This window comes from Limisphaera sp. VF-2 (genome assembly GCF_049537125.1).
Classification (GTDB): domain Bacteria; phylum Verrucomicrobiota; class Verrucomicrobiia; order Limisphaerales; family Limisphaeraceae; genus Limisphaera.
Genome location: NZ_JBMVQY010000002.1, coordinates 230686 through 346028, shown reverse-complemented (window position 1 = coordinate 346028; position 115343 = coordinate 230686). Strand labels below are relative to the sequence as shown.

Here is a 115343-nt window from a genome sequence, read left to right as displayed (position 1 = left end):
AGCCACCACTGCTCTGCCAGCAGCCGTTCGATGGTGGCGGGTCGGAACCGGTATTTGACCACGCGTGCCGGATTGCCTGTGACGACCGCATACGGGGGCACGTCGTCGTGCACAACGGAACCGGCACCAATCACCGCCCCGTGTCCGATGCTGCGCACGGATGGCAACACGATCGCGTTGTGGCCCATGTAAACATCGTGGCCAATGACCAATCCGGTGCCGGGCGTACGAAGTCTCGCCGCATGGCGCGCAAACGGATTCCAAGCGGGGCCAATCCCCATTTCAGGGTCGGGGCCGTCTTCCGCCAAAACGCGGACTGTGTAGTAAACGGAGCAGTACCGGCCAATGACCGTCCCGGGTGCGAACCTTTCGGGCCCAGACTCACAGGGGCCGATGGAATAGAGGCCCACCGACACCCCGTGGTATCGCGCCAGGAGTTCGCGCACGGTGCAAGAGTAGACGGGTCCACGTTCCCAACGCATGACCAGGGAACGTAGAAGCCGGCGCACGCCCGGCGGCGCCCCGCCATACATGTTCCGGGCGATCCACCGGGCGACCGGCGAGGTCGCTCCCTCTCCCGGTTTGCCCGCCCCCTGGGAATCAAATTCCATCGGGCTCATGCGTGACTGCGACCCGCCCTCATCTCCGCCGAGGACAAAACCAGCTCACCCCCACAGCCTGACCCTTTGCCGCCGGGGGCAGCTGCGCCACTCACTGCTCTCGCCCCTCGGCTTGTTTCCGCGCGACGAAGGCCACCAGGCGCTCCAGGGAGCCGAAGTTCTCTTCGCCCACGTCGCCGTCGCCGACCCGGATCTGGAACTGTTCCTCGACAAACTGGATGAGGCGCAGAAGCCCCAGCGAATCGAGCAAACCGCCCATGCCCACCAAAGGTTCCCCGGGCTCCAGCCGGTCCCGGCCGTCGGCCAGTACGTCCTCGACGATGAATCGTTCAATCTGGGTTTTCAGCTCCATACGTTTTCTTCTTCACCCGACCTTGCGGGCGGCGGCTGCGCCCCTTGCCATCCTGTCTCACCCCTCCGCCGAACCGCGCGCGCGCCGGGTTTCTTTTTCCTCCACTGCCCGCACCAGAGCCGGCCGGTCCGTTTTTCCAGTAGAGGTTTTCGGGAGTTCCTCCAGCAGATGGAACCGCTCCGGCACCATGTACGGGGGCAGGTGTTGCTGACAAAAAGCCGCAAGCAGCCCGAGCGTCACACGCGCATTTTCTGTCAAAACCACGAACGCATGCAACCGGTTTCCCACCAGCTCATCCGGCACCGCCACGGCCGCGGCTTCCTTCACCTCCGCATGCCGATATAGAACGCTCTCGATCTCGCCCAGTTCGATCCGGTAGCCACGGCTCTTGACCATGTGATCGCGGCGGCCCAGAAAGAGCCACGTAACCCCGTCGTCCGCCAGTTTGACCACATCTCCGGTACGGTACACAGGATCCGGATAACGGTTGTGCAACGGGTTTTGCTGAAAGCTGCGTGCGGTTTTGCCCGGATCCCCCCAATAACCCTGGGCGACCGTGGGGCCGCGGACCCACAGCTCCCCCTCGATCCCCGGTTGTGTTATCGGCCGGTTCTCCTCATCAAGTGCGAACACCTCCGTATTCTCGCAAGCACGCCCGATCGGCAGCGAGGCCGGAGCGTCGTCCGCCACATCCTCCGGGCGGACCCGGTGATAGGTGCACACATTGGTCTCGGTCGGCCCGTAGAGGTTGTAATACGTCGCCTGCGGGATGGCACGGACAAGTTTCCGCAGATACTTCACGGGAAACACTTCCCCGGCGAACAAGATCAGTCGAAGACCGGAAAAATCGTGAGCCTCGAGGCGGCCGTATTGGACCAACAGGCTCAGAATGGAGGGAACCATGTACGTTACGCTGATGCGTTCTTCCTGCCACAGGTCCGCCAGTTTGACGGGTAACGCCGCGAGCTTCTCGGGCACCAGGACAACCATTGCCCCGGCTTTGGCGGTGGCGTAAAGATCGAAGGTGGAGAGGTCGAAGTGAAGCGGGGCCATGCTGGTGACCCGGTCCTCCGCACCCAACTCGAACTTGTGGAATGCCCAGTGGACGAAGGTCAGGCACGTTCGATGGGCGATCATCACCCCCTTGGGCGTGCCGGTGGAGCCCGAAGTGTAGAGAATGTAAGCGAGGTCGCTTTCAACTGCCGAGCAATCCACCGGCGCGCATGACTGATGCCGCACCTCTTCCGCGGCGAGGAGGCGGCCCCTCCACACCCCTTCCGCCGGGGCTTCCTCCAGGCATATGGCGGTCCGCAAGGGCGCTCCGGCTTCACAAAGTTGGGCCAGTTGTGCCATATGCACCGCGTCGGTCACGAGGACCTCGATGCCGCAGTCCTGCGCAATGTACGCAGCCCGGCGAACCGGTGCCATCGGATCCAACGGGACATAAACTCCTCCGCATTTCATGACGCCGTACACGGCCTGTACGGACTCGCATGACTTGTGCAGCCACAATCCCACGCGGTCTCCTCGGCGAACGCCGGCTTCGCGCAGGGCGCGGGCCAACTGGTTGCTCCGCGCCTCCAACTCCGCGTAGCTCCATTGGCGCCCGAGGAATCGCACGGCGGGCCGATCCGGACACCGCTCAGCGGACCGCTGCAACAGATGCGGCAACAAGTATTCCATAGGGAATTCCAGGCTATCGTCCCGTGGCGACCGCCGGACCTCGTTGTGCCGGTCCTCTCTCAGAGGCCCAGCAAAGACGCCACAAGGTTGGATTGGATCTCATTCGTACCCGAATAGAGCCGGCTGCCGATCGCGTCCCGGAGCTCGCGGTCAAGGCCCGTTTCCACCCGGTAGCCCAGTCCGCCGTGGATTTGGATCGCGTCCTCGCACGTTTGCACCCAAGCCTCGCTGATGTGGCGCTTGGTCAAGGCAGCTTCCAGATAGGCCGGTCTTCCCTGCGCCAGCAACCACGCGGTCCGATACAGCAGCAGGCGCGAGGTCTCGAGGCGCTCCTTCATGGCCACGAGGCGGGCTGCAACCTGTTGATACTTGCCGATATTCTGGCCGTATTGCCGCCGGGCCCGCGCAAATCGCAGGGACATTTCGAACAGCGGTCGCATGGTGCCCACCGCGCTGGCCAGAATACATCCCCGCTCCCAGGTCATGGATCGCATGAACACAAATGTTCCGGCCCCCTCGTCACCGAGCCGGTTGGCCACAGGCACGCGACAATCCCGGAATCGAACCTCGCCGGTGGGCGAGGTGCGCAGTCCCATTTTGTTCACCGGCTCGATCTCCAGCCCTTCCCGCTCGGTCTCCACGAGCAACACAGTGATACCGGCCGGCCCCTTGGCCGGGTTTACCGTCGCGTACACGGTGAGGACATGAGCGACCGGGGCATTGCTCACGAAGCTCTTGTGTCCGTTGAGCACGTAGACATCGCCTTCCCGCCGCGCCGTCGTCTGGAGGGCAAAGGCATCCGACCCGGCTTCCGGCTCGGTCATGGCATTGCCGCCGATCCATTGCCCCTTGGCCAGTTTGGGCAGAAAGCGCTGTTTTTGCTCCTCTGTCCCCAGCGCCAGCAACGGGGTGACCACCGTCCACAAATGGGCGTGCAGGGAGAACAGCAAGCCGTTGTCACAGCATGCGTATCCGAGCCGCTCGAGGGCTCCCACCATGGTCAGCGCGTCGCATTCCAGCCCCCCCAAGCGGCGCGGCACGGGCAACCCGGGCAGTCCGACGCGCCCGCATGCGTCCCAACCGGCTCGGTGGAACCGGCCTTCCCGATCGGCCATCACAAGATCGGTTGCCACTTCCGCCTTCGCAAGGGCCTCGATCGAGTCGAAAAACCGACGCTGCGCCTCACTCCATGAGAAATCCATTCGCAAGCCTTTCGCTCGAGTGCCCTAAACCAGCGCACCGTGTTGGGCGCTGTCTTTTCGTCAGGCTTTGTCGCCAACGTATTGCCTTCGATCCATCAACTGGCCTGAAGGCGCGCCGGTCGCCGCTCCAGACTGTCGGCTCATCGTCCACCACGACTGCAGAGCAGCTCGCAACCCTACGGATTGGAAACGCCCCAGCAGGGCATTAACTTCAGCCCGAAGCTCCCTTCTAAGTGCGACCGTGGCGATGCCACTACCGAAAGCAGCCAGGGCCGCCAGACCCAGAGCCGCCCATGACGGCCAAGTCGCCACCTGGTGTCCCAACCAGCCGCAAGCGGCGGCCAGCCCCGCGGTGCCGACGACTGCTCCCAAACTCAGGCCTGGGGCCAGACCGTAGAGCGATCGCAACCGCCACACGCAGATCCCCGTGGCCACCAATTCTCCCAACAGGCCACAAGCTGCCACCGTCCAGAGCGGCTGCCCTTGGGACGCCAACCAAAAGGCCGGCAGGAGGGAACTTGCCCGGCCGAGGTTGGAAAGCAACTGACTCTGCGAATCGCCCTTGGCCAGGTTGGCGACCGCCACTGCCATTCGCAGCGCACGAAAGGCCGCCACCGCCGCCAACCAGGCCATCAAAAGACCGGCCCCGATGTATTTCGGGCCGTACACACAACGCATCAGGGCCTCGGCCCCGGTCATCAACGCCGCCGTAGAAACCGTGGCATAAAGGGTCATGACACCCAATACCTGTCGGTAACGGAGCGCGAACATCGTCGGATTGTCCTGTACCCGTGCCACCAGGGGAAAGGCGACGGAATTGAACACCCGCCCCCACACGAACTGCGGCGCCATGACCAGCGTCACAGCCGCGGCGTAGGGTGCCAGGTCGGACATGCTGTAGAAGGTGGCCACCAGGAACTGGTCGCCCTGCATGATCCCGAACATCAGAAAGCCCGTCAACAAGAGCGGCCATCCAAACTGCAACATCCGGTGGCCGTACTCGGGTTTCCAGGTCAAACGGTATTCCTGCTCCGCCAACCAATGAGAGAGCACGAAGCTGAGCAGCGCCTTGGCCACGAGAAGGATCAGCACGGCGCGGTAATCTCTCAGCCAGACGGCCAGCGGCCATGCCGCCAAGGTGATGATCAGCTGTGGGACCGCTTCCACCGCAGCCGAAGGACCAAATCGGAGGTGCCGTTCGAATCTTTGAACGTCCAGGTGCTGCAGTCCACGCAACAGAACAATCCCGGCGAGGATCATGAGTGCCCAGGCATGTTCGGCGATACCGAACCAGCGGGCCAGCAGAGGCGCGAACGCAAGTATGCAAGCGGCACTGATCGCCGCCGCCACCGCTTGCACCGTGTGCCCTGTGGCCACGAACGTCGGATCGTCTCCTTCCTTGTCCCGAATCAGGAATCGCCCAACCCCCAGTTTGGCGGTGAACTCCAGCAGGCTCATGACCATGCCGAAGACCGCCGCCATGCCGAAGTCGGCCTTGCTCAGGAGCCGCGCCAGGATCATGTTCCGGAGGAACGAAGCGGCGTAGCCGATTCCCTCTCCCAGCGCCACCGAGGCGGTTCCTTTCAGGACCTGTTTCCGAAGCGACATGTCAGAACGATTTCGGATCAGCCGGTCCCCCTATGTCCGAGCAAAACGCCCGACCGGGGCTCTGCCACCTGATGGCGCAGACAGGCAACTTTTTCTGCACGGGAAACCGCGAGGTCCGAATGCGCCTGGTGGGAAGGGGCCGCGGGCGATGGGCATGCGCCCCGGCCCGGCCCCTGGAGTTGCGGGGCTCGCGGCCCTGTGCTCCATAGCGGCTTCATGCTGCGTGCGGTGCCGCTGGCGGCGGCTCTTGGCGCTTTGGAGGAAAAGCCCTCCGGAATCGTTCGAGCCGCTCGCCGGTCAGGGGCCCGGTGAACAGATCGAGATGCTTCACGATCCTCTCCAACGGTTCCAACCACCACTCAGAAGCCGCCACCACTTCCTCGACCTCCGGCGGGAAACGTTTTCGAATGGGCCGGGCCGGGTTTCCCCCCACGATGGTGAACGGGGGCACGTCTTTCGTCACCACGGCACCGGCGGCGACGATTGCGCCATTCCCGATGCTTCGGCACTTGGGCAGGATCGTCACCCTCGCTCCGATCCAAACGTCATGCCCGATCACCAGCGGATTGGCCTCAACCGGCGGCAGCACCTCCCGATCCGCCAGACCAAAACGGCCTCTGTAGAACAATGGATGTTGCGAGGGGAATTCCAGTGGATCGTTGCGCCTCAGGACGACCAACCCCTCGGCTATGCTGCAGAAGCGGCCCACGATGGTTCCACGCGGTAACTTGCCGGGGCTGAAGTCCGGAACGTAAGAGTATTCACCCCACTCGACAGAGTAATACTTTCGGGCAATCACGCGCCACGCTGGTGAGAACATCGCGCCATTCTCGACCCGCCTCAGCACTTCTCGCAAGAGCGGACGCAAAAGGCGCCACTGATACAGGAGAATGCAGATCCGCCCCGTCGCAGTCGGTTGTTGCCTGCGAGCCAACCTCGGAACCTGCCAGCCCGGGGCGGTAAACTCTCCTGTGGCCATTATTCGCAGCTGCCTGACGAAAGCCCAAAAAGCTCGGCGAATCGGGTGAACTCCTTCTGACTTTATACGGCACCGGCGTCCGCGCTTCAACCACTTTGTACCCAAAGCACCTTGGGGGCCTGGCTCTTTTGCCGGCCATGCTGTGGTGCGCAACCAACGCGCTCTCGCATGGGACTGATGCGCTGGCACGCCACCGGGAACGCCTTGCCCTCAGAGAGCGGGCATGTCAGATTCCCACCAGTGGCTGTGCTTGAACAGGTCGCAACACCTCACTGACCGGGACGCACAGCCGCCGTGGTACCTCCTTGTTTCGAGTCTTGGCGAACGTTTTCCGATCGCGTATCCGCTCGAACAGTGCGGCAGTTATGCTGCCCCCTGCTTCGCTTGTGGGGGCCCCCGGACGGGAGCTCTGCGGCATCGTGGACTCCCAGACGCGCGATTGCTCCGATCTCTTTGGGCGGTCTTGCGAACTCCCCACGTACGCCGGGGGCATACAGGCCGTGCCCTACGCGCAGAACCTCCCTTGCGGGCTTCTGCATGCTTGCAGGCACTGTGACAGCTCGGTTGGTTCCTGCGCCGCTTCTCCCTTTGGGTTCCACTTGATCTTTGCGTTGTTCGCGCAGAGGCGTCGTCCCTCTCAACATGTGGTTCCTACCGCCTTTCTGGGCTCACTCCAGTTGCGGTTTTTCCGCATGGGCTCAGCCTGTGGGATCATGACCCAGAGGTTCATCTTGTCCGGACGAAGTTTCGACGCGCCGCCTGCTCGGACCGGATTCATCGACGCAGACGGAACCACTTTGCTGGACTTTCCATGGGAAGTTCCACTGCCCAAGCACCGCTCGTCTCTCCGGGCGGGACCGGTACCGGCTCCCATGGCCCGCCGGGATCGGATGCCCATTCCAGGGTCCAGGGCCAAATCGACTTCGGCCATCGCACCCGCACTCTGTTCCCGCCCATCTGCTCTGCGCCCAGAGCCACACGTTCCACGTAAGGCAGCTCGTACGCACCGATCGTCACACCACCGACGCCCGCCCCCACGAGGCGCGAATCCGCTCTGGGCCGCAGACCGTCGTCCGCTGTGAACGGTACTCCGTCCGGTCCCAGCGGATCATCGATATTGACGAAGCCCGGATCACCTCCGTTCAGCTCGGGAGCCTCTGACCAGTTCGTTTTCGCCCCAAAAGAGGGCGGCGCCCCGGCCACGAAGTTGCCCTCCGCCACGATCGTGGATCGATCCCCCAGGATTTCGTACCACCCCGTTCCTTCCACCCCCACGGGCCAAACCGGCTCGCCACAATCGACGAACACGTTATTTCGGATCACGGCATTGGTCGCATAATTCGACACGTGCACAATCACGGGATGGCGTTCTCGCTGGACCGCGACATTGGACCGTCGGGCAACCCGCAAGAATGTATTCTGCTCGATCCACGTAAACGGCATCACGACACTGAGCCAACCGACATCCACGAACACGTTGTGCCGAATATACAAAGGACCGCTGGCGGTTGCATTCCGCTTCTGTGCGTTGATCACTCCTATGAAGCTGTGAATGAAGTTGTTGCTGAACGTGACATTCCCATACCGAACCGGCCAGTTGTCGAAGATGTCAGGCGAGGGGTCATAGACCCCCCAGCCAGAGTCCCGGAACCAATTTCCCGCGATCACGTGATTTGTTCCGGCCCAAAACAAAATATCCCATCCATTGTTGCGCTCGAAGATATTCAATTCCAACCGGTGCCCCACTCCCTGCAGGAAGCAGTAGTCAAAGCTGAGGTTCGAGAATCGGTTGCTGCGGAACACGCAACCCTCCGTGCCGCCCGCCGTCAGCAGGCCAAAAGCGGCGCTCGCCGTGATGTATGCGGGTTTTGGCCCCTCGGCTTGCAACGACTGGTTGGTAAGCGTTAAAACGGTGTCGGTAACCTCCCTTAGCACAAACGTGCCGGCGTTGTTGACCGTGACATTGGTGCCCCTTGCAACCAGAATCGTGTGTCCATGCCGAAAGCCTGCCTGGAGAAAGCCACCCACAGCGCTGTGAATCTGGTTCGGGGGAACGAACACAACGTCATCCCGCTTGATTCCAATACCGTCGCGGATGGTGCAACCAATCACTTCAAGGAAACTCCCTCCGTTGTTGACACGCACATACGCATCCGTCATGGAAGTCGTCGCGTGCCCGGTGATGTCGAATCCCTCCACCGTGATAAAGGGGTGATTAACGACCCACCCACGCATTTCCACAACACCTTGCGCCCGAAAGACGATACGATTCGTATGGCTGGTGCCCCCGCGAACCGTCGTGATGCGCTCCGGGTACGTTCCGGCGTGGACCACCACCACATCGCCCGGCTGGGCCATCGAAGCGCCCTTTTGGATGGTGCGCCACGGTGCGAGTTCCGTCCCGGGATTACCATCATCTCCGGTCGGGGCCACGTGCCAAACGGCACCGTACAGCCAAGGCGGTACGCCTGATGCTGCAGCTACGAGGAGAAATGTTCCCAGGCGCCAAAAGGCCGGGAAGGCCCGCTTGATGTACGAAACCGTCGCCGCTGCTCCGTCTGCGGCCGGTGCTGACTTTGTCTTCTTCATCGGACCATGAGTGTGACTGGCTGTTCACGTGTGCGCACCCGTCCCCCGAGGGAAGCCGCTATTCCGAGCCCCGAGGCTCGCAGCAGTCTCGGGTGCCGGAGATGTCTGTCCCTTTTCACACGACTGCCACGAGCACGTCAGGTTGCGGCGGAACTCGGCTGCCCCCGGTCTCTCCTCCGTTTGCCGGCCACCCGCCTGGCGAGTTGGTGCAGAACCATCGGAGCCGGATCGCGCACCAAATCCACGAGGGCATGACGCAGTCCCGCGGCCCAGCCCCTCCAACCTCGAGGGCCTGCCCGCCGCAGGCACTGCAGGATCGCTCCCGGTCTCGCGTAACGGAATCCCGCCGGCGGAGTTACGGCAGCCGGCAGGGTCCCATGCTCTGCGTACGCACACATCAACCAAGGGAAGTTTACCCCTGCGGCCGTGCAGGCCGGAAGCGTTCCCCAAAAGCGCCCGTTGATCTCCAACAGCCACACCCGCTGATCTTCCTCCTGCACCAAAAAGTCCATGTCGCACACCCCGCTCCACCGTAGAGCTTTCATTGCCTTCCGGCCCTCCTCCAGTACCTGCGGCTGCTCTACGAACTCAATGACCCCCGGCATTCCAAATCGCTCCCCTCCGGGCGCCACGGCCCTCCATAATGTGTAGGCCAATATTTCCCCATCAACGCAGAACACGGACAAGGAGTGATCCACCCCTCTGATCAGAGGTTGCACGATGAAGTCCTCTGCGCGCTCCCCGCAGGTACGTGCCATCTCCAGGAGCTGGTGTCTCGTTTCCGCCACCTGAAAGCCCTCTCCACCGCCGCGAGCGCGAGTCTTGAGGAGTACGGGGAAGGAGGGAATCTCTTCAAACCCTTCTTCCACGATTTGGCGCAGCTGCACAGTGGGAAGCATTTGTATGCCGGCCGCCCGTGCCGCAGCGTAGAGACGCCATTTGTCGGCAGCGATTTCGAGGGCGTTTACCGGTGGAAGTGGAGGCAGTTGATAATCATCCTCAAGCCGGCCACGCCGCGTTGCGCAAAGGTAGAAGTCTTCGCTGTTGACCGGGAGGAGAATGCATCGTTCGCCACGGTCTGCGCAGGAACCCAGTACGGTGAGGAGATCCTGCTCATCGCTGGCAATGCCCACCGATCGAAACTCCTCCACATATCGGCTCCACCGGACAGCGTGGACACTCTCATCACCAACGACAATGATGGTATAGCGTCGGGTTCGTCCCAATGCCCGAATCACCTTCAACGCCAGCGAGCAATTCCTGCGTGCGAGAATGACTACGTGGCACATTTCTCTTAACGTCCCCTTCGGATTCGCTCCGGATCTCCTTTCTTCCTGCACCCGAGGGACCCCGGCCATCGCCCCAAAGCGAATCCGCAGCGGCCCTTCCGCCGGAGCCGTCGGCCGATTCCCCCGTACAGCGGGCACCATGAAAGTGTGTCCTGGTTCAATTCCCACCCCGGCAACGGTTCCGAACCCTCCAAAGTCACGCTTCAGACACACAGACCACCTGGGTTTCCGCTGGTTCGCCAGCAAACGGGGCTGGATTCTGCGGTGCAATATCATGTCGCATCGCCCCGGGCATGTGACCTGTACGGCCCGGGGCCTTCCTTCACACAATACGTGTTTGCGGCGATGGACCAGGCTGCACTTGGTCGCTTCAACTAGCAGACAGTTTATCTACGCGGGGACGGCCCTGGGCCGCAAGCCAGGGGCCTGCCGATCGGCCAACCCGCTTGCACCAAATGTATGGCCCCATGTCTGCTAACGCCGCAGGCGGAACAACCCAGATGCCCTCTCCAAGGAAACCTCCACCTCCAAGAACTGACCCACTTGCGCTGGGGTCACCGCCACCGGAGCCCAAGGGCCGCCCGGATCGGGTGCCTGTTCCAGGGTCCAGTTCCAGATCGACTTCGGCCATCGCATCCGTATTGCGCCGGTGTCAATCCGTTCGGCCTCGAGCGCGACACGCTCGACGTAAGGCAATTCATAGGCCCCGATGGTTGCACCCCCCACGCCTGCACCCAACAGCCGCGAATCCGCCCTAGGTCGCAGCCCATCGTCCGCCGTGAACGGTACTCCGTCCGGTCCCAGCGGATCATCAATATTGACAAAGCCCGGATCTCCTCCGTTCCGCTCGGGGGCCTCGGTCCAGTTGGTCTTCGTCCCATACCCGGGGGGCGAGCCCGTGACAAAATTACCCTCCGCGAGGATCGTCTCAGCCGGCCCGTCAATGAAATAGAAGCCAACACCCTCCGGTCCAACGATGGGAGATGCCTCGCCGCAGTCCACGAAAACGTTGTTCCGAATCACAACGTTTGTGGCTCCAATCGACGAGCGGACGATGATCGGGTGCTGAACCACCATGGTGACCGGCGTGTTGGTCCTCCCGGCGCGAAGAAAAGTGTTGTTTTCAAGGATCGTGCCCGGATGCGTCAAATCCAACCAGCCGGTGTCCACGAATACGTTCCTGCGAAGTACCCAGCCAGACATGGTTCCAGCTCCCTTTTGTGAGGCTATAACGCCGGGAAAGCCGATCACCAGATCCTCTTCGAAAATGACCTCCGCATACGGCAGCGGTGTGTAGTTCTCCATTGCATCCGGAGATACTTGGAAAACCCGGAGTGGTCTCTGCCGAATGTTGTTGCGTCTGAAGACGTGGCCCCTGCCTCCGAAGTGCATCGCGTCACAACCGCCGCACTCTTCGAGGACATTGGCCTCGAGGAGGTGATTCGTACCACCCACCATCTAGACATCATAAGCGAGGCGGCTGAAGCGATTCCCCTGTACGAGCGCACCAAGGACGTCACTTTCAATGAACAAGGCGAAGCAATAGCTTCCCGTGATGTAGATCGGCGTGGGCCGTCCTCAAGCAAAGATTCTCGAACCCACAGAGTGTCGCCTGTAACGTCCGTCACCAAATAGACACCGTTGTTCCTGAGGGACAGAGGACGGGCAGCCGGAAAAAAGGCGACACAGGTTCCTGGACGAAAGCCCGCATCAACAAATCCACCCTTGGACACCCTAACCGCGTTGCTCGAGGAGTCGAACACGACTGCCTGATCCACGAGTTCGATCCCATCGCGAACATTCGAACCTCTCAACTCGAAGTAGTTCGCACCATTCTCAACCCGGATATATGCGTCCAATGTGGATGCTGCAGAGTGTTGTGTGATGTCGAACCCCTCGATGGAAATGTACGGGTGCCTCACCACCCACCCTCGCATTTCCACCCGGCCCGAAGCCCGAAACACGATTCGATCCGCTGCATGGGTGCCCCCGCGAACGGTGGTGACACGTTCGGGATACGTTCCTTCCTGAACCAAGACCAGGTCTCCGGGCTGAGCGAGAGTCGCAGCTCTCTGGATGGTGCGCCACGGTGCCTGCTCTGTACCGGGATTCGCGTCGTCGCCGGTCGTGGCCACGTGGTAGACGGCACCCCCGAGGGACGATCCCCAGGCGATCACCATCGCCAAAACCGCCGCGCCCAAGTTGCGTCTTTGCAGCTGCCTCACTTTACCCGGGGAGGGATTGTAAGGTTCTGGAATCAACTAAAAATCGTGGCGCAACCAAAGGCTCCACTGCGGGCGTTTCCAACGCTCCGGCAACCGGGGCTGAATCCGGCGGTACCACAGCTTATGGTAACCCCATTGGAGGAGGAGGCGCACGCTCCGGGCCGACCACCGGCGAATCCGCTCCTGTGGTGAACGACAGGAGAACCGATAGATCCAGACCGGCCGCTCCAGGGCGCCCAAGCGCAGCTTGTAAGGGTAATGCCCCAAGCCTCCTTCAATACGTTTCCTGCCCTCCCGAATCGCCTCCTGGATCATGACCACAATGCCCGTGGGGCCCAGGCTGAAACGGTCCCACTCGGGCCCCACTTCTCGGGCCGGCAATTCCCAGAACCAACGGTCCGACCAGGCGAAGGCGTACTGGGCGCACACGGTTTGGCCGTTCGCCCGAATCCGCAAGAGCCGAACCCGCTGGTGACGGGCCTGCGCCCGGACCAGCGCGCGGTTGTACTCAAGACCGCGTGGCCAGGCCCCAAAGTGTCCGGGTAAACCTTCGGTCCGCCATTGCGCTGTGTGCAGCCGCGTGAATTCTTCGAACGCATCGCTCAAAGCTTCACGCCCGCGTCCCAACACCTCCACCACAACCTCGTACTCTTTTCGCAGCATCCGAAGTTCGTACTTTCGGCGATTCTTCTGTTCATTCTTGCCCAGTGATGACAGATATGCCTCCAGGGTTTCCGGCAGCAGGAACCAGGTGTAAACGCCAGCGCTCCGCTTTTCAGCGCGCCAACGCCCAGGGCGCTCTGGATCGCTCTCCAAATCACGGTGAGCCAGGGTGAACTCTTCCGACACGGGCCCCAAACTGAACAGACCGCAACCATCCTGCTCGAGCCGGCTCAACGCCAGGTGCATGCATTGAACGGCCCACGTTCCACCCAGCGGCGGGTCGAACACTTTCGGAGGAATGTTGGCGCCCACAAGCCGCGCGACGGTGAGAGCCAGTGGGGGCAACCCGATCCGCTGCATGTACACGGGCAGCAGCCCGACGATCTCGCCATCCTTGCGGAAGATCATTAGCCTCAGCTCGCACCCTCCACCATAGAACTCCCACCAGGTGCGGAGCCAGTCCCAGGTCATGTAAATGGGCCCGCCCAGGCGTTCGACGGCTCGGTCCCATTCACAGGGCTCCAAGCCCGCACTTTCGAACGAATTGGTGACAGTGAGCTGTACACCTCCAACGGCGCCCGACGGACCACCAGGGTGCAACGCTGCGCCCGGGTCTATGGACCGGACCGGACTGACGTCCGCGGGTGCACAAGGGGGAGTTGTTGGATCCATGAGTTGCGCTGTGCTTGGGCCAAGCCCTGGTTGACGAGACTTGTCCTCACCCGGGGCCGCGCCGCCCTCGAAGGAGACCTGGTTGTGAGGACTCAAGTTCGATGTGTCCGCCGCTGCCCCATGAACGGCCATGCCGCCGCGTCCCACGACGGCCGGTCCACCAGCCTCGCGACTACAAAACCAACCGACGTCGAATGCCGAACGACGACGTGGACATTTTGCGCCCAGGAGCGGCGCGGCGAGTCAGCCGGGAGCCCTGGAGGTCGGTACGGGCAACAACCCTAAGGGTCCGGAACGACCGCACGCAATCGGGGCGGAGGGACCAAGCGCTCCGGAGGGGGAGCCCGAAAGGCATAAGGCCCAATATCCCAGGTAGTGCCTCGGGGGTTCCCGAGGATGTCCGTGGCGAAGACATTGCCCAGGTTGTAGCCCCGGCCGATCAGGGGACTTCCCTCCAGCAACCGGAAATCCAGGCGCTGCCAATCCACAAAGCGCGGGTCCCCGCCGTTGATGCCGTTTGGTTCCCACCACTTGCCCCAGGTGGCCCAACCGCCCGGGTTGCCTATGGGCCGCTTCAACGGGTCCTGTTCCACCGGAGTAAAACCTGCCTTTGCCACATAATTGTAATCAGCGACGACGTTGGTGAGTTCCAAGGAGAATCCGTACCATCCAACGGCAATTCGCGAATCTCCGCAATCCAGGAACACGTTGTTCATGACCCGGGCCCCGTGGGCATAATTTGTCCCGGAACGACCTCCGTACGTGTTGGGGTAGTACCTCGAGCCGAAAGAGAGGGCGTGACCGCCATTCGTTTTGTTACAGCGAAGGAAGATGTTGTTGTAGTATTTCACTTCGGGCATGGTGCAACTCGCCTGCAGGGCAATGTCCACGAAGACATTGTTTCGAAACGTCCAGTCGCGGATTTCGGGCACCAGGTTGCCTTCCAACTGCGTGAGTTGTCCACCCCATACGCCGATGACCCAGTTACCCTCGATGACGTGTCCCATGCTGCCGTCACCGTTGTTGCCGAAGGTCTGGATGAAGTCGGGGTGATTGCCCACGCCCGTGTAGATGAAATTGTTCGAGCAAACGTTGTAGCCCAGGTAATTGTTTCGGCCGAACAGCCGAAAGAAGTCCACTGCTCCCCCGTCATGGACGAAGTTCCCGATCACGCGGTTCGAGTCGCCCATCACGCTGAGCATGGTAATGCCGAGCACGTTGCGCACCTCGTTGCTCACGATCAGGCAGTGGCTGGCCGCCTCTCCCTCGCCGAACGGTTTGGTCCGAGGGGCCTGCCATTCGATCCCGTACACTCGCAGAGCGAATCCGGCATCCAACACGCAGTTGGACAAGACTCCAAAATGCCCGCCATGGGCGAAGTACACCAGGCGCGAATATGCCTGGGTGACCCCGGTAAAAGTGACATTCTGCACGGTGATGTAGGGGTGCCGGAAGGTGAACTGGCGGAGGATGGCCCCTCCCTGGCCGTCCAGCGTGATGCGCTGCTCGGGGGTGCCGGGCCGCACACTGGCCACGGCCTCGTCATAGCGTCCCGGGGAGAGCAGCACCACGTCGCCCGGTTGGGCAGCGTTCATCGCGGCCTGGACGGTCACGTAGTCCTGAGGGACCTGCAAGGTGGCGGCTTCCACCGCCCCCTTAAGCCCGACACAAGCCAGTGTCAGCGGCGTCATTACGCGCGCCACCCTCTGCATGCCGCCTCGCAGCAGGATTCTCAAATCCATCTTGGATTCCAATTTGGCCGTCTGCCTCCGTCATGCGAAGAGCAGGCCTTGTGCCGGACGAATGAAACTGCGCCATCCACAACCAAGGCTCAGACCGGCTTTGGCTGCGCTGGAGAGCCGGGCGGGGAAGGTGAATCCTGCCACGCCAGGGGGGGTGGCTGCGGCACTGGCGCTCGAGGCGTCTCGAGCTCAACGATCGGCTCCTCCAGGGAGGACCAGCCAGGTCCCTCCGCGAGGGACACTCGCAACGTGGCCAACAGGCCGAGTGTCAAATAAAGGAACAGAATGGATTGATCGAAGTACGCAACCGAGACACAACTGGCCGCGTGCGCGAACAAGGCAGCTCCGACTGCCCAGACGAAGAATTCGCGCTCTCTGTCTACTTGCCGCCACGCTTGCATGGCGGCGCCTGCGTAACGAAATCCACACCAAATCAGGGCAATGAACAAGCTCATCAGGAGCAGCCCGCCTTTGACGCCCTGGCCGAGGTAGTGGTTGGTGATGTCCACGTGGTCCTCGCTCCAAGGGACCCCGTATGGGAGCCAGTGGCGGGTATAATCCGTCCCCGCCCACCACCACTCCTTAAGATGCCGGATCGCCGCATCGATCAGTGCCGATCGGTGGTATGAGGAACTGCCGCCGGTCAGATCGATTCGCGCGATCAGGTAGTAAGCCGGCGCCTTCATGACCAGTTCCAACAGAACGTAGCCCACCACGGCGGCAATCCGCATTTGGCGGGTCCAATGACGCCACCGCCAGAGGACGAGCGCAAACAGGCTGAAGATCACGCTCATCAAGGGACCACTGGAAGCCGACGCCAGGACCATGACCCCGCATGCGGCCAGGCCGACCTTGGCCGACACTGGATACCTTCGCCACAGGCCGATCATCAGGGGAATGCAAACCGCCCCAACAGTTCCTGCCAAAATGGCGTGAGCGAAGGGGCCCTGAGAACGAATCCGACCGTTTCGAATGGCCGGTTCCTCCGGGACGGCCCCGAAGACGGAGAACAAATTATGCCAGGTCAGTTGTTCGTAGACCATCTCCGCTGCCACGGGCACCAAAACCCACGCGGTCATCCGGATCAAACCGTAGATCTCCTCTTCATTCTGGCAGAAGCAGCGAATGAGGAAATAGATGCACAGGGCGTTGTACACCATGCCCAGGTGAAACTGCAGCGTGGCGCCGGGGTTCTCGTGGAAGGCGCTGGCCAGAATCGCCCACGCCGCCCAGGCGAGGAACAGTTTGTCCATCCCAATGAAGCCACCTGCAGGTCGTTCGCCACGCACCAGGACCCGGAGCACTCCCGCGAGCAGGAGGAGCCGGATGATGGGAAAGTTCAGGCCGGCCACTTCGATTCCCTGCCCCAAGGTCATGTAGCAGGCGCCGGCCAAGAGCGGCACCGCGGCCAGATGCCTGGGCAGGACCCAGATGGCCAGCGTGGCCAGCAACAGGAACGTGAATGCCAGAGGCGTCATGAGACTCTTGCCGGCTCCGCAGTGGGGGCAGACGAAAGGGAGGTACGGCCCTGAGGTTGGGTGGGAACTTCGGCCTCACGACCACAGCAAGCCCATTGCCACAGCAAGCGGGTGCGTTGCCAGGCAGTTTCCAAGCGGGCCGATGCGCGTCTCGATCCCCGGGCCAGGGCGTACGGAAGCCAGAGCGCCGCCAACCGAAGGCCCGCAGCAAGAGCCACGGCCCATCGGTGCCGGCGCGCAGCTCCCGCTCCCCGATACTTTTCAATCAACTGGTTGATGGACCGCTGCTTCATGAGCACTGAAAACCCGGAGGGCGCTTTACGACTGGTCGCGCCACAGGCGTGAATGATGGCGCAGTCTGCGTCGTAATACAGTTCCCAGCCCAGCGCGCGGACGGTTCGAGACAGATCCACGTCCTCCGCATACATAAAGTAGCGTTCGTCGAACCAACCGGCCGCGTCGAGGACGGCTTTCCGGACCAGCAAGAAGCCTCCATAGAGTTTTTCAACGCGCCCACTGCGTGTTGGGTCGTGTCGGGGAACCCAGCGGGAAAGCAGCCCGCGGCGCAAAAGCCCGGGCACTAAAAGCTCGAGGAAAACCCGCCCGGGTGTGGGAAACCACTGAAGTCCCAATTCCTGGACGGTGCCCTCCGGGTACCGCATCTGGCAGCCCAACATGCCTACCCGGGGCCGGTCCAACAGGGAGCGCACGGCTTTTTCCAGGGTGTCCGGAAACAGTTCCGTGTCCGGGTTGAGGAACAGGACCAGCGGCGTGTCCACCCAGGGCCGAGCGAAGTTGTTGCCGCGGCCGAAGCCCAAATTGGCGCCGGTGTTGAGGACCTGGAACTCAGGGAACTCGGCCGCAGCCCGTTCCCGGCTTCCATCGCGGGAGTCGTTGTCCACGACGATCACCTTGACCGGGAAGGTGGTTCGGCTGTTCCGAATGCTCCGCAAGCAGCGCAACAACTTCTCCCCCCCGTTCCAATTGACGATGACGATGGTCAACGAGGTCGGCTCCATGCGGGACGGTCCCGAGGATTCCACCGATGGCAGCGTCTGGATCATCGCAGGATGTTCTGCCTCCATGAGTGGAGTGCCCTCTGCCAGCGCTCGGCCCAGTGTAACAATCTCCGTCTCGCCTCGGACGCGCCGAGTTCAAACCTCCCCAGTTGATGCACCTCGAGTCCTCCCATGCCGGATTTGAAGTGATAGACTCCCGGGTTGGCTTCGGGGTTGATTCCTCCCAGGTCGTAGAAGCGACAGCCCACACTTTTCAAATACTCGATCATGCGCCACTGCAGAAGATAGGAGGCCTTGCTTTTCAGGCCTTCCTGCCCTGTGGCGCCGAGGAGGTAAATCCCTGTGTCACCGACAGCCGTGGTCACTACGCCAGCATGCAACTGTCCCGATTGCCCGGCGAGGGCCACCCGCATTTTCTCCGGCGGCGCCAGATGCTCCTGAATACGCAGGAACTCCCGGACATCCACGCTGGTTTCGAATCTCTTGCGGGACATCATCTCATCGTACAGTCCCACAAACCTGCCGAATAGCGAGCTCTCGTTGCCCTCCGTGATCTCAAGTCCGTTGCGCGTGGCGGCGTTGAGTTGATTCCGCCATTTCCCGTCCAGTCGCTTGCGGACTTCCTCAAGGGGCGATTCGAGGTCCACTCGAATGGTTCGATAAGGGATGGCGGACGCGTCCTTTTGAAAGCCAAGTTGTTGCAGTACCTGCAGCGCGGTAGAAGCCTGTTCGTCCTCTTGGAAGAGATTGGGAATCACACGCAGCACCCAGCGGCGGCGGTGGACAAACTCGCAAGCCAGGGATCGGAGTGCCTCCCGAAAGGCGCATGCATGCCAGGGCTCCGATCGCCGCTGGACGCAAGGCCCCCACCGGACGTAGGCCACTCCAAACCATCGTCCGAAACGGATTTGCCGGACCTGAGCGATGGCTCGGACGCCATCCGCATCGCAAACGACCAAATGGGTGAGCGAGGCGCGCCCCCAGGAAACGCTGCCGTAAGCATGAGTTTGGTAGAAATTCCCGTCGGCAAACTCCGCCAGAAGGTCGCTCCATTGCATGGGAGCCAACGGCTCGAGACGGGTTTGCCAATGGATGGCCGAGACCTCAGTCATTGTGCGCGCTCCGCACGAGGCTACGAGCTGGTCCCCAAGATCGCCCGGGGCCCCGCCTGCCAGCCGCTGCCCACCGATAACAGCCCCGAAGCTTGAGGACGAATTCGCAGCGCAGGTCATGCGGCTCCACAGCCACGCGGCCAATCACCTCGGGTAGCACCCCGCCGTCGAGGCACACCGGTTCGATGCCGAAAAGCCGCGTGTAACCCACCGCGCGTGCGCACTCGACCACGGCCGGATTCCACACGCCGTGCGGGAAGCTGAGCAAGGTCACCGGGCGACCCAAGATGTCCTCGAGAGCGTACTTGGAATCGCGCAGTTCGCATTCCAAGGCTTCGCGGGTGAGTTGGGTGAGGCGAGGGTGGTTCACCGTGTGCGAACCCAGGGTGGCTCCCGGCAATCGGGCCAGCGCTGCCAGTTGCTCTGCCGACATCACCTGCTCCTGCCAGAATGGGTGTGCGGGCGACTGTACCCAGGACGGGCGTCGCCCCAGGCTCCCCGTGGGTACGAACACGGTGAAGGGCAACTTCCGTGCGACCAGCTCGGGCACTGCGTTCTCCAGCACGGACACATAGGCATCGTCGAAGCTGATCCCTGCCCAGAAGCCCGCGATCGGCGTCGATCCATCCAGCGCCCAGGGTTGGGCATGCTGGCACAGGAGGTCCAGTTGACCTGCGAACGAGCGCCTGTATCGAGCAGGCACAGCATGGTAATACAAAACCACGCCGCGCGGCGAGTCGTGTCGCGAGAGGCGCACCGCATCTTGGGCCCGGTCGGCACAATTCAGGGCCGCGCTGAGGATCAATTTGAGAAACCGACGGAGCATGCACGGTGCCGCCACCAAAGTTTGAGTGTCAGCATGGCCACGAACAGAAAACATTGGTCCACCGGGAAATCGGCCGGGCGGCGGGGCAATTCCCGCCATCCGGTGACCTTGAGGAAGAGGCCCTCCAATTCCGGCGTGGGCACAGACCAATGCCGCTCCAGGGCGGGGCTGTGGCGATAGTAGAAGCGCCAGTTGGGCCAGGATCCGTCTGAGGCAAGACTCGTGCGCCATGCGCGGATCTTTCGGCAGAGCCGCAACCACTGCCAGGAAAGGGCTTCCTGCCACGCGGGCGCGTCCAGCCGTGCGCCGGTGTTGGCGTCCGGCACCGCCAACAGGGGCGAATCGGCAAGCAGTCTTCGCGCCGTGTTGAGGAAAAGTTTGCGGTTCAGCTTCCATCGCCACGGGGTTCGCTGGTAGATCCGCAACACCTCCAAATCCGTGACCGGCGGCGACCAAGCCAAGAGCCGTTGGGGCACAAGTCGCTGCTCATTGTCACCCTCGTAGCAGAGGGGGAAGGTGCGCAGGGTTTCGATGCGGAACAAGGCGGCGTCGTCGAAGCCTTGTCGGAGGGCGGGTGGAATCCGCTGCTCCCAACGTTGCTCGGCCTCGTGGGCGAGCGGGGTGTGGAAGCGCCAGCGGGTGAAGTAGAACTCGTGATCGAACGAAGCCAGCGTTTCACGGCCGTCCCACACACGAATCCGGCGGTTCAACGGCAATCCCTTGAATAAATAGTCGCAGTAGCAGCCCGTGAGCAGAATCCCGGCGTCTTTCTGCTCCAAGGAGTCCAGGACCCCGAGGAAATGATTGTTGGCGAAGGTCCCCATCCCGCCCGAGATGCGGACGCCTACCGGGGCGTGATCGCCGTAATAATCACGGGAGCGTTGCAGCGGGAGGAACTCGACGTCTGCAGCGCGGGCGATGGCCCGGGCCATGCGAAACTCACGGTTGGGCACGTCGTAACAGGTGAACGCAAAGGCGTTGCGGGGATCACTCAGACAGGCCAGCACGAGCCGGGAGTCGAGCCCGCCGCTGAGCGCAACTGCCACGCGGCCCAGGCGGGGCAGCGTGCGCCGCTGGACGGCGCGGCGCCAGGCTTCCGCCAGGGCACTGGCCAGGTCGTCCTCCGTGGCGGCCGGCTCGGGTCGGTATTCCAGCCTGAAATATGTGCGATCCGACAGTGTTCGGGCTCGGGTGTCCCATGTGAACACGGTGCCCGGGGAACAAAGATGGATGCCCTCGTAGTAGGTGTGCGGCGGTGTGACCGTGCTGGCCATGACGAACTCGGCCAGAGAAACCGGGTCGATTCTCTCGACGCGGCCCGTCGCTGAGGCCAAAACGTCCGGATGCGAGGCCCAAACCCAGAATCCATCCTGACAACAGCCGTACAAAGGAAAACAGCCGGCGGGGTCGCTGCGCAGATGCACCCGGCGGCTCGCTGCATCATAGAGGACGATCACCGCATTACCGCTCAGGTCGTCCCAGGCCCGGGTATCGTCGGAGCGGAATCGTTGCCAGACGGCCCGGCCGGCCAGACCCCCCTCCAGACCGGGGAGGACTTCGCGTTCTGCGGTGCTCCATTCTGCCTCGTCGAGAGCAAGGAAGCCGGCAACCGCAGCAATGCCACCGTCAGGCAGCGTGCAAGGAGCCCAAAGCGAATCGGGCGGGGCCCACGTGAGCACCAGGCGAAATTCCGGTGTTTCCCAGGTTTTGGTGCGGATTCGATCCGACCACGAAAGGAGCGCCTCCACGTTCACGTCTGAACGCCGCTCCGGAGGACGTGTGTCCAGGAAGAGGTCTGGCATGGATCATGTCGGCCCCCGGGTAAAAGCAGCCGTGGGCCTAAGAGCGTCGCTCGATCGGAGCGGGTGCGGATGACGGGGAACGATTCTTCACTGCCGCGGATGACGGTCCCGCTTCAGGATCGATCGAGAGGCGGATGGACCACAAGCCGGGCCGGCCGAGCAGGGCGTTTCTCTGATGGCGGCGGACGTAGCGGCGAAACTCGGAATCGTCCACGCGGGGCATCCGGCGGAGATAACCGCTCAGGTATCCCCAGGCAAGGGCCAGCCCTCCCACGAGATAGGGCCAACGGAGCCCCCGTCGAAGACACTTGGCGAGCATGAACAGCGGGTCATAGCAGGCCACATAGTTGGCCAGACCGTTCTTGACCCAGTTACGCCAACGACCATCGGCAGTGCCGGTATCCTTGAGCTGTTCGACCTTTAGTTCCGGGAACGTTCGCGTGCTCCAGCCCAGCATGTTGGCCTTCAGTTCGTCCACCGTGTCCCAACCGGGCAGGCGCAATAATCCCCCGATCTGTTCCCAACAGGCCCGACGGTAGATCTTGGTCGCCCCGCGGACGTGAAAGGCCGGATCATCCGCAGCCTCGACGATCAACTGCTCCGCCACCCTTTTGCAGACCACACCTCCGCCGATCCCAAGGCGCGGATCTTTTTCGAAATGCTCCAAACAACGCGCAAAATAATCCGATGGAAACGCCAGATCCCCATCGAGTTTGACCAGGTACTCCCAAGACAGGTCGGCGACCAGAACGCACCCCTCGTGAAAAGCCTCCATGACGCCCGTTCCCGGGAGACGTCGGCCGCGGTCGGCCCGGTGCAATACCCGAATCCAATCATGCTCCCGGGCCGCCTCCTCGGCCACCCGCCCGGTGCCGTCGGTGGAGCCGTCATCCACGATCACCCACCGGGCCGGCCGGCGCGTCTGCGCCACCATCGAGGCAATAGTGCGCGGGAACCGGTCGGCCTCGTTCCGGACCGGCGTAATGACGACGTAGTCACTCATGCAAGGCCTGACGAGCGGCCGGGACGGGCCGCGCACTGGGAGGCGTCCTGTGTCCACCGAACATACCCGATTTCAGATGCCGCAAGAGACGGGCGAAGGCTTGCGCTTTGCCCATCCAGTCATAGGCACCTGCGAGTTTGGCCTCAAGGAGGCATGGGTCATCGGCGTCGTTGAGCGGCAAACGTGGCAGCATCAGAGCCGGCGTCGTGGGCCGAACGCGGCCGATGCGCGTCGTCACGGCCGATTCGTACCCCGCCCTGCCCAACAGGTCCAGCAAGTGACAGGCGTAATCGCGTCGCTCGGCCGGAAAGGCGTAAGGGTGGGCGAAGCTGCGGACGGGACGACTCAGGCGTTCTTCCAAGGTAGCCTTGCTCTCTTTCACTTCCCACTCGATCTCCGGCCAGGGAAGGCGTGGTAATTCCGGGTGCGTGACCGTATGGGCACCGAACTCGATGCCTGCAGCAGCCAGCTCCGCAATTTCCGACCATGTGAGGCAGGGTCGGCCGACCACGCCCGGCACTGTGGAGGCGCCGCGCGGTTGAAAGTTGCGGCGCTGATCTCCAATGAAGCCGGTCGCAAGATACATGGTGGCGCGGAAGCCCAGTCGCTGCAAAACCGGAAAGGCCGCGGTGTAAAAATCCTGAAAGCCGTCGTCGAAGGTGATGGCCACCGGGCGCTCTGGCGCTGCGGAGGCGCTGCTTCCCAGACCGTCCTGCAGCCAGGTCAGGCCCTCGGAAAGCGTTACGCCACAATACCCGTGATCTTTCAGCCACTGCATCTGCGCAGCGAAGCGGACGGGATGCGTGCAGAGGCGGTAGTAAGGCGGCACGCCCGGTTCCGGATCCGGCGAGATGCTGTGGTACATCAGCACCGGGAGAACGCGCCCGCGCTCGTGCGCCCGCCGATACCAAGGGCGGACGAGGACGACCGAGAGCCAGCGATCCCAACGCATGCGAGGTCACCACCGAGCACGCGGAGTCTTCAGACAGGGCCCACAGAGCATGCAGAACACGCAGGAGAAAAAGCCCACAGAGCAATCAGAAATCAAGGCCCATGGATCACGCAGGTCACAAGCTCGCAGATCACACAGAGCATGCAGATTAAAGAGCCCACGGATCACGCAGAATACGCAGAAAAAAGCCCGCAGAACACGCAGAATACGCAGAAGGCAGAACCCGCGGAGCAAACAGAGCACGCGGATTGGAAGGGGTCCGCGGACTGACGTCGGCGGCTACGGAAAGGCTCGTGGCGCAGGCCTCTGACCTGCCGTAACCCCGGCTTCCAGCCGGCGGACGTCGCAAAACACCGGGCGGTTCCGAAGTCCTCCACGAGATCACGCCGCAGCCCCGGCAACCCCTTGGCAGCGGCACCGATCTGCTGGCTTTCCTGGAACTCCGTAGCCTTCGCAGACCAGAGGTCTGCGATACGGCAGGCTGGAAGCCTGCGCTACTAGGAAAGCCCACATCCGGACGAGACGGTGATCCACCGACTGCCGTCGGTGGCTACGATCCCAGGTCCGCCGACTCCCGTCGGCGGCCACGCGGTAAAGCCCACAGAGCACGCAGAATACGCAGCATCCCGCCATTCAATTCCCACACAACGGATGAATGATGTGGCAATGCGGGTACGAAATGATTTCTCCATGAAAGCCGCGGGAGCCGTCCTCAGGAGCGCAGGTCTCCGACCTGCCGTATCGCCGGCTTCCAGCCGGCGGACGTCGCAAAACACCGGGCGGTTCCGAAGTCCTCCACGAGCTCACACCGCAGCCCGGGCAACCCCTGGCAGCGCCACCGATCTGCTGGATTCCCTGCCACTCCGTGGCGTCCGCAGGCTGGAAGCCTGCGCTACCGAAAAGCCCACAGAACACACAGAACACACCGATGGAAGGTGATCCGCCGACTCATGTCGGCGGCTACGGGCGCGGAAATGACAAGGCCACGCACCTTGCCGGGATACCCGCAGACTCGGAAGTCCGCGATCCAGCAGGCTGGAAGCCTGCGCTACGAGGAAAGTCCACAGAGCACACAGAACACGCAGATTGGAGGTGATCCACCGACTGCCGTCGGCGGCTACGATATTGGGAGCCCACAGAACTCGGCGGGTTGCCTTCATTTCTTTTCGGCGGCTACCGGGACCGCAGGCGCAGTTTGGGTCGAGCCCGTGTCCGGTGGCAGAGCCGCCGCGGGCGCTCCGGAGTCAGGACCGTTCGGTACCCGGCCCCCGCACAGGTGCTCCACCAGGGCGAGGTAGTCGGCCTTGCGCACCTGCCAGCTCTGGGCCCGGGCATACGCCTGCGCACGCTCGACTCTGCGTCGTGTGGCTTCTGCGTCCTCCAGGACCTCGATCACGGCCTCCGCCAGGGCCTCCGGATCGCCCGAGCGGAAGAATCGGACCATAGAGTCGTCGAAGTAATGTCGGTCGATGCGTGTTTCAGAAACGACCACGGGTACGCCGAGGGCCATGAATTCCATGATCTTGGTGCTGTAGGCCTCGTTCCCGAAGGAATCGGCGCGCTTGGGCACAACTCCGACATCGGCAGCAGCCATTTTTTGCGCGACCTCGCGTGCCGGCACCGGCAGGTGGAATTTGACCGCGTCGGCCAGTCCCAGAGTCCGGGCCAGCGCCTCCCAGGGTTCGCGCATCGGGCCGTCCCCGTAGATGTGAAGCTCGACTGAGGGGAACCGTTGTCGGATCCGCGGCATGGCGCGAATCGCGATGTCGATTCCCTGATGCTCCTGCAATCCACCGGGGAAGATGAGCAGCGGCCCCTCGGATCCGTTCCGAGCCGGCCGCAGGTCGGGTCGGAACACGTCCAGATCCACGTGATTGATGAAGACCGAGCAACGTCCCTTCGTTCCCGTGCGGCGCTCGTACAACGGCCGCCACAAATCGTTGCTGATGATGATATGGTCGGCGCAGCGGGCAGAGAGACGCTCTGCCCAAGCCAAAAGCCAAAACCAGAGAGAAGTCTGCGGCCGACCAAAACGACTGCAAAAGAACTCGGGCAGAATGTCGTGGATGTCGAGAATGACCCGGGCGCCGCGGAGGCGCGGGTACAGCGCGGTCAGGACAAGGAAATCGGGGACGTTGTGGACGTGGATCAGGTCGTAGGGGCGCCGGCGATGCTCGCGGACCAGGTGCCAAGTGGCCTTGATGCAGAAAGCAAGCACCGACCTGGCCAGTTGCCACGGGCCCTTCTCTTGTTTGCCGAACCGGTCCTGGAGTCGATGGACGCGGACGCCGTTCACCGTGTCGCGCCGGGGCAGGTCCGGGGAGTGTCGAAGACCGAGGACTTCCACGTCATGACCCGCATCGCGAAGGGCCTCGGAATAGCGAATAATCCGGTGGTCCCGGCTGTACACCGAGTGCGTGACCATGGCCACGCGGCGAGGCCGGCGGTGAGCAGGTGGCCGGGGGAGGTTCCGAACAAACCGCGCCACGTCCCGCGGCAATGCATGCCAGTACCGACCCGCATAATGTTCGGCCACATATTGAAGAAGCTGCCGGTAGTGTTCGACGGGGAAGGTAAAGGGGTCCTGGGGTTCGTCCGAGAAGCGAAGATAGTCGGGATGAACGTTGACCAGGACCATGCCGCCGTGTTGGGCGATCCAGTCGAGCTTGCGCAGCCAGAGTTCCGGGGAGTTTTTCTCGAGCAACAGGAAGAGCGTGGAGTCTTGAACCAGAGTGTACGGGAGTTCCACAAAACCGCCACGCCGAGCGGCGCCTCCGGCATCCCCTGCAGATCCGGGCGCCGGGACCCAGAATGGAAAGATCATTCCGGCGCCGTCCGGCATGGGCTCAAAGGGATCCGTGTCGAAAGTGGATGCGTCGTACTCGATGTCGAGGTCGTGGAGCCAATCCAGTCGTCGCAGCATGAATCCGGCGCGGAATCCCACGGCGCGCCATTCGCGGAGGTAACGGTTGATCTTGGCCGCATGCCGGTGGAAGGCTTCGCGGTTGTCGAAGAGGTGTCCGTCGTGATGCAGATCGTGGACGCCGACCTCGAAGCCGTGCCGATCCAGTTGGTCGCGGAGCATGGGCGAGAGATGGTATTCGCCCTCGGGGATGAAGTTGAAAGAGGAGCGAAACCCGAGTTCCAGCTCCAGCTCCATGAGACGCCGGCACCGGCTCAGGCCGTCGAAACCCTCCACGTCGTGCGTGAGGACGAAGGCAAATTGCCTGCCGTCGGGCCAACCCGACCAGCCCTCCGGGGGTTTTTCGGAGCCCGGCAGAATGGGCCAGATGTCCCCGTAACGCCGCAGTTGGCGACGGGTGTAGGCCCTTCGCAGGCGCAGGCGAAGGCTGCGCGGCAGGAACGGCTTCAGGGTGTACCAGATGCGATTGCGGAACATGGGCCAAAAGGTACTCCGCGAATCCCGCGGAGAGGGTCCGCAAGAGTTGGCGAGATCAAAGAGGGCCCGCGGAACTCCTCATCCGGTGGCCGCCGCGGGAACGCGGCGGATGCGAAGTTGGTCCACCGAGTCCCGTTGGTGGCTACGACTGAAAGCCCACGGAGCACGCTGAAGAAAGCCCACGGAACACGCAGAACACACAGATTGGAGGCGATCCACCGACTGTCGTCGGTGGCTACGAGTGAAAGCCCACAGAACACACAGAATACGCAGATGGAAGAGTGGTCCACCGACTAACGTCGGTGGCTACAAATCATGGCCCACAGATCACGCAGAACACGCAGAATCAAGCTTGGGGTGAGTAATCACCGGACAGAATGGGGTTGCGATGTTGTGCACGTCGACGCCTGGAGTTTCCGCCGACTGATGTCGGCGGCTACAAGTCAGAGCCCACAGAGCATGCAGGAGTCACCGGGTAGCCGTCGCGGAAACGCGGCGCACGCGAAGCTGGTCCACCGACTCCCGTCGGTGGCTACCGGATTAGGATCCGCCGACTGACGTCGGCGGCTACGAATTAGAGCCCACGGATCATGCAGACTACGCAGAATTGAACATATGCCACGGAAATGGGGCGCTGCGAAAGAGAGGCGGCTGGCCGGGACAACAGAAGGGCGGGCTCCGCCCCCGTCAATTCGCAGTGCTGCGATTGACCGGCACCGACAACTCCGTTGTCGTTCATGTTTGTTCCGGGTTCGGCCGGACCTGTGCCCACCGAACCCGAAGCATCGGCTTCCGGCCCCGTGCCGGGCCGGTGCCGACGCAATGGTTCATCGACCGAAGCCGATGACTTCTAAAAGCCGTTTACGCCCGCGTTCTCTCACGCGCCGCAGACAGCCTGCCGCCAGTCCGATTGCGCGTCCCCACCCCACGAGCCTGCGCTGCACCGACTGTCTGGACAGAACGAAACCCGCCCTTTGCGTCGCAGCATGGACCGTCTTTGGAGCCGAGCAACGCCCGGCCCCCCGGCCCGAGACGGCTTCCCACGCGCCCGGTGGCGGATACCGGCCGGGGAAACAGGGTTGCGCTGCGGGCCGGGGACTCCTCGCCGCAGGTCCCTCGGCAATGCAACCACGAGCCCGACCCTCATCCGAATCTGGATCGCGTCCATGCCCATCAGGGCTCAAAGTTCCTGCCGAAGTCGTTCCGGCACGTAATCCCGCTTTTTGTTGAGCACGGCCGTGACATTGGCCTTGGATTCCTGAAGCAGCGAATAGGCGCGTCGGGCCAGTTCCTGGCCGGTGCGCTCGGCTTCCACCACCATCAACACCATGTCCATGTAACCTGCCAGTCGCGCCGTCAGAGTGGTTTGGGAGACGGGCGGCATGTCGAAAATGATGTAGTCGAACTGACTGGCCTTCATTTTCGGCACCAGGTTCGCGAAGCGCCGGGGTAAAACGCGGGGCAGCTTCTGGTCGTTGGTCTCGGCGGCCGAGACCAGGTAAAGGTTCTCTTGGACCATGGCGACGTCGGTCTTGCCCTGCTCGAGGGCTTCCACCAACCCGACCACCGGTTTGCCATGCTGGAACTGTTGCGTGGCACCCTGTTCCAGGTTCATGTCCACCAGCAAGACGTTGCCGTCGCCGGTCTCGGACAAGGAGGCGGCCAGCCCGGCAGCCAGCGTGCTGACGCCCGCCCCGGGATGACAACTCGTGACGGCCACGAGTTTGGGCTTGTGGGTCATGTTGCGAATTTCGAAGTAAGTGACAATCCGATCCCGCAGGCCGTCGAAGAACGGTCGCATGGGATCGTTCTGCGACCACACGGCCAAGGGGCCGCCCGCCGGCGTTGCGGGAAGCGCAGAATCGCCGGCCACACGACTCGAGCCGCCACCCGAGTCGGGCTTGGGACCGTGTCCGTTGCGGGAAGCCCGGCCGGAGCCGAACCACCCGCCGCGACGGCGGATGACCGGAATGCTGAGCATGAGCGGCACGCGGAGGTTTCGCTCGATGTCCACCGGCCGGCGAATGGCCACATTGAACATGCGTTCCAAACCAAAGGCCAGCGCCAGGCCCAGGGCCAGGCCGCCCCCCAGGCAAAGCGCCATCGGCTTGGCGAACTCGAACAGATCGCGGCCAGCAGGAGAAGGCGCTTGGACAATGCTGATGTTGGTGATCTTCCCGGCTCCCAGGGATTCTTCCACGCGGGCCTTTTCCAGGCTGGCGGAGTAATAGCGCAAGTTGGCCTCGTCGAGCTCCCGTTTGCGTTCCAGTTCGACCAGGCGCGGTTCGATAGCCGCCACGCGGGCTGCTTCACCGCTGACGCGGGTAATTTGGTTGGACAAAACCTTGAGCTTGGCTTCGAGGGACAGCACGCGGGCCACGGCTTGGGCGACGTCGTTGGTGTTCAGGCCGAGGGTCGGCGGCACCACCGGAGTGGAGAGAAGGGCCGGATACTCCTGTTCAAGCTGCCGCTTCCGCTCATCTGCGACCGCGATCTGCTCACGGATGCGCCGTACGAAGGGGTGCTCGGAGGCAAAGCGCAGGAGCAATTCGCTTTCGCGGCGCCGGAACGCGTCCAATTCCGCCACGGCCATGCGGTATTGTTCGGCCACGTCGGGGGCCACGGCCGGGGTGGCGTTGGTGGGGATGGCGTTGGTGCCCAGGGTTTCGGCCAGGTGCCCGAGGGCTGCGCGGCGCTCGGCCAGCTCGGCTTCCGCAGCCAGCAACTCGTCCTGGAGCCGGGACAACTGCGCCAGCAGCGCCCGCTTGGACTCTTCCAGAGAGATGATGTTGGCCTCCGCCTTGAGTTTCTTGATCTCCTCCTCGGTCTGTGCGAGACGGGCCCGGATCTGATCGGCCTGCTGGGCGAAGAAATCGTCCAACACTCCCCTGCCCTGGTGGATGGCCACGTGTCGCTCGAGGTAGGTGCGAACCAGGGCGTCGAGCACCTGCCGCGCGATCATGGGATCGGGGTGTCGGTAACGCGCTCGGATGATGTTGCTCCGACGTGGCACCTCGACCTCCAATCCGCCCCGCACTACCCCAGCGGCGCGGGTGCGATCCTCGTCTCCGCCGTAGGCGGCCAGGATGTTGCGCGGCCCCACCGCGTCGGCCACCTGCAGGGCGAGGTCGAGGCTCGTGAGGATTTCGAGCTCAGAGTTGATGATGTTCTCTCCCCGGGTGTCGGGGGTCCGGATGTCGGAATCCTCGGTCTTGGCCACCGTGGGTCGGCTTTCCTGGATGTAACGGATCAGGATCTTGGCCTCGGTGACGTACGAAGGCGGATTTCGGAAATAGATGAAGGCAGCGGCGGCCACGCCGAGCAGAAAACAGGCGAGGATCTTCCACTTGTGGCGGAAGAGCATGTACTGCAGGTCGGCCGCGTTCAATCCGGAGGACGCGGACTGCGCCGGCCGGGCCTGGATGGGGATCGGGTCACTCATAATCGGGGCACTTCGTCTTTGCTTGCACGCATAGTATATCGGTCAATCCATGTGCGGGTAAAGGAGCTCTCCGGCCAACCGGAGCAAGGGCAGGGGCAGGAGTCGAAACATCACGGTGTGCCAGCCTTTGGCTTTGTCTTCCCGGGGGAGGAACCGATCGGTTCGTGCACTCCAGCAAAAGATCGGAATGCGTTCTTCACGGGCGCCCAGGCCGGATTTGAACCGGCGCAATCCCTCGTTCCACAGGGATGTGCGGCCCAGATGCAATTGCTGAAATCCACGCTCGCAACAATAGCGCATCCCGGCCCACATGGCCAGGTTATTGGGCCGGAATTCCTGGGCCGACAAATCGGAGGCGCCAAATTTGTAGAAGGCGTGGTTGCCGAAGTGCAGGAAGACCGCGGCGGCCACGACGGCCTGATCCTTGCGAACACGCACGACGAAGCCCTGGCCGCGGTCCACCAGACAGCGTTGCAGGTGTTGGAAAAAGCGCCAGGGTTGCGGCGGGAGTCCGTGGCGTTTGCGGGTGCGGCAATGGAGCCGGTAGTAATCGGCCATGGCGGCGGGGTCGGTGGCGATATCGGCTCGCAGGTTGGAGTCGAGCGCCTTGCGCAGGGAGCGGCGTGCGGCACTGTCCATCTGCGCGCGCAGGGCATCGGGGCCGGGTCGGAGATCCAGGACGTGACCGAGGAATTCCAGGGACGGCGGTGTGCCGGGGGGAACCACTTCAGCGCTGCGCAGTTCGACATGTTGCCAACCCACTTCGCGGGCGCGCCGGGTCAGACCGGGCCACAAGGCGCGTGCGGCGGCAAGCTCGGTGCGCAAGCACGGGCACAGGTCGGTAAAGGGCAGGCTGACGGCTCGTCGGCCGGTGAAGGGGCTACAGACCTCGGCCAGGGGCAGACAGGCCAGCCATTGGTCGCCTTGTTCCAAGCAAAGGTAGGCGGGGCGATGACCGTAGGTGGTTTGAAGGACCTCGATCCAGCCGCGGCTGTGAAACACCGTGGCCCCGGGGAGCCGGGCGACGCGCTGGTCCCAATCCGGGACCTGCAGCGGGTCCACCCAGCGCAAGGCCGGGGCCGGGGCAGAGCCGGCGGGCGGAGGGTCCCGGGGCTCTGTCCGTACCTTTTGCATCGGCATTTCAAGCTGCGCAGGCATGGGGCTTGACTTTCAATTCCGCCAGACAGTCGCGCAGTTCCCGCACCACCAGTTCGATCTGCTCCGGGCGCAACTCCGGGTACATGGGCAGGGAAAGGAACTCGCGCGCGCACTGTTCCGCCACGGGGAAGCTGCCCTCGCGCAGGCCGAGGGGGTGGTAGGCTTCCTGGAGGTGGACCGGCACCGGATAATGGATGCCGCAACCGATGCCGCGGCGGGTGAGCGCGTCGAGGACCCGATCCCGCTGCGGGACGCGCACGGCATACACGTGATAGACGTGTGTGCGATGCGGCGCCTCCTGGGGAACTACGATCTCCTCAAGGTCGGAGAGCAGCTCGTTGTAAAGCCGCGCATGGGTGCGGCGGGCTTCGTTGGCTGCGGCCAGGCGACGCAGTTTGATTTGCAGGACGGCGCCCTGGATGCCATCCATGCGCGCGTTCCAACCGATGTATTTGTGGTGATACTTTCGGACCTGGCCGTGGTCGCGGAGGCTCTGGATTCGGGCGGCCAGCTCGGCGTCGTCCGTGACCACCGCGCCGGCTTCGCCGAAGGCGCCGAGGTTTTTGCCGGGGTAAAAGCTGAAGCAGCCGGCAATGCCGAAGGTGCCGGCTTTGCGTCCCTTGTACGTGGCGCCGTGTGCCTGGCAGGCGTCCTCGATGACGGGAATCCCGTGGCGCCGGGCGACCTCCAGAATCGGGTCCATGTCCGCCATCTGCCCGAACAAGTGGACGGGGATGATGGCTTTGGTGCGAGGGGTGATGGCCCGCTCCAACAGGCTGGGGTCGAGGGTGTACGTTTGCGGGTCGATGTCCACAAACACGGGTCGCGCGCCACAAAACGAGACAGCCTCGGCGGTGGCCATGAAGGTGCTGGGCACGGTGATGACCTCGTCGCCGGGACCGACTCCCAGCGCCAACAGGCTCAGCCAGAGGGCATCGGTTCCATTGCCCACGCCGATGGCGTAGCGGCTGCCGCAGAAGGCGGCCCAATCTTTTTCGAAGGCGGCGACGAACGGGCCACCCGCGAAGGCGCTGGACTGGATGACGCGGTCGATGGCCTCGCGGACCTCCTCCAGGATCGGGGCGTGATGGGCCTGGAGGTCGAGGAAGGGGACTTTGATGGGTTGCATGGTCTTGTCGCTCATATGGTTGTTGACTTCGTGCCGCAAGGCAAGAGCAGCCTTCGGGCCAGGTTGGGATCCGTGCAGCCGGATGCCTGGCCGGCTCCGACCCGGCTGGAGGATTGGGCGGGCCACCGCCCCGGGAGGCGGCGCCGCCACCAGACGGCCCGGCCTCCGGTGGGTTTCATGGGTGGGAAAGTTGAGGCTGGAGCGATTTGGTTCGCTGGCCAACCGACGCATTCGCCCCTGAAAGGGAACCCGCTCCGTTGACCTCGACGGGTATGCCGCCGAGTTGAAGGGAACAGGAGGCCAGCTCGAGAATCCGCACCACTTCCATGCCCTCGCGCCCCGAGGTGAGCGGTTTCTGTCCGTTGCGGATGCAGTCGAGGAAGTGCTGGCATTCCAGCTTCAGGGGTTCCTCCTGCTTCACGTAGGGCACGTACATGTCCCCGTAGTGATAGGAGTACTGGAACTCGGCGAACGTGTCGTAATGCGGCGGCACTTCGACCCGAGCGTCGTAGATCTTGATTTTTTCGTGCACCGCGACGTCGTCGTACACGATCATTCGGCGTGTGCCCACGAAGGTCATCTCGCGGACCTTCTTGGGATCGAGCCAGCTGCTGTGGACCATGGCGATCCGGTGATGATCGAAGGTCAGATGCAGACTGGTGACGTCTTCGATGCCCGGAGTGATGTGGGCGTTGCCCCAGCAGGCGACCGTCCTGGGGAGGCTGTCCATGATGTAGAGGATGATGGAGAGGTCGTGCGGGGCGAGATCCCAGGTGACGTTGATGTCTTTCTGGAACAGGCCCAGATTGAGTCGGCGGGCGGCGATGTAGTGGAGCGGGCCGATGTCGCCGCGGCTGATGATCTCCTTGATTTTGCGGACCGCGGGGGAGAAGAGGAACGTGTGGCCCACCATGAGGATCAGGCCGCGTTCCTCGGCCAGCTGGATGAGTTCTTCACATTCGGCCACGCTGGTGGCCATCGGTTTTTCGATGAAGGTGTGTTTGCCGGCCAGGAGGCTGGCGCGGGCCATGGGGTAATGGAACCGCACGGGGGTGGCGATGGCGAGGGCGTCCAGTTCGGGGTCCTGCACCATCTCGTCGAAACTCTGCGTGCCCTGGACTTCCGGATAGAGCCGGCGCATGTGCGCCAGTCGCTCCGGGCTGACATCGCAGATGGATTTGAGCCGGCAATCCGGCAGTTGTCGGAAGTTGCGGATGAGGTTGGGACCCCAATATCCGCATCCGACCACGCCAACGGTCAGAGGCTTTGCCATGGCTGATTAATCGGCAGAAGAGCCGAAAGAGTTTAGGCGGCCTTGGCGGCACCGTTCGCGGCGGGAACGGCCGGCGTCGTCGGGGATGACGACGCCGGGGTGCGGACAGCGGCGCGGGTCTCACGCACCTGCGCCGCCAAGGCCGAGAAGGTTTTCGCCATGATACGGAGGTCCATCCAGAGCGATTTGGTTCGCGCGTACTGGATGTCGAGTTCGATCATCCGGCGGAAGGTGGTGTGGTTTTTGCCGCTGACCTGCCAGAGTCCGGTGAGGCCCGGGACGGCTTCGCAGCGTTGGCGCGCCCAGGCATCGTATTGCTCGTACTCGTAGGGCAGGCACGGGCGCGGGCCGACCAGGCTCATTTCGCCACGCAACACGTTGATGAGCTGGGGCAGCTCGTCCAGGCCGGTGGCCCGCAGGAAGGCACCCCCGCGGATGAGCCGGGGATCGCCCTTGACATCCAGTTTGATCATCGGCGCATCGCTCCGCATGAGCTGCTGCAGGTGTTGCCGATGACACGAGGTGTCGGCGTTCACCCGCATGGTGCGGAATTTCAGGCACCAGAATCGGCGGCCGCGGTACCCGATCCGTTCCTGGCGGAACAGGACCGGTCCGGGTGAGGTGAGTTTGATGTAGGCGGCGATGGCCAGTCCCAAGGGGAGGGTGACCGGCAGGCTCGCCACGATGCACAGAAGGTCCAGCAGACGCTTCCACGCGGGCAGGGGCGGCGACTCGATCCGCTCCTGCTCCAGGCTCAGGGCCATGGATTCCGTTCGCTCCACCATGATCATTTCGATTGGCTCCGTTCCCGTTTGTGTCCGGCGGACCGGACGTGCATCCCGAGGCTTTCGCCCTTGTGTCGGCGGCCCGAAGACCGGTCGAACCGCCGTGCACCATCCCACATCGGGATGCCTGGTTTGCGGCATCGACCGGCAGGGCGTGCCCGCGTGACGCACGCCTCTGCGTCGATGCACGCGACCACTATTGCAGAAGAGAAGAATCCGACAATCAGGGCGGGTCCCGGATCTTTGCCCTGGGGAATTGCCGTGGGTTGTCCGGTGGATTACGGATGCCGGCCGGAGGTGTTTTGGCGTTGGAGTGGGGACAAGAAATGGTGAAAAACGGCCAAAATCAGGGGTTTTGACGCGATTTCGGGCGGACAGTGCCCCCGGGGATTCCCCGGGGCTTGGATCCCGGCGTGGATGCCGGGGCCGAAACTCTGTGAAGCCCACAGAGGGGAATCATCCGCAGGAGACGACAATTCTGCCGAAAGAGCCCACCGAAGGCGGGCTGGTCCCACGGAGCACGCGGAAGAGAGCCCACGGAACACGCAGAAGACACAGATTGGAGATGATCCACCGACTGACGTCGGTGGCTACGAGTGAAAGCCCGCAGATCACGCAGGACACGCAGATGAGAGAGAGAGGGATCCGCCGACTCACGTCGGTGGCTACGACTGAAAGCCCACAGAGCACCCAGAGCACGCAGAACCAGCCATGACATTTTCAGGCCGCTCGGAGTGGTGCCGTGCAGGCAGCCTGGAAGCCTCGCGTCGTACTGGTAGCCGTCGCGGGAGCGCGGCGGATGCGAATTTGGTCCGCCGACTTCCGTCGGCGGCTACGAATCAGAGCCCGCGGAACACGCAGAACACAGATTGGAGATGATCCACCGACTGACGTCGGTGGCTACGAGTGAAAGCCCGCAGATCACGCAGGACACGCAGATGAGAGAGAGGTCCACCGACTGACGTCGGGGCCAACACGATTGGGATCCGCCGACTCATGTCGGCGGCTACCGGTTTGAGAGCCCACAGGGAATGCAGGTGTTACCGGGTAGCCGCCGCGGAAACGCGGCGGATGTGAAGTTGGTCCGCCGACTCACGTCGGCGGCTACGAGGAGAAGCCCACGGAGCATGCAGAAGAATACAAGTACTGGGCAGACCGCGCTCGGCCCGCCGGATTCGAAGTTCCCGCCGTCGCAGCCAGTCTCCGCGGCGCAAAAGGCCGGCTGGAGAATCCGGACGACCATGGCGGGCTCTCAGCCCCGCCCACGGGGGAGGCTTCCTCCTGCCCTGCTCTGTGCCGCGAGTCCAGTTGCTCGGACTGTTCCGTGCCGTGTTCGGTCCCGTCCCCGGGCTCCCGGACACCGATCCGGGCTGCTTTGCTTCGGGGATTCAGAAGGCCAAGCAGGTCGGGCTGCCGGCTTCGCACTGCCGGCGGGATGACGCGCGCCGAGCCGGACAGTTCGGAGGCAGGGTCTGCACCGGCCCATGGTACTCGCGCGGCCCTGCTCACGACCGCCGATGGCTGTCCCAACGACCGGGCAACCCGGTCCGCCCTCAAGCGTCGAACTCGTAGGACAAGTACACTGCCACGCCCTTCGAGCGCGCGTAGTCCCGCACCCCGGGCTCGCTTTCCATGTGCGCCACCAACACCCCGAACACCGGGCCCCCCAACAGCTCGCCCAGCCGACCCAGTCGCCGCTCCACGAACCGGTCCACGTCCTGTCGCGACAACTGCGCCTTGCTCTCTCCCACCACCCACACCTGCTGACCCTGTCGCTCCCCGCGCCCCAGAATGTTCACCTCCAGCGGTATGCCGCGTGTATCCAACACGAAATCCCGGCGCAGCCGCTCCCGCAGCCGCAGCCCATGATCCTTCTCCAACAGTGGTGGCAGCGTCCGGTAGGCCGTGTTCTCGAGCGTATAACCTTCCGTCATCGTCAGCACTCGGATCAGCTGATCGGTCTCGTCCAGCTGCCGCGACAGCCCCTCCAGCAGTTCCTCGGTGCGCTGCAGAGGCTCGGTGGGTTGACCGAGCCGCTCCTCCGTCCGGCGTTGCGCCTCGGCCAGCTGCTCGACCCGATGGGCGAGGGCTTCCAGGCGTTCGTCGGTCCGCCGCTGGGCCTCGGCGAGTCGATCGAGCCGCTCCTCGGTCCGCCGCTGGGCTTCGGCCAGGGCCTCGATTCGCTCGCCGAGGGGTTGGATTACCTGCTCGGTGCGCACCTGTGCCTCGGCAAGCTGTCGCAGCGCCACCTGGAGCGGATCGATTACTTCCCGAACCTCCGAGCGCACGTGCTCCTGCGCCAGCGCATCCAGCACCATGGCCACCTTCCGGGAAGCCTCCGGGCCCAGCGCCTCTTTCAGTTCCTCATATGCCTGCCAGACATTCATCGTCATCTTGATTGTGCCGGGCACCTTCGGGGATGTCAAAAAGCTGAGGGTATCGCCTGCCTCTCGGCTCTCACGGACCCAATCGGCGGCCCGATCCACGGAGCTTTCCGAGCCGTTCCGGGCCGGGCGGCCGGTAGGGGTCGACCCGGGACCCGCGTGTAGGCAGGATCCCGGCGAGCCCACAGAAACGCAGGAAACGCCGCGTGGGAATCGTCCTGCACCGAACCGAAATCGTGTCGCACACTGGAGTCCACCCCGGTGCGACACAGGGCTCCGGCCCGCAGGCGGGGCATCGAGGCTGATCACCGGGATACCGCCCTCTGGACCGCCCGCGGTCGGGCTGTACGCCGGGTTTCATCCCGCCCTCCCCCGTCCGCAGGAGTATCGGGCCGAACAGGATCGTGGCCCAAGCAACTGCTCGAGCCTTTCTCCGTGACCCGGGGCAGGCGGACCAACGCGACCTTGTTTCTCCACTCCGGGCCCGGTACAAAGCGGGAGCGATACACCGCGCGCGTTGGATTCGAGGCAAGAGGCCCAATCGCGTTGCCGGGCGAAGCCTCTCCAGGGGCGCGGGCATTGCCGGGTTGGAGTCCGGGAAAACCGAGTACAGGCCAACCAGATTCCCGGGAACACGCGGGAAACAGGTCAAAACCATGCCGGTGCCTGTCGTCAGTGTGGCGCAGATGCGCCAGTGGGAACAAGCCAGTTGGGCAGCGGGTCGCACCGAGGCGGGTGTGATCGCGCGGGTGGGCGCGCTCGTAGCTGCGCGCCTGCGGGAGCGCACCCGGCGCGGGGACCGCGTGCTTGTGCTGGCCGGCAAGGGGCACAACGGGGACGACGCGCGCGCCGCGGTGCCGCACCTCACGGATCGACGCGTTGAAGTCCTGGAGGTGCGGGATCCGGCCGCGGCGATGTCGGCGCTGGAAGCGGCGCTGACGCGACGGCCGCACTGGGTGCTGGATGGACTGTTCGGCATCGGACTGAATCGTCCCCTGGATGCCGGATGGTGTGCATTGATCCAGCGCTTGAATGCGGCGGGGGCCCGGGTGGTGTCCGTGGATGTTCCCTCCGGTCTGGACGCGGATCGGGGTGAACCCTGGGGCGCGGCGGTGCGGGCGGCCTGGACGCTCACGCTGGCGGCACCCAAACAAGGTTTGCTGCGGACGGAAGCCGCGGCCTTCACGGGACGGTTGGAGGTGATTCCGGACATCGGGCTGGTCCCCTGCCCTGTGACCAGTGACCGGCTTTGGACCCTGCCGGAGGATTTCGAGGACTGGCCGCCCGCCCGGCCGGCGATGGCGCACAAGGGCACGTTCGGGCATCTGGCGATCGTGGCGGGGAGTTTGGGGTTTCACGGGGCGGCCGTGTTGGCGGCGCGGGGCGCGCAGCGGGCCCGGCCGGGCTTGATCACGCTGTTGACGCCGGCGCCGGTGTACGGTCCGGTGGCTTCGCAATTGCAGTCGGTGATGGTGCATCCGTGGTCGGCGGCGCATGCGTTGCCGGGCAACTACTCGGCCGTGTTGATCGGTCCCGGCCTGGCAGCGCCGGATGTGCCGGCGGAAATCGTGCAGGCGTGTAGGCGGTTGTGGCGCGATGCCCCGGTGCCGGTGATCGTGGATGCGAGTGCCCTGGACTGGGTGCCGCCGGAGCCGGTGCCCCGAGGCGCCATTCGGGTGCTGACGCCTCATCCGGGGGAGGCGGCGCGCATGCTGCGCACCACGGCCGCGCAGGTGCAAGCGGATCGCGCGGGCGCATTGCGGGCATTGTCGGAGCGCTTCGGCGGGGCATGGGTGGTGTTGAAAGGGTACCAAACGCTGGTGGGTCGGTACGAGGGTGCGGTGTATGTGAACTCCTCGGGCAATCCGGGTTTGGCGCAGGGCGGCAGCGGGGATGTGCTGGCGGGGTACATCGCGGGCTGGTTGGCGCAACCGTGGTCGCACGCCGATCCGTTGCAGGCGCTGCGGTTTGCGGTCTGGCAACACGGGGCCGTGGCGGATCAGCTGGAGACAGAGCGGGACAACTGGGTCATCGAGGATCTGGTGAGCCGGCTGGGAGAGGCAAGGCCCGCGCCTGTCGAACCGGCGGAAGAGACAAGCACGCAAGAGAGGGCCGAGGGATGAGCACCGACTGGTTTGAATTGCTGAACACGGAGACGCCGGCGCATCTGGGGCCGGACCGGCGTGCGGGCACGTGGTCGGAATCCGAGATCCTGGCGCGGTTGGTTTCTTTGGAAGAAGCGGAACCCGCGGCCAGGAGGCGCAGTGTGGTCATTCGTGCCCTGGTGTTGTTGTGGCACGATCACTGGAACGCGGCGCATGAGCTGGTGCAGTCGGACCCGTCAGCCGACGCGGCGCTTGTGCACGCGATCGTGCACCGGCGGGAACCGGACCCGTGGAACTCGAAATACTGGTGGCGTCGGACCGGGGCGCATCCCGCATTGGAGCGCCTGGGGCGGGAGGCAGGTGCAGTGTTGGAGCGTCATGGAACGGCGGGCTGGGCCCGGCGGCTGTTGCCCGGGGGACGGTGGGATCCGTACGCGTTTGTCGATTTGTGCACGGAGCTGCAGGGGCGCGAGGAATCGGCCGAGGGGCAGGCGGCGCGGGCGCTGCAACGGGCGGAATTCGAGGCCGTGCTCGCCACGTTTGTCGGGGGCGCGGGATCAGGCCGGCAGGGTTGAAACCACGAGGGCCGGATGAATCCCTATCCGACGATTCTGGCGGCGGTGCTGCCGGTGTTCGGGATCATTGCTTGCGGTTTTGCGGTGCGGCGGCTGGAGTGGTTGACAGAGGAAGCGGATGCAAGCCTGTTGCGGGTGACGATTCAGTTGTTGGTGCCCTGCCTGGTGCTGGACTCGGCGTTGGGGAATCCGGCACTGGGCCAGTGGCGGAATCTGGTGTGGGCGCCGCTGACGGGGTTTGTCACGGTGGCGCTGGGGATGGCGGTGGCAGCGGCCGCACGACGACTTCACGGGTTGAGGGAGTCGGCAGCCGTGCGCACGTTCACGGTGACGGTGGGGATTTACAATTACGGCTACGTGCCGATTCCGCTGGCGGTGTTGTTGTTCGACAAGGCCACGACGGGGGTTTTGTTTTTGTTCATGGTGGGGGTGGAAACGGCGTTGTGGACGCTGGGCGTACTGGGACTGGCGGCACGCGGGACGGGTCGGATCGACTGGCGACGGTTGCTGAATGCGCCGTTGGTGGCAATCGTGGTGGCACTGCTGCTCAACAGTGTGCAGGGCCAGGCCTGGATTCCCGTGCCGGTGCGCACGGCGTTGCACTGGCTGGGCCAGTGCGCCATTCCGACGGCCCTGCTGTTGATCGGGGCGGTGGTGGCGGATCACCTGGGTCGGTTCCGTTCGGCCGCAGGTTGGCGTGTGATGGGCACGGCGGTGGTGTTGCGGCTGGGTGTGTTGCCCGCGCTGTTTCTGCTGCTGGCGCGGCTGCTGCCCGGCACCCCCGAACTCCAGCGGGTCCTGGTGCTGGAGGCGGCGATGCCGGCCGCGGTGTTTCCCATCGTGATGGCGCGGCAGTACGGCGGCGATGTGGCGACGGCGTTGCAGGTGGTCTTGAGCACCTCCGTGGTCTCGCTGGTGACGATGCCCTTGTGGATCCGGGCCGGTTTGGCGTGGATTGGCGGTGGGGCGGAGTTTTGAACCGCGTGGAGGCGCAGCGGAGCGTCTATGCTGAATTATCTGTGGCTCGGCATGCTGGTGGGAGCGGTAATTCTGGCCGGTGCGTCGGGCCGGCTGGAGTTGCTGACGGGCCGGGCCCTGGAGATGGCGCGTGTGGCCGTACTGGAGGTGGCGTTGCCGCTGGTGGGCCTAATGGCGCTGTGGCTGGGGATGATGCGGTTGGCGGAACGGGCGGGGTTGGTGCAGGCCCTGGCGCGGGCACTCCGGCCGGTGATGCGACGGTTGTTTCCCGATGTGCCCGGGGATCATCCGGCCATGGGGGCGATGGTGTTGAACCTGGCGGCGAACATGCTCGGCCTGGGCAATGCGGCCACGCCCCTGGGACTGCGGGCGATGCGGGAGCTGGACAAGCTGAATCCGCAGCCGGGCACGGCGACCAATGCGATGTGCACCTTTCTGGCGTTGAACACGGGCTCGGTGCAACTGGTGCCGGTGACGGCCATGGCGGTGCTGGCGGCGCAGCAGGCACGGGAACCGACGGCGATTGTGGGGACGGCGTTGGTGGCGACGTTGTGCAGTGCGGTCACAGCGGTGACGGCGGCGAAGGTCCTGGAGCGGCTGCGATGGTTTCGGCTCCCGCCCCGCGAAGCGACGTCGCCACGGCGCACGTCGAACGAGGAATCAGGGGCGGCGAGTCCGCCTGTGGAGGAACAGGCGCAGCCGGAGCCGGCACCGCTGGCATGGTGGGGGCTGCTGCTTTTGTGGGGATTGGTGGTTTTTTTCGTGGCGTTATGGGCGGTGCAGGTTTGGGGCCCGAGAGATGGGGCTGCCCCGGGCGTGGCGGGTTGGGCCGTGCGGGGATTGCAGGGCCTGTCACAACTGGCGGTGCCGTTTCTGCTGGCGTGGTTCCCGTTGTACGCGGCCCTGCGGCGGGTCCGGGTGTACGAGGAGTTCGTGGCCGGGGCGCGGGAGGGGTTCGAAGTCGCCGTCCGGATCATTCCGTATTTGGTGGCGATGCTGGTGGCCATCGGGATGTTTCGGGCGGCCGGCGGTGTGGAGCTGTTGAGTCGGTGGCTGACGCCGGTGCTGGGGTGGTTGGGGTTCCCGGCGGAGTTGCTGCCTCTGGCGCTGGTGCGACCGCTGAGCGGGAGCGGGGCGCTGGGGGTGTTTACGGAGCTGGTGCGCACGCACGGGCCGGATAGTTTGCTGGCGCGGATGGGCGGGACGCTCTACGGCAGCACGGAGACGACGTTTTACGTGTTGGCGGTGTATTTCGGCGCGGTCGGGGTGCAACGGATCCGGCATGCGCTTTGGGCGGGGCTCACCACGGACGTGGTGGCGATGGTGGTGTCGGTGTGGGTGTGTCGGTGGGTGTTCGATTGAGGCGGAAGGCGCCGCACGGGATGAGGCGGCCGGGCCGGGGCCAACGGAAATCGCCGGACCCGGAAGGCGCGAAATGCACCGGGGCGGTATTTCGCCATTGGACGGGACGCTCGGGACTGGCAGATTGGGCGCGATGGGGATTTCGATCAAAGCGTACGCCGAGCTGCAGGCGCGGTTGCGAAGACCCTCGGGCTCGGCCGAGCCGGCGGTGGCCGGACCCGTGGACCGGACGCCGGGGTTGGCGCTGGGGGTGGATCCTTCGCTGCGGGGGACCGGCTATGGGCTGGTGGCGCGGGAGGGGTCGGGGCTTCGTGCGGTGGACTATGGAACGATCGCGTGTCCGCGGGCCTGGTCCCGGACGGAGTGTTTGCGCGCGATTGCGCGGCGACTGCGGGAGATTGTGGAAGTGCATCGGCCCACGGTGGTGATCCTGGAAGGCTTGTTTCATGCCCGGAACGTGCGGACGGCCCTGGTGATGGGGGAAGCCCGGGGAGCGGCGCTGGCCGTGCTGGCCGAGTTCGGTTTGGAGATTTACGAGATCGCGCCCCGGCGGGTGAAGCTGGCGATCACGGGGCACGGAGCGGCGGCCAAGCTTGCCGTGGCGCGAATGGTGCAGCGGATGTTGTCGCTGCCGGAGACGCCGGCGCCGGATGCCGCGGATGCGCTGGCCCTGGCGGTGGCACACTGGCAGACGCAGGGGCGTCCGTGGGCCGCCTCGGGCGAACGCCGGCTCTGAGGTGGCAGGGGCAGGTTGCACGGCACGCGGCCGGGTGGACGGTTCGGCACCCAGTCACAGATTCACGGCACGATGATCGCCTTTTTGCATGGCACGTTGGTGGAGGCTTCGCCCACGGAGGTGTTGGTGGACGTGCACGGCGTGGGATATCAGGTGTTCATTCCGCTGTCGTCGTATGACAAGTTGCCGGCGGTGGGCCAGCCGGTGCGACTCTTGACGGAACTGATCGTGCGCGAGGATGCGCATCTGCTGTACGGATTCGCCACGGCGGAGGAACGGGACACGTTTCGACTCCTCATTCACACGGTGAACGGCATCGGGCCCAAGACGGCTTTGAGTGTGTTGAGCGGAATGAGCGTGCCGGCGTTTCGGGAGGCGGTGATGCGAGGGGATGTGCGGGCGTTGTCGCGGATTCCGGGTGTGGGACGCAAGACGGCGGAGCGGATCGTGGTGGAGTTGAAGGACAAGCTGGGGCCGGTGCTGCCGGTGGGCGGAACGGGCGGCGGGGTTTCTGTCGGGCTGACTGACGCCAAATGGAACGACGCGGTGCTGGCCCTGATGGCGCTGGGGTACAAGTCGGGCGAGGCGCAGGAGGCGGTGCGCGCGGTGGCGGCGGCGTTGGGCCCGCAAGCGACGGTCGAGGAACTGGTGCGCGCGGCGTTGAAACGGAGCGTGTCGGCGAAATGAACGAGGCGGTGCGTCAAGCCGATGGGCCCGTGGCGCGGAAACACCGGGGAGGTCCGGTGATTCCGCATGCGCCGACGCCGTGGCAGCGGTGGGCGGCCCGGCTGCTGTACCTGCTGGGGCGCGGTTTGACGAGGACGCTGCGCCGTAGGCTGCTGGACCGGGGCGGGTATGGTGCGGACTGGCCGGGGCAGGCGATTTACGTCATGTGGCACAACCGGCTGGCGTTGTGTCTGGAAGCGTACCGGGTGTTTGCGCGGCCGCACTCGCGCGCGGCGGGGTTGGCCGCATTGGTGAGTGCGAGCCGGGATGGCGGGTTTCTGGCCGCCGTTTTGGAGTGTTACGGTGTGCAACCGGTGCGGGGATCGTCGAGTCGGCGCGGGCCCCAGGCGTTGCTGGAGCTGACCACGTGGGCCGAACGCGGGTACGATCTGGCGATCACGCCCGACGGACCGCGCGGTCCGCGCTACGTGGTGCAGGAGGGGGTCATTGCGCTGGCGCAGGTGACCGGACTGCCGATCGTGCCGGCCTCCTATCGGCTGAGTTGGCGGGTGCGGTTGCGGAGCTGGGACGGGTTTCTGGTGCCGCTGCCGTTTTCGGTCTGGGAGGTGGTGCTGGGGCCGCGGCTGTGGGTGCCGCGCGAAGCCTCGGAGACCGAGCGAGAGTCGTTGCGGCAAGAGCTGGAGCGGCGGCTGCGGACCATCACCGAGGATTGAAGAGAAATCAGGCTGGTCAGGCAGGCGCGGATGAGGCAGAGTCGGGCCGGCCCGGCGAAGGCCCGCACGTGTGCTAAAGCAGGAAGCAAGGGTTTCGGCCGAGCACGACCGTGCGGACACGTCGGGCAAAGGGCTGTCACGTTCGCATTCAGCACGAATCCACGGAGGTTCTATGAAGCATCCCAGGGTCGCGAGTTCTGCAAGGTGGAAGCGGTGTGTTCGTTTCGGGCGATGGCTCCGCACACGAGCGGTTGGCCTGGCGGGGATGGCGGTGTTCGGGGCGATGACGGTGGTCGTGGCCAACGCGCAGACGGGAGCGCCTCCGCCACGTGCGATGGGCAACCCCCAGGCAATGGTGCGGTCGCCGGAGGTGACCGAAGATCGAAAGATTACCTTCCGGTTGCGGGCGCCGCGGGCGGAGCGGGTCCGATTGCAGAGCAGCGATCTGCAGGGGGCGGGTTTGGGGGAGCTGCCGCCGTTGAGCCGGGACACCAATGACGTGTGGACGGTGACGGTGGGACCGGTGCCGCCGGGGGCGTACCGGTACGTGTTTATGGTGGACGACGTGCCGGTGGTGGACCCCCGGAATCCGGCCACCAGTGAATCCAACGAGACGACCTGGAGCCTGGTGGTCGTGCCGGGGTCGGAGTGGTTCGATCTGCGACGGGTGCCCCACGGGGCGGTGTCGGCGGTGTGGTACTGGTCGTCCACACTGCAGCGGTTCCGCCGAATGCACGTGTACACGCCGCCGGGGTACGAGGCGGGCACGAATCAGTATCCGGTCCTGTATTTGTTGCACGGAGCGACGGATTCGGATGCCTCGTGGAGCACGGTGGGTCGGGCCGGGGTGATTTTGGACAATCTGATTGCGGCGGGTCGGGTCCCGCCGATGGTGGTGGTGATGCCGCACGGGCACACGGGACCGTTTCGGTTCGGCATGCGGTTCAGTGATGAGTTCGAGCGCGATTTTTTGAATGACCTGATGCCCGAGGTTGAGCGTCGGTACCGGGTGCGCTCCGAGCGCGGTTCCCGGGCGATCGCGGGTCTTTCGATGGGCGGCATGCAGACGTTGAACGTGTTGATGCAGCGGCCGGAGGCGTTCGCGTACGCAGGGGTTTTCAGCTCCGGTGTGTTCGGGTTGCGCGGCGGGCCGGGACCGGCGCCGGAAGGGCCGACCTGGGAGGAGCGGAATCGGAAGGTGTTGGAGGATGCCAAGGCACGAGAGGGCTTGAAGGTGCTGTGGTTCGCCACCGGCCGGGACGATTTCCTGGTCGAGGTGAGTCGTGCGACAGTGGAGTTGTTGCGGCAGCGGGGCTGGCCGGTGACGTACAAGGAGACCGATGGAGGACATACGTGGAACAACTGGCGGGACTATCTGGTGGAGTTTGCTTCACTGTTGTTCCGTTAGAACATCGGCGCCACGCGGCCGCCAGCCTGCGCGAGGTCGTTGCAGGTCCGGCCACGTGGGTCCGGCGGGATGGCGGCAGGTCTGTTTGCTGGCGGGCTGGTTTATAGTCCAGGCGCCAGCGGCAGTGGTTTGGGTCCCCGAAGGTTCGGTGTGGAGGTTTCGGGCCGGCACCTACGAAGCCTCTTCGCCGATCGGGTTGTGGCGGTTGCCGGAATTCGACGATGCCGCGGCGGGTTTCCGGGACGCTCCGGCGCCGTTCTGGTATGGCGATCCGCAAACCGGCGGGACGGAGCTGACCGACATGCAGAACCGGTACCGCTGCATTTTCCTGCGGCATCGGTTCGTGGTGACCAACGCGGCGATGGTTCAGCAGGTTCGTCTGCGGACGTTCGTAGACGACGGGCTGGTGGCGTGGATCAACGGCCAGGAGGTTTTGCGCATTCGCATGCCGTCGGGCGAGCCGACGGTGAACACGCTGGCGCAGAACGCGCCGGAGCCGGTGATGTGGGAGATCCACCCGTTGACGGTGCCGACCGGGGTCCTGCGTTCGGGAACGAATGTGCTGGCGGTGCAAGTGTTCAACACCAGCCCGGGCAGCTCGGACCTGGGCTTCGACGCCCGTTTGGAGGGGGTGTATCTGGACACGAATCCGCCGGTGATTCTGCGGGTGGAACCGTCGCCGGGGGAAATCACCGACTTCACCGAAGTGGTGGTGACCTTTTCGGAGCCGGTGACCGGCGTGGACGCGGATGATCTGTGGTTGAACGGTGTTCCGGCGCTGGCAGTGCGCGGCGAAGGCGCGGTGTACCGGTTCCGATGGATGAGGCCGCCGTACGGGACGTTGCGCTTTCAGTGGGCGGCCGGGCATGGAATCACCGATCTGGCAGAGCCGCCGTTGGCGTTCGATGGCGCGGCGGCCGGGGCGGTTTGGGAGTACGATTTTCGGGATCGGACGCCCCCCGCAGTGGTCCGGTTGCATCCGCCGGCGGGACTGCGCGTGCGGCGGTTGGAAGAGATCGAGGTGACGTTCAGCGAGCCGATTTGGGGTCTGGACGCCGCGGATTTGGAAATGGGGGGTCGGCCGGCGCGTTACGTCGCCAGTCGCGGTGAAGGCGTTTACGTGTTCACGTTCGATCCGCCGGCCTCCGGGGTGGTGCAGGTGCGATGGGTCGCGCAGCACGGGATCACGGACACTGCAGCCGAGCCCAATGCGTTCGGCGGCGGGTCCTGGACGTACGAAGTGGACCCGGCGGCGCCGGGGGCGGACCTGGTCATCACGGAGATCCTGGCCGGGGCGGTGCGAAGCAACGGCCTGGTGGACGAGGATGGCGAGCTGCAGGACTGGATCGAGATTTACAATCGCGGGACCGAGCCGGTGAACCTGGCGAACTGGTCCTTGAGCGACGATCCGACCGTGCCGGGTCGGTGGGTGTTTCCGGAGCGGGTGTTGGGGCCGAACCAGTACCTTGTGGTGTTTGCCTCGGGCAAGGATCGGCGGTCCGCGGACCCGCAGGTTCCGTTGCACACGAATTTTCGACTGGCGTTGGGCGGCGAGCCGCTCGGGCTCTACTCACCGGATGCCCCGCGCGTCCGGGTCAGCGGCTGGGACCGGTATCCGGAGCAACGCAACGATGTCAGCTACGGATTGGATCCCCTGGGACAGTGGAGCTATTACGACGTGCCGACCCCCGGCGCCCCGAACGGGTTCACCAGCCTGACCGGGGTATGTGGGGAGGTGCGGGTGAACGTACAGCGCGGCCACTTCGAAGTGCCGTTCGATCTGGTTTTGTCGTGCGCCACCCCCGGCGTCGAATTCCGCTACACGACCGACGGAAGCGAACCGACGCCGGACAGCCCGCTGTTTCCGGGGCGGCTGCGGGTGGATCGCACGACGTTGTTTCGGGCGGCGGCGTTCAAGCCCGGGCATTTGCCCTCGCGGGTCGTGACGCACAGTTATTTCTTCGGTTTGCCCGCACCGCTGCGGTCCTTGCCCACTCTTTCGCTCGTGACGGCGTCCAACCACTTGTACGGGCCGAGCGGGATTTTGGGCATTCAGGGAGGCACCTATGCGGGTGGGCCGTGGCAGCCGGTCGCACCCGGCGATTATCACAACCCCTCGCAGCACGGGCTGGCCTGGGAACGGCCGGTGTCGGTGGAGTGGATCGAGCCGGGCGACGGGCGCGGTTTCCAAGCAGATGCCGGAATTCGGGTGCAGGGCAGCGACTACCAGCGGCCGCGTCTCCGCCCCACGAGCAAATTCTCCTACCGCCTTTATTTCCGCAGCGATTACGGGCCGGGTCGGCTGGAGTATCCGCTGTTTCCGCTGACGCCGGTGCAGCGGTTCGATCAGCTGGTGTTGCGGGCGGGATTCAATGAACCGGACAACCCCTTCGTGCGCGACGAGCTGACGCGACGGCTGTCGTCGGACATGGGGCAGATCGCTTCGCACGGCACGCTGGCGATCGTGTTCTTGAACGGGCGCTATTACGTCGGCTCGCCCTGGTACAATCCCTGCGAACGTGTGCACGAAGAGTTCTTCCAGGAGCACCTGGGGGGCGGAGCGGAGTGGGACGTGGTGGGGCCGGGCTGGGCGCAGACCGCGGGGACGCCGGGCGTGATCGACGGGGATCGGGCCGATTTCGATGCGCTGGTGAACTATGTGTGGTCGCAGACCACGTTTCCTCCGGTCGTGTACAGCAACGTGGCGCGCTGGTTGGATCTGACGAATTTCGCGGATTACCTGATTCTCAACACCTGGGCGGCCACGGGGGACTGGCCGGTGAACAACTGGCGGGCGGGTCGGGATCGTGCCGGAGGCCCGTGGCGGTTCGTGGTGTGGGACGCGGAGTGGGCGATGGGGTTTGCCAATCGCTCGGTGACGCTGAACTCGTTCACGCTGAGCGGGCCCGGTCCGACGGACTCCGGCCTGGGCAGCACGGCGGGCTCGGAAATCGCCCGCATGTTTCAGCGGTTGCGGACCAGCGGAGAATTCCGGTTGTTGTGGGCGGACCGGGTGCACAAGCATTTCTCGGAAGGAGGCGCCCTGAGCACGAGCAACCTCTGGCGTCGGCTGAACGAGCTGCGTCAGCAGCTGGAACCGTTGATGCCCGACTTCTCGCCGACCATCGGCAACTGGATCCGCGAGCGGGGACCGATTTACTCCAATCAACTGCTTCAAGCGGGCCTGTTCAACTTCACCAACGCACCGCGGTTCAACCATCCGGGCGGACGTGTGCCGTTGGGGTTCGAGCTGGTGATGACCAACAACGGGGCGGGCGTGATTTATTACACGACCAACGGGGGCGATCCGCGGGTGCCCTTCACCAGCGGGGTGGCGCCCGACGCCCGACCGTACACGGGGCCGATCCGGGTCACGGCAGACTTGACTGTGCGGGCGCGTTCGCTGGCGGGCGCCACGTGGAGTGCGATCAGCGAGGCGACGTTTCGTGTGGGCGGGCCGGGTGTGCCTCTGCGCATCACCGAACTCCATTACAATCCGGCCGGGGGCAGTGCGGAAGAGTTCTTGGAGCTGGCCAACCTCGGCGGCACGGCTCTGGACGTAAGTGGCTTTTGGTTCGAAGGGATTACTTTTCGGTTTCCTTTGGGCAGCGTGCTGCCGCCGGGTGCGCGCGTGGTTTTGGCGTCCAACACGGATACCAACGCGTGGCGCCAGCGGTATCCCGGCGTCATGCCCTTCGGCTGGTTCGGCGGCAATCTCGCCAACGGAGGCGAACGCATTGTCCTGCGCGATGCTCAGGGCCGCGTGGTCACTGCAGTCGAATTCGACGACGAGCGGGGGTGGCCCACGGAACCGGACGGTGGGGGGCCTTCGCTCGAGCTGGTGGATCCGTGGGGGAATCCGCTGGATCCGGGCAACTGGCGGGCCAGCGCCGCCGCGGGCGGCAGTCCCGGGGCTCCCAACTCCCCTGCCCTGCCCGGGTTCGTTCAGATTCACGAGATCATGGCGGACAACCGCAGCGCGGTGCCGCTCGGCGCCGGGTTTCCGGACTGGATCGAATTGCACAATGCCGGAGGGCAACCTGTGGACCTGAGTGGCTGGAGCCTCACCGACGATGACGATCCGCGGCGGTTCGTGTTTCCTGCCGGCACAACGCTCCCTGCCGGCGGGTATCTCGTCGTTTGGTGCAATGCGCAGGGCGCGCCGCCGGGCGCACTGAACGCCGGCTTTGGGCTCGATCGCCAGGGGGACGCGGTCTTCCTGTACGATGCCCAGACCAATCGCGTGGATGCGGTGGTGTTCGGACTGCAAGTGCCGGACCGTACCCTGGGCCGCTGGCAGGGACGGTGGACGTTGACCGAGCCCACCCCGGGGACGGCGAATCGGCCTGCGGCCATCGCGGATCCCGACCAGCTCGCCCTGAACGAGTGGCTGCCCGGGCCGGCCATGGGGCAGCCCGCCTGGGTGGAACTTTTCAATCGCTCGAGCGATCTCCCCGTGGCGTTGGAAGGTCTGTGGTTGGCCGCCGATGAAACTGCGGTTCCGTTGTGGGTTCGTGCCTTTCTGCCCCCGCAGTCGCATCTGCTGCTCCGGTTGGACGATGGGGCGGGGCCGAACTGGGTGCCACTCACCCTGCCCGCCGCCGGACGCCTGGCACTGTACGACCCGGCCGGGGGCTTGCTGGACAGCGTCACCTACACCGCCGCCGGCCCCGGGGTTGCCATGGGTCGGTATCCAGACGGCGCCGATGCCATCATGTCGTTTCCGGGCAGCAGCACGCCCGGTCGCAGCAACGAACTCGCCGTGGCCGGTGCGCCGCGGTTGCATGAAATTCTGGCCCGAAACCGGTCCGTGCCGGTCCGGGGGCGAGTGGCCGATTTTGTAGAGCTCTACAATCCCACCAGCACGATTCTCGACCTCACGGGGATGCGGCTCAGTTTGCAGCCAGACGGCTCCGATGCGTGGAGCTTCCCGTCAGGCAGTTGGCTTGGTCCCTTCGAGTTCATGGTGGTGTTGTGCGATCCGACGCAGCCGCCTTCGATGGAGCCGGGTCAGTTCAACCTCGGGCGCGGCCTGCCGGCGGAGGGCGGCGGGGTCTATCTGTGGGATGCGCTGGGCCGGCGACTGGACAGTATCGAGTACGGGCCGCAGGTGGCGGATTTGTCCGTGGGGGTGGCCGGTTCGGTCCGGACCTTGCTGGAGCGACCGACGCCGGGCGCGGCGAATGCCCCGGCTGCGCGGCTCGGCTCGCCCACGGTGCTGCGGATCAACGAATGGATGGCCGAACCGCTGTCCGGCTTGGACTGGTTCGAGCTGTACAACCCAAGCTCCTGGCCCGTGGATCTCGGTGGTCTCATTGTGACGGACGATCCCTCGCTGGCCGGACGGGAGCGACATCGCGTGGCCCCGCTGAGCTACATCGCGGCAGGTGGATTCGTGCAGTTCATCGCAGACGGCGAGCCCGGCCGCGGCGCGGATCATGTGAGTTTTGCGTTGGAAGCGGCCGGAGAAGCGCTGGTGCTGTACTGGATCAGCAATGGCGTGTGGGTGGTGGTGGACAACGTGGGCTTTGGCGCGGCCGCACCGGGCGTGTCGCAGGGGCGCTTGCCCGACGGCGGGCCGACGTTTGTTGAATTCCCGGGCACGGCCACGCCCGGGGCCAGCAATTATCGCCCACTCGCAACCGTGGTCATCCATGAAGTGTTGGCCCATAGCGATCCGCCGTTCGAAGACGCCATCGAGTTGTACAACCCGACGGATCAGCCGGTGGACATCGGCGGTTGGGGTCTCAGCAACGACGGGGCGGATCGGCTGAAGTTCCGCATTCCCGAGGGCACGGTCGTGCCGCCCAAGGGTTTTGTGGTGTTTTACGAGGGGCAGTTCGGGGCGCCATCCCTGGGAGACCGCGCGTTCGGGTTGAGTTCGACGCACGGGGAGGAACTGTGGCTGACCGAAGTGCGCCAGGGCCTGGAGACCGGCCGTCGGGATGTGGTGCGCTGGGGCGCCTCGTTCAACGGACAGGCGTTCGGTCGGGTGACCACCAGTGCGGGAGTGGAGTTCGCGCCATTGGCCCGGCCCACGTTTGGTGTCTCGGAGCCCCGAACGTTGGAAGAGTTTCGCACCGGTCGGGGCGGTCCCAATGCCCCGCCGCAAGTGGGGCCGGTGGTGGTGAATGAAGTGCACTACCATCCGGCCGAGAGTGAAGACGTCTCGAACGAGTGGATCGAACTGCACAACCTCGGCGAGCAGCCGGTCGCTCTGTACGACCCAGAGCACCCGACCAACACATGGCGAGTGGCCGGGGGCATTGCTTATGCCTTTCCTCCAGGGGCCCTGTTGGTCCCCGGCGGATTCGCACTGGTGGTGGATTTCGATCCAAACACCGATCCCGTGCGGGCGACGGCGTTTCGAGCTCGTTACGACATTCCTGCCGAGGTTCCGCTCTACGGCCCCTTCGCAGGTCGGCTGGACAATGCCGGCGACACAGTGGAGCTGCAGGCGCCCGATCGGCCGGAGGGACCGAACTCAGGCCAGCCGGGATACGTCCCGTACGTGCGGGTGGACCGGGTCGCCTACACGGACGCAGTCCCGTGGCCGCTCCGTGCCGACGGCGGCGGCCATTCCCTGCAGAAGGCCCTTCCCTGGCTGTATGGCAACGAGCCGCTGCACTGGGGCTCGGCTCCTCCCACGCCCGGCCGACCCAATCGCGCCGGCGCGCCGGACACGGACAGCGACGGGATGCCCGACTATTTCGAGCGGGCCCATGGATTCGATCCGCTGGATCGCGGCGATGCCGCGGGTGACGCCGACGGCGACGGCGCCAGCAATCTTCACGAGTGGGCGGCGGGCACGGATCCACGGGATCCGGCCAGCCGGCTGTGTCTGGAGGTGGTGCGCGACGAGGGCCGATGGCGGCTGCGGTTCCCGGCCGAGCCGCATCGTTCCTACACGGTGCTGGTTGGGGCGCGCCCGGAGTCGGGCGCCTGGCAAGCGCTCACGAACGTTCCTGCGCGCACTGTGCGGCGGATGGAAGAGATCGAGCTCTCCCCCGCAGGAACGGCCTCGCGGTACTATCGGGTGATGACGCCGGGGCCAACTCCTTGAACACCGGGGCGGGGTGCCGGGCGCGGCCGGAGGCTCGTGCCCGGTTCACTCCGGGTCGAACCAGCGCGGGCTGATGAGCCATTCCAAGGTGGCGCATCGGCCGGCTCGCACGCTGTCCAGTTCCAGTCGGCAAAGCCCGCATTTTTTGAGTGTCAGATCCAGTCCGTCGGGGTCACCCGTACAGAGGAGCGCTGCCAGCCGGCTCAGGAACGGTTCGTGGCCGACCAGCATCATGGCGTCCGGCAACGGCCGCAGGGCCTGCAGCTCGGCGACGAGGTGGCGCGGAGGTTGGTCGGGTGCCAACGATTCCACGACAACGGGCGCGCGACCCAGCCGCAATCCGCGGGCGAGGATGTCGGCGGTTTGACGCGCGCGGACCAGCGGACTGGTCCAGACGAGGTCACACTGGATTCCGCGCTGGCGCAGCGCGTGGGCCAGGGCCCGGGCGCGGCGTCGGCCGCGCGGCGTCAGGGCCCGATCCTCGTCTTTCCCGGAGGCGGTCTCGGTGGCGTCCACCGCCTCGGCGTGGCGCAGCAGATAGAGCTTCACGAGTCCGGAGGATGTCACGAGCGACGCCGCTGTGCCAGTCTGGAAGGCTCCCAACGGGTCACTTGGGCGATCGCGGCCCGGCAGCGGGTCAAAAGCTGGCGCTGCTGCTCGCGCAACAGCCGATCCACCTGCCGCACGCGCGTCGGCGGCACACCGGCCCTGGGAGCATCGGTTTGCCATGCCTGCCGCAAGACGACCGTGTCTTGCAGCTCGCCCATGAGGGTGTGGAAGCGGCGCATGGCCTGCAGTTCAGTCCGGGTGAGCCCCGGCAGTTTGGCCTGCAGCATCTCGCAAGCGTACCGGAACTTTTTGAAGGCCACGCGCAGACGGTGCACCTGGGCGGCCGTACGGGCATGTTGCGCACGGGTCAACACCTGCTGGTAGAGCGGCTGCAGGAGGGTCCGGACCGTGCCGGCAACGGATTCGCGTGCCTGCTCGCGGGCCATGGATTTCAGGGCCGTTTGCAACCGGCTCAGCCGCTTTTTCAGTTTGCGGTAGCGTTTCGAGGTCAGTTTGCCGGCCAGTTCACGACTGAGGGTCTGTTCCCGTTGTGTCCAGAGCTCGAGCAAGGCGTCCCGATCGGGAACGTCGTCGCGCAGGGCGACGAGCCGTTCCCGGCTGATGTGAAGGTCCCGCAGCGGGTCGAAATCGTCGAGGCGCCGTTTCAGGGACCTGCGCAGTTTCCGCACGCCGTCGCCGACCCCGGCGGATCGAAGCAACTCCACCAGGGCCAGGAGGCGACGGGTTTCCACGCGCAACTGATGGACGTGTTCGGGGGTGGGACGAGCCGCCGCGCGGTCCCAACGTTTGCGATGGCGACGCCGCAGTCGTGTCAGCGCCTCGGCCAGGATCCGTGCCACCGTTGGATGCAAGCGAGTCGCCATGGCAGTTGCTCCATGTCCTTTGCCTGCCTCCACCGAGGCCGGCCTGGGTTTCCGGTTGGACGGTCGCGCCGCACTTCCGGTGGATCACGGCGCGAGGCGGCCGGACCGCCGTTCCAATCTACACCCGGCAGGCCCGTTTTGCAGCCGGGTCCGCGCGAGGCTGCCGGTGGATTCCGGCCCCTGCGTTCTCCTGGCACTGTTGCCGGATCGATGCGTCATGCGAGACGGAGGTCCGGCTCAAAAGATCTGCAGTGTATCCAGGACCGCTTTGACGCGGGGTATCTCGTGCGTGCGGAAGAGGTCGGTGCGTCCCAGCGCAGCCAGAACGGCAAAAAACGGCTCCGCGCAACGAACCTCTTCGCCGAAGTACTCGAACGCATGCGGCAGCGCATGGCAGACGGGGCAACCCAGCGTGCGGAGGCGAAAGGTGTGGAGAAAGACCCGCATTTGATGTCGCACGCGCGCGGCGCTGTCCTGCAGGTTGCGGTAATAGAATCCCAGGCCGGGATCGAGGATGATTTTTTCGACGCCGCGGTGGCGGGCGCGCTCGATTTCACGGGCAAACGACTCGTGCATGGTGCGGAGGAGGTCCGGTGTGAAAACGAAATCGCCCACGGCCCGCACGTGCGGTCCCTGGACGTAACAGAGAATCACGGCAGCGTCGTGGGCCGCCACCAGTTCGTACACGGCATCGGCTTCGGCGGTGCCGGTGAGGTTGATGACGCTGGCGCCGGCCTCCAGGGCGGCGCGCGCCACACGGGCCGAGTACGTTTCCACGGACACCAGCAAACCGGCCGCGGCCAACTCCCGGACCACGGGCAAGAGGCGACTTTCCTGAAGCGCATCCTCCACGCGAGCGGCATGTGCCAGGGTGGATTCGGCCCCCACGTCCACAAGGTCGGCCCCCTGCGCCGCCAGCACGCGGCCGCGCCGCACGGCACTCTCCGGGTTGAGGCACACGCTCTCCCGGTACCACGAGTCGGGCGACAGGTTGATGACGCCCATGAGGACCGGGCGTTGTCCGAACGGGAGCGTCCGCCCGCGCAGGGTCAGGGGCGAAACGTTGGCCTCCAATGCCTCCGAATGTTCCTCCACCAAACCGGCCAGGTACCGCAAATCCAGCATGACCCCAACCTTGGCGCAAGACGATCCCGCTCACAAATCGAATGTGGAAAGGTGCGCGGTCGCAGGTGCATCCCGTTTTTTGACCGCCGGATCCAAAACTGCGGGGAAACGCCCTGTTTCGTTCTGTTCTCCCGCCCCGACGAGGCCCCAGATTCGGCCGCGCTTGCGGAGGCTTCCAAAGGCCTGGAATGCATTCCATCCGCACCGACCCGAGTGCTGTTGCCAATGCCCGCAGCGCTTCCCCGCAGCAAAGAGAGCCCACAGGAGCAGCTCGAGAACGGATCGAACCCGCCCGAGCACGTGAATTGGGCCGAGGAGAGACCGTTGCCGGGCCACTTCCGCCCCCGCAGACCCTGCGGGCTCCCGACTCCCCTGCCTGCGGGGCACGGGCACACGCGGAGCTTTGCCCGCCTCACGCTTGCTGTTCCTCGGCGTAGTACCGGTAGCGGTTGATGCGATAGACCCAGGCCAGGACCTCCGCCACGGCGGCGTACAGAGAAACGGGGATCTCCCCGCCCAACGGGGTGTGTTTGTAGAGCATCCGGGCCAGGGGCGGGTTTTCCACGATCGGCACGTGATGTTGTTGGGCGATCTGACGGATCTGGAGGGCCTGCAGACGCAGGCCCTTGGCCACCACACGCGGCGCGCGCATGGTCTTGCGATCGTACCGGAGAGCCACGGCCACGTGCGTGGGGTTGGTGATGACCACATCGGCTTTGGGCACGAGGGCATGGGATTGGGCGCGCGTGAGCGTCCGGCGACGTCGCCGGGCCGCTTTGATCAGGGGATTGCCCTCGGTGTGTTTGAGTTCCTCCTTGAGCTCTTCGCGGGTCATCATCAGGTCGCGATGGGTCCGCCAGGCCTGGTAGGCGTAATCCACCACGGCCAGGGCCAGCAGGGCCAGCGCGATGCGCAGCAACAGGCGCAATGCCGTTTCGCCGAGAAACCCGGCCAGACGCCCGACGCTGACCGAGGTGGCGAAGATGGGGTCGTTCAACACGGCCCGGATTTCGGAGTACGTCAGGCCCAGGATGACGGCGAACTTCAACAGGACCAATCCGGTCACGGGGAGTTGGCGGACGGAGAAGATGCGTTTCAGACCCGCGGCGGGGTTCAGGCGCGACCAGTTGGGGGTCAGTGCCTCGGAGGCGGTGTTGAATCGGTTTTGGATCGCCCCGGCCAAGAGCCCGGCCAGCGCGGTGCCCAACACCAGGGGGCCGGCGCACTGGATGAGGAACCAGCAGCCGCTGATGGCATAGCCGGGCAGGGCGGCGAGGGTCAGCGGCGTGTCATGCAAGTGGCCCAGGGTTTGGGCCATGGCGGCCACGAGGCGCCCCCAGGTTTCGCGGCCGGCGAAGCTGAGCGCCACGGCACCGCCCAGAAGGACGAAAGCGGTCTGAAGCTCGGCGCTCCGGGCGATCTGCCCGCGCTTCAGAGCCTCTTCCATCCGACGCGGTGTCGGTTGTTCGGTTTTTTCGCCTGTGTGCTCGGCCATGGACGTGACGACAGCGAGGCAACCTGGCGACGGCGCGCCGCTCCGGTCAGACGCCGCCCATCAAGCGGGCCACCACCAGAAGGTCATCCGGCAACCGGTGCAAATAATTGAACACGTACTGGGCCGTCAGATGGAGGGTCAGGCCGAAGACCAGCAGTCCCCCGCCAATCCGAAACGCGAAGCTTTCGGCAAACACATTCATCTGGGGGACGGCCCGGCTGAACAAACTGAAGACCAGCATGATCACCGCCGAGACGGCGATGACCGGCGCCGCCATCTGCAGGGCCACGACGAAGATGAGGGCCGAGTGCCGGACCAGCGTCTCGAACAAGGGCGCATTCAAATTCATCTGCCCCACGGGTAGCACGCTGTAGGTGCGCCAAAACCCGGCCAGCATCCAGTGATGCAGGTCCAGGGTGAGCATAACGACCGCAGCCAGGAGGAATAACACCAGTCCCGGGGCGCCGATGGTCTGCCGTTGGAAGGGATCCATCAGGGCGCCGAGGTTCAAGCCGGTTTCCAATCCGATGATGTTCCCCGCCAGGTCCACGGCATAAAACACCATGCGCGCCACGAAGCCCAGCAACAGCCCGATGCAAAGCTCCCGGGCCATCAGAGCCGTCCATTGGCCCAGGGTCAGGGGTCCCGGGTCGAAAGGCGGCAAAAACGGCCCAAGCAGCAGAGCGATGAAGGCCGCCATGGCCACGCGCATCACCGGCGGAAAGTTGATCGCGGAAAAGAACGGCAGGACCTGAAGGAACGCCCCGACCCGCAGGAACACCAGCATCCATTGAACGGCCTGGATTTCGATTGCCGTGGGCATGCCTCAAAGCGTCATCTGCGGGAGCTTTTCGATCACGGCGGTGGTGAAATCGACCAGGCTGCGGACCATCCAGGGCAACAGAAGCAGCAGCACGCCCACCACGGCCAGCGCCTTGGGGACGAAGGTGAGTGTGTGCTCGTGGATGGTGGTCACCGCCTGGAACAGGCTCACGGCCAGGCCCACGGTCATGGCGGCCAACAGAACCGGCGCCGCCAGCAGCAGGGCCTGAAAGATCATCGTGCGCAGCAGTTCAACCGCGAATTCGGGGTTCATACGCGTTCAGAGTCCCAGGCTGCGGACCAGCGACTGCACCACCAGGGTCCAGCCGTCCACCAGGACAAACAGCAGCAGTTTCAGTGGCAGCGAGATCATCATGGGCGGCATCATCATCATGCCCATGCTCATCAAGACCGTGGCCACGACCAGATCGATCAGAATGAACGGCACGAAGATGAGGAACCCCATTTGAAAGGCGGTGCGCAATTCGCTCAACACGTAGGCGGGAATGACGACGCGCAAGGGGAGTTTTTCCGGTTCGGTGGGTGCCATCCGGGCCATGGTCATGAAGAGCTCGACGTCTTTGGGCCGCGTTTGCCGCAGCATGAACGCGCGCAGATGGAGGGTGGCCCGGTCCATGGCCTCCGCGGCACTGATCTGGCGGGCCTGGTACGGGGCCAGCGCGTCGGCATGAATGCGTTCCCAGACCGGCGCCATGACGAACCACGTGATGAACAGCGAAAGTCCCACGATGATCTGGTTGGCCGGGGTGCCCTGCAGCTGGAGGGCCGTGCGGACGAAAGAGAGGACGATGACCACGCGCGTGAAACAGGTCATCAACAGCAGAATGGCCGGCGCCAGCGACAGCAGCGTGATCACCAACAGGACCTTGAGGGCCACGTCCACGTCCTGCGGCGCGTTTTGGGTGCCGACGGTGATCTGGATGGGACCGAATCCGGTGACCAGATTGGTGGTTTGTGCGACGGTGGAGGCCACGGCCAGGAAAAGCACCGTGAGCATCCACCAGGCGGCGCGCCTGCCGCGGGCGGAGCGGGTCCGCCGCGGTCGAGCCTGGCGGGCCGGGCTGGCAAGGAGGCCGTTCATGGCCGGTGCAGGGCGCGACTCAGCACGCGCAGGAAGCCGGATGCAGCGGGGTCTGCCGGAGCGGGTGCCGGCGTTGCAACGGGAGAGATTTCCTCGGATCCCGGCGGCAGGTGGGTCAACAAAGTGACGCCCTGAGGCGAGCTGGCCAACAGGAGCCGCTCCTGCTCATAGGCCACCACATAAAGCATCTGCCGGCCGCCGAGCGGCCGCGCTTCCAGCACCCGCAATCGCGGCGGACCCGTGCGGAGGAAGAACCTCTGCCAGTTGCGGTACAGCCAGACTCCCAGCCAGAAGACGGCCAATACGATGGCCAGCGCCCCCAGGACCCGAAGCAGAGCCAACCCCGGATTGGGCAGGTCGGGCGCAGCCAGCGCGGGTGCCGTGGCCGAAGCGGCCTCGTCAGCGGCGCGAAGGAGCAGGCCCGAGCACCCGAGCACACCCAGGATGGCGCCCGGTCGTCCGGGTGCAGTCGCTCGCCCAATGTCGGGTTTGGTACGGTCCGGTTTTGCCATGGAACCGCGGATCGAGAGGGTCATCCCGGATGAGAGCCGGTGATGACCTCGGTGATTTTCACTCCGAACCGGTCTTCGATGACGACCACCTCGCCGCGGGCAATGAGCTTGCCGTTGACGGTGAGGTCCACGGGTGCATCGGCCGGCTTGTCCAGTTGAACGACGGATCCGACGTTGAGCTGGAGCACTTCGCGCATGGGCAACTGACAGCCGCCCAGCTCGATGGTCAGATTCACCGGCACGTCCAACACCAGGTCCAGGTTCTGCGGAGGCGAAGCGCTCATGGGACACCCTCAGGAAGAGACAGGAGCCGTGAGTTCGACTGCCCACCGACCGCCCTTCAAGCCGGGCCGGCCGAGAAATCGCGGCACACCGTTGAGTTTGAGACGCACGGACACCTCGGGCTGTTCCAGCACCAGCACGCTGCCGGGCTGGAGGCGGCCCAACTCGCCGGCGGCCATTTGCAGGCCGGTCCATTCCACCGAAACCGGCACGGGTAGATCATCGAATTCGGATTTCCAGGAAACGGCCGCGGCGCCGGCGGGACCGGGTCGGGTTTCCGTCAGCGGCGGAGCCAGCAGCCGGGTCAAGGGTTCGACCGTGGCGTAGGGGAAGGCCAGCTGGAGCGTTTCGCGGTACTCGCCCGGGCCGCCCTTGAGGCTGAGGACCAGGATCGCTGCGTCCGCCGGAGCCGTCTGCAGAAAGCGGCTGTTGGTTTCGTGGCCGAGAATCACGGGCCGCAACTCGCGCATCTCGGGCCAGTGGAGGCACCATTCATTGAGTAACAACTGGTTGATCTGGTCCAGGAGGGCCACTTCGATTTCGGTTAATTCGCGGTCGGCCTCCGGCGGCAGACCGAACCCGCCGAGCAAACGGTCCACGAGGGCCAGGCCCAGGCGCGGGGGCATGACCAGCAGTCCCACCCCCTTGAGCGGTTCGGTGCGGAACAAGGTGATGTGCGTGGGCAACGGGAGGCTGTCGGTGAACTTTTGATAGCCGACGATGGAGAGGCGGTCCAAGTGGAGAGCAAACTCGATGCGCAACAGCACGGCCAGGCGGGCGGCCAGGGAACGGACAAACTGTTCGTGACGGAGCCGGATCCGGCGCAATTCGCTGGGGGCGAGAAAGCCCGACTGGCGGAAGTCGTGGGGCCGAATGCTCTCGACGCTCCGGCGTTCCCTGCGGCCCCGCGGGGTCAGGACCTCCACGGCGTCGGCGGCCGCACCCGGGGAGCTGGATTCTTGCGACGGGGTGCCCATGGTTCAATGCGTTGTCCGGAGGCCGGGCTCACTGAATGGCGAATTCGGTGAGGTAGATCTCCTCCACCATGGCCTCGCCCAGCACGTTGTTGAAGGCGTTGATCAACTCGGTGCGGACCAGATTCCGCGCCCCGGGTTTCTCGAGGTCGGCCAGCGTTTTGGTGGCCAGAATGCCGCAGGCCACATCCCGCAACTCGGCGTCGTGCTCCTGCATCCTGGCCTGAAACGAAGGATCCCGACTGACGGCCGTGAGACTCACCAAGAGGTAGCGGGAACCCATGGTGCCGGCCACGTTGACCAGCAACTTGTTCATGGAGACGCTGACGCGCGGGCCTTCTTTCTTGGCGGACTTACCGGTGCTGCTGCCGTGTTCGGTCGCCGCGGGCTGCAAGCCCAGGCTCTTTTGCAACTGCGGCACCAGCACGAAGGTGGTCATCGCGTACGCCAGGACCGGCATGAGCACGACCACCACGATCAACGGCAGCCACGTCTTGAGTCCGCCGCCCGCCGCCGCGGCTTGCGCCGCTCCCTCACCCGCAGAGGGAGTGGTCTGGGTTTCCTCCGGTTTCTCCGCCATGGGACATCAACGTTTCAGGTTGACCACTTCGGCCAGGATATCGTCGCTGGTGGTGATCACACGGGCGCCGGCCTGGAAGGCGCGCTGGGTGGTGATCAATGTGGAGAATTCCTGGGCCAGATCCACGTTGGAAAGCTCGAGGGCGCCGCTGATGACGGTGCCCAGCCCGCTCGAACCCGGCGGCTGCGGCTGCGCCAGGGGACCTGCAGCCGTAATGTTCGAATAAAGATTTTGGCCCTCCTTGGCCAGGGCATGGGGATTTTGGACGTTCTGGAGCAGGACCTGCCCGCGCACAAACTCGGTGCCGTCGGTCAGGCGCACGCGGATGTACCCCTGCGTGTCAATCGTAAAGGATGCAACGCCACGCACCTGATTTTTGGACTCCGAAGAGTCGCCGTTACCTTCCTGACCTTCATTGCTGCTTTCTGGTGCACCTGTCGGGTCGATTATCAGGTCCCCTCTCTCCTTTAAATCTTTGTCGGCATAGCCTTGCAGCCGCAGCCCACTGCTGGTCACAAGATATCCGCTGGCGTCCAGCTGGAATGCCCCATCGCGGGTCAGGTACTGTGCATTGCTGTTCGGGTCTCTGACGACAAAGAAGCCCGGGCCCGAGATGGCCAGGTCGGTAGGAACTCCCGTGCGGGCGATGGCGCCCTGGGTGAACTGGTTCCGGATGGCGCTGGTGGCCACGCCGGTACCGATCTGCAGGACGCTGCCGCCGGTGTTGCCAATGGTTTGACTGAACGCGTCGGCAAAATCCACGCGGGCACTCTTGAATCCGGTGGTGTTGACGTTGGCAATGTTGTTGCCGATGACATCCATGCGCTCCTGGAACTGTTGCAGAGCGCTCACGCCGGAGTTGAGGGATCGCAGCATAGTGGGTGGTCGTGTGGAGCGTTTACGAGATGGGCGGGGTTAAAATGGCGACGACCTGGTCCAGCCGGTAGAGTTGATCGTTCACCACCAGCCGGGGCTCCCCGGCCTCGAGCTGGATTGCCTGGACGACCCCCTCGATGCGCGCGGTGTCGTCGCCCGCAATGGCGACGGGTCGGCCCAGCAGGGCGGCGGCCTGGAGCCACTGTTGTTGATCGCGCAGTTGCTGCAGGTCGGCCTGCATCTGCCGGGCCTGTTCCAGCGCGGTGAACTGGGCCATCTGGGCAATCGAGCCGAGGTCCGCGTTCGGCTGGAGAGGATTTTGGCTGGTGATCTGGGCCACCAGCAGCTTCAGAAAATCCTGTTGGGACAGCGTCTTGATCGGCACGCGCCCGGCCGCCGGGTCCGTGGTCCACGGCGCGAGGCCGGCAGTGGATGTCGCAGTGACGCTCATGGTGCTCCAGGATTGCCGTTCAGGCCCAGGTTTCCCAACCGCGTTGGCGGGCGGTGCGAAACGCGCGCCGGCCGGGCGGTTCGGTGAGAGACCCGGCCAGGGCAAACTCGGCGAAGGCCCCCGCCATCAACGGATCCGTCCAATCGCCTTCCGCGGGCCGGTACGGATGGCGGTGCGGGCCGGACTGGAAATCGGGATGCCGCTGCAGATCGCCCAACTGGATCCCGCGCGATTCGAAGCGTTCCTGCAGTTCCTTCCAGTGTCGTTGGAAAAACTCAAAATCGCCGCGGTGCATCCACACCTGCACCTGCACGCGTCCGTCCTCCTGTCGCAGCTCCATGGACAGCTGCACGCCGGCGCCGGGTTTGATTACGACGTGCAGGTGATCGGCCCCCGCATCGCGAATCCGCAGGGCGTGGAGGGCCACAATATCATGCGTGCGTTCCAGCGCCTGGAACAGAAGTTGAACCGACGCGGCCGAACCGTGGGGTGCCGACGAGGCACTGGCAGCGGGGGCTTGCGAAGTGCCGGCCGTCGCACTGGCTTCGGGCTGGGCCGGCAAATTCTGCTGGTTCAGCTCGGCATCTTTGGACGCGTGCACGGCGTTGTTCATACCGGTTGTTTGCGGAGCATGGGTTGTGCCATGTGAGGCGAGAGATTCGACCAGTGAAGCAGGTTCCTCCGGAGGGGCTGTCCACGGCCCGCGCAGCTCGAGGTTCCCTTCCACAGCTTCTGGACCGGTCTCGGGCACCGCCAAAGCGGCTGTGCTCGCAGGGGCCCGTTGGACGGAAACCGGGGTGGGCTGGGCGGGCTCAGGACCGGATGCGCGGGCGGTTTTGCCGCCGTCCCAAAGTGGCGTCTCCACCGCTTCCGCTCCTTCCGGCGCAGGGACCGCGGGAGAGTGAGAATCCAGTGCCGATAGATCCAACCTGTCCGCGACGGCTTGAAGCCGACCCGGGTCTGCGGCCCCGGCTGACTGTGGTCCGGTGGAGGTTGGTCCGCCGCCTGCCGCCATGGCCGGAGCAGGTCCCGGCTGTGAAGGCGTTGGCATTGGAGCGGAGCCCGGGGGAGCAACGGTTTGTGAGGCCGCATCAACCAGCAAGGGCGCCGGGCCGCCGCCTCCCGGAAGCGGGCCGCCCGAGGCAGGGACACTGACGACGGGGATCGGAGGCGGCGGAACAGGTGGGGCAAGATTGGGGATGGCCGCTGCTCCCGAGGCTGTCTCGTCGCCGGGGGCGAGGCTGCCGGAGAGTTTCCGCGCAGCCGGGTCGCTGGAGCGACTCGAAGACTCGGCAACGATGCCGGTTTCATCCGGCATTTCCGAGGCGGGCGCAGGTCTCAGCGAGGAAGCCAACCACTGAACGAAATCGGGCTGCGGGGTCGAGGCCGCCACCCGGGGTCCAGGCGGTGTGGGCTCCGGTTCGGGACCTCGAGGCAGCCACGCCGCGGCACGGTGGCAAGACTCGAATGGAGAGGCGGGTGTCATGGGCCGGGCGCGGACGTTCGTGCCGCCGTGGCGTTGGTGGAGGCGGGAGGCAGGGCCCGTCGCATTTTTTCGATCAGGAGAACGGCGCGTTTGGCCTCCTCCGAGCCGGCCTTGCTCATGGCGTCCAGCACCTGACTGACGTCGTCGTTCCTCATGAGCAGGAAGAGGCGGACGATGTCGTCGTCCGGCATCTGTTGCAGCATGGCCAGTTGGCCCTCGACGGACATGCCGGTGAGGAGTTTGGCCTGGCGTTTATAATGTTCCTGCTGGGCTTCCTGCAGTCGGATCACGTTGCGATCGAACTCGGCCTGGAGGCGGGCGACGGTTTGGGTGATGGTGGCAAGTTCCTGCTGTTCGGCCTGGAGTCGGATTTCCCAGTCTTTGAGCTGCTGCTCGCGCTGGGCGAGCAGCTCCCGTTCGCGCTGGAGTTCGGCGATCCACTGCTGCAGTTCGGGATTGCGGAAGCGCCACGACGGCAGGTCGTCGGGGGGACGTCGTTCCCGCGGCGGAGAGGAGGGCGTGAATCCGGTCGGCACGCCGAGGCGCGCGGGAGACAACAGGGCAAGGGTGACGCCCAGGTAGAGCAGGCCGCCCACCAGCGCGGCCAGCCATGGGGCTTGAAGGAGCCGGGTCATGGTCGAGAGACGGTTCGCAGTGCGGGCTTCGCGGCGGGCGCGACGGTCCACGCGCGCCGTCGCTGGGCCAATTCATCGAGTTGTTTTTGTTCCAGTCGCTGGCAGGCCAGCTGCCAGCTCTGCCATTGACGCTCGCGGTAGCGGTCGAGGATCTCGCGGTCGCGTCGTGCGCGGAGCAGTTCCTGCCAACGTTCCGCTGCGGCTTCCCGGGCCGCCTGCCAGGAGGCCAGGCGTTGACGCAGCAGCGCCTGAAGTTGCTGCATCCACAGCCGGTGGGGCTGGAGGCCGCCTGCGGGCGCCGCGGCAGCGAGGTCCTGCAGGAACGCGTCGGCGGCCCGCGCCAGCATGGCCTCGGTCTCACGCACCCGGGCAGCCGCGGTTTCGACCGCCCGGAGGCTGTCGGCAAGGCGCCGCCGGGCCAGCTCTTCCTGCTGGCCGCGCAAAACCCAGAGGGCATGAAGGCTGAAACGGAAGTGTTTCATGAGGCGGTGGGCAGATCGAGGTCAGGTCGGGCGACGCCCGGCCAGACACCGGGTCCGGTGCATGGGGCGGGATTCTGGCTGGCGGAGTTGGTTGCGGCACCGGTCGGGCCCGGAGCCGGACCCGAGAGTGTTTGTTGCAGGAGTGTCCAGCTTTGTTCGAGGCTGAATCCTTCGTGGACGTCTTGGCGAAGGAAGGCGCGCAAGGGTTCGTGCAATGCGATGGCCTGGTCGATGGCCGGGTTGCTGCCGGCCGGGTAGGCGCCGATGCTGATGAGATCCTGGTTGCGGCGGTAAATGGCCAACAGATCCCGGGCGCGGGCGGTCAATCGCAACTGTTCCGGCGTGAGCAGATCGCGGGTGAGTCGGCTCACGCTCTCCAGCACGTCGATGGCGGGGTAGTGGTTCTGGGTGGCCAGCTCGCGACTGAGCACGACGTGCCCGTCCAGGATGGACCGGACGGCGTCGGCGATGGGATCGTTCATGTCATCGGCTTCCACCAGGACGGTGAACAGGCCGGTGATGGTACCGTGCTCGCCCGCGCCGGCGCGTTCGAGCAACTGGGGCAGCAGGGAAAACACGGAGGGCGTGTAACCCCGGGTCGCAGGCGGTTCGCCCACCGCCAGTCCGATTTCGCGCTGGGCCATGGCGAAGCGGGTGACCGAGTCCATCATGAGCAACACGCTGCGGCCGAGATCGCGGAAGTACTCGGCGATGGCCATGGCCAGGAAGGCCCCTTTGACACGGTTGAGGGCCGGTTCGTTGGAGGTGGCCACGACGACGACGGATTTGCGGCGGCCGGTCTCGTCCAGATCGCGTTCGAGGAATTCGCGCACCTCGCGTCCGCGCTCGCCGATGAGGGCGATGACGTTGACGTCCGCCTCGGCATGGGAGGCGATCATGCCCAGGAGCGTGGATTTGCCCACGCCGCTGCCGGCGAAGATCCCGAGGCGCTGGCCGCGGCCGAGGGGCACAAAGGTGTCGAGGGCCTTGATCCCGGTACGGAAGACGTGTCGGATCCGCTGGCGCCGCAACGGATGGGGCGGCGGCAACTGCAAGGGCACGGTGGTCTCGGCGGCGATGGGGCCGTGTCCGTCGATCGGCCGCCCCAGTCCGTCGATCACGCGTCCCTGCAAGGCGGAGCCGACGGCCACGCGCAGGGGCGCGCCGGTGGCCAGAACCTCGCAGCCGGGGTGAATCCCGCGAATCTCGCCCAGGGGCATGAGCAACAGGTGATGCTCGCGGAATCCCACCACTTCGGCCAGGGTCTCGGTGCCGTGGCGCGGGGAAACGATGCGGCAGACCTCCCCCACCGCGGCCAGGGGCCCTTCGGATTCGATGACCAGGCCGATCAGTTGCACCACGCGGCCGCAGGTCTCGGTCAGGCGGGCCTGCCGGATCCGGGCCAGCGCCTGGTCGAGGCTTCGCGAAGGGCCAGCGGCGGTTTTCATGGCGTGAGCGTCTGGTGCAATTGCTCGAGCTTGGTTTCGCGCCGGGCGTCGATCAGGCCGAACCGGGTTTGTACGATGCAGCCGCCGCGACCGACGTCGGTCGAGGCCACGAACTTCAAGGGGCCGAGACCGGGCAGGCCCTGCAACAATTCGGAACCGTACTGACGCAGCAGGGCCAGGTCGTCCGGATGCAGCCGGACCGTAATTTCGGCGGTGTCTTCGGCCTGCTGGAGCGTCTCGCGCACGATGCGTTCGACCAGCTCGGGGGTGATGGGCATTTCGGCCACCACGCGGCGGGCGGCTTCCAGGGCCAGCGGAATCAGGAGCGATTCGGCCTGCTGCAGCACCTGGGGCACGGCACGACGCAGGGCATCGAGCACGCCGCGCTGGAGCTCGGCCAGTTCGTTCCGCTGGTGAATGAGTTGTTCGCTCAGCGCGCGTTCTCCCTCCAGCCGACCGCGCTCGTGGGCCTGACGGAGCTGCTGCTCGAGCAACGCCGGCCAGTCCGGCGGCGGCGTGCCCGCCAGACATTGCACGTCGCGCAAGGGTCGGTCGAATCGGATGGTTTCAGACCACGGCATCTTCCGGGGCAAGGGCGGCGTCGAGGTCGATCTCTCCCTCGGCCTCGAGTTTGCGGACCACGTCGATGATCCGGAACTGGGCGGCCTCGATGTCGCGCAGTTTGACGTGGCCGAGGAAGGCCATTTCCTCGCGCACGGTCTCGGCCGCACGGCGGGAAATGTTGGACAGCAGCAGTTGCGTGAGCGGTTCGCTGGCCTTCTTGAGGGCCAGCACCAGATCGCGCATCTCGATTTCGCGCAGGATGCGCTGGATGGCCTGGTTGTCGAGCCGGCGCAGGTCTTCGAACGTGAACATCTTTTTGCGGATGGCCTGGCAGAGGTCGGGATTTCGTTCCTCCAGGCTGGTGAGCAGGCTGCGGCTCACGTTCTTGTCCATCGCGTTCAGAATGTCCGCCGCGGTGGTGATGCCGCCGGTCTGGGTAAGGGCGCGGGTCTGTTTGACGCCGAGTTTGGCGTTGATGACCTCGGCGACCTTTTCGGTGACCTCGACCGGCGTGGGGGCCAGGGTGGCCAGGCGTTCGATGACCTGGTCCCGTTGCTCGGGCCGCAGGAGGTTCAACACCTGGGCGGCCTTTTCCGGGGGCAAATGGCTGATCACGAACGCGATGGTCTGCGTGTGCTCGTCCCGGATGAGATTGGCAATGTTGCGCGGATCCATGTCGGTGATGTCCTGCATCGCGGCGGGGATGGGCCGGCTGGGAGCGATGCGGCCGAGGATGTCGCTGGCCTTGAAACTGCCCAGCGCCTTTTCCAGCGTGGCGCGGGTCAGTTCGAGGCCGGCCGGCATGGCCGTGGCAGCGGACAGGATCACGGGCGCCAATTCGCGCAGGAGGGCCTGCTGTTGCTCGCGGGTGATGAGCGTGAAACGGGCCATCTCGCGCGAAATGGCCTCGACCTCGCGGGGCGGGAATTGCCGCAGGATCGCGGCGGCGTTGTCCGGGCCGAGCATGACCAGGAAGGCAGCCAGTTTCTGCAGCCGGGTCATGCTGCCGTTCTCGGCCGCGGCTTCGGCGGGAGCTGCAGGAGTTGTGGCTGCAGGGGCGGGCATGGGGGATCACTCGGGAGCCCGGCCCTTGTGCATCCATTCGCGCAGGGCCTGGCTGAGATTGACCGGGTTTTCTTTGACCAGCCGGTGGAGCGCCTCGAGGGCGACCTGCTCCGGCTCCTCCTCCTCGGCCGCACCCGGGCCGGGGAGACCGTGGCCGCGCCGGGATCGGCCGTGACCGTTGCCGTTGCCGTGGGCCAGCAGTTCGCCCACGGGGACGCCCAGGGGAATGTCCGGCGCACTGGTGCGTTGCAGGAGCCGCCAAAGGACGACCACGGCAGCCACGGCCAGCAATGGGTAGCCCAGTTGCCGGGCCAGCGAAGTCCAAAACTCCCAGCGCTGCTGGCGTTCGAATTCGCGGACCAGCTCGCGGGAGAACTGGTCCTCGAACGGAAGCTCCTCCACGGTGAGGCTGTCGCCGCGCGGATTGTCGGGCGACGTGATGATGCCGAGCGCATCCGCCACCATGCGCCGGATCTTTTCGAGTTCCTCCGGGCTGCGTGGGACGACCTTGCGTTCGGCGCCGGTGCCCTCGACCCGTGCGGCCAGGGTCACCGCGGCGGAGAGTCGTTTGATGCCGCCCGCCACCTGCGTCAGGCTGCTGATGGTCTTGCCGAATTCGTATTCCACCGTGGAGGTGGTCTTGCGGTTGCGAGTGTTGGTCACCGGGGTGGCCGCGGCGGCGGTGTTGGTTTCCGTGGCGGTGTTGGCGGTGATGCCCACGGGCATGACCGGAGAACTGGTGACCGTGTCGGTGTTCTCATCGTTCTTGGTCTGGGTGCGAATCACCTGGGTCTCCGGATCGTAGCGTTCCTCTGTGCGGCTGAGCGTGTCGAAGTTGATCTCGGCCGAAACGCGGACGATGGCCTGGCCGGGCCCGAGGATTTTTTCGAGCATGTCTTGGGCCTTTTTCGCCAGGTATTGCTCCAGCTCGCGGCGGGCGGCCAGTTGAGCCGCCGTCAGGCCGGGCAGGGAATTGTCCTCGGTGTTTTCGGAGAGGACGTTGCCGAAGTTGTCCACGACGGTGACCCGGTTGGGTTTGAGCCCTTCGACGGCGTTGGCCACGAGGAAACGGATGGAGTTGACCGCCTGCGGCGGCAATGGCCCGCTGCCGCGCAGGCGCACGAAAACGGAGGCGGTGGGCTGCTTGTCGCGGTCGAGCAGCAGGCGGTTTTCCGGGAGCACCACCATGACCCGGGCGGACTCGACCTCGTCCAATTGGCTGATCGTGCGGGCCAGTTCGCCCTGAAGGGCCCGAAGGTAATTGGCGCGCTGCACGAAATCCGAAATGCCGAAGTTGGGTTTGTCGAAGATCTCGAAGCCCACGCCGTCTCCCCGCGGAATGCCGCGCCCGGCCAGTTGCATGCGCATCACGTGCACCTTGTCGGCCGGCACGTAGATGGAGCCACCCCCGGCACCGATTTTGTAAGGGACCTTGGCATCGTCGAGGGCGGCGATGACCCTGGCTGCCTCGGCTTCGGAAAGGCGGCCATACAGCAGGGCATACGGGGTGCGGGCGGACCAGACGGCCACGGCCCCCAGGCCGCCCAGGACGATCAGGCCTGCGGCCATCAGCGTCAGGCGCTGGGCCGGCCCCAGCTGTTTCCAAATGTCTGCCAGTTGCGAGGCAAGTCGGGTCAGTGAGGCGTTCATGGACCGGTGACTCCCTGGGAACCCGCGCTGGAGCCCTCCCTCAGATCTGCAGGCGCATCAGCTCCTGATACGCCTCCAGCAGTTTGTTTCGCACCTCGACCATGAGTTGAAAGCTGACGCTGGCTTCTTCCATGGCGATGACCGCCTGGTGCAGCGGGACCGGTTCGCCCCGCTGCAGGGCATGGACGGTCTCGGCGGCCACCTGCTGGTGATGATTGACCTCGGCCACGAACCGCTGCAGAAGCTGCCCGAAGGCGTCGCTGGTGGGTGCCGGGCCCGTGGCCGGTGCGGTACCCGGCGTCGGCACGGTGGCCGGGGCTCCCGGGGCGGCCAGCGGCGGCAATCCCGGGGCGGCATCCAGTCGCAGTGTCGGCCAATCGACGGGGGGCCGGGTGCCTGGGATGGACGACAGCGGCGACATGAGAGTGCATCAATGGGCTCCGGGCACGGGCTCAGCGTTTGCCAATGGCCAGGGTCTGCAGCGCCATGGCCCGGGCATTTTTGACCACCGCCAGGTTGGCCTCGAAGGCGCGGGAGGCCGCAATCAGATCGGCCATCTCTTCATGAACATTGATGTTGGGCAAGGCCACCATGCCCTGAGCGTCGGCATCCGGGTGTCCAGGTCGGTACACCAGAAGCGGCGGCCGCGGGTCGGTTTGAATCCGTGCCACCCGGACGGCCGCGGGTGCAGAGGCGGTACCGAAGCGGTCACTGGCCTGCTGCAAAACCGTTTCGAACACGACCACGCGCCGCTGATAGGGCCGACCGTCCGGGCCGCGGGTGGTTTGGGCGTTGGCGATGTTCTCGGCGATGACGTCGAGGCGGGTTCGCTCGGCGGTGAGCGCCGAGGCCGTGCTTTGAATGCCGGAGAGAATCTGGATCATGGCATCAGACAGGGCGACCAGTGATGGCCAGTTTGAGGCGGAGCAACCGGCTGGTGATCAACTGGGTCTGAAAGGCGTGGACCAGGGCGTTTTGATTCAGTTCCAGCAACTCCTGCTCCAAGTTGACCGTGTTGCCGTCCCGGCTGTTGGGCAGGGCCGTGGGATCCGGCGCCAACGCCGGTTTCAGTGCAGCAATCTGAGACGTGTTTTTGGACGCGATAGCCCGACGCAGCTCTTCTTGAAAAGACCGGGACAGGTCCACGCGCTGGTAACCCGGCGTTTCCAAGTTGGCCAGGTTGGCGGCAATGGCCTCGTGACGAACCACCGTGGCGTCCAGCAGTCTCTTGGCCGCCACGTAGTTGGTCGAATTGAAGAGCGCGTCGATCATGGCACCATTCCGAGTGCCGGTGCAGAGCAAAGGCGATGCCAGCCGGGCAAAAGTGCCGCCTGAGGCCCTCTTCCGCAGGGCGCGGAGGGTTGAACCGGCAAGAGTTTCCGTGGGACAAGCCCCTGACCGGGCAATCCTTGTCCGCTTGCGGAGCATCTGCCGCAGAGACGGTCACCCGGGATGAGGAGATGGGACCACGCAGATGCTTTGGGCTCCCAAGAGCGCTTGCCACCACGGGGGCCGGGCGGGAATCCAATTGTGATGCGTCGGACGCTCTGGCCGGAGCGCGCACGCGAACCGGCGGCCATCATCACCGACCATGGTCCGGGTCCGAAGCCCGGCAAGGCCAAAGGAACGCGGGGTGCCTTCGCTTTCTGGACCGGGTCCCGCCCGCGGTGGAAGTGGTGTCGTTGCTCTGGAAGCCTCCGGCTCGTCGGGCCCGAAGGCAGGGCATTGCGCAGCGGATGGAACCGATGGAATCCGGTTGCCCGATGCCGGGTCCTGCAGTCACCCTCTGCTCCGTGGGGTACCGAGACAAGATCATCGCATGGGACGACTTGCCCGCCTGGCGTCAGGCCCTCCGGAGGGCGGGTCGTCGTCTGGTCGTCACCAACGGTTGTTTCGACATCCTGCACCTGGGCCACGTGACCTATCTGGAGGCGGCCCGGCAATTGGGCGATGCCCTGTTGGTGGGGTTGAACAGCGACGCCAGTGTGCGGGCTTTGAAAGGAGAGGGCCGCCCGGTGAACCCGGAGGGGGATCGCGCGGCAGTGCTGGCGGCCCTGGAGTCCGTGACCGGGGTTTGCATCTTCGAGGAAGTGGATGCCTGTCGGTTCCTCCAGAGGGCCGAGCCCGACATCTACGTCAAGGGTGGGGATTATACACTGGAGAGCTTGAACCCGGAGGAACGCCGCATCGTAGAGGCCCTCGGGGGACAAATCGTCGTCCTACCGCTTGTCCCCGGACGATCCACCACGGCATTGCTGCAGCGGCTGGGCCCGGGCCGTCAGACGTAGGCGCATGGCGGGTTGGATGGCATCGCAAGTCGACCGTGCTCGGGCCCGGTTCGGTCGCTGCGGCCACCGTCTTCACCACAGAACCGCCGCCCCTTCCGTCTCACGGGCAGCTCCCCTGCCCTGCCCGAATTGGCCGGGGTTGGAAAATGAAGAACGCTGGAAGCGGTTCGAAGAGGCCCGCACGGCAGAGCCTGCGAGTTGCGCTCCCTGGGTCATCCTCGTGGGCTTGAGTCCTCTGAGCAAGCCGGGTCAGCCGGCATGCGTCGGTCCGTCCCAAGGCTGAACTTCAAGATCGTGGACGTTTTCGGGGGCGAGCCAGAGTCGGGGAAGCTCCGGGACCGGGGAGAGTGGGCGCATCCGTTGCGGCCCCTTCCCGGGCCGCTTCGACCTGTCGGGCATGCTCCTCGTCCAGCTCGCGAAGCTGATCCAGGATGGCACTGAGTTTCTGTCCGGTCGGCGTCAACTGATAGTGAACCTCCAGCACGCGTCCCGGTTTTTCTGTGCGTGTGATCAGGCCGTAGTCGAGGAGCTTGCGCAACCGCTCGTTCAGAACCTTGGTGGAAATACCGGGGATGAACCGCTCGAGTTGCCCCGGCCGGGTGACGCCGCGCGCGATGGCAGCCAGAACGGCGGCGGACCACTTGCAGCCGACGACGTCTTCCAATCGACGGTACGCGGTACGCTCCTTCAACGAGAGATAACCGGGCTTCATCATGTTTATTCTAACTCCGAAGCCCGATCCGGCCAAGGGTCACCAAATGGTAATCGGTTACCAAAATGTGCCCTCTGGCGCCGCCCTCGAGACACCCCCAATGTGCAGGCGCAGAGGTCGATCCGACCTCGGAACCGAAAACCCGGAAGCAAGGAGAAAGGCGATGAAAACGAAAGCCGTCTTCTATCATGCGGGCTGCCCGGTCTGTGTGGCAGCCGAGGAAAACGTGGCGCGCGCGCTGGATCCGGCGCGGTACGAGTTGGAGGTGGTCCACCTGGGTCGTGACAAGCAGCGGGTGGCCGAGGCGGAGCGGATTGGCGTCAAATCCGTGCCCGCCCTGGTGCTCAACGGCCAGGTGTACCACATCAACTTCGGCGCCTCCCTGAACGATCTCAAATAGGGATCCTTCGCGCGCTGCGCCGGCCCCGGCGGGTTCCGATCCCGCCGGGGCCGACTCACTTGAAGCTCACGCACCCTGCACTCCACGCGAAGAGACCGCCCGGAATCAAACCTTGTCCGGTTCCGGATGGCTCCAGGGGGCCCGGTAGGGCCGGCGCAAGAGCCGATTGGCCTCGTCATCGCCCACCACGCGCCAGTTCTGCGGGTCCCACGTCAGGGACCGGCCCAGCTGCATGGACAGATTGGCCAAGATACAGCAGGCGCTGGAAATGGCGCCCTGTTCGATGTCGGCCACGGGCCGGCTGCGTTGATCCACGGCCTCCAAAAAGTTTCGCCAGTGTCGTCGGAGCGCAGGGGCCACGTGCCGTTCAAGATCGCGCTCCGTCTTGTCTTCCGGATACTGCTCCAGTTCGTACGTGACGTCCTTGTGCACCGGTTCCCCACCGCCCTGCGGGATGAAATCGTAGCTCATGATGCTGGCCTTGAGCGTGCCGCGGTCGCCATAGAACGTGGCGCCCCAGGGATACTGCGGATCGGGCGCGTGTCCGTAGGTGCGATGGGTCCAGACCACCACCAGATCGCCGTAGTCGAACGTGGCCGTCTGGGTGTCGGTGATGTTGGCCTTGCTCTGTTTGTCCACCAGAATTCCGCCGCTGGAACTGATTCGTTTGGGCCATCCCAGGTCCAGCATCCAGCGCACCATGTCGAACATGTGAATGCACATGTCGCCCACGATGCCGTTGCCGTACTCCATGAAGTTGCGCCAGCCGCGCGGATGGATCAGCCGATTGAACGGGCGCATCGGCGCCGGCCCCGTCCACCACTCCCAATCCAGATGTTCCGGCGGTGCGGTGTCGGGCGGATTCTCGCGGGTGCGCATGTGGTAGTAACAGTACACTTCGACCAGGCCGATCCGGCCGAGCCGGCCCTCGCGGATGAACCGGTCGCGGGCCTCCACCAAGTGCGGTGTGCTGCGCCGCTGGGTGTTGACCTGAACCACCCGGTTGTACTTCCGCGCCGCCGCCACCATGGACTGGCATTCGACGACATCCACCCCGATGGGCTTTTCGACCCACACGTCCGCTCCGGCGCGGCAGGCTTCGATCATGGGCAGGCAATGCCAGTGGTCCGGGGTGGAGACCATGACGATGTCCAGGTCCCGTTCCCGCAACATCTCGCGAAAGTCCTTGTACAGCCGGGGCCGTTTCTTGGAGGGCTGCCGTTCGGCCACCATGTCGGCGGCCTCGTTCAGCATGCGCGAATCGGGATCGCACAGCGAGACCACTTCGACCGGCTCCACTTGAAGCAGCCGAAACAGGGCCGATTTGCCGTACCAACCGGTTCCGATCAAGCCAACCCGACGTGGCTTTTGCGCGGCGAAGGTCGTGGGGACGTATCGGACCGCAGTGGCCGCAGCCAGCGCGGTCGCACCGAGTTTCAGGAATTGGCGGCGGTTCATGCCCACGTAATGACGGAAGGCCCGGGCAAAGGCAAGCCTGACCGGTGCCGCAGCGACGGTGCTCCGGAACCGTCGACCCGTGTGGGCCGGCGAAGCGGGTGGGCAGGCCCCGTCACCAACACTCCGCGGCCCACCGTGGGCTCTTGTCGTGTTGCCGGATTCCTGAGGTCTCGTTGGAACTGGGCCCGTCAACGGCACAATGGCAAGGCCAGGCATGGTCCGAAGAGTTCGACTGGTCCCGGGGGTCGGGCCAAACCCGGCCGCGGGGCAACTGGCGGGTCCAGCTCCCCGTCGAGCAGCCGACCGGCGCACGGCGTTCCAAATTGCCGACCCACGGCCGGACCTGTGGCCCGCTTCCGTCCACCCAAATCGGCAAGGCAGCCAAGAGTCGATGCTATCTAGCAAGGCGGGCTGGCGATGCGGCCTTATCAGGAGTTGCCAATCCGGCTGCGCCCGCGTAGGGGGTCAGCAGGTATGAGGGCCGGCAACGCCGAAGCGCAGGGCCGCGGGGCGGCGCAGATCGAAGGCAGCCCGTGACCCGGGATGGATTTGGTCCTCAACCAACCACAGGGCGTCCGATGGGGGTTTGTCGTCGGGCGCCCTGTGTGTTTTTTGCCCCGACGGGGTTGCCTTGGTTCGGTCCGCGTTCCCGTGGCTGGAGCGCGCACGGGCCTTCGTGCGCGTCTGGCGGCAAGTTCAGCTCTGTGCGTGTCGCCTTTGCGGAGGGTCACGGACTCCGGTTTGTCAACCGCGCTTTCAGTTCCAACGCCAGCCCGTTTTTGGGGTCCTGCGCCAACACCGTATCTACTTGCTCCAGAGCGCCCGGGAGATTGCCCAACTGGCTCCAGGCAATCGCCAGGTTCAAGCGGGCCCGCCAACGATCGGGGGCCCTTCGCACGACTTCCTGAAGCTGCTCGGCCGCCGCACGCCACTGGCCGGTTTGAGCCAGTTGTTCGGCCAGCCGCTCCCGGGCATCGACCAGATCGGGGTTGAGCCGCACCGCCTCCCGGAGGGCCGCCATGGCGTCGGCAGGACGTCCCAGTTGCGCCAGAACCGCCCCCAGAAACAGGGCCGCGCGCGCATCCGTGGGGTCGAGCCGACGCGCACGTTCCAACGCTCGTCGGGCCGGCTCCCACTCTTTTTGAGCGGCCAGCACGGCTCCCAATTCCACGTGGACGTCGGCCACGTCGGGGTGCAATTGCGCCGCGGTTTCCAGGGCCCGCTGTGCCTCGGGGAGGCGGCGTTGCTCTTTCAGCAAGGTCCCGAGGCAATAGTGACTGAAGTAGTGATGAGGCAGAAGCTGGCAGACTCGCTGGCGATGCGCCACGGCTGCGGCACCGTCCCCGATGGCCTCGAGGAACTCGGCGTAGTTTTCATGCAAGGCAGGATCGTCGGGCCGGCGTTTCAAGGCCGCCTCGTACACCTGGCGGGCCTGTTCCGGAGGCGTGGTGGCCAGGCGCGCCTCGATCGTTGCCAGCGCCTGCCGCAAGTCCGCCAGCTGCGCGAGCTGATCCCATTGACGGTCGAAGGGCGGGCGCTGGATGCGGTCGATCATTTCCGCCACCACGGAACGGCGGTTCCAGTCCGTCAGGCCCAACAACTGTTCGCAACGTTCCTGCGTGGGCCAGTCGGCCGCGGCGGAAGCACGCACGGACCCGGGCAGCAGGGGCAGGAGGGTCTCTGCCCACAGACGCGCAAGCTGATAATTCCCGTCAAAATTCAGGTGCACATGTTCGTAAAAAAACTCCCTTCCGGGCACACCGTCCGGGCTGAGCCGGGCCAATGCTTCGGCCGCGTCGCACAAGACGACATGGCTTGGCCGGCGTTGTGCGGCGGCGCGAATCAAGGCATTCATGGGGCCATCCGTCCGGAACGGCAGTCCGTCCAGGTCACAGGCTTTCTGAAAATGAATCCGTGCCTGCTCCACCTGGCCCATCGCCAGCAGCGCCCGGGCCAGGCCGTAGTGCACCCCGGCCGCCTGGGGAGCCAGTTGCAGGGCTTCGCGAAACCGGTCGTTCGCTTCCGCCCAACGACCTTGTTGGAGGGCAGCCGTCCCCTGCTCCATCAGCGCGGCAAACTTTTGTTGCTGCGCCGGATCTGCGAATGCGGGTGCGCTCGCATGGAACGGTGGGCAATCTTTCAGGTTTACTGCCACGGTGCTCAACACCACCTGCGCACCGGCGCGATCGGCCGCTTGCAAGATGTCTTCCAGGTTCGCGGCAAAACTCCGTCGCACCCGTTCCCGGCGCGGCTCGTCCGCAGCCAGCACGTTGTCCAGGAACATCGCCATCCCCTCCCAGACGAGCGGCCGGCCCGGCCGTTGTCGGGCGGCATCGGCCCAATCCTTGAGCACTTGCGCCAGGCGGAGTCGTTGCAGGCCGAGGGTCATTCGCACCAACCAACGAGGCGGGGCCTTGGGACCGAAGACCGTGGCTGCGCCAAAGGGACCGACCATCTCGTTGTTGCCCATGTACACAATCCAGAGGTCCCCCTCGAAACGGCCCAGTTCCGTGGCGATGTCCCGGATGGCATGAGAGTTGATGGCGGTCATGGCCGTGTTGATGACCTCGAACCGGGTGGTGGGAAAGCGTTCCTGCAAAAGAACCTCGAGATATCGCCCGGCGCCATACCGCGGCCGGGGGTCCCCCAGAGCGGCCGATTCGCCGAGAATGAAAATGCGGATGGTCCCGGCAGGCTTGGGCAGGGTGACCCGTAGCGCCTGCGGAGCTCGAGCAAGCACCCGCGGAAAGTACCTCCGCCCGAAGGCCGGGTTTTCCACCCAAGTCTCCGGGGGCCCGGATTGATACCGTCGGAAGAAGTGCGGATCGAACCCGGCGCCGGTCAACCGAAGTCCCAGTTCAGTCCCCGCCACCACGACCAAGGGCAGAACCACCATGGCGGTCAGGCGGAAGAGCCACCTCTTGCCCAAGGGCATCAGCACGGGCGGCGACCGTCCCGGTGCTGGTTCGGCAGGCGTCCGGCCGACGCCGTGCGGGCGGAGTTTGGAATTCTGAGGCCTTCGTCGTGCCACGAACCCAAGCTAAGCGGGCCCGGCAAGTGCAAACAACCCGGATCCTGCGGCGCCCCGGGTGATGGGGGAATTCAGGCTTTGGACAGTGCGTGAAAACTCGGCAGGGTTTCAGGTGTCCTCGGTGCTGCAAAGTCAAGGGAATCGGGCAGTTCGTTGGAAACGAACACGGGGCTCAAAAAACTGAAATGCGCCCCCGCTGCCCAAGGATTGCACCGGCCCGATCTCCGCGCCCAATGCGCATCCCACCCGTCAGTCCGGGGCAATGCGCCGGAGAATCGGTCCCCCACACCCGCCGCCCTTCAAAGGGCACGAACCCGATGCCCGCTCGCCAAGAACGGGGTGAGCCACACCGAATTCCGCACCTTCGGAAGTCCGGCCGGAAGGGGGCGGAGGGCGGCCATTCGTTGGCCCTTGGGGCCCGGATTGTGCTTGCGGCCAATAAGGTGCTCTGCCGCCCGGCCATGAACAAAACTTGGTGTTGACATCAAGGCCCGAAAGCATAGAGATTTGGGCGGAAACCTTAACGGGTCCTTGAGTCAACCAACATGAAAACGCCTCTTCCGACCACGACTCGCCTCGTGACCAGGCTTCGGGTTCGCCGGGGTCCGGTGACTTCGCGAGGGTTCACGCTGATCGAACTGCTGGTGGTAATTGCAATCATTGCGATTCTGGCGGGCATGCTGCTGCCGGCCCTGACCAAGGCGAAGGCCAAAACCCAGGGCATCTATTGCATGAACAACACGAAGCAATTGATGGTGGCCTGGCAGATGTACGCCGCGGACAACAACGACCGCCTGGTCATGAGCTTCCATGGTGGCGAGGCGCAGGGCGGCGCGGCTGCCAACAATCCGCGCAATCGCCCCTGGGTGGTGGGCTGGTTGACCTGGGGATTGGAGCCGGACAACACGAATATTCTCTTCCTCACCGACGAGCGCTATGCAGCGCTGGGACCGTACATCGGCAAGAAACACGAGATTTTCCATTGTCCCGCGGACCAGTATGCCAGCCCGGTGCAACGGGCGCGCGGTTGGCCCTATCGGGTCCGGAGCATCTCCGGGAACATCGGGGTTGGGGACGGCAACGCCGAAACCGGCCCATGGGACAGTATTTACAACCACATTCGGAAAATGTCTGACTTCCTCTATCCGGGTCCGGCCGAGACGTGGGTTTACCTGGATGAACACCCCGACAGCATCAACGACGCCGGGTTCTTCAATCCGTATGCGAGCCAATTCGTGGACCTGCCGGCCACCTACCACAACATGGCGGCCGGGTTTGCATTTGCCGACGGGCATTCCGAGATCCACAAGTGGCGCGGCGTCATGACCCGGTTCCCACAGGTGCGATACACCAGCACCTTGAACATTCCCACCTCGGCCAATGATCCGGATCTGAGGTGGATGCGATATCGCGGTGGGCGGCGGGTTCCCAATTTCTAGGTTTGAGGCGGTTTTCCTGCCACGCATACCACACCTCCTCCCGCAACCCTGCCGGCAGCCCCTCCCTGCCGGCAGGGTCATTTTTTGGGCGGGCGCTGAACGCACGCTTCCCAGCACGGAGATTTGAAACTTGTTTGTGGAGTCTGGCAGAGCCGCACATCGAGGGTCCTGCCTTCCGACGGAGGCCAACGTCCGCCCTCCGGGCAGGGGAAGTCGGGACCAGGACCTGCGGATCGGCATCCAGAGCACCCGGCAGAGCGCATGGCCACTGCCTGGCCTGAATCTGTACGGCTCGACTGAGACCGGCGGCCCGACGACCGCCAGAGCCGCTGCATCTGTCCCGAAAGTTCTGCCGGGCAGCAACCCGTGAGGCGGTGGCACGCCCCACGCGAGAATGGACGTCCGCCGTGGCTTTTCGCCAGGTCCGGTCCCGTCGAGACGCTGCAAAGGGCGCAGCGCACCCGAATCGTCTCCCGCTACACCCCACCATGCGCAGGATTGCCGCCCCGGCCCGTCCCGTGGCATAAGGGGGCGCGTGAAAAGTCTGACCGAGTACCTCTGGTTCGAACTGCCGCAGCGCCGCGGGTTCGTCAACATCACCGACACGGTCCAGCGTCTCGTCGAAAAAAGCGGCGTACAGGAGGGACTCTGCCTCGTCAACGCCATGCACATCACCGCCAGCGTCTTCATCAACGATGCCGAGGACGGCCTGCTTCACGACTTCGAGGTTTGGCTGGAAAAGCTGGCGCCCCACGAACCCATCAGCCAGTACCGGCACAACCGCACCGGCGAGGACAACGCAGACGCCCATCTCAAGCGGCAGGTGATGGGTCGGGAGGTCGTCGTGGCGATTACCCGCGGACGCCTGGACCTCGGCCCCTGGGAACAGATTTTTTACGGTGAGTTCGACGGGCGCCGGCGCAAACGGGTGCTGGTGAAGATCATCGGCGACTGAGTTCAGAAGCCACGGGTTCGTCGTTTCCTCCGTTTGGCCGCACCTTCATACCCCGGTCCTCGCAAGCCATGGCCCTCAAACAACTGACTCCGGAGCAGATTCGCACCTGGACGCTGGAACAGAAAGATCGCTGGTGGCTGGAAAATGTCTGGCGCGGTGACATGCCGCAACTGACCTGGCGATCGGCACTCACGGGCATGGGCCTGGGCGGCCTGCTTTCCCTGACCAATCTGTACGTGGGCGCCAAAACCGGATGGACCCTTGGCGTGGGCATCACCTCGGTCATTCTGGCGTTCGCCCTGTTCAAGGTGATGGCCCGGGTGGGCCTGGCGCGCGAGTTCACCATCCTCGAAAACAACTGCATGCAGTCCATCGCGACCGCCGCCGGTTACATGACGGCGCCGCTCATCTCCAGCCTGGCCGCGTACATGATGGTCACCAATGCCGTGATTCCCATGGGGGTGACCATCACCTGGATGATTGCCGTTTCGGTTCTGGGGGTGCTGTTTGCCTTCCCGCTGAAGAAACGGTTCATCAACGATGAACAGCATCCTTTTCCGGAGGGACGGGCTGCCGGGATCGTCATGGATGCGTTGCATTCCAGCGGCGCGCAGGAGGGTCTGTTCAAAGCGAAGGTTCTGGTGACCGCGGGCGGTTTGTCGGCACTGGCCAAGTTGATGCAGAGTCACGCCGTGATGGAAAAGCTGCGGCTCGGCTGGCTGACCATTCCCGAGTATTTGGATGGCTGGTTGTATCGCCTAACGACCCTGCAGATTCGGGGCGTGGACCTCAGGGAGCTGACGGTCCGGCCGGACACCGATTTTGTCATGATGGCCGCGGGCGGCCTGATGGGAATCCGAGTGGGGGTTTCCATCCTGGTCGGCGCCATCCTCAACTACCTGATCCTCGTGCCATGGGCGATCAGTATCGGGGCGATCGAGGGGCGCCCGGGTGCGGACGGAGTGGTCCACTACGGGTTCCGCACGATTACCGCCTGGGCGCTCTGGGGTGGGGTGGCCATGATGACCACGGCCTCGCTCCTGGCTTTCTTTGCCAAGCCGCAATTGTTGGTCAGCGCCTTTCGAGGTCTGTTCCGTCGGAGCGGGTCGGCCCAGTCGGATGTGCTGGCCCACATCGAGCTGCCGATGCGGGTCTTTGTGCTGGGGATCCCTCTGGCGGGTTTTGCGGTGGTCTGGATCGGGCACGCCTATTTCGATGTGAAATGGTGGTTGGGGGCGCTGGCGATTCCGCTGGTGTTCGTGTTTACGCTCATTGCCGTCAATTCCACGGCGCTGACCTCGATTACGCCCACGGGGGCCATGGGCAAACTGACGCAACTCACCTATGGCCTGCTGGATCCGGGCAACATCAAGAGCAATCTCATGACCGCAGGGATCACCGCGGAGGTGGCCAGTAACGCGTCGAACCTGCTCATGGACATCAAACCCGGCTACATGCTGGGGGCCAAGCCGCGCCAGCAGGCCATCGGTCATGTGCTGGGGATTCTGGCCGGGGCCCTCGTCTCCGTGCCGGTGTTTTACTGGGTGTTTTTGCGGGGCGGGCCTTCTGAACTGGTCCAGGAGCAGTATCCCATGCCGGCGGCCACCATCTGGAAGGCCGTAGCCGAGGCGCTGACCCAGGGGCTTTCGCAGCTGCCGGTGTCGGCCCGTTGGGCGGCGCTGGTTGGCGGCGTGCTGGGCCTGGTGCTGGAAGGGGTGCGACTGATCACAAAAGGTCGCTTTTGGCTTTCGCCAGTCGGCCTGGGCCTGGCCACGGTGATTCCGTTCAACACCTGTCTGGCGATGTTCCTGGGTGCGTTTGTCTTCTGGCTGGCGGAGCGCTGGATTCGTCGCGAAACCTCGCCGGCCCACCGGCTGATTGTCCAGAATCAGGAGCCGATTTGCGGCGGGGTCATTGCCGGCGGGGCGTTAATGGGCATCGCGGTCATCTTGCTGGAGAACTTCGTGTTGAATCCGCGGTAAGGGGTCGGCTGCGGCTCCGGCGCATTCCCACCATGAAACAAACGGCGCGGGCCGCAGCCCGCGCCGTCGCTCACCCTCCACGACAACGGAGCACACCCGTCTCAGACGTCGTAGTAGAGGAAGAACTCGTAGGGATGCGGGCGGAGCCGGATGGCGTCGTGCTCCTTGAGTTTGGCGGCGACCCACATCTCGAGGAAGTCGCGGGAGAAGACATCGCCCTTGAGCAGGAACTCATGGTCCTGTTCCAGGCATTCGATGGCCTCGAGCAGGCTGCCGGCCACTTGGGGCACCCGCTTCAATTCCTCCGGGGGCAGCTCGTAAATGTTTTTGTCGAGCGGCTCCCCGGGATGGATCTTGTTCTGGACGCCGTCCAAGCCGGCCATCAACAGGGCGGCAAAGGCCAGATACGGGTTGGCGGCCGGATCCGGCGGCCGATACTCCAGCCGACGCGCCTTGGGGTTCTCGCTGTAGGTGGGGATGCGGATGGCCGCCGAGCGGTTGCGCGCGCTGTAGGCGAGGTTGACCGGTGCCTCGTAGCCCGGCACCAACCGCTTGTAACTGTTGGTCGTCGGGTTGCAAATGGCACACAACGCCCGCGCATGCTTGAGGAGGCCGCCGATGAAATACAGGGCGGTCTCGCTCAAACCGGCGTACTCGTTGCCGGCAAACAATGGCTTGCCCTTTTTCCAGACGCTGATGTGCGTGTGCATGCCGCTGCCGTTGTCGCCGAACAGCGGCTTGGGCATGAACGTGGCGGTTTTGCCGTGCTTGCGCGCCACGTTCTTGACCACGTACTTGTACACCATCATGGCGTCGGCCGCCCGCACCAGCGTGTCGAATCGGTAATCGATCTCGGCCTGGCCCGCCGTGGCCACTTCGTGATGCTGCCGTTCGATTTTCACGCCCAGCTGCATCATCGTCAGGCACATCTCGGTGCGGATGTCCTGCTGGGTGTCCGCCGGGGCCACCGGGAAGTAGCCCTCCTTGTGTCGGATTTTGTACCCCAGGTTGGGATGCTCTTCCCGCCCGGTGTTCCATATGCCCTCGATTGAGTCGAGGCTGTAGAAACAACCGTTGGCGCGGTTGTCGTACTGAACGTTGTCAAAGATGAAGAATTCGGCCTCGGGACCGAAGTAGGCCGTGTCGCCGATGCCGGTGGAGGCCAGGTAGCGCTCCGCCCGTTGCGCGATGCCTCTCGGGTCCCGGTTGTAGGGTTCCCGCGTGCCGGTCTCGTGAATGGTGCACGTCAACGACAAGGTGGGTACCGCACAAAAGGGATCGATGAAGGCCGTGGCGGGATCCGGCATGGCCAGCATGTCACTGGCTTCAATGCTTTTCCAACCGCGGATGCTGGAGCCGTCAAACCCCAGCCCTTCGGTGAACACTTCCTCGGTCAGTTCCTCGATCGGGCAGGTGAAATGCTGCCAGGTTCCGAAGGTGTCCACGAATTTGATGTCCACCATCTTGGCCCCGGCTTTGCGGGCCATCTCGATGACTTGTTTGGGTGTGCTCATGGGTTTGTCGTGTTGTGGTTCTGCGTTCTGCGTGTACAGGATCTGCGATGATTTTCAGGTTTCTCCGGTTGTTCCCCGGAGCCGCGCCGCGGAGTCCGCTCAGGCGGGCGCGGAGCTTGGCTCCGGGGAAAGGGTCTGTCCAGTGCAATTCTCGCCGGATCGTCAACTGCGAGCGGTGGGGTAGCCCTCCTCGCCGTGCTCGGCCAGGTCGAGTCCGGCATGTTCCACCTCCGGCGCCACGCGCAGGCCCACGGTGAACCGGGCCAGGGTCAGCGCGACCACCGAAACAATGCCGCTCCAGACGATCGTCACCAGGACGCTTTTGAGCTGGGTAAAGACCTGGCCCGGGATCCGGACGCCCTCGGCCAATCCGGCGCCTCCCAGGGCGCTGCTGGCGCACACGCCCGTAAGGAGGGCGCCGATGATGCCTCCGATACCGTGCACGCCAAAGACATCGAGGCTGTCATCGTAGCCGAGGGAACGCTTCAGACTGGTGGCCGCAAAATAGCAGCCCGTTCCGGCCAGAAGTCCGATCAACAACGCTCCCAGAGGGCCGGCCGTTCCGCTGGCCGGGGTGATCGCCACCAATCCCGCCACCGCCCCCGTGGCCAGGCCCACCGCGGTGGGTTTGCCGCTGCGGATCCATTCCCAGAACATCCAGGTTGCAGCCGCCGTCCCTGTGGCCACCTGCGTCACCAACATGGCCATGCCGGCCGTGGCATTGGCCGCCAACGCACTCCCTGCGTTGAATCCGAACCACCCCACCCACAGCATGGCCGCGCCCATCACGGTCATGGGCACGTTGTGCGGGGGGAGCGGTTCCTTGCCGAAGCCCATGCGCTTGCCCACCATCAGGCAGGCCACCAAGCCTGCGATGCCCGCGTTGATGTGTACGACGGTGCCCCCGGCAAAGTCCAGCACGCCCCAGTCCCCAAACAGCGATCCCGCCCCGGACCAGGCCATGTGACAGATCGGCAGGTAACAAAACGTGAACCAGGTCAGAGTGAAGATCAGCATGGCGCTGAACTTCATGCGCTCGGCAAAGGCACCCACAATGAGCGCGGGCGTGATGATCGCGAAGGTCAGTTGAAAGGTCACAAACACGGACTCTGGAATCGTCCCCGTCAACGAATTCAGTCCCACTCCTTTGAGAAAGGCCTTGTTCAGGCTGCCGATGAACGAGTGGATGTTTTTCACGTTGGCGGTCATGCCGGTGGTGTCGAACGCCAGACTGTATCCGTAGAGCACCCACAGCACCGTGATCAAGCTCGCGAGGGCAAAGCATTGCACCAACACGGTCAGAACGTTTTTGGCGCGCACCAGGCCGCCATAAAAGAGCGCCAGCCCGGGCAGGGTCATGAACAACACCAAGGCCGTGGCGGTCAACATCCAGGCGGTGTCCCCGGCCGAAAGTGCGGGACCGGCGGCCTCTTCCGCTCCTGCGGCCAGAGGGCTGAGCAATGCGAATCCCGCCGCTGCCAATGCCAACGGTCGCGTGCAAAAGCTTTTCATGATCAGTCCAGAATTCTCCAAGTGGTTCATGGTTCCGTTGTGAAGGGAGACGTGACGGCGCATCAGATGGCTGCCTCGTCGCGTTCCTCGGTCCGAATGCGAATTGCCTGCTCCACGTTCAACACAAAGATCTTCCCGTCGCCGATCTTTCCGGTACGGGCCGCTCGCAGAATGGCCTGTACCGCGCCATCCAACTGGGCGTTGGTCACCACCACTTCGATTTTGATCTTGGGCAGGAAATCCACGGTGTATTCGCTGCCCCGATAGATCTCAGTGTGGCCGCGTTGCCGCCCGAAGCCCTTCACCTCCGTGACGGTCATGCCGGCGATGCCCACCTCGCTCAGCGCCTCTTTGACGTCCTCGAGTTTGAACGGTTTGATGATCGCTTCGATTTTCTTCATAACGTCAGAGCCGGCCCGACCCGGCGCGGCGGGCAGACCGCCAGCGCGACACTTCGCGACCTGGTCAGCCATCACCGCCTGATCGGCCAGAAAACCGGTCGCCGGGACAAGAGCACCTGCAATGCCAAGTGGCCCATGGGCATGGCCGTCGCCTTGCGATGTCCTTTTCCATCAAAAGGTTAGGCAGTCATCGAACGGCCGAGGGCGCGGGCTGCCGGAGTGTTTCAACCGTCTCGCACTGTTGGCTTTTATCCAGCGCGGCCAAATCCCAACATGCCGGCGAGCGCACCCGCGGCAAGCGTGCCTCCTGCTGCCGAAGGGCGGCGCTCCGCAACACCGAATGAAAGGCCAGATCGAGTTGTTCGTCGGGCCGGAACCGCGGCCATTGCGACGGATTCTCACGCCGGAACGGCTGCGGGCCGTGCCCCGGCTGCCCGGGGTGTACTGGTTCGTGGGGGTTCGACCCGGGCGGCCCGGGTTGCAGGTTCTTTATGTCGGCAAAGCGGTGAATCTCCGTCGCCGACTGGCAGGGTATCGTGTCGCCCCGCCAGGCCGACTGCCTCCCGCCCTGGCCCGCCACCTGACGCATGTCCAGGAGGTCCGATGGCAGCCCTGCCCGAGCCACGCAGAAGCCGTACGGTACGAAGCCGAACTGCTGCAACTCTATCATCCCCCGGGAAATCGTCAGGGGACACATCCCCATAGCCGGTGGTTTGCCGGGATGCTCGCACAGGGACGGGACCTCCTGCTGACTCGAGCAGACAAACCTCTGTCGGGGGGCGAATGGTTTGGTGCGTTCACGCAGCGGGCCACGTTCGGCATCCTCTCCCGCTGTTTGTGGCGGGTTTGGTCGGCCAGCCCGAAGATTCCAGACTGGCCCCTTGGTTGGTGGGAGGGATCCGGGCCCAGGCTGGTTCGGTTTCACTTTTCAGAAGACCGCGGCGGAGAAAGGGAACGCGACCATTGGACAGACCGGCTGCGCAAGTATTGGTTGGGCCAGAGCGATGAACTGCTGACCTGGTTGCGTCAGGAAGCAGTGGCCTGGGCGGAACGCGGGGCCTGGAAAAGGTGGGGATTCGAGGCCGACCTGGCGCAGCTGGAACGGTTCTTCACCCGGCAGGCGCGGGCGCTCGGTGCGCTACGGCTGGCTTGTGGAACCACGAAAGGCTGGCTGGCGGCAGAGCAGGTCGAACGAGCCCTGGCTCTGAGCCGGCTGTTGCCGCGCCACGGGCCGCATCCATCACCCAAGCCCCGGGTCCTGCCCATCCGAACCGATTCCGACTCCGCGGCCGGTCAAGAATCCTCCGCGGAAGGCCCCGGCGATCCTCAACGCAAACAGAGGCACGACCGGCGAACGTGACGGTCCGGCACCGCACACCACACGCGGGGCTTCGCCCGGGAGGCGCTGTTCAGTCGGCAGGCATCAGGGGCGCCGTCCCAAGCGCGACTCCACTTGTGCCAGGTAATTGCTCACCAACGGGTTCTGGGGCGCCTGGGCTTGCGCCCGACGAAACTGCTCCGCTGCGGCCTCCAACTGCCCCAGTTGTACCAAGGCTACCCCCAGATTAATCCGCGCCAGGAGATGAGAGGGATCCCGCCGCAACACCTCCTCGAACATTTCGCGCGCTTCCGGTGTACGGCCGGCGAAGGCCAGTTCCTGGGCCAACTGGAACCGGGGTTCCACGGCCTCGGAGTTCAGCCGCAATGCGAGTCGAAACTGTTCGATGGCCTCGGCCCGTCGATTGAGTTGTTGCAGGGCCCGTCCCATCTGAAAGGGCGCGCGCCAGTCCTGGGGCAACCACTCATGAGCCCGGGCAAAGCACTCCAGGGCCGCCTCCGCCCGCTGCCGGCGGAGCAGGACCTGGCCAAGTTCCAGCCAGCCTTCGCTCAACTCCGGCCTTCGGCTCACAGCCGCTTTCAGGGCCTGCTCGGCCTCTTCCAGCCGGCCCAAACGTGCCAAGAGCCGACCTTGTTGGAACCAACCGAGATGATGGTGCGGAAGGATGCGCGTCACTGCGGCCCACGCCCCGGCCGCTGCCTCCAGGTCCCCCACCGCCTCCAGGAACTCCGCCTGGTTCTCGTAAAGCCTGTGGTCTCCCGGCCGCCGTTCCAAGGCCGCAGCGTACACTCGCCGGGCTTGCTCGATCTGAGCGTGCGCCCGGCGGGCCCGGAGGGCTTCCAACTGCGAGTCGATCCAGCGCAGCTCGGCCTCGTGATCCGCCTGCGCCGTGAACGGGGGCTGCCTCAGCCGCCGGCGCAGATCTTCGTAAATGGAAATCCGGTTCCAGTCCGTCAACGCGAGCCGATCAGCGCACCCGGACTCTGACAGCCATTCTCGCGGCGCGGAAGCGTCGGCCGCCCGGGGTAACCAGTCCTCCAGTTGTTCGGCAAACGCGCGCGCCAGCGCGTAATTCCCCTCCGGATTCAGGTGCACGTGTTCGAAGAAACTTTCCCGACCCGGAATGCCGTCCCCGCTTCGTGCCGCCAGAACCGCCGCGGCGTCCAACCAACGGACCCGCTCCGTGTGCATCTGTTCGACCACCTGCCGCGTCAGCGTTTGAATCCGCGAGTCGGCACGGAACGGGAGCGCATCCGAATCGCAAGCCGCCTGAAAGGCCCGATGCGCGTCCTCCCGGCGGCCGAGCCGAAGGAGGACCCGGGCCAGTCGGTATTGCGCGCCGGCGTGTTCAGGGGCCAGCGCCACCGCGGCGCCGTAGGCTTCCGCGGCCGCCGCCCATTGCCCACCGCGCTCGGCCTCGGCCCCGCGCGCCAGCCAGATCTCCAGCGTTTCCGTCGTCGCTCCCGACCGCATCCGACCCGGGACCGAGGCGAAAGGCGGACAATCTTTCAGATTCACTGCAGCGGGGCTGACCAGAATGCGCACCCCGTGCTGCAGGCCCACCTTCAGAATGTCGCGGAGGTTACGCTCAAAATTCCGATACGCTCGCTCGCGCCGAGGATCACCCGGCGGCAGCCGCTGTGCGGAAAACATTTCCATCCCCGCCCATCCCCCGGGAGGCACAGGGCGGCGGCGCCACCGGTCGAGCGTGTCCTGCAGGGCCTGACCCAGGCGCCACTCCTGCGCGGCCAGTCGAGCCCGAACCCAGAGCCAGGGCGGCGCCGCCGGGCCCAACACATCCAGGGCTCCGAAGGGCCCGACCATCTCATTGTTCCCGATGTAGAGAATCCAGATATCGCCGCCGTGCCGCGCGCAATCCCGCGCCATGGGCAGCAAGGCGTGCGAGTTGATTGCCGTCATCGCCACGGTGACCACCTCGAACTGCCGCCCCGGGTAACGTTCTTCGAGCAGCACCTGCAAGTATCGGCCCATGCTGTAGGCCGGCCTGGGATCGCCCATGGCTGCCGACTCGCCCAAGACAAAAATCCGACAACTCCCGGGAGGACGTTCCGCCCGCAACAGGGTGGGCGGTGGATGCCGCTCCAGCCCCCGGGGAAAGAACCGCCACGCGAATCGATCGTTTTCCACCCAGCAAGGCCGACCCTCCGATTCACCGGGGACGAAGTAGCTGGTGGGCCAGCCATAACCGCTCCATCGAAGTCCGAGCTCGGCCAACCCCACCAACAGCCCCGGGACCAGGACCGACAACGCCAACCGCCCCAACCACAGCTTCCATCCCCGCACCTTCGTGGACGCAGTCAAGGCCGCGGTTCCGGCGCTTCGGGTGGAAAAGCTCTGCCGCCTTCGGGGCTTCACACATCACCGTCTAAAGTGCCCCTGTTCGCTCGGCAAGCTCCAAACGGACCCTCCGGCAGCCGCGCTTGACAGCCGGCGGCATGGGTGTCGACGCTCGGGCTTTCGTGTGGGTCCCACCCTGCCAAGCTGAAAGTGCTTTGGCAGGGTGATGACAAAAGGGTCTTCTGCGACAATGAGCCTCGATTGATCCAGGAAATCCGCATGTTCTTCGTGGGCCAGGCCACTTTGTCAACACCCCGCCGGCCGACCATTGAAAATGGCACCGTTTCCCGACTGCCGGGGTTCTGGTGAGTTCTTGTCGCCCGGGATCCGCGGCGGCCGGTGCTCTGCCGGGTCCTGCACCTTCAACACGGCACGTTTGTCTGCGGCCCCGGGGATGTTTACGGTCGGTGACCCCCGGTCCTCAGTAGTTGGTCGGTAACCCCGCGGGTGCCCGGCGGGAGAGCGCGTCGCTACACTTTCTGCCGCCTACCTTCGCGGGTACGCTTGGGAAACCGGTAGCCGCCGCCGTCAGGAGGCAAACCCGGCATCTGAAACTCAACGTCCTTCGGGAATGCGGTTCCGGGGACGACGCAGCTCACCAACCCCGGCGCTGCAATCCTTATGAGGGCGGCTCGCCTTGTGCCTCGGTTGCCCGCCGGCCGTGCCAAACGACGGGCTCGGAACTCCCGGAGTCAGTGCAATCCCTCCGGCTCGCCCCGGCTCTGACGGTCGCAAGAGCGCGAGAGGCAAAAGCCCGGGCACCTGCGAAGGTTCAGGCTGCCGGAAAGTTCGGTCCCGCGCGGATTTGGGCGGATGTGGAATCGGCTGCATGGTTTCCTGCCGCCGAAGCCACAACTGTCGGCGCGGATGCGGTCAGGGACTCCACGGCCTCCATCCAATGGTCGGTTGCCTTAACGAGGGGCTTCGACGCACACTGGGGTTCATGAACCGCACGTTGCGTGTGGGGGTCATCGGCACCGGGGCGTTGGGGCGGCACCACGCCCGGATTTACTCCGAGCTGGCAGCCGCCGGCGAGGCGGAGTTTGTCGGGGTCCACGATCTGGTGCCCGAGACAGCCGCTGAAGTCGCCCGCCGGCACGGGGTTCGTGCCTTCCCCACGTTTGAGTCGCTGGTGGAGGCCTGCGAGGCACTCAGCATTGTGACGCCCACGGTGACCCACTACGAGCTGGCCCGCCACTGTCTCAGCCGCGGCCGGCATGTGCTGGTTGAAAAGCCCATGACCGAGCGATCCGAGCAGGCGGCCGAACTGGTGGAACTGGCCCGCCAACACGGTTGTGTGCTGCAGGTGGGGCATGTGGAGCGGTTCAATCCGGTGTTCGATTACCTGCAGTCGGTGGCGCGCCAACCCCGGTTCATCGAAGTCCACCGGCTGTCCCCCTACCCGGCCCGTTCGACCGACGTGGGGGTGGTGCTGGATTTGATGATTCACGATCTGGACGTCGTGCTGGCGTTCGTAGCGGCGCCCGTGGTGAGCGTGGAGGCGGTGGGAGTGGCGGTGTTGAGCGGTTCGGAGGACATTGCGAATGCACGGCTTCGCTTCGCCAACGGGTGTGTGGCCAACCTGACCGCCAGCCGCGTCAGTCCGGAGCGGTTGCGAAAGATCCGGGTGTTCAGCGCCGGGCCGGACCCTTGTTACATCTCACTCGATTACCGGGCACAGGAGGGCTTCATTTATCGCTTGGCGGGTGCGGACGAGCCCGAAAGTTCTGCGCTCAGCCGGCTGCTGGCCCTGGCCGGTCGAGAGGCCACCGTGGTCACCGCTTATGCCGGCCGCAAGATCGTTCGCCAACCCGTCCCCCTCAACAAAGACGAGCCTCTCAAGCTCGAACTGCGGCATTTCCTGGAATGCGTCCGTGCCCGGCAGAGTCCGCGCGTGGACGGTCAGGCCGCCAAAGCGGCCCTGGATCTTGCCCTGGAGATCACCCGTCAGATCCAGTCAACCAAGCCTTGAGCGAATCGCTGCGTTTCGATATGCGCCCGTTCCGTATCCTGTTGATTGCCGGTGAACCCAGCGGCGATCGTCTGGCGGCCGAGCTGGTTGAGCAGCTTCGGCCCCGGCTGATCGAGTTGGGCGCCCAACCCACGCCGGAAACCCTGCCCCGGCGCACCGCGTTGCCGCCCGAGTTCTTCGGGGCCGGCGGCCGAGCCCTTCGGCAGGCCGGCGCGGAACTGCTTTGCGACCTCACCCCCTGGGCCAGCATCGGCCTGTTCGATGTCCTGCCCCGTCTGAAACACTACTACCGAGCGTTCCGGCAGCTCTATCAGGCGGCAGTGGAGCGACAGCCGGACGTGATCCTCGGCGTGGACTACGGCGCGTTCAACCTGCGCTTCGCCGCGGCCATCCGCCGATACCTCCGACGACGACAGGACTGGTTTCATCCATGGCAACCCGTGCTGGTCCAGTTCGTGTCGCCCCAGGTGTGGGCGTCCCGGCCGGGGCGCGCCGCCCAGATGGAGCGCACGCTGGACCTGTTGCTGAGCATCCTGCCGTTCGAGCCGGAATGGTTCGCGCACCATGCGCCCCGACTACCAGTGCGGTTCGTGGGGCACCCGCTCGTGGACCGCTGGCCGGTCGGTGCCTCCAGCGTGCACCGTCCCAGCACCGCCGGAGCACCCCGGCTGGTCTTGCTGCCCGGCAGCCGGCCGGACGAGTTGCGTCGCCACGGCCCCTTGTTGGCCGCGACCTGGCGACGGTTGCGACAGCGTTGGCCCAACCTCGAGGGCCGCTGCGTGGTGCCCGATCCCTCCCTGGTGCCGATGCTCCGGCAAACCGAGTGGCCGGCAGAGGTACCCGTCGAGGCCGGACCGGCCGCGCCTGCCTTGTGCCGGGCCGACCTGGCCCTGACGAAGTCCGGTACCATCACGCTGGAGTGTGCCCTGGCCGGATTGCCGGCCATCGTTTTCTACAAAACCGCGGCCCTGACGTACCGGGTCGGGCGTCACCTGGTCCACGTGCGTCACCTCGCCATGCCGAACCTGTTGGCGCCGGAACCCGTCTATCCCGAGTTGGTGCAGGATCAGGCCACGCCGGAGCGACTTGCGGCCCTGATCGAGGAATTGTGGCTGGACGATGCCCGCCGCCTGCGCATCCGCGAAGCCCTCCAACAGGTGCGCGCCCGCCTCGGCCCACCCGGCGCCTGCGCGCGTGCCGCCGAGGCGATCGTGGAGTGCCTGCGCCGCAAGCCGACCGGCTTGCCCGTGCCGGCGACAAACGCTCGCGTCCTCCCTGCGGCGACCCTGGCCCGGGCGGCATGACACGCGACCGGATCTCCACCCTGACGTTTCGCGTGGAGAAGAGCCGGCCGCCGCCGGCGAGGAAACACCTCTGCCTACTCCCGGTCGAGGTGCCGAGCCAGGATCGGTTTGAGCGCCCGGACCGTGGCCGCCGGCCAATGGGCGCGATCGGTGAGAATCGCGTGGTCCAACGCGCGATGGCAGGAACAACCCGGCGCGGTCGGGATGCGCGGGACCACGCGTCGGATCAGTTCCTGAGCCGTGGCCGCGTTGCGGCGCAAATACGACACCACCTGATCGACCGTGACGTGTTCGTGTTCATCGCTCCACGCGTCGTAATCCGTAACCAGCGCCAGCGTGACGTAAGCGATTTCGGCCTCCCGGGCGCATCGGGCCTCCCCCAGGTTGGTCATGCCGATCACATCATATCCCAGTCGATGGTGGGTGAGCGATTCGGCCCGGGTACTGAAGGCCGGACCCTCCATGCAAACGTAGGTTCCGCCGTCGTGCACCCGGATCCGCGCCGCCCGCGCCTCTTCGAGCACCAGACGCCGCAGCTCCTCACAAATCGGGTGCGCAAAGGCCACGTGCGCCACAATCCCGCGCCCGAAAAAGGTGTGCTCGGCACTTTTCTTGGTGCGGTCCACGAACTGGTCCACCAGCACCAGATCGCAAGGTCGATAGCGCCGCTGCAGCGAGCCCACGGCACTTACGCTGAGGATCCAGGCCACTCCGAGCTTTTTCATCGCCCAGATGTTGGCCCGATGATTCAGTTCGCTGGGCAACCACCGGTGGCCCCGGCCATGGCGCGGCAGAAACACCACCGGCCGACCGCCCAGGCGCCCGGTCAACAGGGCATCCGACGGCGCCCCGAACGGCGTGCGCACCCGAACCCAGCGCCGGTCGGTCACCTCCGCCATCTCGTACAGGCCCGTCCCGCCGATGATCCCGATTCGTGGTTCGGTCATGGGGGCTTAAATGCCAGAGTTCCGGCCGGAAGCGAGCCTTTTTGAAGCGCCCCACACCCATGCCGCGGATCCAGATCCCGGAGCCGATCCGCCCTCGACGCCGGCGTCCGCCCTGCGCCCGATTTGACAGGCTGTCCGGCCGGCCCAATATTCGCGCGCATGAAACTCTCGCTGATCGTGATCGCGGTCCTGTCTGCTGCCGTGGCGGGTGTGGTCGGCGGCCCCAGTCCCTCGGCCCCGTACGACCTGAAGCTGGTGGACATCGATGGCAAAGAGACCACCCTGGGCCAGTATCGCGGGAAAGTCCTGTTGATCGTCAACGTGGCATCCAAATGCGGCTTCACCCCGCAATACGCCGGACTGGAACAGTTGTATCGCAAATACCGCGACCGCGGACTGGTGGTGCTGGGATTTCCCTGCAACCAGTTCGGCAATCAGGAGCCCGGGACACCCCAGGAGATCAAGGAGTTTTGCACCACTCGCTACCAGGTCAGTTTCCCGCTGTTCAGCAAGATCGAGGTCAACGGCCCCGGCCGACATCCCCTCTATCAGTGGCTGGCCGGTCCGGACTCCCCCTACCCCGGCGACATCCGCTGGAACTTCACCAAGTTTCTGGTCAGCCGGGATGGCCGAATCCTGAAACGGTTCGACTCGCGGGTGGCGCCCGAGTCAGAGGAACTCGTGCAGGCAATCGAAGCTGCGCTGAAGGAAAAGTAAGGAGCTTCTGCCTTTTTCACCCTCCCCGCCGCGTCCTGCAAAACTCTGCCCAAGCGAAGCGGCGGACAAGGCCCTGCCGGCCAGGAAGTGCACGGGACACGCCGCCGCACCGCCCACGGCGCGCCCGCATCGTCTCAAGCCACGCACAGAGCCGGCCCCCGGACCGGGCCGTGTTCACACTTTCCCCATTTTCTGCAGCGCCGCGTAACAACGCCGGATGGCATCCATCGGATCCTTGCTGGACTCGTGCTCGACGACATACCACTGGGTGCCCCCCTGCGTCTCGCACCACTCGAACACCGCCTTCCAGTCCACCTTGTCCTCGCCAAAGACCGCCTCTGGACCTCCGCCGTGCGCCTTGAGGTGGATGGTGATGGCCCGGCCCGGATATCGTCGCAGGACCTCCACGGGGTCGGCGCCTCCCGCCATGCAATTGCTGGTATCCAGTTGCATCACCACCTCCGGACGCGTGTTCCCGAAAAAGAGGTCCCATGCCGTTTGGCCCTCGAACTTCTCGAAGTCGTGCGCGTGGGCGTGATAGCCCACGTACATCCCATGCGCCCGAACCTTCTCCGCCACCTCGTTGAACAGCCGCGCCCGGTCGAGCCATTCCTGCCGGGTTTTCCCCTGCATCCACGGAACGATCAGGAATTTGTTGCCCAGGATCTGGTTGAACTCGATCGTCGCTTCCAGGTTCTGCGGCAGGATGCTTTCGTACGGCGTGTGGGTACCACACGTGACGAGACCCACGTCGTCCAGCATGCGTCGCAACTCCCGGGCACTGCGATTGTAATAGCCGGCCCACTCGACTCCCTTGTAACCGATTTTGGCCACTGCGGCCAACGTGCCCGGCAGATCCCTGGCACACAGTTCGCGGACCGAGTACAACTGCACGCCCACCGGGATCTTTCGCCGCTCCGCGGCCGCCCATAGTTCTGTCCCGCGGCTCAACGCCGCAATTCCCACCATGCCGAGGCCCGTGCGCAGGAAGGCACGACGCGAGACCGGATTGTGAGGCTGTGAGTTCATGACGAGGACGCTTCTCATGATCGGTTCTGGTTCAATGCCCGGCTCTGTCAGGCCGGCCGAAACCACCCTAGCGGTGGGAACCAGCGGCGGTCAATGCGCCAAATGCACTGGACCGGGGGATCCGGTTCTTCAGACTTCGTTGCGCGGCAGACGCGCCGTCATGTAACGGGCCACCGCCTCCGCCCGCGACCGCACGTGCAGCTTTTCGTAGATGTGTTTCAGGTGGCTGCGCACGGTCTCGGTGCTGACGCCGAGGCGATCGGCGATTTCCTTGTTGGCATAGCCCTTGGACAAAAGCAGCAAAATCTCCTCCTCCCGCGCGCTCAAGCGGACGAAATCCGCACTCCCTCGACCCTTGTGGCGGAACGACTCCACCACCAGCCGGGCAATCACGCTCGACATGGGCGCACCTCCCTGCCAGACATCCAGTAACGCCGTACGCAGCGACTCCGGCTCGGTCCGCTTCAGCAAATACCCGTCCGCCCCCGCCTCCAGGGCAAGGAATACCAGTTCATCGTCGTCCGAGGCGGTCAGAATCACGATTTTCGATTCAGGCAGGCTGGCCTTCAGCCGGGCCGTGCATTCGATCCCCGACATCCGCGGCAGAAAGATGTCCATGAGAATCACATCCGGCCGCAACGCCGGCAGGGTGCGCAGGGCCTCCTCTCCGGACGCACACGCGGCGATGCACCGAAACTCGGCAAACGAATCCACCAGCCGCGCCCAACTCTCCCGCACGTCCCGCTGATCTTCCACCAGCGCCACCCGCAACGGCGTCCGCACCGCCTCACCCTGCGCCGGCGCTTTGCTTGCGTTCATGCTGCACCTCCCGGGCCCGTCCCACCCTTGTCGCCGGTCCCGGCCGCCGGAACTCGCACCGGAGCCGCGGCTCCGGCCTCCCGGGTCCGGCCCCGGCGCCACCATCGGCCCGCAGGTGGATGCAGCGGCACCTCGAGCGTCACGCGACAGCCCTTGCCGGGTGCACTTTCCACTGCGCACTGCCCGCCCACTTCCGCCATCCGCTGCCGCAGGTTCGCCAAACCGTTGCGGTCTTCCGACACGCCAGCGGGATCGAAGCCGCGACCTGCATCCTCCACCTGCACCGAGATGCGTCCACGCTCGTGTCGAAACCGGAGGTGGATCTCCGGTGCCCCGCTGTGCCGAACGGCGTTGTTCAGCGCTTCTTTGACCGCCAGGAACAGATTGCGCCGGCACGGCAGCGCGAACGGTCCCGCGGGCAAATCCGAAGGCACGTCGAGTCGGCAACGCATCCCCGCCTGTTCCAGGAAGGTCCCGGCATACTTGCAGGTGTGGCTGACGAAATCGCGGAGGGTGTCCCGGCGCGAATTCACCGCCCAGACGATTTCGTCCAGGGCAGCCCCCAGGGCGCGGGCACGACTGCACAAGGCCTCCAAGGATTCCCGCACGCGATCTCCCGCGCCCGGTTCCTTGCGGGCCACCTCGGCCAACAAGAGCAGTTGCGTCAATCCGGCCCCCAGCTCGTCGTGCAGGTCTCTGGCCATCCGCATCCGTTCGCGGTGCAGCAACCGCTCCGCCTCGCGCTGTCCGGTCAAGCGAATCATCAGCCCCAGACTGGAGACAACCGCAGCCGCGCAGCAGGCCAGCAACGCCAGTTGGAACCAGCCGCGCTGCCAGAACCGCAACTCCAATGGCTGCAGGGCCGGCATCTCCGTCACGGCCAGGGGTCGGGTGGTCCACGGCGCAGTACCAAAACCTCCCACCACCACGGCCGGCCGCCATCCCGGTCGGGGCTGTCGGCGTCGTTCCCAGCCACGTTCCTCTCCGGGCACCACCCACCAGTTGGTGTCCGTGGCGATTTCAAGGCTCCGGCCGTTCATCAGTGTGACGACCAATCCGGCAAGCACGCCGGCCTCCAAACGATCGTTGAAGGCCTCCACCGCCAGCACGTGCCGGCCCGGCCGAAACAACTGGGTCAGGTCGTATTCCGTCAGACTCCGCCAGTCGCTGCCCCGGCCCACTTCGCGTCCGTCCACCATCAGGCGGAAGCCGTTGTCCGCCGTGATGCGTAGTCGGGCCCGGGCCACGGGGGCCTCCTCCGGGATGTCGATCCCACGCCAGAACCGGCAGGTCTGTTTGTCAAACCACCGGGCATCCCAAATCCAGGCGCCCACCTTCCACTCCGGGTCCAGCCGCACCCCGGATCCCCCAATGCTCTCGCCGGCGCCAACTCCGCCAAGCCCGGCAAGCACGCAGACCCACACCAGCCACGCCTGCCGTGCTCGCTTCGGATGAATCCGAATGCGCCGTGCCCGCAGCCGGAAGCCGTCGTGCCTCCGGCGAAGGATGCGCCCGATTGCCCTCGCCATCCGACCCTGGTTCACGCCCGGTGACTGTGCATGTTTCCTTTGGCTCCTCGGTACTTTCATGCCTCGGCGGCCCCGCCGTCGATTTTATAGAAACCGCGCCGACCGCCAACGCCGGTTTCGGCACCCACTCGGTTTGCCGGAAACGAGCAGGAACAAGTTCCGGTGCAGGTGCCGGGCAAGCAGGGCCCGTCTCCGTGGTTGAGCCCCGAAAGCAGGGGTTCGAAAGCAATGGTGTTTTCCCTCCTTTTCCCCTGCTGAGGACCGCCGGAAGCCGCCCGGCGCTCGGAGTATCCCAAAACCCGAGATGCGCCACGGGAAGAACGAGCGGTTTGTTTGGGCCTGTCCTTCATGCCGCGCCGGCATACAATGCCGTCTCGTGACCGGAGCCGATCCGCTTTTGCAACGCTTTCTCCGGGCCGTCCAGCAGAGCTGGGCGGACGGAACCTTTGTGCGCCTGCTGGTGACACGGCCCGCGGATGCCACGGAGTCCGCCCCGGCGCGGCGCATCGTTGGTCGACTGATCGAACTGCGCGGCCGACCGCATCTTTCGCTGACGGCACGCGAGGGCACGCAGGATCGGACCTGGAACCTGGCTCTGGGAGAAGCCCTGGAATGGTTGGCCGGCCAGTTGCAGGTCCACCGTTGCGGCGCGCTCCTCGGCACCGTCCACAGGGACTGGCAGTGGCAACCCACCCGCAACGGCCCGCGTCTGGTCACGCATCGTCCCGCGCAAACCGAGATTCCGCCCCGCGTCCACGACCAACCCAAGGCCTCCTGGCTGGGGCCCGCCGCCCGGGACTGGTTGCATGCGCTGGGGCTGGTGGACGCCCGGGGTCGGCCCCGTCCCTCCATGATCTCCAAGTACCACCAAATCGAGCGATACATGGAAATCGTAAGCCATCAGGCCCGCGCCTGTGGCTGGCTGAGGACGGAGTTGCCCTCGGACGCGAGGTCCTCCGTCGTCTCGCCCCGTCCGGCAGAGCCGCCCACAACACCTCTGCAAATCGCAGACCTCGGCTGCGGCAAAGGCTATCTGACATTTGCCCTGTGGCATCTGTTGCACCGTGTGGCCCGTCGCCCGGTGCGGGTGCTGGGAATCGAGAGACGATCCGAGCTGGTCCAGTCCGCCCAACGAACCGCGAAAGACCTCGGGGCCGAAGGCCTGGAATTCGTCTGCGGAGAAATCTTCGATTGTCCACTGCCGAATCTGGACATGCTCGTGGCGCTGCACGCTTGTAACACGGCCACCGACGCCGCGCTGCTGCGCGGCATCGAATGTCAGGCCCGCTTGATCCTGGTTGCTCCCTGTTGCCACCAGCAGGTGCGTCCCCAGCTCCGGGCACCGCCCCTGTGGGCGCCCCTGCTCCGGCACGGCCTTCTGGCCGAGCGATTCGCAGAGTGGATCACGGACGGTCTCCGTGTTTTGTTCCTGGAGTGGGCCGGCTACGAAGTGAAGGCCATCGAGTTTGTCTCCTCCGAACACACGCCGAAGAACCTGCTCCTGGCCGCCGTGCGCAGGCACCCACCCTTCACCGACCCGACCCGGCGCGATGGCATCCTGGCCCTCAAACGAGAGTTTGGCATTCGCCATCACGCTCTCGATCCGCTCCTGGTCCCGGAGCAGCTCGCCCCTGGCGCCCATCCCCGGCCATGAACCAACTCCCGGAAGTTAGTTGGAAGTCCCTGCACCGCTTGCGGGCGGCATTTCTCCAACCGGGGCCGCCCCTGCCCGACTACTGGGAAAGCGAAACAGACCTGGAGGGTTACGATGCCACCTTTGCCCAGCGCATCGGTTGGAAGTGGGATTATGTGCTGGAAGAACTCCGGCGCCGGGGCTGGTCACCGCCGGCCGGACAGGTCCTCGACTGGGGTTGCGGCACCGGCATCGCCAGCCGGGCGTTCCTGGACCATTTCGGCCCCGGTTCGGTCCAGGTGCTGTGGCTCTGGGATCGCTCCGGTCTGGCCCGTGCGTACGCCCGGCGCCGGGTTCACGCGAAGTACCCGGGGTTGGAAGTACAGGTCGGCCTGGTCGAACGACCCGACCTGCTCCTGATCAGCCATGTGTTGGGCGAGCTGAGTCCGCCCCAGATCGAACAACTCACCCATCTCGTGGCCCGCGCCACCGCGACCGTCTGGGTCGAACCCGGCACCTATGAAGCCAGCCTCACCCTGATTGCCGTCCGCGAAAAGCTTCGCGCCACGTTGCACGTCGTGGCTCCCTGCCTCCACCGGGAACGCTGCGGCATCCTGGCACCGGAAAACGAGCGCCACTGGTGTCACCACTTCGCCCCGTCCCCGCCCGAGATTTACACGGATCCGTTCTGGGGACGGTTCGCTCATGAAATGAACATCGATCTTCGCAGCCTGCCGGTCAGCTTCCTGGTGTTGGATCGGCGCCCTGCACCCGCCGTCCCTCCGAATGCGGTCCGGGTCATCGGCAGGCCGCGCGTTTACAAGCCTCATGCCCTGATCCTGGCCTGTGACGCCTCCGGCGTTCGGGAATACCGATTGACCCGGCGTCGGTTGCCGGACGCGTATCAGAGACTCAAGAAGGGTTCGTGCGATCCCCTCCAGCAATGGCAGCGTGAGGGAGACGAAATCCTCGAGGTTCGGCCGTTTCCCGACAACGTCGGGTCCGAGGGATTGGCATGCTCCAATGCTTCAGCCGCGGAAGCACGGGCAAATTGCGGGCCCGGCTCCGACTAGGGCGCCAGTCGAACCCGGTAGAACGCCTGTCCCGGCGGCGGGTTCGTATCCACCCACACGAACGGCAGCGTCGGGGTTTCGTTCGTCTTCAAGGGTTGCCAGACTGCGCCCGAGATGGCCGCGGCCCGCTCCAGCACATAATCCGGTCCTTCCTCCCCTGACACCTGGAAACAGGGCCATCCATTGGTCCACCCCAGTATGCGCAACTGCGGCGGGGCTGGCCGAGTCACCACGATTTGGAAGCTCTGGGTGGCCGCCAGCGCCGGGACGCCATCGTCCCGAACGCTCCAGCTCACCGGATGCGACGTGCCCGCGTCTGCCATTCCCGGGCGCCACGAGAATCGCCGCGTGTTCGCATCGAAGGTCGCGCCCGACGGGGCACTGAGCAACTGCAGGAACAGATTCTGGGGCGGCAGATCCGGATCCGCCACAGCCGCTGTCACTTGGACGGTTTGCCCGGCCCGCACGGTGACATCGGGCTGCGGGGCGAAAGCCGGAGGTTGGTTGACTTCCAGCACGGTGAGCGTCAGCGGGTGCGTGGCACTGGCGGGCGGTTCGCCGTCGTCGGTGACGCGCACCGTGACGAAATAGGTGCCGGGCCCCTGGAGCTCCGAAGGAGTCCAACTCAGCAGTCCGGTCTGCGGGTCCACCGTCAATCCGGCCGGCGCGCCCGGATCCAGCGAGAAGGTCAGGCGCTGGGCTGGCTGGTCCAGATCGGAGGCCCGGGCCTGCAGAGTCCACGGCACCATCTCCGGCAAGCTTGTCGATGGCAACGCGCCGAGTGTCGGTGGATCGTTTACCTCCCGCACGGTGACCTGGAAACTGCGGGCATCGCTCAAGGGAGGCGTGCCGTCGTCGGTAACCCGGATGGTCACGGTGTAAGTGCCCGGCCCCTGCGGCTCGGCGGGAATCCAGCTGAAAACGCCGTCCGAGGAGATGGTCGCTCCGTTGGGCGCACCGGGATCCAGGGTGAACGTCAAACCTTGGGCCGGCACGTCGGGATCGGTGGCCGTTGCCCGGAAGGTGAGAAGGCGATTCTCGTCAGCCGTGCGGTCCGGCAGCGGATCCAGTGCGGGGGGACGATTGGTCTGAGCCAATCGGTTGGGCGCCCGTGGGGTCGGGGTTTCGAACCGGACCACGGTTCCGGCCCCGTCGGGGAAGCGTCCCTCCGAAACGTCGGTGGTTTGGGCCCCGAACGTCACGGCGTCGATGAGGGTGCCATCCGCGCCGAACAGGCCGATGGCCTCGCCGGACTTGCTGAGGGCAAAGTTGACATGCAGATCCGGCCGATCCGACCGGTTCTGGTTGCTCTCGTTATCCGCCCACACCAACAAGTACCCCCGCGGCGGAATGACATACTGTCCATTGTCCGGGATCCGGAACTGGAACTTGTTGGTAAGGTTGTCGGTCAGATAATAGCCGCCCAGGTCCGCTGGCACCTCGCCGGCGTTGTAAAGTTCGAACCAGTCTTCGTATTGACCGTCGGCCGCGTCCGCCAACGTGGTGACGTTGTCGGCCATCCATTCGTTGATGTACACCTCGATGGGAAGGCTGGCCGGGTTGTTCGACGCGCCCGGGGTGGGCACGGTCAGCACGCGCCGGCCACTGACCCGCCCATCCGGGACGCCGCCGTAACTGCGCCCGACGGTCTGAAGACTGTAATGCAGGTAATCCAGCACGTTGGTGCGGCCGCTTTGGACGTAGACCAACGCCACCGTGCCCGTGCCGGGAGAGATGCGGAAGTTCGCATGCCACTCGCTGGCGTTCCCCTCTCCGGGCTCTCCGTCCAGCCAGACCAGTGCGAACTGGCCCGGCTGCAGCGTGGCCCCGGCCGGGAAGGACCAAAGCGTCGGCAGGGCATAATTGGTGGTCAGGTAAAAGCCCGAAAGGCTCACCGGATTGGTGCCGCCGTTGAACAGCTCCACCCAGGGATCATACTCACCCGCTCGGTCCCGCACCGCGTTCGTGATGGCCGGACTGTTCAGCACCAACAATTCGTTGAGCCAGAGGGTGGGAAAGGCGGGCAGGTTGGTGCGCACCGAGTTGACGGCGCCCGGGGTGGCCAGAGCTGCGCCTCCGCCCGTCCCGGAGGGAACCACGTCCAATCGCATGGCCCAGACCAGGTCACTACTGTTGGCGCTGGTCTGGTGGACTTCCACGGCCAGGATGTTGGTGCCCGCAACCAGGGCAGTGGCCGGAAGCGTGTAGGGGCCCTCGATCACTGCATCACCGACGACGCGATTCGCCAGCGTCGCATACACCGGGGTCCCGTCCGGCATGCCAATGCGGAACAGTTCCTGACCGTTCAAATACACCACGGCCCCATCATCGACCAGGCAGCTCAATTGCAGCTGAACGCCCGACAACGGCCCGTTGTAAACGAAGGCGGTGCGGAAGTAGAAGGCGGTACGACCGCTGTTGTCGGCCAGGGGCGTCCGAATCGGCTCCGGCAAACAGTTGCACTCCTCGTCTGCCAGGACCCCGGCGCCGGAGGGCCACGCAGAGGCGTTGTAAGACGGGGCCTTCCAATTTACCCCGTCCAGGTTGTCAGTTTGATTGTAACGCCAGGTGGATCCCCAATCGACCACGCGCACCGGCCCGGGGACATTGGTGTCCACGGTCACCGCGGCCCAGTTGGCCACGCGGTTGTTGTCCTGCCGGGGATCCATGAGTTGCAGGGATGGCCCGCCTCCGTCGGCCGCTGCCGGCCAGGGCGGATCATCATCATACGTGACCTCGTCGATGACCTCGTCCAGGTCGGGCGTGGCGCCGGGCCGGATCAACGTGAGGGTTTCCCCCCCGCGGTCGAAGCTTCCCTCGATCAGCCCGGCAACCGGAATGTTCATGCCGTAAACCCGGGCGAACACCTCCGGATTCCGCACCAACACCACGAAACCACCCGGCTCCAGGATCGTGCCCGGAGCCATGGTGGCATCGAGTCCGTTGAGCCGCCACCGCGACAGGTCATAAGCGGTGTTGGTGGAAAGGTTGTGGATCTCGAGGAACTCGGCTTCTGGCACGGCCGGATGGTACATGATCTCGTTGATGACGATGCGGCCCTGGGGCGGCTCGACCACGCCATTATAGGTGATCGTCAGCGTCGGGGTTGTCCCGCCCACCGGCTGGCCTTTGTTGTTCCAGCCCTGCAACACAAGGTTGTTGACGCCGGGCTGCAAGGCGATCCGCAGGGTCCAGTTCGTCACACTCGTCCACGTGGGCTGCACGGGCATGCCATTCACCGTAAGGGTGGCGATGGTGATGGGCGCGCGGCCGCTGATCGTGATGAGATTTCGGTTGGTCACAAAGCTCGTCGGACCATCCACCGTGAAGGGCGCGGCAACATTGACCAGTTGATTCAGAATGTAATTGCGCCGCGCGGCGACATAGTCCTTGAGCCCCTGGGGATTGACGGCCGACACGCCGGCACTGATCAGCCCGCTGTACACACGGTCCACTCGACTGGCGAACGTGGCGGCCTGCAGCGGGCCGCTCAGCGCATCCTCAAAGGCTCGCCAGTACGCGCGCTGGAATTCCGGAAAGGCCCGAAACCGGTCCAGCACCGGCTCGTTGCTGCCAAACAGGGCCTGCTCGGGACCGGTGCCGCCCACGTGGAACACGAAGTCAATGTCCCACGGCAACAGCACCCAGGGGCCGCGCTCCGGCTTGTACGCATACATGTTTTTCCCCCGGGAAAACCCGTAACTGTCCCAATTGCCCACAATGCGCTCCATGGCGAGGATCCGCATCCATTCCTCGACGTCCACCCGCGTGGCCACCTGGGAACGGTACGGCTCCGGTTGGACCGCATTCATCGCGTCCACCAGCGCGAGCAGATTCGTGAAGTCATTGGCCGATTCCCGCACGGCACGCGGCCGCCAGGTCCAACGGTACCGGGCAATCTTTTTGGCTCCGCCCGAGGTGGTGAAGTTTTCCAGTGTCGCATCCACGTAGCCGAGCTTGTTGTCGCCGGAATTGTCGAATTCGAACCAGTCCTCGATCTTGTGCAAACTGCCGGCGTCGTCGTCCGGGAAATACTGCCAAACCACGTCGCGATTGGGTTGTTGAGCGTCCTCGTACACCAAACCGCGCTGCTGGCCATTCAGGAATACACGAATATGCCGCCGGTGCAGGTAGGGTGCCCCCAGTTTGCGCCCGATCCAGAAGGCGGTTTGTTCGCCCTGATAGGTCGGATCACTGTCCAAGTTGCCCACGGTGGCCAGCACGAAATCATCCGTACCCAGGACCAGGTCATCCTTCGGCAGGTTCACTTCGTAATCGCACAGGTTCCCCAGCGGACCGTTGTAGCCGGGCGTGTGCCAGGGACTGCCACTGTACAGGGTCCCGGCGTTGTAAACCACGCGGGTGTCGGCATACACAAAGGTGCAGTCCAGAGGGTGATTGCTTTGTTTTTCCCGCGCTGACCAACGGTTCACGTTGCTTTGCGTCATCCAAATCCGGTAACTGGCCAGGAGCGGTGCGCTGGCCGGCTCCCCGAAGCGGACGAGGCATTCCCGTTGCGGCGCGCCCTCCGGAAACCGCCGGCTGGCGGGCGGGGCTCCCGCATCGGAGGTCTCCAGGTAAAACGCCACCAGTCGGCCGGCCGGCTGGCCGGGGATGGTCGCCGAGAAAAACCCCGCGCCGCGATAAGTCATGGGCACCGCGGTGTAGTTGGTATCGGGATCGACACGATACCGGAGCGTGGCGGCGGCAAGGCCGTCGGGATCTTCGATGTAAGCCGTGACCGTCACTGCCTGGCCGGCGGCGGGCAGCACCGGCCCATGCGATACTTGTGCAATCGCCGGTCCCGCGTTGAGGCGGAACTGCGAATTGGTGCGGCCGGGCGTGCCCAACGCCCCCGTGGCCAGGGTGGGCCCCGTGGCTTCCAACCAATTGCCCCACAGGCGGAGGAGGATCTCCGGATGTCCCTTGAGCCAGCGAACCCGGGCGCGCAGCGTGGCCACGGAGCCCGGCGAAAGTGTTTGCGTCAGCGGTGCACGCACCCGGTTGGCGCCCGTATCCCCCCGGTCCGAAGCCACAATGCGAAGGCAGCCGCCGCTGAACCCGCCGGTGGGTTCCCACCGCGTGTCCTGGTGCGTGCCCTGCCAGAACCAGCCGTCCGCACCGGCATCGAACGTGCCATTCGGTACCACGTTGCCCCCGCCCTGGGGAATGACCTCGACATTGTCCACCAGGCACTCGCCCGCTCCCAACAACAGAATCTGTAACTGGCTGGCATTGGCCATGGCCCCCAGGTCCAGCACCCCGGTGTGCTCGACCACGGCCCATGCGCTCTTCCCCGTTTCGTCACTGTCCGCCCAGGCCTCGGGCAGATTCCCGTCCACGCGCGGATCCGTTCGTTCGAGACTGCTCCCGCCGCCATCCGCCCACCGGGCCCAGCGACCTCCGTCCCGGTACCGGACCTCGTCCACCGTGATGTGAATCTTGTTTGTAATCACGACGCCCTGGGAATTGGTGGACACCAGATCATCAGGCATCTGCAAGCGGACGACATCCCGCTGGTTGCCCAGACGGCCCGCGTAATCACCGAGCACGCGAGCGGGATCGAGGTTCGTATGGACGGACAGCAGTCGCGTGCGGTTTCGCGCCACCACCAGGTGCCCGGCGGAGGGCAACAGGGTGCCCTGGGGAAAGTTAAAACTGATGCCCCCGCGCAGTCGCCAACCGGACAGGTCCACTGCCTGCGATCCCCGGTTCCACACCTCCACAAACTCCTCGTCGTCGTCTTCGCTGATGGGATGGTAATAGAGCTCGTTGAGGACCACCGGGCTGGTCAAGGGGCGCGCGTTCGCCTGACCCGGCGTCGGCTGGGTCAGGCGGCGGAACGAGGGCGCCCCGTCCGGGTACCGGCCACAAGAGACCCCGTTCTGCTGGGCATCGAAGCGCACCACGTCAATGACGCGGCTCCCATCCGGGGTAAGCAGATAGACGGTCTCGCCGGCCGCGTTCAATGCAAAGCCCATCTGCAGCTCCGTGAAGCTTACCCATCCCAGCGGCGGCAGCGTCGTGCCTGCCGGGATACGGAATTTGTTGGTCGACGGGTCGTCTGTGAGAATGCAATGGCTGAGATCCACCACCCCGCTGCCGTAATTGAACAGCTCCACAAAGTCGAACCAGGGCGCATCGGTGTGCGCCAGGATCTCGTTGATCATGAGGGTGGCCCAGGGATGCGAGGTGGGCACGTCCCGCACCCCCGGCGAACCGCCCACGCGGTCACTGGCGGTCCATGCCCAGGGATCATCCTCTCCATACGAGGGACGAGCCAGCACCAGCGAATGGCCTGCGCCATCCGCGGCCACCGGCCAGGGATCCGCATCGTCGTAGTTCACCTCCAAAAGAACTGCACCCAACTCGTCGCGCAGCCGAATTCGCCCCCCTCCATTCGGCAGGACATTCATGGGGTCGGCATTGGCGTTGGTCAGGGGACCCAGCACGCCCGTCAGACCATAGACAGCCTGGACGTCCGCAGGATTGGCTGCGACAACCAGGTATCCTCGTGCCGGCAGTGTGGTTCCGGCCGGGAACGTATAATCCACGTCGCCGCTCAGGCGATACCCGCCGAGGTCTTCCGCCCACAGTCCGCTGTTGTAGATCTCGATGAATTCGAGGTTGCGTCCATCCGGCCGATTGGTGGGGTGGTACATGATTTCGGTAATGGCCAGGCTGGTCCGCCGGCTCGAGGGCCCGGGCGGTTCGTTGGTTCCCCGCACCACGCCCGGAGCCAACGGGGTGTAGCCCAGCGTAAAAGTCTGCTGGCTGTTGGGCGGAATCGTGTTGGGATTCTGGGCCCGGTCGCGGACGTTGTTGACCGTCAGCACGTAAATGGGGCCGGGCGTCATCGGGGTGGTCCGAAGCGCCACCGTCGCAGGATCTTCCAACAGAATCACGTCCAGGACACCCACCCCGTGGCTGAGCGTGTAATTGCCTGCATTACCCGCGGATGCGGGCTCCACCGGCTCGGAAAAGGAGACCATGAGCAACGTGGGATCGCCCAGGTTCCGCACCCCGGTCAGCGTGGGCGGGTTGGTATCGGCCAGCACTGTCAACACGGCAGCGGCACTGTTCGTCCAGCCGTAGGCGTTCGTGACGGCGCAGACAAAGACACTGCCGCTGTCGGAGAGCCGTACGGGGCCGAACCACAACGCGGCCGAAGTGGCCCCGGGCAGGTTCGTGCCGTTTCGTTTCCACTGATAGGTCGCCCCCAGTGCCCGCGCCAATTCGACGCGGAACCCTGCCATGCCGCCTTCGACCACCGTCACGTTGGTCGGTTGCACCGTGATCACGGGGGCGCCCAAGCCGTAAGGAATGCATCGGGACGCGGGAATCGGCTCCTCGATGGTGCCATTGGGCAACTGCCAGCGCACCGCCAGATTGTCGCCGCCCCAGCCTTCCTTCATGAGGGCCTCGATGTAATACCGCTGGCCGGCCGTCAGCGGGATCAGGCTCGAGCTTTGCCCGGGTTCCACGGTCCACGCACGCGGCGGTGTCCACCCCTGAACCTGGGCGATCAGGCGCTTGTTGGCGGGATTGTCGTCCGTGCTCAGGTACAACTGCGAGGCATCGTCACTGGCGATCCAGAACCGGTAGTTGCCCGTCGCCGGCGGTACGATCAGGGCCTGCAAACGCTGCCCGTACATGTCATACACGTCGGTGGGGGTCTCAAAAACGTTCGTGAGTACCTCTTCGAAGGTGGGCTGATTCGGGAAGGTCGGCGCGTTCGTGAGGTCGGCCACCGAGACGCCCCCTCCGATGTCCAGCCAGACCTGCCGCAGGATGCCCATGGTGGGCTGTGCCCCCACGGGGTTCGTGGTGACAAGCAACCAGACGGCGGCAAACCCACACGTTCGACCCAACCGCACGAGATTCGTTGTCATGAATCGGACCTGTGCTGTTCGACACTGCCCGGCCAGGTTGCCATGCCCGCGGTTTCGGTGACAATTCCGGCACGTGACCGTGGTTTGTGCTCGTCCCCCAACCCGTCCACCCGGACGGCAGCGTTCGTTCCTCGCGCCCGGGCGATGGAGGACCACCAGATCGAACCACGATCCACCGTTTGGCCGGTGCACGAACTCGCTCGTCCCTTCAGGCACCAACCCCATGGAATATCGGCCAAAACTCCGTCCGCCTTGAACGGTTTTTTGAACCGCTGCCGGCCGGGCGCGCCACCCGCGGGTCCTGCCCGAGGCAATGCGATTGACGCGGCAACGCGGCTGCGGTTTTCTGGGACCGGTTCGACCGTGAGAACCTGACGCAGAAAAACCCGGACTTGTTCAATCCTCCAACCCTCACAGACCACTCGCATGAACACCATCCACGACTTGAAGACGGTCAAAGGTAACACCCGGGCCAAAGTCGAGGCCGAACTCAGCCGTACAGGCGGGCTGCTGCGACTGGCGCCCTGCTGGGTGCCGCGTTCCTTCCTGCAGCCCGGTCTGCGGTTGAAATTGCATCCCGACGACATCTACGCCTTCGGGGCCCATCGGGGCGGGATCGACGAACGCTGGTTCGCCTCCACGACGGAGGCGGCCAACGAGGGACGCCGCCCCGACGAGGGCCTCTCCTACGTGGTGGTGGGCCGGGAACGATTCACCCTCCGCAAGGCCGTGGAAGACTGCGGCGCCACCCTGGTCGGTCGGGACATTTGGAAGAAGTACGGCCGCTGGCCCGTCTACTCCAAGTTTTTCGACAACATGGGGCCCATCCCCCATCACATGCACCAGAACTTCAAACAGGCCAAACTGGTCGGCCAAGAGGGCAAACCCGAGGGCTACTACTTCCCGCCCCAACACAACCCCGTGGGTAACAACTTCCCCTACACCTTCTTCGGCCTGGAACCGGGCACCACGAAAGACCAGGTCCGCCGCTGCCTGGAAAACTGGAACCGGGGCGACAACGGCATCCTGGACCTGTCGAAAGCTTACCGATTGAAGCCCGGCACCGGTTGGTTGGTGCCGCCCTGCATTCTCCACGCCCCGGGCAGTCTCTGCACGTACGAACCGCAGTGGGGCAGCGACGTCTTCGGCATGTATCAGAGCATGGTCGAAGGCCGTTATGTTCCCTGGGACCTGCTGGTCAAAGATGTCCCCAAACAATACCACCGGGACCTGGATTACCTGGTCAATCAGCTCGACTGGGAGGGCAATACCGATCCCAACTTCAAAGATCATCATTACCTGGAACCGATCCCGGTGGCCGACACCGCCAGGGAAGGTTGGGAGGACCGCTGGATCGTGTACGGCCGGATCGATGGCGTCCAATACTTCACCGCCAAGGAGCTGACCGTGCAACCCGGGGTGCGCTGTACCATCCGCGACAACGGTGCCTACGGCTTGATTTGCGTCCAGGGCACCGGCCGCATCAACGGTCTGCCCCTGAACTCACCCAAGCTCATCCGCTTCCATGAGTTGACCGAGGACGAGTACTTCTGCTGCGAAGAAGGCGCACGCAACGGCGTCTGCTTCGAAAACACCAGCCAAACCGAGCCGCTGGTCTGCCTTCGATACTTCGGACCGGAGGTCAATCCCGATGCGCCCGAGGTCGGCGACCACCGTCGCCTCACTCACCCGAGAGCCTGACCCGTGTCGCTCACGCGGGGCCCCGCTTACAACATCGAAGGGCGAACCCTCGAAGGCTGCCGAAAACGTCCGCCCGTCGCGGTTGGATTCTCGGCCTCCGCAGCAACGGGCAACTCTCTGGAAATGTGCCTTTTCCTGCCCACCTTGGGAACCGTCTTCTCCGCGGAAGTCCCCTCGCCAGGTCGCGGTCTTTTCCGACGGCCACCCCGGCCCCGGCGCTCCGGCGACAAGCGAACGCTTGCCAACTTCCGCCTCGCCAGCTATTCCACTGGGGACGGACAGCACCAAGTCTCTATGCTAACACCATTGCACGGCGAGCGTCAGACAGCGTCGGAGTCGCCCACCCAAACTGCCCCCGCCTCCGTGTGCCACGCGCCGGGCCGACCCGGGAAGCGTCGGGCCCCGGCCCGGCCGTGGGCTGCATGTATGGCCCTGGGATTGAGCAGTACCACCCTATGGGCCCAGGACGCCCTGCAAACCGCCATCCAGCTCGATCGCTCCTATGAGCAGCGCAGCACCGGACGATTCCTTCCCCCGGAAGAAGGCCTGCGCACCGGCCCGGTCACCTACGCGGTCACTCTGGGGTACGGGCTGGAGTTCAACGACAACATTTTCTACCGCCGCCACAACCGGGAATCCGACTGGATCCACACCCCGCAAGCCACGGTGCGCGCCACCTGGCAGGCCACCAAGGATTCCGTGCTCAGCGTCGGCACCGGCGTGGGCTACCGCAAATACATGGACCACAGCGACCTCGATCGCTTCTATGTCACGCCTGATACGGCCCTGTTCTACGATCTGCCGGTGCGCGACTGGGTCATCACCCTGTACGAACAAGCCAGCTACTCCACCGACGTCCTGAGCCAGGGCGCACTCAGCGGTCAGGCAGAATTCCCCCGATTCGAGAACACCGTCGGCTTCCGCGCCCTCTGGCTGCCGGACCAATACGTGGTTGGCTTCGGCTATGCCCACTACAATTTCGTCTCCGACGGCGACCGCTTCGAATATCTTGATCGGGCGTCCGAACAGGCGTTCGTTCGCCTGGGTTATCGTTGGGCAGAGCTTTCCCAGTTCGGCATCGAGGTCAGCGGCGCGTTGACGCAGTTCTCCTCCGAACTGCGTGGCGACAATCGGAACCTCAGCCTCGGCCCCTACGTCATCTGGCAGATCACCGAGGCCACCGACCTCACCCTCCGCGGAGGAACGACCTACTACGAATTCGATGCCGACGCTTTTACGCCCCGCGACCGGAGCCTGAATTCTTGGTACCTGAGCCTGGACGCACGAAACCGGCTCACCGATCATTTGGTCCACAGCCTTTCCGTCCAACGGCTCGTCCAACAGGGAGTCAACCGCGGGATCGGTTATTTCAGCGACTTCATCGAAACCCTGAATGCCCAGTACCGCGCCACCTGGGCGTTCCACGAACAGGGTACGGCCGGACTGGATCTCTTCTACGAGCACAGCTCCGAGCCCCGGGGCGGCGTGGATGAAGTCTATGACCGCTACGGCATCGGCCTCAGCACCCGCTGGCAGTTTACCCGACATTTCTTCGCCAGCGTTGCCTACCGGTTTACTTGGAAGGACTCCGAAACCGACACTTTCGACTACCGCATGAACCTTGCCAGCCTCCGGCTGGACTATCGTTTCTGACCTGAACCCCCGAACCCGACACCCTCACACGCTCTATGAAAGCCACGACCTCTCCGCAATCCGGTCGCCCACCCGGCGACACACACACCCGCGCCGTTGAAACCGGTGGCATTCTCTGCCGCTTGGTCGCCTTGACGCTGGCTGTGCTGTTGACCGCCTGCCAAACCACGCCCCCCTCGGCGGTGACCAATCCTCCCACGGCAGAACCGTACACCTCGACCGTCCTTACCGAGGGCGACACCATCCGCGTGGCCTTCGAAGCGGATACCAACCTGACCACCGTCGCCAAGGTGCAGCTCGACGGCACAGTGACGCTGCCCCTGATCGGGGCCGTAAAAGCTGCCGGGTTGACCCCGGAACAGCTGCGCGCCGATCTGATGAAGCGTTACGAAAAGCTGCTCAGCATCAATGAGCTTACCGTGGCCGTGTTGGCCTCCTCGGCCAGTGTGTATGTATCCGGTGCTGTCCTCAAACCCGGCCGCATCCCTTTGGACCGTCCCATGACCGCTCTTGAGGCCATCATGGAAGCCGGCGGGTTCGATCTGCGCCGTGCCAAGCCCAGCGCCGTCGTCGTCATCCGAAAAGAAGACGGCCAGCAACGCCACTACACCCTGAACCTGCAGAACGCGCTGCGGGGCCAGGATCCCACTCCTTTCCATCTCAAACCCTTCGACATCATCCACGTGCCCGAGAAGCGGTTCAATTTCTAACGCGCCATTTGCCAAAGCGCACTTCGTTCAGCCACGCGCACTCAGCAGACTGTCGAACCCACGAGTGCCTCGAGGCTCGTGTCCCGGGAGCGCCTCCACCTCCGCAGGAGTTTTTACATATTTGCCCCGTTTCAAGAGCCTTCCAACGATGGGACAAACCACTTCCCATGGGTCCGGTCCCGGTGGCGTTGACGAGGAGCGAAGCCGCGGGAACGCATTCTCGAAAAACGTTTTCCGAGGGAAGGCGCCCGGCAGGCACACGGGTTCACGCAGCGGTTTCCGTGCTTTCATCTTTTGGAATCCGCACCTGCCGGAAGAACCGGGGGGAAGATCGACTAATCATGCCATGTAGATTCCCGTGGCGCCATGGGCCGGGTTATCCGGGTACAAGGGCAACCGTCGATCCGGCGACGTGTCGGCCGCGGCCGCGGCCGGCGCCGGCAGGCAGTGGCGGACCAAGCAGACACAGTCCTTCAAACGCTACGCGCGCGTGCCGCAGGGATGCGGGGCCTGGCTGCGCAATCCCAAAAAGCAAACGGGGCGAGCACCCTTTCGGTGTCGCCCCGCGGAGCAAATGAAGGAAGCCTTGACGGGAGCTATTTCTGCTGAGCCTTGCCCTGCTGGGCCTTGCGGGCCGCGCGCCACGCCGCCCAACGGCGTTTCTGTGCCTCGATGATCCGCCGCCGGCCCTCGGGGCTGATCTTGCGACGCTTCGGAGCCCCTACCGCCGCCGGCGTCGCGCTCGGAGCGGCCGGAGCCGACGGGGTAACCGGCGCACCCTTGGCCAACGCCCAGCGCCGTCGGGCTGCCTCGGCCAGACGGGCTCGGGCTTCGGGCGTCAAACGTCTGCGGCCCCCTCGCCCTCCGGGGGCCACCCGCGCCGGCGCACCCGCCGGAGCCGCCGCCCCGCCAGGGGCGGTGGCCGCACCGCTCAGCAGTGCGTTCAGCTCTTTCTCAAGGGCTTCGATCTGTTCTTTGATGGCAACTGCACGACGCAATTGCTCACTGGACAAACTGGCAAGTGCCGCATTCATGATGACAGTTAAAGCCCTGGCTCACCGGTTTGGCAAGCAAGAAAATTACATGCGGAGCGAAGTCCATAAGCTCCCCAAAGATGGCACGCCTCCGACCACACCAAGTCTGTCCTCATGCTAAGAGCGCGTGCGAAGCCCCTGAGTTTTCGACTTGGTTGAGCTCTGGTGACTTATTCGTGCCCGGATCAGGGTGAGCGAGTGCTCTTGGCGGCTCGGCCGGGCTTGCCACGGCGGCTCGTTTGCCCGCCGCGGAAACGGTTTCTGGGCCAGGGTCACTACCGGTCCTCCGCGACCATTCAGTAGCCGCGGCAGCAACGGGAGCCGCCGCAAGACGGCCAATCCGGAATGCGACCACGGACCCACGTCCCCGACGTCAGCCACCCCGGTAACGCGGCGGGTGGAGAATGGTTCGGCCAAGTATCTGTGGGCGGCCGGCCCTTTGAGTTGGCCAAGTTGGATTCGGCCTCCTTCCCGGGCTTCGCTGCTGGCAAGGCTCCCGGCTGCGGCTTTGCCACGAACCGCGCAGATCCAGTTTCCGGGTTGGTAAACGAGGCCACGTTTCCCCAAAACACTTGTGCAGGTCGTCGATTGGGTGGGATGCTTTCGAGGAAGCAGCCTGTTTGGCAGCCAATCCCGCGGAGCTCTTCATTCGACCAGCGATCAGGATGGAGAAAAAGGCCGGATTGCAGAAAGCGCCCACGCAATTGTTCGATGTGCAAGAGTGCCCGTTCCAGCAAGGGACGTTTATCACCACTCTGCGATGCTCCGACATGCCCGGGCCTCTCTCCCAGAACGCTGGACGGGAAACGGAGGACAAGGGCATGAGGGATTGAACTCCAAGTAGTTGCCAACAATCATCCTGCCCATCCTGCCTCCTCTCCGCGCACAAACACCGGGCTCCAAAGGGATCCGTTCGCCCGGGTACCCAGTGCGACCTTCCATGTCTTGCAAGGCCGGGGATGCAGACAAGGTGTTTTTCCTCAAACGTGCACTCAGAACAATAACCAACTAATCGGGAGAAACCGATGTTGCGCTTGCCGCAAGCGGTACAACCTCTCCCTCCGCAGCAGGCACTTGCCGCGCATCTTTTCCCGCCGCGCATCCCAACCGCTGTCAAGCAAAACAGCAACTCGCAAATACCGCGATGTGCCCCACGGTTCACATGAATCGTGGGAAGCGGGAGCAAGCACGGGCAGCCAGACTGACACCGGCATCCACGGCGTTTGAACGGGGATGCGCCCTTGGAATTCCCGGCACGGCCGCCGGGGCTGCGTCGCGGACGGGAACCGTTCGGGTCCCGGCCGGAAGCCGGCAGGAATCCGACAAGGCTGCCGCGGCCCCGCGTGCCGTTTTGCGACGGAGCAGCGCTCGAAAAGGCTGGCCGTATCCTGCTCGCCGAGCTGCCGAGATCCATATGGCTGCGAAACAGGCCGCACTTTTTCCCCGACGACACGGGTGGCCGATCGAAACCACCAGTGGCTCACTCGTGAAGACCTCCATTGGCCGAAGCGCGACCCCTGGCTGCGTGGGCGCCGGTTTCGCCGAACAGGTTGATCCTTCCAACAGCGCCGGATCCTCGACCTGAGGCAAGACCGTCAACGGCCAGAGACACGGGCTCGAGCGGAAGCAACCACGGAGCCTCCGGTCCTCCTGGCTCGGTCCCGGCTCCGGCAAATTCCCCCGCCGCCCGTGGGTCCTCAACGGTCTTCGGCCACGAAGGTTGCCAGGACGGGACGATGATCCGACGCCAGGCCCCAGTCGGGAAAGGCAAGCACGTAAGTCTCCTCCGGCACCCATTCGCGCGTCATGCCGCGGCTGAGCAGGACGTAATCGACGCGGGAATAGGAATCCTCGGGCTCGTAGAAATGCGTCCACGTGATGCGAGGGGGATCGCTGCGAGGCCGCAGGGCGGGAACCGTGTCCCCGTTTCGTTCAGCGGGCCGGG

At 64.9% G+C, this 115343-nt stretch carries 85 protein-coding genes and 1 pseudogene (2 of these 86 only partly in view); 23 read left to right on the top strand and 63 right to left on the bottom strand.

Annotated elements, in window-relative coordinates:
* From ACPDIT_RS08745 to ACPDIT_RS08620, 26 genes and pseudogenes are all read right to left on the bottom strand, one after another.
* Window positions 1-482 carry the 5' portion of a CatB-related O-acetyltransferase gene (locus tag ACPDIT_RS08745; RefSeq protein ID WP_423442821.1) on the bottom strand. Its footprint begins 76 nt before the window's first position, so only the first 482 of its 558 coding nucleotides appear in the window; the start codon lies at window positions 480-482; the stop codon falls past the left edge of the window.
* A gap of 229 nt (window positions 483-711) precedes the next feature.
* Window positions 712-972, bottom strand: coding sequence for a phosphopantetheine-binding protein (locus ACPDIT_RS08740; protein WP_423442820.1), 261 nt, complete (start codon window positions 970-972; stop codon window positions 712-714).
* A 57-nt stretch (window positions 973-1029) separates the two neighbouring features.
* Window positions 1030-2655, bottom strand: coding sequence for an amino acid adenylation domain-containing protein (locus ACPDIT_RS08735; protein WP_423442819.1), 1626 nt, complete (start codon window positions 2653-2655; stop codon window positions 1030-1032).
* 59 nt (window positions 2656-2714) lie between these two features.
* Window positions 2715-3857: an acyl-CoA dehydrogenase family protein gene (locus tag ACPDIT_RS08730; RefSeq protein ID WP_423442818.1), complete on the bottom strand. Its 1143-nt coding sequence runs from the start codon at window positions 3855-3857 to the stop codon at window positions 2715-2717.
* Window positions 3858-3917: 60 nt separating this feature from the next.
* Window positions 3918-5465 (bottom strand): oligosaccharide flippase family protein, encoded by a 1548-nt coding sequence (locus tag ACPDIT_RS08725; RefSeq protein WP_423442817.1) that lies wholly within the window; start codon window positions 5463-5465, stop codon window positions 3918-3920.
* Between the two features lie 384 nt (window positions 5466-5849).
* Window positions 5850-6024: pseudogene (locus tag ACPDIT_RS08720) on the bottom strand (hypothetical protein); the annotation flags it as partial.
* 1194 nt (window positions 6025-7218) lie between these two features.
* On the bottom strand, window positions 7219-9033 hold the full coding sequence (locus tag ACPDIT_RS08715; protein ID WP_423442816.1) for a DUF1565 domain-containing protein: 1815 nt from the start codon (window positions 9031-9033) through the stop codon (window positions 7219-7221).
* 137 nt (window positions 9034-9170) lie between these two features.
* A complete protein-coding gene (locus ACPDIT_RS08710; RefSeq protein WP_423442815.1) occupies window positions 9171-10322 on the bottom strand; it encodes an ATP-grasp domain-containing protein in 1152 nt (383 codons plus the stop codon).
* Between the two features lie 474 nt (window positions 10323-10796).
* Entirely contained in the window at window positions 10797-11525 is a 729-nt protein-coding gene (locus ACPDIT_RS08705; protein WP_423442814.1) for a hypothetical protein, read from the bottom strand.
* A 44-nt stretch (window positions 11526-11569) separates the two neighbouring features.
* On the bottom strand, window positions 11570-12502 hold the full coding sequence (locus ACPDIT_RS08700) for a DUF1565 domain-containing protein (RefSeq protein WP_423443159.1): 933 nt from the start codon (window positions 12500-12502) through the stop codon (window positions 11570-11572).
* Between the two features lie 81 nt (window positions 12503-12583).
* The gene (locus ACPDIT_RS08695; protein WP_423442813.1) at window positions 12584-13735 is read right to left on the bottom strand and encodes a GNAT family N-acetyltransferase; all 1152 of its coding nucleotides are present in this window, start codon (window positions 13733-13735) and stop codon (window positions 12584-12586) included.
* A 428-nt stretch (window positions 13736-14163) separates the two neighbouring features.
* Window positions 14164-15624 carry a hypothetical protein gene (locus ACPDIT_RS08690; RefSeq protein ID WP_423442812.1) on the bottom strand — a complete coding sequence of 487 codons (1461 nt, stop codon included), beginning with the start codon at window positions 15622-15624 and terminating at the stop codon, window positions 14164-14166.
* Between the two features lie 89 nt (window positions 15625-15713).
* Window positions 15714-17102 (bottom strand): O-antigen ligase family protein, encoded by a 1389-nt coding sequence (locus ACPDIT_RS08685; RefSeq protein ID WP_423442811.1) that lies wholly within the window; start codon window positions 17100-17102, stop codon window positions 15714-15716.
* Window positions 17099-18166: a glycosyltransferase family 2 protein gene (locus tag ACPDIT_RS08680; protein ID WP_423442810.1), complete on the bottom strand. Its 1068-nt coding sequence runs from the start codon at window positions 18164-18166 to the stop codon at window positions 17099-17101. Before ACPDIT_RS08680 ends, ACPDIT_RS08685 begins: the two co-directional genes overlap by 4 nt.
* The gene (locus tag ACPDIT_RS08675) at window positions 18163-19233 is read right to left on the bottom strand and encodes a lipid II:glycine glycyltransferase FemX (RefSeq protein WP_423442809.1); all 1071 of its coding nucleotides are present in this window, start codon (window positions 19231-19233) and stop codon (window positions 18163-18165) included. Before ACPDIT_RS08675 ends, ACPDIT_RS08680 begins: the two co-directional genes overlap by 4 nt.
* A complete protein-coding gene (locus tag ACPDIT_RS08670; RefSeq protein ID WP_423442808.1) occupies window positions 19226-20059 on the bottom strand; it encodes a polysaccharide deacetylase family protein in 834 nt (277 codons plus the stop codon). Before ACPDIT_RS08670 ends, ACPDIT_RS08675 begins: the two co-directional genes overlap by 8 nt.
* Window positions 20035-21861 carry an asparagine synthase-related protein gene (locus tag ACPDIT_RS08665; RefSeq protein ID WP_423442807.1) on the bottom strand — a complete coding sequence of 609 codons (1827 nt, stop codon included), beginning with the start codon at window positions 21859-21861 and terminating at the stop codon, window positions 20035-20037. The genes ACPDIT_RS08670 and ACPDIT_RS08665 overlap by 25 nt, the downstream gene beginning before the upstream one ends.
* Before the next feature lie 37 nt (window positions 21862-21898).
* On the bottom strand, window positions 21899-22864 hold the full coding sequence (locus ACPDIT_RS08660; protein ID WP_423442806.1) for a glycosyltransferase family 2 protein: 966 nt from the start codon (window positions 22862-22864) through the stop codon (window positions 21899-21901).
* The gene (locus ACPDIT_RS08655) at window positions 22857-23816 is read right to left on the bottom strand and encodes a polysaccharide deacetylase family protein (RefSeq protein WP_423442805.1); all 960 of its coding nucleotides are present in this window, start codon (window positions 23814-23816) and stop codon (window positions 22857-22859) included. Before ACPDIT_RS08655 ends, ACPDIT_RS08660 begins: the two co-directional genes overlap by 8 nt.
* Window positions 23817-24972: 1156 nt before the next feature.
* Window positions 24973-27216 (bottom strand): glycosyltransferase, encoded by a 2244-nt coding sequence (locus tag ACPDIT_RS08650; protein ID WP_423442804.1) that lies wholly within the window; start codon window positions 27214-27216, stop codon window positions 24973-24975.
* Window positions 27217-28396: 1180 nt separating this feature from the next.
* Complete coding sequence (locus tag ACPDIT_RS08645) at window positions 28397-30658, bottom strand: polysaccharide biosynthesis tyrosine autokinase (RefSeq protein ID WP_423442803.1); 2262 nt, start codon at window positions 30656-30658, stop codon at window positions 28397-28399.
* Window positions 30659-30700: 42 nt separating this feature from the next.
* The gene (locus ACPDIT_RS08640; protein ID WP_423442802.1) at window positions 30701-31792 is read right to left on the bottom strand and encodes a lipid II:glycine glycyltransferase FemX; all 1092 of its coding nucleotides are present in this window, start codon (window positions 31790-31792) and stop codon (window positions 30701-30703) included.
* 7 nt (window positions 31793-31799) lie between these two features.
* Window positions 31800-32960, bottom strand: a complete 1161-nt coding sequence (locus tag ACPDIT_RS08635; protein WP_423442801.1) for a DegT/DnrJ/EryC1/StrS family aminotransferase — start codon at window positions 32958-32960, stop codon at window positions 31800-31802.
* 160 nt (window positions 32961-33120) lie between these two features.
* A complete protein-coding gene (locus ACPDIT_RS08630) occupies window positions 33121-34218 on the bottom strand; it encodes a Gfo/Idh/MocA family protein (protein ID WP_423442800.1) in 1098 nt (365 codons plus the stop codon).
* A 32-nt stretch (window positions 34219-34250) separates the two neighbouring features.
* Window positions 34251-35003 (bottom strand): sugar transferase, encoded by a 753-nt coding sequence (locus ACPDIT_RS08625; RefSeq protein ID WP_423442799.1) that lies wholly within the window; start codon window positions 35001-35003, stop codon window positions 34251-34253.
* Between the two features lie 1553 nt (window positions 35004-36556).
* Entirely contained in the window at window positions 36557-37390 is an 834-nt protein-coding gene (locus ACPDIT_RS08620; protein ID WP_423442798.1) for a hypothetical protein, read from the bottom strand.
* 653 nt (window positions 37391-38043) lie between these two features.
* On the opposite strand from ACPDIT_RS08620, the gene ACPDIT_RS08615 reads away from it, so the two are divergent.
* The 9 genes from ACPDIT_RS08615 (at window position 38044) to ACPDIT_RS08575 (ending at window position 53014) form a co-directional block, all read left to right on the top strand.
* The gene (locus ACPDIT_RS08615) at window positions 38044-39510 is read left to right on the top strand and encodes an NAD(P)H-hydrate dehydratase (RefSeq protein ID WP_423442797.1); all 1467 of its coding nucleotides are present in this window, start codon (window positions 38044-38046) and stop codon (window positions 39508-39510) included.
* Entirely contained in the window at window positions 39507-40067 is a 561-nt protein-coding gene (locus tag ACPDIT_RS08610; protein WP_423442796.1) for a hypothetical protein, read from the top strand. Before ACPDIT_RS08615 ends, ACPDIT_RS08610 begins: the two co-directional genes overlap by 4 nt.
* Window positions 40068-40082: 15 nt before the next feature.
* Window positions 40083-41045: an AEC family transporter gene (locus ACPDIT_RS08605; protein WP_423442795.1), complete on the top strand. Its 963-nt coding sequence runs from the start codon at window positions 40083-40085 to the stop codon at window positions 41043-41045.
* 27 nt (window positions 41046-41072) lie between these two features.
* Window positions 41073-42407 (top strand): nucleoside recognition domain-containing protein, encoded by a 1335-nt coding sequence (locus tag ACPDIT_RS08600; RefSeq protein WP_423442794.1) that lies wholly within the window; start codon window positions 41073-41075, stop codon window positions 42405-42407.
* Window positions 42408-42540: 133 nt separating this feature from the next.
* Window positions 42541-43143, top strand: a complete 603-nt coding sequence (gene ruvC / locus ACPDIT_RS08595; RefSeq protein WP_423442793.1) for a crossover junction endodeoxyribonuclease RuvC — start codon at window positions 42541-42543, stop codon at window positions 43141-43143.
* A gap of 72 nt (window positions 43144-43215) precedes the next feature.
* Window positions 43216-43830 carry a Holliday junction branch migration protein RuvA gene (ruvA, locus tag ACPDIT_RS08590; protein WP_423442792.1) on the top strand — a complete coding sequence of 205 codons (615 nt, stop codon included), beginning with the start codon at window positions 43216-43218 and terminating at the stop codon, window positions 43828-43830.
* Window positions 43827-44543: a lysophospholipid acyltransferase family protein gene (locus tag ACPDIT_RS08585; protein ID WP_423442791.1), complete on the top strand. Its 717-nt coding sequence runs from the start codon at window positions 43827-43829 to the stop codon at window positions 44541-44543. Before ruvA ends, ACPDIT_RS08585 begins: the two co-directional genes overlap by 4 nt.
* 265 nt (window positions 44544-44808) lie before the next feature.
* Entirely contained in the window at window positions 44809-45951 is a 1143-nt protein-coding gene (locus ACPDIT_RS08580; RefSeq protein WP_423442790.1) for an alpha/beta hydrolase, read from the top strand.
* Window positions 45952-46006: 55 nt separating this feature from the next.
* Window positions 46007-53014, top strand: a complete 7008-nt coding sequence (locus tag ACPDIT_RS08575; protein ID WP_423442789.1) for a lamin tail domain-containing protein — start codon at window positions 46007-46009, stop codon at window positions 53012-53014.
* 45 nt (window positions 53015-53059) lie between these two features.
* On the opposite strand, the gene sixA is transcribed toward ACPDIT_RS08575, so the two are convergent.
* The 23 genes from sixA to flgB all read right to left on the bottom strand — a co-directional run bounded on the left by sixA (window position 53060) and on the right by flgB (window position 71268).
* Entirely contained in the window at window positions 53060-53563 is a 504-nt protein-coding gene (sixA, locus tag ACPDIT_RS08570; protein ID WP_423442788.1) for a phosphohistidine phosphatase SixA, read from the bottom strand.
* A gap of 14 nt (window positions 53564-53577) precedes the next feature.
* On the bottom strand, window positions 53578-54447 hold the full coding sequence (locus ACPDIT_RS08565; RefSeq protein WP_423442787.1) for a CHAD domain-containing protein: 870 nt from the start codon (window positions 54445-54447) through the stop codon (window positions 53578-53580).
* A 237-nt stretch (window positions 54448-54684) separates the two neighbouring features.
* A complete protein-coding gene (locus tag ACPDIT_RS08560) occupies window positions 54685-55572 on the bottom strand; it encodes a dihydropteroate synthase (RefSeq protein WP_423442786.1) in 888 nt (295 codons plus the stop codon).
* A 412-nt stretch (window positions 55573-55984) separates the two neighbouring features.
* Window positions 55985-57067 (bottom strand): EscU/YscU/HrcU family type III secretion system export apparatus switch protein, encoded by a 1083-nt coding sequence (locus ACPDIT_RS08555; protein WP_423442785.1) that lies wholly within the window; start codon window positions 57065-57067, stop codon window positions 55985-55987.
* Window positions 57068-57113: 46 nt separating this feature from the next.
* A complete protein-coding gene (gene fliR / locus ACPDIT_RS08550) occupies window positions 57114-57890 on the bottom strand; it encodes a flagellar biosynthetic protein FliR (RefSeq protein ID WP_423442784.1) in 777 nt (258 codons plus the stop codon).
* Window positions 57891-57893: 3 nt separating this feature from the next.
* Window positions 57894-58163, bottom strand: a complete 270-nt coding sequence (fliQ, locus tag ACPDIT_RS08545; protein ID WP_423442783.1) for a flagellar biosynthesis protein FliQ — start codon at window positions 58161-58163, stop codon at window positions 57894-57896.
* Between the two features lie 6 nt (window positions 58164-58169).
* Window positions 58170-58991 (bottom strand): flagellar type III secretion system pore protein FliP, encoded by an 822-nt coding sequence (gene fliP, locus ACPDIT_RS08540; RefSeq protein ID WP_423442782.1) that lies wholly within the window; start codon window positions 58989-58991, stop codon window positions 58170-58172.
* Complete coding sequence (locus tag ACPDIT_RS08535; protein WP_423442781.1) at window positions 58988-59503, bottom strand: FliO/MopB family protein; 516 nt, start codon at window positions 59501-59503, stop codon at window positions 58988-58990. The genes fliP and ACPDIT_RS08535 overlap by 4 nt, the downstream gene beginning before the upstream one ends.
* A 20-nt stretch (window positions 59504-59523) precedes the next feature.
* A complete protein-coding gene (fliN, locus tag ACPDIT_RS08530; RefSeq protein ID WP_423442780.1) occupies window positions 59524-59787 on the bottom strand; it encodes a flagellar motor switch protein FliN in 264 nt (87 codons plus the stop codon).
* Window positions 59788-59796: 9 nt separating this feature from the next.
* Window positions 59797-60762, bottom strand: a complete 966-nt coding sequence (locus ACPDIT_RS08525) for a flagellar motor switch protein FliM (RefSeq protein WP_423442779.1) — start codon at window positions 60760-60762, stop codon at window positions 59797-59799.
* A gap of 28 nt (window positions 60763-60790) precedes the next feature.
* Window positions 60791-61339 carry a flagellar basal body-associated FliL family protein gene (locus ACPDIT_RS08520; RefSeq protein WP_423442778.1) on the bottom strand — a complete coding sequence of 183 codons (549 nt, stop codon included), beginning with the start codon at window positions 61337-61339 and terminating at the stop codon, window positions 60791-60793.
* Window positions 61340-61345: 6 nt separating this feature from the next.
* Window positions 61346-62215: a flagellar hook-basal body protein gene (locus ACPDIT_RS08515; protein ID WP_423442777.1), complete on the bottom strand. Its 870-nt coding sequence runs from the start codon at window positions 62213-62215 to the stop codon at window positions 61346-61348.
* Window positions 62216-62237: 22 nt separating this feature from the next.
* Window positions 62238-62666, bottom strand: a complete 429-nt coding sequence (locus ACPDIT_RS08510; protein WP_423442776.1) for a flagellar hook capping FlgD N-terminal domain-containing protein — start codon at window positions 62664-62666, stop codon at window positions 62238-62240.
* A 19-nt stretch (window positions 62667-62685) separates the two neighbouring features.
* Window positions 62686-63267, bottom strand: coding sequence for a hypothetical protein (locus ACPDIT_RS08505; RefSeq protein WP_423442775.1), 582 nt, complete (start codon window positions 63265-63267; stop codon window positions 62686-62688).
* Window positions 63268-64148: 881 nt separating this feature from the next.
* Window positions 64149-64787, bottom strand: coding sequence for a hypothetical protein (locus tag ACPDIT_RS08500; RefSeq protein ID WP_423442774.1), 639 nt, complete (start codon window positions 64785-64787; stop codon window positions 64149-64151).
* Window positions 64784-65269 (bottom strand): flagellar export protein FliJ, encoded by a 486-nt coding sequence (locus ACPDIT_RS08495; protein WP_423442773.1) that lies wholly within the window; start codon window positions 65267-65269, stop codon window positions 64784-64786. Before ACPDIT_RS08495 ends, ACPDIT_RS08500 begins: the two co-directional genes overlap by 4 nt.
* Window positions 65266-66717, bottom strand: a complete 1452-nt coding sequence (locus tag ACPDIT_RS08490; RefSeq protein WP_423442772.1) for a FliI/YscN family ATPase — start codon at window positions 66715-66717, stop codon at window positions 65266-65268. The genes ACPDIT_RS08495 and ACPDIT_RS08490 overlap by 4 nt, the downstream gene beginning before the upstream one ends.
* Window positions 66714-67298 carry a FliH/SctL family protein gene (locus ACPDIT_RS08485; protein ID WP_423442771.1) on the bottom strand — a complete coding sequence of 195 codons (585 nt, stop codon included), beginning with the start codon at window positions 67296-67298 and terminating at the stop codon, window positions 66714-66716. Before ACPDIT_RS08485 ends, ACPDIT_RS08490 begins: the two co-directional genes overlap by 4 nt.
* Complete coding sequence (fliG, locus tag ACPDIT_RS08480; protein ID WP_423442770.1) at window positions 67285-68283, bottom strand: flagellar motor switch protein FliG; 999 nt, start codon at window positions 68281-68283, stop codon at window positions 67285-67287. Before fliG ends, ACPDIT_RS08485 begins: the two co-directional genes overlap by 14 nt.
* Before the next feature lie 69 nt (window positions 68284-68352).
* Window positions 68353-69996: a flagellar basal-body MS-ring/collar protein FliF gene (fliF, locus tag ACPDIT_RS08475; protein ID WP_423442769.1), complete on the bottom strand. Its 1644-nt coding sequence runs from the start codon at window positions 69994-69996 to the stop codon at window positions 68353-68355.
* Between the two features lie 40 nt (window positions 69997-70036).
* Window positions 70037-70417, bottom strand: coding sequence for a flagellar hook-basal body complex protein FliE (gene fliE, locus ACPDIT_RS08470; protein ID WP_423442768.1), 381 nt, complete (start codon window positions 70415-70417; stop codon window positions 70037-70039).
* A 31-nt stretch (window positions 70418-70448) separates the two neighbouring features.
* Window positions 70449-70880 carry a flagellar basal body rod protein FlgC gene (gene flgC, locus ACPDIT_RS08465; RefSeq protein ID WP_423442767.1) on the bottom strand — a complete coding sequence of 144 codons (432 nt, stop codon included), beginning with the start codon at window positions 70878-70880 and terminating at the stop codon, window positions 70449-70451.
* 4 nt (window positions 70881-70884) lie between these two features.
* Window positions 70885-71268: a flagellar basal body rod protein FlgB gene (gene flgB, locus ACPDIT_RS08460; protein WP_423442766.1), complete on the bottom strand. Its 384-nt coding sequence runs from the start codon at window positions 71266-71268 to the stop codon at window positions 70885-70887.
* A gap of 491 nt (window positions 71269-71759) precedes the next feature.
* On the opposite strand from flgB, the gene ACPDIT_RS08455 reads away from it, so the two are divergent.
* Window positions 71760-72284 (top strand): adenylyltransferase/cytidyltransferase family protein, encoded by a 525-nt coding sequence (locus tag ACPDIT_RS08455; protein WP_423442765.1) that lies wholly within the window; start codon window positions 71760-71762, stop codon window positions 72282-72284.
* A 286-nt stretch (window positions 72285-72570) separates the two neighbouring features.
* Here ACPDIT_RS08455 and ACPDIT_RS08450 read toward each other — a convergent pair whose 3' ends face one another.
* Complete coding sequence (locus tag ACPDIT_RS08450; RefSeq protein WP_423442764.1) at window positions 72571-72999, bottom strand: winged helix-turn-helix transcriptional regulator; 429 nt, start codon at window positions 72997-72999, stop codon at window positions 72571-72573.
* A gap of 160 nt (window positions 73000-73159) precedes the next feature.
* Here ACPDIT_RS08450 and ACPDIT_RS08445 point away from each other — a divergent pair, with 160 nt between their 5' ends.
* Complete coding sequence (locus ACPDIT_RS08445; protein ID WP_423442763.1) at window positions 73160-73396, top strand: thioredoxin family protein; 237 nt, start codon at window positions 73160-73162, stop codon at window positions 73394-73396.
* A gap of 105 nt (window positions 73397-73501) precedes the next feature.
* Here the strand turns inward: ACPDIT_RS08445 and ACPDIT_RS08440 are convergent, their stop codons facing one another.
* Window positions 73502-74854 carry a Gfo/Idh/MocA family protein gene (locus tag ACPDIT_RS08440; RefSeq protein WP_423442762.1) on the bottom strand — a complete coding sequence of 451 codons (1353 nt, stop codon included), beginning with the start codon at window positions 74852-74854 and terminating at the stop codon, window positions 73502-73504.
* A gap of 727 nt (window positions 74855-75581) precedes the next feature.
* Window positions 75582-77783, bottom strand: coding sequence for a tetratricopeptide repeat protein (locus ACPDIT_RS08435; RefSeq protein WP_423442761.1), 2202 nt, complete (start codon window positions 77781-77783; stop codon window positions 75582-75584).
* 647 nt (window positions 77784-78430) lie between these two features.
* Between ACPDIT_RS08435 and ACPDIT_RS08430 the strand changes: the two genes are divergently transcribed.
* From ACPDIT_RS08430 to ACPDIT_RS08420, 3 genes are all read left to right on the top strand, one after another.
* A complete protein-coding gene (locus ACPDIT_RS08430) occupies window positions 78431-79324 on the top strand; it encodes a type II secretion system protein (RefSeq protein WP_423442760.1) in 894 nt (297 codons plus the stop codon).
* A 535-nt stretch (window positions 79325-79859) separates the two neighbouring features.
* Window positions 79860-80279, top strand: a complete 420-nt coding sequence (locus tag ACPDIT_RS08425) for a secondary thiamine-phosphate synthase enzyme YjbQ (protein ID WP_423442759.1) — start codon at window positions 79860-79862, stop codon at window positions 80277-80279.
* Window positions 80280-80347: 68 nt separating this feature from the next.
* Window positions 80348-82261, top strand: coding sequence for an OPT family oligopeptide transporter (locus tag ACPDIT_RS08420; RefSeq protein ID WP_423442758.1), 1914 nt, complete (start codon window positions 80348-80350; stop codon window positions 82259-82261).
* A gap of 101 nt (window positions 82262-82362) precedes the next feature.
* Here the strand turns inward: ACPDIT_RS08420 and glnA are convergent, their stop codons facing one another.
* From glnA to ACPDIT_RS08405, 3 genes are all read right to left on the bottom strand, one after another.
* The gene (gene glnA / locus ACPDIT_RS08415; protein WP_423442757.1) at window positions 82363-83775 is read right to left on the bottom strand and encodes a type I glutamate--ammonia ligase; all 1413 of its coding nucleotides are present in this window, start codon (window positions 83773-83775) and stop codon (window positions 82363-82365) included.
* A gap of 162 nt (window positions 83776-83937) precedes the next feature.
* Entirely contained in the window at window positions 83938-85287 is a 1350-nt protein-coding gene (locus ACPDIT_RS08410) for an ammonium transporter (protein WP_423442756.1), read from the bottom strand.
* A 62-nt stretch (window positions 85288-85349) separates the two neighbouring features.
* Window positions 85350-85688, bottom strand: a complete 339-nt coding sequence (locus ACPDIT_RS08405; protein WP_423442755.1) for a P-II family nitrogen regulator — start codon at window positions 85686-85688, stop codon at window positions 85350-85352.
* Window positions 85689-86028: 340 nt separating this feature from the next.
* On the opposite strand from ACPDIT_RS08405, the gene ACPDIT_RS08400 reads away from it, so the two are divergent.
* Window positions 86029-87048: a nucleotide excision repair endonuclease gene (locus tag ACPDIT_RS08400; RefSeq protein ID WP_423442754.1), complete on the top strand. Its 1020-nt coding sequence runs from the start codon at window positions 86029-86031 to the stop codon at window positions 87046-87048.
* Window positions 87049-87111: 63 nt separating this feature from the next.
* On the opposite strand, the gene ACPDIT_RS08395 is transcribed toward ACPDIT_RS08400, so the two are convergent.
* Window positions 87112-89349 carry a tetratricopeptide repeat protein gene (locus tag ACPDIT_RS08395; protein WP_423442753.1) on the bottom strand — a complete coding sequence of 746 codons (2238 nt, stop codon included), beginning with the start codon at window positions 89347-89349 and terminating at the stop codon, window positions 87112-87114.
* 979 nt (window positions 89350-90328) lie between these two features.
* Here ACPDIT_RS08395 and ACPDIT_RS08390 point away from each other — a divergent pair.
* Both ACPDIT_RS08390 and lpxB read left to right on the top strand, forming a co-directional pair.
* Window positions 90329-91357, top strand: coding sequence for a Gfo/Idh/MocA family protein (locus ACPDIT_RS08390; RefSeq protein WP_423442752.1), 1029 nt, complete (start codon window positions 90329-90331; stop codon window positions 91355-91357).
* Window positions 91354-92661: a lipid-A-disaccharide synthase gene (gene lpxB, locus ACPDIT_RS08385; protein WP_423442751.1), complete on the top strand. Its 1308-nt coding sequence runs from the start codon at window positions 91354-91356 to the stop codon at window positions 92659-92661. The genes ACPDIT_RS08390 and lpxB overlap by 4 nt, the downstream gene beginning before the upstream one ends.
* Window positions 92662-92735: 74 nt before the next feature.
* Here lpxB and mtnP read toward each other — a convergent pair whose 3' ends face one another.
* A complete protein-coding gene (gene mtnP / locus ACPDIT_RS08380) occupies window positions 92736-93608 on the bottom strand; it encodes an S-methyl-5'-thioadenosine phosphorylase (RefSeq protein WP_423442750.1) in 873 nt (290 codons plus the stop codon).
* Window positions 93609-93767: 159 nt separating this feature from the next.
* On the opposite strand from mtnP, the gene ACPDIT_RS08375 reads away from it, so the two are divergent.
* Window positions 93768-94325, top strand: a complete 558-nt coding sequence (locus tag ACPDIT_RS08375) for a glutathione peroxidase (RefSeq protein WP_423442749.1) — start codon at window positions 93768-93770, stop codon at window positions 94323-94325.
* 174 nt (window positions 94326-94499) lie between these two features.
* On the opposite strand, the gene ACPDIT_RS08370 is transcribed toward ACPDIT_RS08375, so the two are convergent.
* From ACPDIT_RS08370 to ACPDIT_RS08360, 3 genes are all read right to left on the bottom strand, one after another.
* The gene (locus tag ACPDIT_RS08370) at window positions 94500-95354 is read right to left on the bottom strand and encodes a sugar phosphate isomerase/epimerase family protein (RefSeq protein ID WP_423442748.1); all 855 of its coding nucleotides are present in this window, start codon (window positions 95352-95354) and stop codon (window positions 94500-94502) included.
* Window positions 95355-95483: 129 nt separating this feature from the next.
* The gene (locus ACPDIT_RS08365) at window positions 95484-96173 is read right to left on the bottom strand and encodes a response regulator (RefSeq protein ID WP_423442747.1); all 690 of its coding nucleotides are present in this window, start codon (window positions 96171-96173) and stop codon (window positions 95484-95486) included.
* Entirely contained in the window at window positions 96170-97702 is a 1533-nt protein-coding gene (locus ACPDIT_RS08360; RefSeq protein WP_423442746.1) for an ATP-binding protein, read from the bottom strand. The genes ACPDIT_RS08365 and ACPDIT_RS08360 overlap by 4 nt, the downstream gene beginning before the upstream one ends.
* A 397-nt stretch (window positions 97703-98099) precedes the next feature.
* Between ACPDIT_RS08360 and ACPDIT_RS08355 the strand changes: the two genes are divergently transcribed.
* Entirely contained in the window at window positions 98100-99356 is a 1257-nt protein-coding gene (locus ACPDIT_RS08355) for a class I SAM-dependent methyltransferase (protein ID WP_423442745.1), read from the top strand.
* Window positions 99353-100408, top strand: coding sequence for a small ribosomal subunit Rsm22 family protein (locus ACPDIT_RS08350; protein WP_423442744.1), 1056 nt, complete (start codon window positions 99353-99355; stop codon window positions 100406-100408). The genes ACPDIT_RS08355 and ACPDIT_RS08350 overlap by 4 nt, the downstream gene beginning before the upstream one ends.
* Here the strand turns inward: ACPDIT_RS08350 and ACPDIT_RS08345 are convergent.
* Window positions 100405-108300 (bottom strand): lamin tail domain-containing protein, encoded by a 7896-nt coding sequence (locus ACPDIT_RS08345; protein ID WP_423442743.1) that lies wholly within the window; start codon window positions 108298-108300, stop codon window positions 100405-100407. The two genes, ACPDIT_RS08350 and ACPDIT_RS08345, sit on opposite strands and share 4 nt — an antisense overlap.
* Window positions 108301-108726: 426 nt before the next feature.
* On the opposite strand from ACPDIT_RS08345, the gene ACPDIT_RS08340 reads away from it, so the two are divergent.
* The 3 genes from ACPDIT_RS08340 (at window position 108727) to ACPDIT_RS08330 (ending at window position 112364) form a co-directional block, all read left to right on the top strand.
* Entirely contained in the window at window positions 108727-110001 is a 1275-nt protein-coding gene (locus ACPDIT_RS08340) for a hypothetical protein (protein WP_423442742.1), read from the top strand.
* Window positions 110002-110427: 426 nt separating this feature from the next.
* A complete protein-coding gene (locus ACPDIT_RS08335; RefSeq protein ID WP_423442741.1) occupies window positions 110428-111654 on the top strand; it encodes a hypothetical protein in 1227 nt (408 codons plus the stop codon).
* A 35-nt stretch (window positions 111655-111689) separates the two neighbouring features.
* Window positions 111690-112364, top strand: a complete 675-nt coding sequence (locus ACPDIT_RS08330) for a polysaccharide biosynthesis/export family protein (RefSeq protein ID WP_423442740.1) — start codon at window positions 111690-111692, stop codon at window positions 112362-112364.
* Window positions 112365-112960: 596 nt separating this feature from the next.
* Here the strand turns inward: ACPDIT_RS08330 and ACPDIT_RS08325 are convergent.
* On the bottom strand, window positions 112961-113398 hold the full coding sequence (locus ACPDIT_RS08325; protein WP_423442739.1) for a hypothetical protein: 438 nt from the start codon (window positions 113396-113398) through the stop codon (window positions 112961-112963).
* Window positions 113399-115095: 1697 nt separating this feature from the next.
* Window positions 115096-115343, bottom strand: the 3' end of a protein-coding gene (locus ACPDIT_RS08320; protein WP_423442738.1) for an endonuclease/exonuclease/phosphatase family protein. It continues 748 nt past the right edge of the window; the window shows 248 of its 996 coding nt (coding positions 749-996); its start codon lies off the right edge, out of view; the stop codon is at window positions 115096-115098.

Bases quoted from the DNA above. Each gene is read 5' to 3' on its own strand.
- ACPDIT_RS08740 (WP_423442820.1), bottom strand. From the start codon at position 972: ATGGAGCTGAAAACCCAGATTGAACGATTCATCGTCGAGGACGTACTG.
- ACPDIT_RS08735 (WP_423442819.1), bottom strand. From the start codon at position 2,655: ATGGAATACTTGTTGCCGCATCTGTTGCAGCGGTCCGCTGAGCGGTGT.
- ACPDIT_RS08730 (WP_423442818.1), bottom strand. From the start codon at position 3,857: ATGGATTTCTCATGGAGTGAGGCGCAGCGTCGGTTTTTCGACTCGATC.
- ACPDIT_RS08725 (WP_423442817.1), bottom strand. From the start codon at position 5,465: ATGTCGCTTCGGAAACAGGTCCTGAAAGGAACCGCCTCGGTGGCGCTG.
- ACPDIT_RS08715 (WP_423442816.1), bottom strand. From the start codon at position 9,033: ATGAAGAAGACAAAGTCAGCACCGGCCGCAGACGGAGCAGCGGCGACG.
- ACPDIT_RS08710 (WP_423442815.1), bottom strand. From the start codon at position 10,322: ATGTGCCACGTAGTCATTCTCGCACGCAGGAATTGCTCGCTGGCGTTG.
- ACPDIT_RS08705 (WP_423442814.1), bottom strand. From the start codon at position 11,525: ATGTCTGGCTGGGTACTTCGCAGGAACGTATTCGTGGACACCGGCTGG.
- ACPDIT_RS08700 (WP_423443159.1), bottom strand. From the start codon at position 12,502: ATGGTGATCGCCTGGGGATCGTCCCTCGGGGGTGCCGTCTACCACGTG.
- ACPDIT_RS08690 (WP_423442812.1), bottom strand. From the start codon at position 15,624: ATGGATTTGAGAATCCTGCTGCGAGGCGGCATGCAGAGGGTGGCGCGC.
- ACPDIT_RS08685 (WP_423442811.1), bottom strand. From the start codon at position 17,102: ATGACGCCTCTGGCATTCACGTTCCTGTTGCTGGCCACGCTGGCCATC.
- ACPDIT_RS08680 (WP_423442810.1), bottom strand. From the start codon at position 18,166: ATGATCCAGACGCTGCCATCGGTGGAATCCTCGGGACCGTCCCGCATG.
- ACPDIT_RS08675 (WP_423442809.1), bottom strand. From the start codon at position 19,233: ATGACTGAGGTCTCGGCCATCCATTGGCAAACCCGTCTCGAGCCGTTG.
- ACPDIT_RS08670 (WP_423442808.1), bottom strand. From the start codon at position 20,059: ATGCTCCGTCGGTTTCTCAAATTGATCCTCAGCGCGGCCCTGAATTGT.
- ACPDIT_RS08665 (WP_423442807.1), bottom strand. From the start codon at position 21,861: ATGCCAGACCTCTTCCTGGACACACGTCCTCCGGAGCGGCGTTCAGAC.
- ACPDIT_RS08660 (WP_423442806.1), bottom strand. From the start codon at position 22,864: ATGAGTGACTACGTCGTCATTACGCCGGTCCGGAACGAGGCCGACCGG.
- ACPDIT_RS08655 (WP_423442805.1), bottom strand. From the start codon at position 23,816: ATGCGTTGGGATCGCTGGCTCTCGGTCGTCCTCGTCCGCCCTTGGTAT.
- ACPDIT_RS08650 (WP_423442804.1), bottom strand. From the start codon at position 27,216: ATGTTCCGCAATCGCATCTGGTACACCCTGAAGCCGTTCCTGCCGCGC.
- ACPDIT_RS08645 (WP_423442803.1), bottom strand. From the start codon at position 30,658: ATGAGTGACCCGATCCCCATCCAGGCCCGGCCGGCGCAGTCCGCGTCC.
- ACPDIT_RS08640 (WP_423442802.1), bottom strand. From the start codon at position 31,792: ATGCAAAAGGTACGGACAGAGCCCCGGGACCCTCCGCCCGCCGGCTCT.
- ACPDIT_RS08635 (WP_423442801.1), bottom strand. From the start codon at position 32,960: ATGAGCGACAAGACCATGCAACCCATCAAAGTCCCCTTCCTCGACCTC.
- ACPDIT_RS08630 (WP_423442800.1), bottom strand. From the start codon at position 34,218: ATGGCAAAGCCTCTGACCGTTGGCGTGGTCGGATGCGGATATTGGGGT.
- ACPDIT_RS08625 (WP_423442799.1), bottom strand. From the start codon at position 35,003: ATGGTGGAGCGAACGGAATCCATGGCCCTGAGCCTGGAGCAGGAGCGG.
- ACPDIT_RS08620 (WP_423442798.1), bottom strand. From the start codon at position 37,390: ATGAATGTCTGGCAGGCATATGAGGAACTGAAAGAGGCGCTGGGCCCG.
- ACPDIT_RS08615 (WP_423442797.1), top strand. From the start codon at position 38,044: ATGCCGGTGCCTGTCGTCAGTGTGGCGCAGATGCGCCAGTGGGAACAA.
- ACPDIT_RS08610 (WP_423442796.1), top strand. From the start codon at position 39,507: ATGAGCACCGACTGGTTTGAATTGCTGAACACGGAGACGCCGGCGCAT.
- ACPDIT_RS08605 (WP_423442795.1), top strand. From the start codon at position 40,083: ATGAATCCCTATCCGACGATTCTGGCGGCGGTGCTGCCGGTGTTCGGG.
- ACPDIT_RS08600 (WP_423442794.1), top strand. From the start codon at position 41,073: ATGCTGAATTATCTGTGGCTCGGCATGCTGGTGGGAGCGGTAATTCTG.
- ruvC (WP_423442793.1), top strand. From the start codon at position 42,541: ATGGGGATTTCGATCAAAGCGTACGCCGAGCTGCAGGCGCGGTTGCGA.
- ruvA (WP_423442792.1), top strand. From the start codon at position 43,216: ATGATCGCCTTTTTGCATGGCACGTTGGTGGAGGCTTCGCCCACGGAG.
- ACPDIT_RS08585 (WP_423442791.1), top strand. From the start codon at position 43,827: ATGAACGAGGCGGTGCGTCAAGCCGATGGGCCCGTGGCGCGGAAACAC.
- ACPDIT_RS08580 (WP_423442790.1), top strand. From the start codon at position 44,809: ATGGCGGTGTTCGGGGCGATGACGGTGGTCGTGGCCAACGCGCAGACG.
- ACPDIT_RS08565 (WP_423442787.1), bottom strand. From the start codon at position 54,447: ATGGCGACTCGCTTGCATCCAACGGTGGCACGGATCCTGGCCGAGGCG.
- ACPDIT_RS08560 (WP_423442786.1), bottom strand. From the start codon at position 55,572: ATGCTGGATTTGCGGTACCTGGCCGGTTTGGTGGAGGAACATTCGGAG.
- ACPDIT_RS08555 (WP_423442785.1), bottom strand. From the start codon at position 57,067: ATGGCCGAGCACACAGGCGAAAAAACCGAACAACCGACACCGCGTCGG.
- fliR (WP_423442784.1), bottom strand. From the start codon at position 57,890: ATGCCCACGGCAATCGAAATCCAGGCCGTTCAATGGATGCTGGTGTTC.
- fliQ (WP_423442783.1), bottom strand. From the start codon at position 58,163: ATGAACCCCGAATTCGCGGTTGAACTGCTGCGCACGATGATCTTTCAG.
- fliP (WP_423442782.1), bottom strand. From the start codon at position 58,991: ATGAACGGCCTCCTTGCCAGCCCGGCCCGCCAGGCTCGACCGCGGCGG.
- ACPDIT_RS08535 (WP_423442781.1), bottom strand. From the start codon at position 59,503: ATGGCAAAACCGGACCGTACCAAACCCGACATTGGGCGAGCGACTGCA.
- fliN (WP_423442780.1), bottom strand. From the start codon at position 59,787: ATGAGCGCTTCGCCTCCGCAGAACCTGGACCTGGTGTTGGACGTGCCG.
- ACPDIT_RS08525 (WP_423442779.1), bottom strand. From the start codon at position 60,762: ATGGGCACCCCGTCGCAAGAATCCAGCTCCCCGGGTGCGGCCGCCGAC.
- ACPDIT_RS08520 (WP_423442778.1), bottom strand. From the start codon at position 61,339: ATGGCGGAGAAACCGGAGGAAACCCAGACCACTCCCTCTGCGGGTGAG.
- ACPDIT_RS08515 (WP_423442777.1), bottom strand. From the start codon at position 62,215: ATGCTGCGATCCCTCAACTCCGGCGTGAGCGCTCTGCAACAGTTCCAG.
- ACPDIT_RS08510 (WP_423442776.1), bottom strand. From the start codon at position 62,666: ATGAGCGTCACTGCGACATCCACTGCCGGCCTCGCGCCGTGGACCACG.
- ACPDIT_RS08500 (WP_423442774.1), bottom strand. From the start codon at position 64,787: ATGACCCGGCTCCTTCAAGCCCCATGGCTGGCCGCGCTGGTGGGCGGC.
- ACPDIT_RS08495 (WP_423442773.1), bottom strand. From the start codon at position 65,269: ATGAAACACTTCCGTTTCAGCCTTCATGCCCTCTGGGTTTTGCGCGGC.
- ACPDIT_RS08490 (WP_423442772.1), bottom strand. From the start codon at position 66,717: ATGAAAACCGCCGCTGGCCCTTCGCGAAGCCTCGACCAGGCGCTGGCC.
- ACPDIT_RS08485 (WP_423442771.1), bottom strand. From the start codon at position 67,298: ATGCCGTGGTCTGAAACCATCCGATTCGACCGACCCTTGCGCGACGTG.
- fliG (WP_423442770.1), bottom strand. From the start codon at position 68,283: ATGACCCGGCTGCAGAAACTGGCTGCCTTCCTGGTCATGCTCGGCCCG.
- fliF (WP_423442769.1), bottom strand. From the start codon at position 69,996: ATGAACGCCTCACTGACCCGACTTGCCTCGCAACTGGCAGACATTTGG.
- fliE (WP_423442768.1), bottom strand. From the start codon at position 70,417: ATGTCGCCGCTGTCGTCCATCCCAGGCACCCGGCCCCCCGTCGATTGG.
- flgC (WP_423442767.1), bottom strand. From the start codon at position 70,880: ATGATCCAGATTCTCTCCGGCATTCAAAGCACGGCCTCGGCGCTCACC.
- flgB (WP_423442766.1), bottom strand. From the start codon at position 71,268: ATGATCGACGCGCTCTTCAATTCGACCAACTACGTGGCGGCCAAGAGA.
- ACPDIT_RS08455 (WP_423442765.1), top strand. From the start codon at position 71,760: ATGCCGGGTCCTGCAGTCACCCTCTGCTCCGTGGGGTACCGAGACAAG.
- ACPDIT_RS08450 (WP_423442764.1), bottom strand. From the start codon at position 72,999: ATGATGAAGCCCGGTTATCTCTCGTTGAAGGAGCGTACCGCGTACCGT.
- ACPDIT_RS08445 (WP_423442763.1), top strand. From the start codon at position 73,160: ATGAAAACGAAAGCCGTCTTCTATCATGCGGGCTGCCCGGTCTGTGTG.
- ACPDIT_RS08440 (WP_423442762.1), bottom strand. From the start codon at position 74,854: ATGAACCGCCGCCAATTCCTGAAACTCGGTGCGACCGCGCTGGCTGCG.
- ACPDIT_RS08430 (WP_423442760.1), top strand. From the start codon at position 78,431: ATGAAAACGCCTCTTCCGACCACGACTCGCCTCGTGACCAGGCTTCGG.
- ACPDIT_RS08420 (WP_423442758.1), top strand. From the start codon at position 80,348: ATGGCCCTCAAACAACTGACTCCGGAGCAGATTCGCACCTGGACGCTG.
- glnA (WP_423442757.1), bottom strand. From the start codon at position 83,775: ATGAGCACACCCAAACAAGTCATCGAGATGGCCCGCAAAGCCGGGGCC.
- ACPDIT_RS08410 (WP_423442756.1), bottom strand. From the start codon at position 85,287: ATGAAAAGCTTTTGCACGCGACCGTTGGCATTGGCAGCGGCGGGATTC.
- ACPDIT_RS08405 (WP_423442755.1), bottom strand. From the start codon at position 85,688: ATGAAGAAAATCGAAGCGATCATCAAACCGTTCAAACTCGAGGACGTC.
- ACPDIT_RS08400 (WP_423442754.1), top strand. From the start codon at position 86,029: ATGAAAGGCCAGATCGAGTTGTTCGTCGGGCCGGAACCGCGGCCATTG.
- ACPDIT_RS08390 (WP_423442752.1), top strand. From the start codon at position 90,329: ATGAACCGCACGTTGCGTGTGGGGGTCATCGGCACCGGGGCGTTGGGG.
- mtnP (WP_423442750.1), bottom strand. From the start codon at position 93,608: ATGACCGAACCACGAATCGGGATCATCGGCGGGACGGGCCTGTACGAG.
- ACPDIT_RS08375 (WP_423442749.1), top strand. From the start codon at position 93,768: ATGAAACTCTCGCTGATCGTGATCGCGGTCCTGTCTGCTGCCGTGGCG.
- ACPDIT_RS08370 (WP_423442748.1), bottom strand. From the start codon at position 95,354: ATGAACTCACAGCCTCACAATCCGGTCTCGCGTCGTGCCTTCCTGCGC.
- ACPDIT_RS08365 (WP_423442747.1), bottom strand. From the start codon at position 96,173: ATGAACGCAAGCAAAGCGCCGGCGCAGGGTGAGGCGGTGCGGACGCCG.
- ACPDIT_RS08360 (WP_423442746.1), bottom strand. From the start codon at position 97,702: ATGGCGAGGGCAATCGGGCGCATCCTTCGCCGGAGGCACGACGGCTTC.
- ACPDIT_RS08350 (WP_423442744.1), top strand. From the start codon at position 99,353: ATGAACCAACTCCCGGAAGTTAGTTGGAAGTCCCTGCACCGCTTGCGG.
- ACPDIT_RS08345 (WP_423442743.1), bottom strand. From the start codon at position 108,300: ATGACAACGAATCTCGTGCGGTTGGGTCGAACGTGTGGGTTTGCCGCC.
- ACPDIT_RS08340 (WP_423442742.1), top strand. From the start codon at position 108,727: ATGAACACCATCCACGACTTGAAGACGGTCAAAGGTAACACCCGGGCC.
- ACPDIT_RS08335 (WP_423442741.1), top strand. From the start codon at position 110,428: ATGGCCCTGGGATTGAGCAGTACCACCCTATGGGCCCAGGACGCCCTG.
- ACPDIT_RS08330 (WP_423442740.1), top strand. From the start codon at position 111,690: ATGAAAGCCACGACCTCTCCGCAATCCGGTCGCCCACCCGGCGACACA.
- ACPDIT_RS08325 (WP_423442739.1), bottom strand. From the start codon at position 113,398: ATGAATGCGGCACTTGCCAGTTTGTCCAGTGAGCAATTGCGTCGTGCA.